Below are 92,989 nucleotides of genomic sequence, written 5' to 3'. Positions count from 1 at the left end.
CGGAATTGATAAACGCTGAAAGCATCTAAGCGTGAAGCGAGCCCCAAGATGAGTCTTCCCTTGGACCTTGAGTCCACAGAAGAGCCGTTCGAGACCAGGACGTAGATAGGCAGGGTGTGTAAGCGTTGTGAGGCGTTTAGCTAACCTGTACTAATGACTCGAGAGGCTTAACCATACAACCCAGATGGGTTTTACTGAAAACATTCCAGATGTTTTCTAGCACTTCCTCCATCCCTGGAGGTCGTTAACCTTGAATGAATATGAATACTTGGTTGAAGTAGAGAACGAACTACTCACAGATAAGGTCGCTTAGCTCAGCTGGGAGAGCACCTGCCTTACAAGCAGGGGGTCACTGGTTCGAACCCAGTAGCGACCACCATTATTTGACAGCTTTCCGGATTGGTTGTTTTTGCAGATATGCGGAAACAACAACAGAATTTGTCTGGTGACAATAGCATTGTGGTCCCACCTGAACCCATTCCGAACTCAGAAGTGAAACACAATCGCGCCGATGGTAGTGTGGGGTCTCCCCATGTGAGAGTAGGTCATCGCCAGACGCCTAATACAACAAAAAGGCCACCCTTAGCGGTGGCCTTTTTGCTTTTCAGTTATAATTCTAGATTTTTCAAGACAACCTCATGATTTAAATGATCATTGCGGCTTATCATCATGGTTCAGTGCTAATAAAAAGCGTGCAGTTTTTTACCTATTCATAGATAAATAGACGTTTCGCTGAAGATCATTAGTTAGAAGGGTAAAATAGATAATCTCTGTTTGAAAAAACTGCAATCGGCGCTTGTTGTGACAAAAAGTCCTTTACCTTTAACCGGGGTTTTAGCATAATGCCCGTCGTTCCGTAGGGGTGTAGTTCCAATTGGTAGAACAGCGGTCTCCAAAACCGACGGTTACGGGTTCGAGTCCTGTCACCCCTGCCACTAATTTCAACGGCTTGCATGTAATGTGCGAGCCGTTTTCGTTCATCTGAAGTAGCCCATTCAACAGTACGAAGACCGATTATCGGTGGTCTTTTATATCGGAAACCTTAACTGGCTAACATACTGCGTAGCATCCAAGCGGTTTTTTCGTGCAACTGAATACGTTGCGTCAGCAGATCAGCGGTCGCTTCGTCATTTGCTTGATTCACCAGCGGATATAGAGCTCTGGCGCTGCGAATAATGGTTTCCTGCCCATCCAGTAACTCCAATAACATCTGCATGGCATCGTTTACCCCATTGTCTTCTTTGATGCTTGTGACGTTCGCGTAGCCACTATAAGAACCCAACGCGCGTTCGCCTAAAGTCCGAACCCTTTCGGCAATAATGTCTACAGCGGTGGCGAGTTCTGTATACTGCGTTTCGAACATCAGGTGTAGCGTGTTGAACATGGGGCCGGTAACATTCCAATGAAAGCTGTGAGTCTTGAGGTAGAGGCTGTATGTGTCGGCCAGCAGCTTGTTTAGCCCTTGGGTAATTTCCAGGCGGTCAGCCTGATTAATACCAATATTGACGGATGTATTCATGATAAACCTCCTATTCTCGATACCTCCATATCATAGCCGTCAGATGGCCTGTTTAAAGTTGATAAAATAGATACCGGCAATCGATAGACTTGAAAAACTGATGGTTTGTTAAGGCGGACAGGACTTATAAAGTGATAATTTGATATCCTTATTCACCAATTCAGTGTGGTGTTTGTTGATGAATAAATTTCTTTATGCCATGGGTGTGACCGAGTGGCACTTACGAGCGAGCAGCGATGTCACCGATGAAGTTTTTTTGCTGGCAGATGCTGGTCAATCGCTGCTGCAACATCCCATCGTTGCAACGGTGTTAGCGTTGCTGGGGATTGCACCAGAAAAATGCCGTGTGGTAGCCGAAGTCGCTACGGGCACAAATGTATTGTGGTCCTTTGGTGAATCAACGGCTCATAATGCGACTCTCTCTACTCCTGCATTAGCGTCGCTACAAAGTGATAGCGAAGCCAAACGTGTTTTGTGGCAACAGCTGTGGCGTCATCTGGATAACATTCAATAATGGCTCAAGTATTACCGCTTTCGATAGCGCAATTATCGCAAATGCTGTTAGTCGAGCAGCAGGCACATCCTTATCCTTGGGACGAGGCAACCCTTGCCAGTTGCTTTGGCCGTTTTTACCAGCAACTGGGATTGTTTGACGATAATGCACAGCTAATAGGCTTCAGTATTATGCAGTGCCTGTTTGAAGAAGCGACATTGATGAATATTTGTGTGAAGCCCAGTGAGCAAGGAAAGGGATTTGGCAAACTGCTGCTGGAACAAACAATCGCGTCGTTAAAAGCCCAACATATTGATGTGTTACTGCTGGAAGTCAGGGTCAGTAATGCCTCAGCCATAGGCCTCTACCGTCATCTTGGTTTTATTGAAACTGGCAATCGTAGAAATTATTACCACACAGCTGCAGGCCGAGAAGACGCAATGTTGATGGAGTTAAAGCTGCATTGTGATATTCAGGCATGATTTGTCGAAAGAGAAAAGCCGCCAGATGGCGGCTTTTCTCTTATTTAAGAGGCGTTACTTAACTTCTTTGCCCTGTGCTTGCAAATCAGCATGATAGCTGGAGCGAACCAGCGGCCCACAGGCGGCGTGGGTAAAGCCTAATTCCACCGCGATGTCATGCAGTTCATCAAACTCCTGCGGCGTGACATAGCGCTCTACCGGCAGATGGAAACGGGATGGTTGCAGATATTGCCCCAAAGTCAGCATGTTCACCCCATGGGAACGGAGATCTTTTAATACCTGAACGATCTCTTCATTGGTTTCCCCAAGTCCCATCATCAGACCGGATTTGGTCGGGATTTCTGGGTGGCGCTGTTTGAACTGCTGCAGCAGATTTAACGACCACTGATAGTTTGCGCCAGGGCGCGCTTTACGATAATGCGCCGGGGCGGTTTCCAGATTGTGGTTGAACACATCTGGTGGCTCCGTTGCCAGAATATCCAATGCCTGTTCAATACGCCCGCGGAAGTCAGGTACCAGAATTTCTATTTTGATATGTGGATTGAGTTTACGGATCTCACGGATACAGTCAGCAAAGTGCTGTGCGCCGCCATCACGCAAGTCGTCGCGGTCCACTGAAGTGATCACCACGTACTTGAGCTTCATATCACGAATGGTGCGCGCCAATTGTAATGGCTCTTCCGGATCGGGTTTGAGCGGACGACCATGGGCGACATCGCAAAAAGGACAGCGACGAGTGCAGATGGCACCCAAGATCATAAAGGTCGCTGTACCATGATTAAAGCATTCTGCCAAGTTGGGGCAGGAGGCTTCTTCACAGACGGAATGCAGGCCATGGCTGCGCAGTGCCTGTTTGATATCCAGGATACGTTGATTGGACGACGGCAGCTTTACACGCAACCAGTCGGGTTTGCGCAGCATAGTGTCGCGTTCAGACGGGACCACCTTTACGGGAATGCGGGCAACTTTATCGGCGTCACGCAATTTTACGCCGGGTTGTAATCTTTCTGGCCTGTTCATGACTCTGGTAATCCTTGGTAATGCTGTAATTGCTGATAGCCAAGTCGCTGGCTGAAAATTTCACTGAAGAGCTTAGCAGCTTCCTCGACGGTGGCGGGACCACCCAGATCTTTACACTGAGTCATCTCCAGCCCGGCGTAACCACAAGGGTTGATGCGGTGGAATGGCTCCAAGTCCATATCGACGTTGAACGCGACGCCGTGGAAGGAACAGCCTCGGCGGATGCGCAATCCCAAAGATGCGATCTTTTTACCATCGACATAAACCCCGGGGGCATCTGCTTTCGGATAAGCTTCTATCTGAAAACGTGCCATTACGCCTACAACCGATTGCTCAATGTCGGTGACCAACTGCCGTACACCAATCTTCAGTTGGCGCACGTTTAACAGCGGATAGGCAACCATCTGTCCAGGGCCGTGATAAGTCACCTGACCACCGCGGTCAACTTGTACTACCGGTATATCACCCGGCGCCAAAATATGCTCGGCCTTGCCAGCCTGACCTTGGGTAAATACAGGTGGGTGTTCCACCAACCATAGCTCATCTGGGCTATTATCGTCGCGGATATCGGTATAGTGCTGCATCGCGTGCCATACCGTTTCATAATCCATCTTACCCAGATGGAACACGTGTAAAGTTTTCTCGGACAAGGGCAACATCTCTCCCTGTGGATCTGCCGGCCATTATACCCAGAGTCGGCAAAAATGTAATCTAGATCACATTTTGTGATGGGTTATAACACCCGACGAACCCCTTCAATGGCGGCAAGTTCAGTGTACAAGGTTTCTATATGTTCTTTGCTGGTGACTTGTACTCTGATGGTCACGGAAAGGTAACTGCCTTTACTGGAAGTTTTGGATGAGGTGGTGTAATCGCCGGGGGCATGTTTCTGCACGACCATGACCACTTGCTCGGCCAGCGCTTCACTGTAATCTCCTACCACTTTAAACGGAAATGACGTAGGAAATTCCAGATATTTATCAAATTCAGTATTCAGCATCTGCATGACTCTCTCAACAACGCTACTGCAGTTTATATGGCGGCAAGTATAACCGAATTCAAGGGATGACATAAGCTACGGAGGAACATCTGTTCCTCCGCCAATAGTTGCTACAGGGCTGATGTTGCCTGCTGTAGCCACGTCAGCTCCGCACCAGACAGCATTGGTGACAACGTGGTGTAAACGCGTTGGTGATAACGGTTAACCCAGTCGATTTCGGCATCTGTCAGCAGCTTTTTATCAAACAAACGCTTATCCATCGGAATTAATGTCAGCGCTTCAAAGCAATAGATTTCCCGTTCAGCCCCAGCGAGTTCTGCACAAGGTTTTACTGTCAGCAAATTTTCCAAGCGAATGCCGAAGGCCCCTTCACGATAATAACCGGGTTCATTGGACAGGATCATTCCGGGTTCCAAGGGAACGGCGTTGTGATTTTTGCCGATACGTTGCGGGCCTTCATGCACACTCAGATAATGGCCGACACCGTGACCTGTGCCGTGGTCATAATCAAACCCCTGCTGCCACAGATATTGGCGCGCCAGAATATCCAGTTGCTGGCCGGTGGTGCCTTTCGGGAAGCGAGCCTGATCCAGTGCGATATGGCCTTTAAGTACCAGTGTCACCAGTTTTTTCTGCTCGTCGGTTACTGCGCCGATGGCAATGGTGCGGGTAACATCGGTAGTGCCATCAAGATATTGCGCACCAGAGTCCACCAGATAGATGCTGTTCATTTCCAGCATCTTAGGCGTACCGTTCAGATGGTTGTAATGGCACATCGCCGCGTTGGAACCCGCAGCAGAAATGGTGTCGAAACTAGGTTCACGGTAGAGCGAATGTTGTTTGCGGAAACCTTCCAGCTTTTCTGCCAGTGTGGCTTCATCGTAAAGACGGTCATTGGCCACTTCATTATCCAGCCACGCCAGAAAACGGCTAACGGCCACCCCATCACGGACATGGCTGTCGATCATTCCCTGCATTTCTGCTGAGTTTTTACGGGCTTTGGGCATGGCAACCGGATCACTGCCGGCGATCAGCTTGGCACCTGCGGCTTTGGCTTGTAGCTGACTGGCCGCATTGGCGCTGTTGGGGTCAGCCAATAGCTTTTTACCATTGAGTGCCATCAGTGCATCACTGAGTTCTGTTTCTGCTTTAAAACTCACGCCAGTCCCGACATGGGCAGCGATTCCTTGTGGCAATTTATCCAGGTCAGTAAAGAGAATCATCGTGCCATCGGCATGCAACAGCGCGGTCCCGAGGATGACTGGAATGCGCGGGATATCCTGCCCGCGGATATTGAGCAGCCAGCAAAAAGAATCAAGCGCAGTGATTAGTGCGACATCGGCTCCGGCCTTTTTCACCAGTTCGCCAATTTCCTTGCGTTTTTGCAGGCTGGTTTTACCGGCAGTCGCATCGCTGAACAAAATAGCCAAATCTTTGGTGGGTGCCGGGCGTGGGTGCCAGCAAATATCCACTGGATTGTTTTCCAAGGCGATAAGCTCGATACCGGCTTTCTCCAAGGTGGCCATTGCCTCATTGAACCAGGCCAGCGTATGGCAACGCGGATCGACCCCAACTCGGCTGCCGCTGGGCAGGTGAGCGGCTAACCATTGATATTGAGGCATATCAGTCAGACTTTCATAGTGATAGAGCTTAGCGTCCACCTGTTGACGAACTTGCACGACGTAACGTCCGTCAACAAACACTGCCGCGCTGTCTTTCATCACTATGGCCATGCCCGCCGAGCCAGTAAATCCCGTTAACCACAACAACCGTTCATTATGAGCGGGAACGTATTCACCGAGATACTCGTCAGCACGTGGTTGAATAAAGGCATCGAGCTTTAGCTTGGCCATCTCACCACGCACAGCGGTAAGACGGGTGGCAATGTTATCAGACATGGTTACTCCGTTAGCAGCTTGCAATTCAGGCGCGTTGCAAGCCAGTCAATATGAATGCATCTGTGGCTGATTATCGCAAGCCACTAATCCTTTCCGCAAGGGGCAGTCGTTTGCAGCTAAAGGACTGCCAGAATGTAAAACGGATATTTTAACTGCGATATTTGTACGTCATGGGTGAATTGATGCTGATTGAGTGCAATAATTCAACTGGAACTACAGTAAAAGCAATATGTTAAGTTATTGGCAGTGCCGCATGATGGATGCCTGTGCTACTATTGCGACGATTATCGCACTGCGGTATAGCTTCTGGGGGATTGCATGGCGGAGTTAACAATTGATGTCGGTTCGGAAACCGCGCTGTTTCTGTTCAGTGAGGCGGGCAGTACCGAGCAATATAAAATCCCTACAGGAGAAGGCTTCTCGCTGGATGACTTAAATCAGCAAATCGCCGATTTAGAGAGTGACTACCAACTGCAGGATTATCGACTAGCGCTGGCATTCCCCGGCATGGTCAGAGATCACTCGTTAGTCTCTTGCAAACATTTGCCGGGATTGGCCGGGCAAAATCTGCAAAAGTTACATACCAAAGGTACACTAGAAGTCGTCTGCAATGATGTACAGGCCGCTATGCACGCTGTGACCAGCAATAAATACGCCTGTGAGCTATTGGTGATGTGTTCCGAAGGTATGGGACTGGCACTGTCTATTCACGGTAAGGTTTTTACCGGGGCGAATGGTTTGGCTGGTGATCTTGGCAATTGTTGGGTGATGACCGAATCGGGTGAATTTACGCTAGAGCAGATGGCCAGCGGTGAGTCTATCCGTCAGCGACGTTTGCGTAACCCGGTAGAACTGTATCGTTCCGGGGCGTATTTGGGAATGGGCATTGCTTGGGCGATCAACTTGTTTAATCCGCAGCATCTGTGGTTGGCAGGCAGTACCATTGCCAATGCAGATTATTATAAAGGGTGTGTGGCCAACATTCGCGAAATGGTATCACCAGCGATGTCAGGCATGTGTCAAATCAGTCGGGTAGATGACTCTGAAACGCTGGTGTGTCGGGGATTGATGGCCATGCTCTCTGATCTGAATAACGCTTGATTACGGATTGATTTTCAGCAATTCAATATCAAATATCAGTGCTGCTCCCGGGGGAATAGGTCCGGCAGAGCGATTACCATAGGCAAGATTGTTGGGGATGAAAAAACGCACCTTGTCCCCTTCGACCATCAGTTGTACGCCCTCTGTCCAACCTTTAATCACGCGATTCAATGGAAACTTGAGTGGCTCGCCGCGCTTAACTGAACTATCAAACACCGTGCCATCTAATAGGCGCCCCTCATAATGAACCTTAACGGTATCTTCGGCGGTGGGATGAACGGTGCCTGTGCCATGGTTCAAATATTCATATTCCAAACCTGAGGTGGTAGTAATAATCCCAGGTTTACTTTTGTTGGCCGTCAGAAATGCATTTCCCTCTGCAACGGTTTGTTCAATGCCTCGGTTAGTGAGTGAGTTCAGGTAAAAGTACATGGCTACTGCGACGGCGGATGCCAGTACAACCCCAATGATAGTTTTCATTTCGCTTTCCGAATTATCTGCACATTGTTATAAATCAGCCAATATATTAGCAGTTTGCGCAATGACTTGACAGCGATTGCTAATGGATAGCAATCGCTGTGTGCTGATACTGGTGAATTCCCATCAGTGCCACTAAGTTGATGATTACACAGCACCAGAACAGCAGACGGAAGCGACGTTTAATCGTTTTGTGCCGGAATTGATGTTGTGCCAATAACGCGCCCGGCCAGCCACCTATCAGCCCTAAAATTTGTAACTGAAATTCTGGGGTGCGTTGCAAGTGATTAATGGCAGCCTGTTTGTCATTAGCGTACAGCCAGTAGGTGGTCAGACTGAGTAGCAAATACCAAACCATAAACCACCAAGGTAACGCTTTGGTGGTTACTGATAACACCAAATACAGGGAAAATATCAAGGTTACTTTATAGGCCCAGGGCATACGCCAAAAGCCTCGCGGTCGATAAGCACGGTTGCGTGATGAGTATGAACTTTTGGGTTTCATGAGTTACCTTCCCTGTAAGCCGTTGTAGGCAAGTTTGCGCCATAACCATTCCAATGGTCCTTGCTTAAAGTATCGCAGATAAGCACTGGCTAACAGTAACTGGATCAGGCTCCAAATGCTTGCTAACAGCAGATAATCGAGAAAGTTGAGTGTCAGCAATAGTTGCGGTGCGACATGGCGAAACAGCATAACACCAACCACTGACTGCAAAATGTACAGTGATAGCGGTATCTTACCGACAGCCTGAAGTGCTGTAAGCCGCTGCGGCTGGTTGTCACAATATCCCACCACCCATTGCAGCATCCATAATGCCATAGGTATGGCCGCTAATAGTACGATAACCAGCGCCATGTTCTGTATTATGTAGCTGTCAGCCGTACTGCACTGGTAAGCGATAAACCCTAAAATCAATGACCATCCCAACAGGCGATGAACATTAGACAATCTGTGGCTAAACCAACCTTGTTGCAGCAAATAAATCCCCAGTAACATCATTCCACTAATGAGCCAGAGATAGGTCATCGGAAACACCAGCAGACTGACGCCGACAACGAGAAGCTGTTGTACTAACTGACTACCGTAACTTCCTGTCCAAAGCTGGTACTCGTGCATATACGCGGGACTGCCTCGCACCATTGGCGCAGCCTCTATTGGGATTAATGCCATTAGCAGCATGACCAATAACCCAATCGCGATAAAGAGTTGGGCTTTTTGCAGTAATTCGGCTGTGCTGAGTCCGCGATATCGCCAAACTAATAGGCCGCAAACACCATAACTCAGCAAAATGTCGCCGGGCCATAGCAATACACCGTGAACCATACCAAATGCCATTAACCAGTAAAGTCTCGACTTCACACGTGATCCCGCATTCAGTCCGGCTGCACTAAAATTGTGCCACTGAATATAAAGTCCAACTCCAAATAACAAAGAAAACAGCGAAATAAATCTATCTCGCAGCAACATGTAATACAGTATTTCACCGAGCGTATCGCCAGTCGCAGCGGGCTCTGAAGCCACATACTCGTAGCTGCTTATACCCATGGTAAAAATATTCAGATAGAAAATTCCCAACACTGCCAGGCCCCTTACAGCGTCAATGTTGGGCTGTCTGGAAAATTGCTGGCAATGAGGTGAGGACGGCGAGGAATGCGTCGCGACAACAAGTTGCGCTTGGTGACGATCCTGTTGCATTTACAGTATGTTCCCTGTGGTAAAAGGCTTCACCCTGATAGTAACAGAAATTTTTATGGCTCCTGTGTTTAGATGTTTGGGGCTCCACTTTGGCATCACTGAAATTTCTGGTCTAGCTTTTATGCTACGGTGCTCAGCAGTGATTTCACCTTCAGAACTGGTTTTCAGGTGATCTCTGACCCGGTACGCATACCCGAGGTACCGGTGTGCAGGTTATGGACATCTGCGTGGATATGGAGGCGAACATTTGAAAGCACTAATTAGAGTGCCGATACTGGCACTTGTCGGGCTGATGGGGGGTAACCTAGCGGTTGGCGCTGAAGTAGATACCGCTTCGGCGGAACACGGAAAATATCTGGTGATGATCGCTGGTTGCAATGATTGCCATACTCCGGCCTATTCAATTAATGGCGGACAGACCCCAGAAGCCCAATGGCTTACCGGTGAGGCCTTTGGTTGGCATGGTCCCTGGGGGACGACCTATGCGACAAACTTGCGTTTACAGGTAAGGCACTTTACGGAAGAACAATGGGTGGTTTATGCCAAAACGCTGAAAGCGCGGCCACCCATGCCGTGGTTTGGTTTGAATAATATGCATGAGGCTGACTTAAGAAGTATCTATCGTTATCTGGTGCAACTGGGGCCCGCAGGCAAAGAAGCCCCTGCGTACTTACCGCCGGAACAAAAGCCTCCAGCGCCTTACGCGGTATTTCCATAAGTAAAGGGTTATCGCCAAGTTATTTACTGCGGCAAATAGGATTTTTGTTATCATTTGCCGCACTTCTATCGATGAAACCAGTCGAAGTAAATTGATTTATGTTGTTCACTAGCGTTTTTAACCAATGCGAAAGTGTTTATGGAACAATGGTTGTAGTGGTTGTTATTTCATATTGAGGGTGAGAATGGCAAAAGTAGAAAAAGGGTTGAGAGCTGTGGCAGTGCTTGAAGCCTCAAAAGGTGTGTTGTCATTGATTGTGGGATTTGGCATTCACACGTTGGCAGGTAAAAACCTTAAGCAATCATGCGAATTGTTGTTAACGCACCTGCATCTGAATCCGGCCAGTCATCTGCCGGGGATATTTCTGCATGCTGCAGAATCGCTCGGTAATATCAATCTGACACTGATTGCCATGGGTGCCTTACTCTATTCCTGTATCCGTTTTGTTGAAGCCTATGGACTATGGCATAGCCTGGTTTGGACGGAGTGGTTTGCTCTGGTCAGTGGCGGCATTTACTTGCCCTTTGAAGCTTATGAAGTTGTCGTTCACCGAAATCTGCTGAGTGTGGCGACTTTAGTCGTTAACCTGGCGATAGTCGGTTATATGATTTGGCTCGTGCGTTATAAACCAGCTGAAGAACACGCGGTAAATAGTGAGCGATAAATAAAAACGCCCTGCTAATTCAGGGCGTTTTTACTCATAACAGCTTATTTGTGCAGCGTATTTTTATAAAAATCTTCTAAATCTTTATGTAGCGATTTCAGCGCTTCTGGATTCAGATAGATCATATGGCCGGATGGGTAGTAGCCAAAATGCACATTGCCCACCAGCGAAGGATCCAGCTCCATATGAGCTAAATCGTATTCAGTGGAATGGAATGGTGTTGCCATATCAAAATAACCGTTAGCTGAGAATACCTGCAAGCTTGGGTTGGTGCGGATCGCATTTCCCAGGTCATCAACCACATAAGGTGAACGACTCTTATGCCCACGGCCTAAATCATGTTGCCAGTCCCAGCTGTGGAACGCATCAAAACTGAATACCTTGTAGGTATCATCTGGATGATAGTTGAGCTGATTTGACAGATAATCATTGAAAGTAGCAATAAACGCTGCAGATGGTGCGGTATCGGAGGGATCGGTATCTGGTGTTTCACCGATGGCATCTTTATCCATACCAGTAAAGCGACCATCGTAGCGGCCCATCGTGCGTTCTTCATCACGCAGCAGTTCTTTACGGAACTGAGCCTGGCCAACTCGCATATTCGCGTGTTTCAGATATTCGGTGCTCAATCCGGTGTACTGATGCAGTTGTTCAACCACTTTATTGAGTTCTGCCGCAGGAAGATTGTGACCAGCTGCGAGAGCCTGCGCAAATTCCCCTTCTGCAAATGCTCTTACCTGTAGCAGGAATGGCTCCAGCGCTGCCGGTTTATTTGGCAGTTTGTCGTGGAAATAAGCCACCGCCGCAAAGGTTGGCAGCAGACCCACATAATCACGGTCCAAACCAGGCGCTTTAGCCCCATAGTTAAGGATGCTGGAGACCAAGATCACGCCGTTGAAGGCCATACCCGATTGTTGCAGATGGTTCGCTAGGACTGGTGCACGCACAGTACCGTATGACTCTCCCAGCAGATACTTAGGTGAGTTCCAGCGATTGTTAACGGTCACATAGCGTGTGATAAAGCGGGCAAAACCGTCTGCATCTTCGTCAACACCCCAGAATTTCTTCGCTGGATTTTCTTCCTTACCACCTTTTTCTTTATCATCAGGTGTTGCGATGCCGCGAGTCAGACCGGTATCAAATGCATCAATAAACACTAAGTCGGTGCTGTCCAACAAAGTGTACTGGTTATCTAGAAGCTTATAAGGCGCCGGTGGCGTTGGTGCGGCATTGGTCGTTTGTACTCTGACCGGGCCGAAGGAGCCCATGTGCAGCCACAGTGAAGAGGAGCCAGGGCCACCATTAAAGACAAAGGTCACCGGACGCGGTTCGTCCTTTTTAGACTCCATGGTGTAGGCAACGTAAAAGACACTGGCAGAAGGGCGATTCTTATCATCCTTAATGATCATATTACCGGTCGTTGCCGTGTACTTAAGGGTATCGCCGTTCACTTTGATACGGTGTTCCGTCGTCACCGCTTGATCTTGAGGTTGTTCGGCTTTGGGGGCGGTTTGGCTTGGTTCTGAGTGTTCAGTTGCCAGCGCTTCATAAGAATATAAAGGCGCCGCCATCAGTAAACTGGCACATAACAGGGATGCCAGAGGTAATTGACGCATGGGTTGCTCCGCTAGAGATGAGGGGTATTTTTTACAGGGGTCTTCGTTTTAGCAGAGAACCTCAGCCGGTTAAACCCTCATTGGATTGGCTCGATAACTGGCTGAACTGTCAATAATTCGAGAACTATTAAGGATAATTTAAGATAAATTACCAATATTCAGTGAGTTAATTTACCTTTATGGCATTTTAAGCAGCTTGGTGGGGTTGGCTGATGACACGACTTGTTGCAATTTGATAATGAACAGAAATAGTTAAAGGCGACAAAACGTTGCTTAGCTTTACCCATAGAGTTACGTATAATCCGCTGCAGAATTTAGCGTTCAGGAACTTAGTGTGAACTATCTGTTAACCTATTTGAAAGGGCTGGCAATGGGCGCAGCCGATGTGGTGCCGGGTGTTTCGGGAGGCACTATCGCTTTTATTACCGGTATTTATGATCATCTGCTGGAGAGTATTCGCCGTATTAATCCCTCACTGTGGTCAATCTATCGGCAACAAGGCTTAAAAGGTGTCACTGAGCATATCAATGGTGGCTTTCTGTTAAGTCTGTTAGCTGGAATTCTTACCAGCATTTTTACCTTGGCCAAACTCATTTCGTGGTTGTTAGCGAATCATCCGATTCCGGTGTGGTCGTTTTTCTTCGGCCTGATCCTGGTGTCTGTTTACCATATGCTGCGACAGGTTCAGGGGGGATTTTCGCTGTCACGTCTGGGGTTGTTTGCGCTGGGTGCCTTAATCGCCTGGGGGATTACGGTCGCCAATCCCGGCCAAGTTGATGCTTCCCATCTGAACATCTTTTTTGGGGGGGCGATTGCTATCTGTGCCATGATCCTGCCAGGTATATCGGGCAGTTTTATTCTGTTGATGTTAGGTTTATATCCTGCAGTGTTGGGCGCCGCCAAAAACCTGCAGCTAGACATTCTCGCGTGTTTTGCTGTTGGTGCGATCATTGGCATTCTCTGCTTTAGTCATCTGTTATCGATGCTGCTCAAGCGTTTTCGTGACGCCACATTGGTGTTCCTTACCGGTTTGATGATGGGAACATTAGGTAAGATCTGGCCATGGAAGCAAACATTGAGCTGGCGCACCAATTCTCATGGTGAAAAAGTACCCTGGCAACAGCAGGATCTATCGCCATTCTCCTACGAGCAGTTGACCGGGCATTCGCACCAACTGATGTTTGCGGTGGTCTGTGCCATTGCCGCCATTGTGCTGGTACTCGCTTTGGATTACATGGGTAATCGCATGCGTAAGGTGTGAATGACGCTGTTCATAAAAAAAGCTCCTGATGGAGCTTTTTTTTGTGCCGCTCAATAACCTGTACAAAAATTTGATTATTGTACAAGTTTGTGTCTTACTTATGGTCATGGTTATACAAAAGAGATTTCTATGTATAAGTTTGAACCACAACGTATCCGTCTTGGGATCAGTGCCTGTTTGCTCGGTGAGAAGGTGCGGTTCGATGGCGGCCATAAACGATCCGTATACTGCAACAATGAGTTGGCGCCTTACTTTGAGTTCGTTCCCGTGTGCCCGGAAGTCGGCATTGGACTCGGCGCGCCCCGCCCGAGTATTCGCCAAGTTCTGGATGGTGACATCCTCCGGGTGCAGAACGCCAAGGGTGACATTGATGTGACCGAGAAGCTGCAGCAATACTGTGAGCAGAAAGTTGCAACACTGGATTTCCTCAGTGGTTATATCCTCTGTGCTAAGTCACCAACTTGTGGCATGGAGCGAGTAACGGTATACAAGGCCGGCACCAATAATGGCAGTAAAACTGGTATAGGCGTGTTAGCCGCGACATTGCATCAACAATGGCCACAACTGCCTATCGAAGAGGAAGGGCGACTCCACGATCTGGTGTTGCGGGAGAATTTTTTCACCCGAGTGTATGCCCATCATGATTGGCACACATTAAAGCTGTCAGGGTTAAGTCGGCACAAACTGACGGAGTTTCACGCCCGCTATAAATATCTGCTATTGGCCCACTGCCCTAAGTTATATCGAGAGTTAGGCCCTATGCTGGCGGATTCATCCAAGCCTTTGGCTGAGGTAGCTGAGCACTATTTCATAAAATTTATGGAAGCACTTAGCCACAAAGCTAGCCGTAATAACCATACCAGCGCATTGCAGCATATTCAGGGCTACTTCAAAAAGTCGCTGAATAAAAAGCAAAAGGCCGAGTTGAGCCAGGCGATCATGGATTACCGTAACGGCCTTAAACCGCTGCTGGTGCCATTAACCTTGATCAATCACTATCTGCAGGAATTTCCCAGCCCTTATATTGCTCAGCAGGTTTACCTGAATCCGCACCCCCAGGAGTTAAAGCTACGTTATGCCTACTGATGCAGCTTATTTATCTATTGGCGAGGTCGCCAAACTGACAGGGGTTAATCCCATCACCTTGCGAGCATGGCAGCGACGCTTTGGGCTGGTTATTCCCGCGCGTACCCCCAAAGGTCACAGGTTATACAGCGATGCGCAGGTGCTACAGATAAAGGAGATCCTTAGTTGGCTTGAACGCGGCGTAGCTATTAGCAAAGTTAAGCCGTTGTTGGACGGTGGAATGAGCGATGAACATCATTCTGACGATGACTGGCAAACATTAGCCACGGCCCTGACAAACGCCGTCATGGAACTAAATGCAGCCTATTTGCAGCAGCGTTTGGATGAGAGTTGCAGCTTGTATCCGCAACCAATCCTCAATCGCTATCTGCGAGAATGGTTAGTACAACTGCAAACGCAGTTGGCGTTGCGTGTAGATGGCGCGTTATTGAGTAACTGGTGTCAGAGTGAACTGACCCAGTGGCTGTCGCTGCGCGCCAGCAAGTTACTCAGTCAAAAACCCCCCTACGTTTTGTTATGTCGTCTGGGGGCGCAATCTCCGTGGAGTGAGTGGTTGCTGACGCTGGAACTGGTGTTAAGTGGCAGATATCCCCAACAATTTGGGGAAATTGCTAACCTCGATTCGCTGTTATTACTGCAGCCGCGATTGCAGGTCGATGCAGCTCTCATCCAACCGGCGGCAGACAGTAGCCACAAGTTGGTCACGCAAGCTGCTGCGTTGAAGCAACAACTCGGCCGCCCGGTGTTGCTGGTGGGTGAGTTCGCGCCGATGTTGGTAGCTGCAGATAATCAAGTTATCGATATACAACAAGCACAGGATGACGCGGTGGCGTTGCTAAATAGCCAGTTGCCAGCGAGGACTTATTGATGACTAGTCCAGATACTAAGCCAACCGTATTTATCTGGTTTCGCAATGATCTCCGGGTGACGGATAATCAAGCATTATCCGCCGCCTGCGAACATGCCAAAACTGTAAACGCCAATATTCAAGCCGTGTACATAGTAACGCCTGCACAATGGCAAGCCCATGATGTTGGTAGCCGGCAACTGGATTTTATTCGGCGTCATCTGCAGTTGGTGGCCCGCGCATTGGCCAGTCTCGGGATTGAACTAACTGTGTGGCAATGTCAGCACTTTGCCGATATTCCAGCATTGTGGCAACGGCAACTTAGTTCGCGAAATATTGTCGCCATATACGCCGGCCGCGAGCCGGAGCTTAATGAGATTCGCCGCGATCAAGCGATGCTCAACCATGGACTGCCATTACAGCTGACCAATGAGCATTGTTTGCTTGCCCCGGGTTCGGTGCTGACAAAAAGTGGCGAAATGTATCGGGTATTCACCCCGTTTTTTCGGCGTTGGCGTGAGATCGCTCAGCAGTATCCGGTGGTCCCTTTAGGCCCTCCCGCACCTGTTGGCCCAGCCATTGCGGATGTAAATATTGAGTCCTTGCTCGATACAATTAACCGCTATTTCCTGCCGTTAATTAAATCTGATAATCACTACCAGTGGCCCGCCGGGGAAGGGGAAGCACAGCGGCGACTGCAGCACTTTGTGTTCACCGCAGTAAGCGATTACCAACAACAACGGGATTTTCCTGCCCTGGATGGCACTAGCAGTTTATCGCCCTATTTAACCTTGGGAGTGTTAAGTCCACGGCAGTGTTTTGCCGCCTTGTTGGCTCGTTTCCCGGCAGCCCTGGCAGATGATACGAGTCCAGGGCGCTGCTGGTTATCTGAACTGGTCTGGCGCGAATTTTACCGACATTTGCTGGTGGCATTCCCGGTGTTGAGTATGGGCGGCAACTTTAACCCATTAGCAGATGGTATTGTCTGGCGTAACCATCCTCAGGAATTTAGCGCTTGGTGTGAAGGCCGGACCGGCTACCCCATTGTCGATGCAGCGATGCGACAGCTGAATAATACCGGCTGGATGCATAATCGCTTGCGTATGGTAGTCGCCAGTTTCCTGAGCAAACATCTTTTGATTGATTGGCGATGGGGCGAGCGATATTTCCGGCAACAGTTGCTAGATGGCGATCTTGCGGCCAATAACGGCGGTTGGCAGTGGTCGGCTGGCACGGGTTGTGATGCTCAGCCCTGGTTTCGTATTTTTAATCCGATTAGCCAGAGCGAGAAATTTGATGCGGATGGCAGTTTTATCCGCCACTGGCTGCCGGAACTACGACATTGGCCTTTGGCACAACTGCATCGACCAGTCCCAGAGAAAAGCCTATTCACTGGTGATTATCCTGCACCGATTGTTGAACACTCTTCTGCCCGGCAACGCGCGCTGTCGGCGTTAGCCATTTTGAAAAAGGCCTAAAACGCCACATTGCCACTTTCGCTGTGGCAGTGTGGCGCGTGGGTCAGGCGTTTTGGCTGTAGTATTTCTGAGGAAATAACGCGTGTAGTTGTTGAATGTAGTGGTCGCCGGCATTCGCTGAAACATGCAGTTGTACCTGATTGCCTTGTTCGGCACGGACAATACAGGTGAGTTTGCCGGTTTTCGCCAGGTTCCGACAATCGCGCTCAAATTTTTCCGGAATTTTCCCATAGTGAGATACCAGACGCCCATCTTTGAATTTCATTTCAAACAAGGTGCGCGAACCTTTACGGGCGGCGAATACCAGCTTGTAAATGATGACCAGCGCAATGGCAATAAACAGTATCTTCAGAGCATAGGCCATGAAAGGACTCCTTGAACACAGATAATTGACATAATACTTACTGAATATAGCTACAGAACTGCTGCTTTACTGCTGTTCATATCACATCCATATCACGTTAGCTGCTATGGCGTTATTGTGTGTGGTCGGCGTCATTTATGTTAACGTGAGCCATCTCAATCGAAGCGGTAGTCTGCCACTACATTCATTTTGTCGCACGCGTCAGGCAGACTGCCGTTAGCGAAAGCCGCCTGTCGGCAAGGAGGAAAAGTGAAACTGCAATATCCACAACTGCTTAAGCAGCAGGCATTCATTGATGGATGCTGGTGCGATGCAGACGACAAGCAAACACAATCGGTGATTAATCCTGCAACCGGTGAAGCGTTGGCTCAAGTGCCCTATATGGGTGCGGCTGAAACGCAACGCGCCATTGATGCCGCGCAGGCAGCATTGCCGCAGTGGCGTGCACTGACGGCAAAAGCAAGAAGCAATATCTTACGCCGTTGGTTTGAACTTATTGTGCAACATACCGATGATTTGGCATTGTTGATGACCAGTGAACAGGGCAAACCATTGGCTGAAGCCCGTGGTGAAGTGGCTTATGCCGCGTCATTTATTGAGTGGTTTGCCGAAGAAGCCAAGCGGATTTATGGCGATACCATTCCTGGTCATCAGGCGGATAAACGTTTAATCGTGCTGAAACAGCCTGTTGGTGTCACCGCTGCAATTACGCCTTGGAACTTTCCGGCGGCGATGATTACCCGTAAGGCCGCACCTGCATTGGCCGCAGGTTGTACTATGGTGTTAAAGCCCGCACCGCAGACACCTTTAACGGCATTGGCTCTGGCTCAGTTAGCACAAGAAGCGGGGATCCCGGCTGGAGTATTCAGTGTGGTGCCCGGTGATGCAATGGCTATCGGTCGGGTTCTGTGTGACAGCCCTGTGGTGCGTAAACTGTCGTTCACCGGCTCAACCGCTGTTGGCAGGAAGTTAATGGCACAGTGTGCACCAACACTGAAAAAGCTCTCGTTAGAGCTGGGTGGCAATGCGCCTTTTATCGTGTTCGACGATGCGGATATTGATGCTGCAGTCGAAGGTGCGGTAATCGCTAAATACCGCAATGCGGGGCAGACCTGCGTATGCGCCAATCGTATCTATGTGCAGGATAACATTTACGAACGTTTTGCTGAAAAGCTCGCGGCGAAAGTGGCGACACTGAAAGTCGGTAAGGGCACAGATGCTGACGTCACTATTGGGCCATTAATTGATGCTAAAGCGGTCGAAAAAGTACAGTCACATCTTCATGATGCCATAGACAAAGGCGCCAATCTGTTGTGTGGCGGCCAATTACTTGCGGGTAATTTTATGACACCAGCGGTACTGACCGATGTAGACAGCTCAATGAAGGTGGCGCGGGAAGAGACCTTCGGACCCATAGCGCCCTTATTCCGTTTTCATGATGAATCAGAGGTTATCGCGATGGCAAACGATACCGAATTCGGACTGGCCGCTTATTTTTATGCCAATAACCTGTCGCGGGTGTGGCGGGTTGCCGAAGCGCTGGAGTATGGCATGGTTGGGATTAATAGCGGTCTTATTTCTAACGAAGTGGCACCTTTTGGCGGCATTAAAGCGTCTGGTCTTGGCCGCGAAGGCTCCAAGTATGGCATTGAAGAGTATCTGGAACTGAAATACCTCTGCCTGTCAGTGTAATTTCAGCCGTCTGCTGATAGTAAAAATCCACCTGCTATGCAGGTGGATTTTTACTTTCCAACTGTAGTTGTGCTGTGTTGTCTTGTGACTTTTTGAACAGAGTAAAGGACATAGGCAATGTTCCGGATAATGGATGATAGGGGTAAACCTTTCTTTTATTACCGTTGCTGGAGATATCACTCTAACGGACAGTTATAACGGACAGTTATTGTGAGTGTCTGCAACGGTAAACAGCAACTGGCTGTCGCAGGCTTCCGTGCAGCAAATTCTTCGTGGTGTTTGAATCACACCAATTTCCGACTGTGATCATTGTAGCAGGTATGGAAAAAGCAATAAAAAGGCCACCGTTCGGTGGCCATTATTTAATCTTTGCTTGGGATACGTTGCAGTACGGCGAGTAATAGCTGCCAGTATTGACCGACAGTGGTGATATTAACCATTTCATCTGGGCTATGGGGGAAGCGAATAGTGGGGCCAATCGATACCATGTCCATCTCAGGATAAGGCTTTTTAAACAGCCCGCATTCAAGCCCGGCATGGATGACCATGATCACCGGTTCTTTGTGATAGATATCCTGGTAGGTGTCACGCACAATCGACATCACTGGAGAGCTGTTGTCAGGCTTCCAACCTGGATAGGCACCGCTGAATTTGATTTCTGCGCCAGCAAGTTTGGCTAAGGCGGACAATTGACCACAGACATAATCACGGCCTGAGTCAATCAGTGAGCGAACCAGACACAATATAGTAGCCTGATTACCTTTCATGGATACCACGCCGACATTCAAAGACGTTTCGGTAACGCCTTCAACTTCATCACTCATGCGGATAACACCGTTAGGGCAGGCATTTAGCAGTGCCAGCAATTGCTGTTGTGCATCTTGAGTCATCACCTCAGTTGCCGCAGGTGCTTCAGTCAGGGTCAGTTTGACGCCTGCATCGGCCACGGCAAATTCGTTACGGAGCAAGGCTTCATACTCATTTATAGCTTGTTGCAATAATGAGACCTGGGTGTTGGCAATCGTTAGTTTGGCTTCAGCTTCGCGGGGAATGGCGTTACGCAGAGTGCCGCCCTGAAAATCCACTAATTGAATGCCTAATTTTTCTGACTGCTCAAACAGGAAACGCGCAAGTAACTTATTCGCATTGCCACGACCAAGATGAATATTGACGCCAGAGTGGCCGCCTTTGAGTCCGGAAAGCATTAACTGGAAGGTCTGACGATCAGCGTCGGCGGCGGTGGTTGCTAGATGCAGCGTCATTGCGGCATCGACGCCCCCAGCGCAACCCATATAGATTTCACCTTCCTGTTCGGAATCGGTGTTGATGAGAATTTCTCCGTGCAACACTCCCGGTTGCAGACCAAATGCACCTGTCATTCCGGATTCTTCGTCAACGGTCAGCAATACTTCCAGTGGACCGTGTGCAATATCGGTACTTTCAAGTAGCGCCAGCGCTGAACACATGCCAATACCGTTATCTGCACCGAGTGTGGTGCCACGGGCTTTTACCCAGTCACCATCTACCCAAGCTTCAATGGGGTCTTTAGTAAAGTCATGCACTTTATCGGCATTCTTTTGCGGCACCATATCCATGTGCGCCTGAATCACCACCGGTTTGCGATTTTCCATTCCAGGTGTTGCCGGTTTGCGGATGATCAGGTTACCGACGTTTTCTTCAATAACCTCTAATTGTTTATCCTTAGCCCACTGCTGAATGAACTGGCTAAGCGCCGCTTCGTGTCCTGACGGACGGGGGAAACTACAAATTTTTTCAAACCATTGCCACAAAGGCTGAGGGGCTAACTGGCTGAGATTGGACACTTGAGACTCCTGATCTTAAGTTGCTGAACGCTGGCGCGGATAACGCCGGTTTCGATTGCCACCAAGTTTACCATAATCTCCCCGCCGGTGCGTGCATGCCACATAGCGTTTTGGGGCCGTGATTTGTCGTGGCAATTACTTGTCGCCGGGACAATAATGCTGCTGATAACCACGTTGAGGAGTTGTGATGTTAAGCTTTGTTGATGTAGCAGATCCGCAGGCGATTTACAGTGACGAATGGGATGCGGTGATCGTGATATCCGCCGATGTTTGTCGTTGTCCTATAACGGAAGTTGCACTGTTGGCGAGTCACGCGCAAGAAATTGATAGACGCGTGGGGCGTGTGCCGGTACTGCTAATGGCTCCGGGACTTGCGGGTGGCAGATTGATTGTCGCCCCAGCACAGTGTGATGCGGATTATGGTGATGTCAGTGTTTTTGCCGCGGCCGCCATACAAGCGGTAACGTTAGCACAGGATGCTGGCGCTACACGGCCGTTACTGTGGGTTGATAATGTGCCGGCTGTGCAGTGTCGTCAGGCTTCCGCCGTTGCGGCATTGGCTTGCGGTCAGGCGTTGTGGCAACCGTTGGAAGCGCGACAAGCAGGCGTTCCTACTTCTATTCAGCAAATGGGTTTAATGAATGCGGTGTTGCCTGCTGCGACCTTAACGGCACTGGAAGCAGGGCGCAGTTTTGCCAGAGATTTATGTGGCACCGAGCCGGAACGCATGTCAGCAATTGCATTTGCAAACACTTGTACCGAAGCTTTTGCAGGATCAGCTGTGACGGTGGAGGTAATCGCTGAACCCGAGATGTTGCAGCGTGAATATCCGTTATTAAGTGCCGTGGCGCGGGCATCCTGTGCTGTACCTAGGCACCAACCGCGGGTGGTTAAGTTGGAATACTGTCCGTCCGGGCCTATCGAGCACACGCTGTTGTTGGCGGGGAAAGGCGTGATCTACGATACTGGCGGTGCCAGCCTTAAGGTAGGCGGCACCATGTCAGGTATGAGTCGCGATAAAGGCGGCGCTGCGGCAATTGCCGGGCTGATGCTCGCATTATCTAAGTTGCAACCTACCGGTGTCAGAGTGGTGGCAGAATTGGGATTGGTGCGCAACAGTATCGGCAGTGATGCGATGGTTCCGGATGAGATCATTACCACCCATGCCGGGATCCGCGTCCGTATCGGCAATTCCGACGCCGAAGGTCGGCTGGTGTTAACCGAATTACTGTCGCATCTGCGGTTGCAGGCATGTGATGCAGCGTCTCCAGAACTGATATCCGTTGCTACGCTGACCAGCCATGCGGCGAGGGCATTTGGTAGCTACCCGGCGATGGTGTTTAACAGTGTCGCCAGAGAATCGGCGCTGCCAGAACAGTTGCAACATTGTGCCACGCTTATGGGCGAACCTATGGCGCTTTCACCTTTGCATAAAGAAGATTTTATGAATGTGGCCGACAAAACCGGAGCGGCTGACGTCATCTCTGCCAAACCTGTCGGCTCATCACAGGTTGAACGTGGGCATCAGTTAGCGGCTGCCTTTATGTTGCAGGCATCGGGGCTAGCTGCCCATGGCATCGCAGCCACAAAGCCTTTGCCCTTTATCCATCTGGATATTGCCGGTGCCGCTGTCAGTGGTGACCCTCGTTATGGTAAACCTACCAGTACCCCGTTGTTAGCCTTATGGAGCTACTTGCGTCGGCGTTAACTCGTTAAAAGGAACCTCCGCCAGTTGCTATTCGCTGGCGGTTTATACGGGCAATGTTGACGAGCGATAACGCCTGTTATTGAAGGTTGGAGATTGTATTGTAGTTAACTTCCAATTCCATAATTCTCCATAAAAAAATAATAAATAATTTAAAAAAACAACAAGATATATTTATTTCTTACTCATAATTGAATGTTTTTTAGGCAAATAAATATTAGTATGTGTAAATAAAAAACAAAAAACTTACAAAAGTCATTTTTATCGCCGGAAAACTTGTAGTTTAATTTCATAAGCGTATTATTTTAGTCGTTAGCGAAGATAACGCTGTGGTTAATTTGTCATGGTTGAGTTGCCTTTTCTCTCTGGCATTCAGAAAGCGTCCCCAATCTATTTCTGAATGTTTGGTTAAGGTCAATGAACTTCAACGGGAATGTTGAATACGTGTGGTTAACCAGACAGCAATACTTCGAGAGGCTCCATCTTTCGGAGTTTATTATCGTCGCTGCTTTGCCACCTTTTATGTGGTTGCTTGTTGATACAGATTTCTTGAAAGGACGCGGTTCTTTCATCATCTAGTCTGTTTGTGCGAATGGTCCCCATGTCTATGGGCGTTTAAGCATCTCTTTACCTGCTCATTTGAGCAGGTTTTTTTTTGCCTAAATCATGACTAAAGGTTTTGTGATCGGCCAGGCAAATGCATAAATCCTGCTTTTATCCTGCATATTTTGTCTGGTGTGACTCTGGCAAACTTTTTATAATCTGCCGCTGCTAACTCGTTATGTTAAATAACTGTTAGAAAACCAAGCCCTACACCTCATATTATTCAAGGAACCTAGTTCCATGCTGGAAAAACTATTCAAACTTAAAGAGCATCAAACTACGCTGAAGCAGGAAGTGCTGGCTGGCATTACTACTTTCCTGACGATGGCGTACATCATTTTTGTGAACCCAAGCATGCTGGCACAAGCTGGGATGGATCAGGGCGCTGTCTTTGTCGCTACCTGTCTTGCTTCCGCAGTAGGCTGTTTGGTGATGGGCTTTTTAGCCAACTATCCTATTGCACTGGCACCTGGAATGGGGCTCAATGCTTTCTTCACCTATACCGTGGTCGGACATATGGGCTATAGCTGGGAAACCGCGCTTGGTGCCGTGTTTCTCTCCGGTTGCTGCTTCCTGATTTTATCGTTAGTGCGCATTCGTGAATGGGTGGTAAATTCCATTCCAATGTCACTGCGAATGGGGATCGCGGCGGGGATTGGCCTGTTTTTAGCGCTGATCGGCTTAAGAAATGCGGGTATTGTTGTGGGGAATCCGGCCACATTAGTGGGTTTGGGGGATCTGACGTCATTCAATTCCGTCATGGCCATTTTAGGTTTCTTTTTAATCGTCGCTTTTGTACATCGTGGTTACAAAGCTGCGGTGATCATGAGCATTCTGGCGGTCACCGTATTGGGACTGGTGTTTGGTGACGTAAAATATACCGGTGTGCTGTCTATGCCGCCGTCAATTGCGCCTACTTTCATGAAGATGGATATTACGGGTGTGCTGGATATCAGCATGATCTCAATCGTCTTCGCTTTCTTATTTGTCGATCTGTTTGATACTTCTGGTACTTTGGTCGCTGTGGCTCATCGCGGTGGTTTGCTGGATAAAGATGGCCGTTTACCCCGTTTAAACCGGGCATTAACTGCTGACAGTCTGGCCACTATTGCGGGCGCGGCTTTGGGGACTTCTACCACCACCAGTTATATCGAGAGTACTGCAGGCGTGAGTGCTGGTGGCCGTACAGGTCTGACCGCCGTGGTTGTTGGTCTGTTGTTTGTGGCGGCACTTTTCATCTCACCATTGGCAGGAATGGTGCCTGCCTATGCCACTGCCGGGACTCTATTTTATGTGGCGATCCTGATGACCTCCAGCTTGTTGCATGTGGAGTGGGAAGATCTCACTGAAGCTGCGCCAGTGGTTGTCGCTGCGCTGATAATGCCGTTCACATATTCCATTGCTAACGGTATCGCCTGTGGCTTCATCACTTACGCGGCGGTTAAGATCCTTTGTGGTCGTTTCAAAGATTTGAATCTCGGCGTCGTGGTGCTGGCACTATTGTTTATTGCCAAATTTATCTGGGCCTGAATTGCATAATCCTGAAAGCCGCCGTAAGGGCGGCTTTTTTTATGGTTTTTTCAGCGGTTTCCTGCTTGGTGTAACTAGGAATCTCGGCGGGGATTGGGTATAAGATTAGTTCCTAACTCATTATTGCATGATAAACGATGGACCTGACAAACTCCCGTTATAAACGGGTGGTGATAAAACTTGGCACCAGCGTGCTGACATCTGGCAGTAAAAAGCTCGATAAAGCCCATATGGTGGAATTAGCCAGACAGATGGCGACCTTAATGCGCAGCGGCGTTGAAGTTGTCCTCTGTACTTCCGGCGCCATTGCGGCCGGCCGTGAACATCTATTGTTTCCAGAACTGCCGGACACGATCGCCAATAAGCAGCTGCTGGCGGCAGTGGGCCAGAGTCAATTGATCCTCGCCTGGGCGCAGCTCTTCAGTATTTATGGGTTGCATGTGGGACAACTGCTGCTGACGCGTGCCGATCTGCATGACCGCGAACGCTACCTGAATGCCCGCGATGCATTAAATGCGTTGTTGGCACAGAATATCATTCCCATCATCAATGAAAATGATGCAGTGGCGACCAATGAGATTAAGGTTGGCGATAATGACAATCTCTCAGCACGCGTTGCCTTGTTATGTGATGCGGATTTATTACTGCTGCTGACCGATCAGAAAGGTCTGTTTGACGCCGATCCAAGGACGCATCCTGACGCGCACTTGATCAGTGAAGTTGCCAATATCGACGATAGTTTGCGTGAAATGGCGGGCGGTTCCGTTTCCGGACTGGGCACTGGCGGCATGACCACTAAACTGCAAGCGGCGGATATTGCGCGGCGGGCAGGGATCGAGGTTGTGATCGCATCCGGTCACCATACCGATGTGATTATCAAGGTCAGTAGCCATCAGTCTGTCGGCACGCATTTTAGCCCTACCGAAAATCCACTCGAAAGCCGTAAGCAGTGGATATTGGCTGGCCCTAAGGCCAAAGGCCGGTTAATCCTCGATGAAGGTGCGGTAAAAGCGGTAGTGCAGAAGGGCCGTAGTTTATTATCCAAGGGAATTACCGCGGTAGAAGGTAATTTTGAACGTGGCGCTACCGTCGAATTGCTGGATAAGGAGGGTAACAAGGTTGCCCGCGGCATTAGCCGTTATAGTGCTGTTGCCATCCGCATCATTGCCGGCAAGCATTCCGACGATATTGAGCCATTACTGGGCTATGATCATGGTGACGCAATCGTGCACCGCAACGATATGGTGGTTCTATGACGGATACCTACTTACAACAGCTCGGCCAACAGGCCAAAGCCGCCAGTTTTGCCCTGGCGAATTTATCCGCTGCCGATAAACGTGATTTGTTGATGACAATTGCGAGCTCATTGCAAGCCGCTGCAGACGACATTGTTGCGGCGAATGCGCAAGATGTGGCGGCAGCCAACGCGGCGGGTCTGGAAGCGGCAATGATCGATCGCTTGTTGCTGGATGAGAAACGGCTGGCTGCTGTGATTGCGGATATCAGTAATGTTGTGGCATTGCCAGATCCTATCGGTCGCGAGTTTGATTCTCGTCTGCTCGATAATGGCATACGTTTGTGCCGGCGCACGGTTCCGCTCGGGGTCATTGGCGTTATTTATGAGGCGCGTCCGAATGTGACTGTGGATATTGCAGTACTGGCATTGAAAACCGGTAATGCTGTGATCCTGCGCGGCGGAAAGGAAACGCTCAATTCTAACTTGGCACTGGCAAAAGCGATCCGAACCGGTATTGCCGAATTTGGTTTGCCTGAAGACGCGGTGCAGCTGATTGATAATCCTGACCGGGCTCTGGTCTCCGGACTGTTAAAGCTGGATCAATATGTGGACATGATCGTGCCTCGTGGCGGGAGCAAATTGCAGCGGTTATGTGCGGAGCAAGCGACGATTCCGGTTATTTTGGGTGGCATTGGTATTTGCCATTTGTATCTGGATAAAGCGGCGGATTTATCACGTTCAACGTCAGTGATTATCAATGCCAAGGTGCAACGTCCCACCGTCTGTAATGCGCTGGATACCCTATTGGTACATCAGGAGGTTGCAGAGCAATATCTGCCGCAGCTAGCCGCCGCGTTGTCAGCAGAAGGGGTCACTATTGTTGGGTGTGAGGAAACGCAGCGTCTGCTACCAGCGTATGAGGTACGTCCTGCAGATGAAGAAACTTTCGCAACGGAATGGTTATCGCTGACTTTGGGCATCAAAGTCGTCGCTGATGTTACAGAAGCTATTGCCCATATCCGGCAATATTCCAGTGGCCATTCAGAAGCTATTTTGACCGACGATATTCCCACCGCCACTTATTTTATGAATGAAGTGAACTCGGCTGCAGTTTATCTCAATGCCAGCACCCGGTTTACCGATGGCGGCCAGTTTGGCCTGGGTGCCGAAGTTGCAGTGAGCACACAGAAGTTACATGCTCGCGGCCCGATGGGGTTGGAAGCCTTGACTACCTACAAATGGCTGGCGGTAGGAGATTACACTTCCCGCAGCTAGTCGCGAAAGTTAGCACAATCTAGAATAGATAAGGGCCCTGCAGCGGGCCCTTATTGTGTCTCGAGATTCTCGTTTATTCGCTTTTTATGTCGGCAAAACTACCACGACATAGCCCTGCCAATGTCTCTGCCGCCAGGCAGATTTCCAGACCGCGACGGCCGGCACTGACATAGATTTCTTCAAAATTTTTGGCACTGTCATCAATAATCGTTGGTAATTGTTTTTTTTGTGCCAGAGGACTGATCCCTCCCACCAGATAGCCAGAAGATTTCTGGGCTAATTGTGGATCTGCCATTACCAGTTTCTTTAACTTCAGTGCCTTAGCAACTGCTTTCAGGCTCAAATGATGATTTACCGGAACCAATGCGACGGCAACGGGGGCACTTTTTTCATCGCCACTGACCAGCAGGGTTTTGAATACCTGATCAGGATTTAGTCCTAAAGCACTGGCAGCTTCTTCGCCGTATGACGCGACATTTTTGTCGTGGTGATATTCGTGTACGCTGAAGCTAATCTTGGCCTTGTTGGCAAGATCGATTGCGGGTGTCACGCTGACCTCCTCACTAAATTCAAAGTCGATGTATCTGTCACAAGCTGCGGCGAATTTTGGGGCGGCGGTGATTACCCAGGAGTGGCAACAGGCGCTGAAGCAATAGCGCCAGGATAATCAGTCCCAGTCCTGCCAGCGTTGATGGCAGAATCTTCTCACCAAGGATGAGTGCAATAAAGCACATCGAAAGCACCGGTGACAAAAATACCAAGTTGCTGATGCTGGCGGTACGAGTCGCTGTTTTCAGTGCCATCAGCCACAACACAAAGGTGATGCCCATTTCAAACAGTCCGACATAGCTTCCCGCCAAGATCGCTTTCAGACTGAGTTGTGGTAATGATTGAGTGCAAACCAGCATCAAGGTTATGCAGGGCAATGCTATCAGAAAACTCAGTAATAAGCTCACCACCGGGTCGCCTTTATCCTTGGTATTAACGATCCAATACAAACACCAGAGAATAGTGCTAGTGAAACATAACCCGATGCCCAGCGGACTTTCAAAATGCATTTCAGAAATACTGCCTTCTGTCGCAATGACCAGTACGCCAAAGTAAGCAATAAGTGCCGCAACCAAATCAGACGCCCGCAATTTTTGGCTCAGCATCGGAACTGACAATAACGGCAACAAAATGCCCCAAGTGTAATTCAAGGACAGCGCTTGTTGTGCCGGCAGCAAATCATAAGCCTTAAACAACACCAGATAATAAAGGAAGGGACTTAATAATCCGGTTTGCAAATACAGCAATGGTCGGGCGCGAAACTGTTGCCACAACAGTGGTAACTTGCGCTGAACCCCGAGGATCACTAACAGACACAAAGAAGATACTATGGTGGCAACAAACACCAATTGCAGCGGGGTAAAAAAAGTGAGGGCAATCTTAAAGGCTGTCGCAACGGTTGACCACAGCAGCACCGCACCCAGACCATAGGCAAATGCCTGCGAGGATGTTTTCAATTATGTCTACTCAACTCAAGGAATCAGGGAAACCGTTGCCACGATTGCAGTGTGGCGATAAGTAGCTCGTATTTTAGCGGTACTTTGTAAAAAAGGTTACGTTTAAGATCAATTTTTTTATTTGAGCCCTTGTAAAGCAAAATTGCGCCCCTATATAGGGGTTAAGGCGCGATTTGGGTAATTTGGCAAAGGTCTTGAAATCAACAACTTTGCCCCCAGATCCATAGCAAATGATTAATTTAGTTCGAAAGAAAAGATTCTTCGGAGGACCTCATGGGTAAAATTATTGGTATCGACTTGGGCACAACCAACTCTTGTGTTGCCGTACTTGAAGGCGGCAAGCCTCGTGTGTTGGAAAATGCTGAAGGCGATCGCACCACTCCTTCAATCATTGCTTATACCGAAGATGAGACCCTGGTAGGTCAGCCCGCAAAACGTCAGGCCGTGACCAACCCAACTAACACTTTCTTCGCGATTAAGCGTTTGATTGGCCGTCGTTTCACTGACGACGAAGTACAGCGTGATGTCAGCATCATGCCATTCAAAATTATCAAAGCCGATAACGGTGATGCCTGGGTCGAAAGTCGTGGCAAGAAAATGGCCCCACCACAGGTATCAGCCGAAGTGCTGAAGAAAATGAAGAAAACTGCTGAAGATTATCTGGGCGAGCCAGTGACTGAAGCAGTCATTACCGTACCGGCCTACTTCAACGATTCTCAGCGTCAGGCAACTAAAGATGCTGGCCGTATCGCCGGTCTGGAAGTTAAACGTATCATCAACGAACCAACTGCCGCAGCGCTGGCGTATGGTATCGACAAAAAGCAAGGTGACAATGTCATCGCGGTATACGACCTCGGTGGTGGTACTTTCGATATCTCTATTATTGAAATTGACAGTAACGATGGCGACCAGACTTTCGAAGTATTGGCAACCAATGGTGATACTCACCTAGGTGGTGAAGACTTTGATAACCGTTTGATCAACTACCTGGCTGATGAGTTCAAGAAAGAGCAGGGGCTTGATTTACGTAACGATCCTTTGGCAATGCAGCGTCTGAAAGAAGCTGCTGAAAAAGCCAAGATCGAACTGTCCAGCACTAACCAGACTGAAGTGAATCTGCCCTATATCACTGCAGATGCTACCGGTCCTAAGCACTTGGTGGTGAAAATCACCCGTGCCAAACTGGAATCGCTGGTTGAAGACATGATCACTCGTTCACTGGAACCCGTGAAAGTTGCCTTGTCCGACGCGGGTCTGTCAGCTTCTGACATCAACGAAGTGATTTTGGTGGGTGGTCAAACCCGTATGCCTAAGGTACAGCAAGCTGTTGCTGACTTCTTTGGTAAGGAACCACGTAAAGACGTCAACCCTGACGAAGCTGTGGCCGTAGGTGCGGCAATTCAGGGCGGTGTATTGGCTGGCGACGTGAAAGACGTATTGCTGCTGGACGTAACACCTTTGTCCCTGGGTATTGAAACCATGGGCCAGGTAATGACCAAGCTGATTGAGAAGAACACGACTATTCCTACTAAGGCACAGCAGGTGTTCTCTACTGCCGATGATAACCAAAGCGCCGTGACTATTCACGTGTTGCAGGGTGAGCGTAAGCAGGCCAGTGCCAACAAATCACTGGGCCAGTTCAACCTGGAAGGTATTGAGCCAGCACCACGCGGCATGCCACAGATTGAAGTGACTTTTGATATCGACGCCGATGGTATTCTGAATGTGTCTGCTACCGACAAGAAAACCGGTAAGAAACAGGCCATCACCATTAAAGCTTCTTCTGGTCTGTCTGACGATGAAGTAGAAAAAATGGTGCGTGATGCCGAAGCTCATGCAGAAGACGACAAGAAGTTCGAAGAGTTGGTTAGCGCCCGCAACCAGGCTGACGGCTTAGTCCATGCCACTAAAAAGCAAGTGACTGAAGCTGGTGAGGCTCTGAGTGCCGACGATAAGGCAAAAATTGATGAAGCCATCAGCAAGGTAGAAACTGCGGTGAAAGGCAGCGATAAAGAAGCGATCGAAAAGGCCACTCAGGCATTGATTGAAGCTTCTGCCAAACTGGTTGAGCTGGCTCAGGCCCAGGCGCAACATGCTCAGGGTGGTGCTGAATCTGCCGCTCATCAGGGTAATAGCAACGCCTCTGCCGATGATGTCGTTGATGCTGAATTTGAAGAGGTCAAAGACGACAAGAAATAATCAGGCGCATATACCTGATTAATTCCAGGCGGGCGTTATGGGGTAACCCTAACGCCCGCTTGTTCTGCTCCAAGCCAAGAACGCGTGAGAGATTATGTCAAAGCGAGATTATTACGAAGTATTGGACGTCGCCCGAGACGCCAGCGAACGGGATATCAAAAAGGCGTATAAACGTCTGGCGATGAAATACCACCCGGACCGCAATCCCGGCGATAAAGAAGCCGAAGCCAAATTCAAAGAAGTCAAAGAAGCCTATGAAATCCTGACGGATGCAGATAAGCGTGCTGCTTATGATCAGTTCGGCCATGCCGGCGTGGATCCCAGTCGGGGGGCCGGTGGATTTGGTGGCGGCGGTGGTGCCGACTTCAGTGATATTTTCGGCGATGTTTTCGGTGATATCTTCGGCGGTGGTCGTCGTGGCGGACACAGACAACCGGCTCGTGGTGCCGACTTGCGCTATAACCTCGAATTATCACTGGAAGAAGCTGTGCGCGGTGTTAATCGCGAACTGCGTATCCCAACACTGGCGACCTGTGACCTCTGTGGCGGCTCAGGTGCAAAAAAAGGGACCTCTGCTACTACCTGTGGCACTTGTCATGGCAGTGGCCAAGTGCAGATGCGTCAGGGATTTTTTGCGGTACAACAAACCTGTCCGACTTGTCAGGGCCGCGGTAAGATCATCAAAGAGCCTTGCAGCAAATGTCATGGCGATGGTCGCATGGAGAAAAGCAAAACCCTGTCGGTTAAAATTCCTGCTGGGGTGGATACCGGCGACCGTATCAGACTGGCGGGCGAGGGCGAGGCCGGAGAATTCGGCGCGCCAGCGGGGGATTTGTATGTACAGGTGACTGTCCGTGAACACCCCATTTTTGTGCGAGACGCCAATAATCTTTATTGTGAGGTGCCCATCTCCTTTGCGAAAGCCGCATTAGGTGGTGAAGTGGAAGTTCCGACGCTTGAAGGCAAAGTCAGCCTGAAAATCCCACCAGAAACGCAGACTGGCAGAATGTTTAGACTGCGCGGTAAAGGGGTGAAATCGGTACGTAGCCATGCAGTGGGTGATCTGTTATGCAAGGTTGTGATGGAAACCCCAGTCAACCTATCAGAGCGGCAAAAAGAGCTGTTGCGAGAGTTTGAAGATACCCTCGGTGGCGGTGGTAAACATAGCCCAAAAGCTGAAGGCTGGTTTGATGGCGTGAAGAAGTTTTTCCAGGATCTTAACAGTTAGTTTTCATTGAGTGTAAAAGCACAAAAAGCCAGCAATTAATGCTGGCTTTTTTGATGCTCACCATTAAGCACCTCTTTGGTGAGCTTTTGAACTACAGTAATTTAGCTTTAATCTCATATCATTGTTTTCTTTCAATCATTAAGTTTTCGTCAATGATTATCTTTAAAACGTAAACATTGTTTAATCAAAAACGGATTTTGTAATGTTTCATTATGGTGCGTTACGCATGTTTTTAGTGCGTTACGTCACTGTTGCGCCAATGTTTACATCTGATGGCTAAGTTGTTTTTTGTAAAAAATCGAGTTAGATAATTCTCTTTTATTCGTCACATTTTTACCCTCTCTAATCGCTATAACCCGCGTATTTGTTGACCTGCGTCAAATAATTCATCTGGATGTGTAATGCATTTGGTAACAAAAATGTTGTGAAAATGTTCTGTTACCAACATTTAGGCACGCTATTTGAAATAGGTTGGTCACTAATGTGTGAAATGGAATTTAAAAGATTAACCAATTGTTCTTTTTAGGTGGAGGTTGGAACACATCAGTCAAACCTGGGCAGTGAAAAACACAAGCTTCGCAGGGGATAGATTCAATAAATAACGTGGTTGTTTTTAGGTTGTAAGAACCACAACAAAAACAATATCAAGAGGGTTGGTATGATAACGGAAAAATTGCTTAGTCGTTCTATTCGTAGTGCCTTGCCGTACGCGTTAATGCTTTCGTGCGCCTCAGTAGCATTTACTGCGCAAGTGCGAGCTGACGACGAAGACGATACTACAGAAACTGCAGCAGCAGCTGCTGGCACTGCTAACATCGAGAAGATGGTCGTAACAGGATCTCGTGGCGCGGCGCGCTCAGTAAAAGATTCCCCTGTACCCGTCGATGTTATTGCTGATGATGAACTGAAATCTGTAAGTTTCTCAGACACCAACGATGTACTGAAAACTTTGGTGCCATCATACTCAGTAGACCGCCAACCTATATCCGATGGTGGTACTTTCGTTCGCCCAGCAACTCTTCGCGGTATGGATACTGACAAGACGTTGGTACTGGTTAACGGCCATCGCCGTCACCGTTCTGCTTTGGTGCAGATTGGCGGTTCAGGTACCCAAGGTCCTGATATTTCAACTATTCCTACTTCTGCACTGAAAACTGTAGAAGTATTGCGTGATGGTGCTGCGGCTCAGTACGGTTCTGACGCAATTGCCGGGGTAATCAACTTCCAGCTGAAAGATAATAGTGAAGGTGGTTCTTTCTCTGCTGACTGGGGCCAATATTATAAAGGTGATGGTGATACCCTCACTCTTACTGCCAACAAAGGTTTTGCGTTAGGCGATAAAGGTTTCCTCAGCATTTCTGCCGACTATGTCGATTCCGATCCAACTACCCGGGCACAGCAATATTGTGAATCCTATTTCTGTGTAACTGACCCAAGCACTTTCCCAGCAGGATATGGTGACTATGCAACTTATGTTGCGGGTCTTGGCTCTGCCTCTCTGAACTCTGACGGTAATAGCGTAGTTCAGTCTTGGGGTAATCCTAAAACCAAGTCCAAGACAGTATTCTTTAACTCTGGCTACACTGTCAGCGAAGCACTGGATCTGTATGCGTTTGGTAACTATACCGACAAATCTGGTAGTGGTAACTTCTTCTATCGTTACCCACGCAATGGCACCATCATGAATATTCGTCTGGAAGACGGTTCAACCTGGAATGCCCTGTCAATGTATCCAGGTGGTTTCACTCCATTGTTCTCAGGTGATATCACTGATAAATCATTGGTTGCCGGTGCTAAAGGCATGCTGTCCAGCGGTTTGGGTTATGACTTGAGTGGCCGTTACGGTTCAAATGAAATTGATTACACGCTGTCAAACACCCTCAACCCTTCTATGGGTGATCAGAGCCCAACAACGTTCCATCCAGGCAACCTGATCAACACCGAAGCGCAGTTGCAGGGTGATTTTACTCAGGACTTCGATGTTAGTTCTTTCTCCAGTCCGCTGTTGTTCGCTTTCGGTTTCAGCTATATGAAAGAATCCTATGAGCTGCAGGGGGGTGATGAAGCATCTTATGAAGCAGGTACATACTCTGTTGCCGACCCATGGGGCTTCTGTAACGACGATGGTACTGCGACTGATGCCGGCTTAGCTGTCATTGCCAATGGTTCATCTTTGAACTGTGCTAACTCTTCTGACCCTGTTTACCAGATTATGGGTGTTGGTTCGAACGGCTTCCCGGGCTATTCTCCAGCATACAGCGGTAAGTACAATCGCCATTCTTATGCAGGTTATATTGACCTCAGTGCTGATGTGACCGATAAGCTGTTCCTGCAGACCGCCTTCCGTTATGAAGACTACTCTGACTTCGGTTCAAAATTAGTCGGTAAAATTGCGGGTAACTATCGCATCACTGACAAGTTCGGCGTTCGCGCGTCATACGGTACAGGCTTCCGTGCACCTACTCCAGGTCAGCAGGGTACTACCAACGTATCTACTCGTATTACCGCTGGTATGCCTGTAGCAACTGGTTTGTTCCCAGCGGGTGGCGCAGTAGCTCAAGCGTTGGGTGCGAGCAAGCTGAAGCCTGAGACTTCGACCAACTATACCTTAGGTTTGACTGCTGATTTTGATAGTGGCGTAGGTATGACTCTGGACTTCTATCGTATTGATCTGAAAGACCGGATGTACTCAATTTCTACTATGAACGTTAGCAGTGACCCAACATCAGCTGCCTATGATAACTATCTGGCGTTAGTAGATGCCGGTGTATCTGGTGCTGAATCTATCGGTGGCGTGTTCTACTTCCAGAACATGTTCGATACTCGTACTACTGGTATGGACTTCGTCACTAACTATGGATTCGATAACGCCCTTGGTTACACTAGCTTGACGCTGTCTGCTAACTACAACAAGCAGGAGATCACCCAGGACAAGACTGGTGCCTTCAACGCTGAAGATACCTTCGACTTCGAAAACGGTGCTCCAAAATGGCGTGGTGTGTTTACAGTGAATCATACCATTGACGATTTCACGTTCACCGCCCGAGCTAACTACTATGGTTCTTACAAGAACTCTGATGGTGAAGATACTATCACTGACACTCAGAAGTTCGGTCAGGAAGTGTTGGTTGATCTGGAAGTGTCTTATCAGCTGACTGAAACCATGAAGATCACTGTGGGTGGACGTAACATCCTAGATAACTATCCTGATAAAGGTCAGTTTGAAGTTGGTCAGGGTCGTATCTACCGTGATGACTCTGTAGTTGACTGGAACGGTGGTTACTACTTCACTCGTTTCTCAATGGATTTCTAATCTAAAGTTACCCCCTTACTTTTAAGGCTACCCTTCGGGGTAGCCTCTTTTTTTGGAGAATGGTGTGACAATTGGACGTCTGATAATTACTTTATATTTGGATTGTTCGCGGAGCTTTAGTCGAATCAAACAATTGCCTTGCTGGATATTTCCATCTTGATTGCTGACAGGGTTGTTACTAAGTTATTCCTAAAATGCAAAAGCTACATATCAACAGTCTTAACTGAATCATGGCGGACTGGAGTGCGTTAATTCGCGCTAACACGCTTTTGGCCAGGATACGATAGCATGAAAACCCTGTAACCGCGCAGTCTTCGTATCTTAGTCTTTATAAGTTCATGGACTATTCTTAAATTCCGCTTAGGTCCTACGTCAACAAGCACTTGCTATCAATATCAATGCTGCCGGAATGCTTTGTGGTCATAAAATTGCTAGGCCCCAGCAATAACGGTGACATATTTTATAAGTTAAACACGACTAATAACCCTAACGGCACAATCAGAAAACCCTCACACCTATTGCCAGTGGTATGCAAAATTCATCAAGCTTAGGCAGGACTCTGGTAATAAAAAAGACCACATAGTGTGGTCTTTTGGCGGGGGTAGGGAAGAAGGTTAAGGGCTAGATTTAGATCAAACCTTTTTTACCTAAATCCAGCATAACTTGTGCGACATAGGCCATCTGTTCTGGTGTACCCAAAGAGCAGCGGCAGTATTCGTCTGCTGGTGGGAAGGCGCGGCCTACCCAAATACCAGCATCTTTCATACGCTTCTGGTAGTCTGCCAAAGGTACATGCAACTTGTGGAACACAAAGTTGGTGTTAGATGGAACGTAGTCAAGTTTCAGTGCATCCAGAGTCTGCAGCAGGATCTTACGGGCTGCTTCATTACTGGCGCGGCTCAATTCCATGAACTTGTCATCTTTCATTGACGCGATAGCCGCGCTAACAGAGGCGCCGGTAAGGTTGTTGTTAGCAATCTTTTCGCCCATTTTTTTGATGATAGCTGGAGTTGAAACGCTCCAACCTACGCGCATACCGGCCATGGCGAATAATTTGGAGAAGGTTTTCAGCAGTACAATGTTGTCAGCGCCATCTTTGATCAGAGGTGACACTGAGCGGAAAGTAGGGTCAGACGCAAATTCTGCGTAAGCTTCGTCCATCAGGAACATGGTTTTAGCTGGCTTACTCTTAATCCAAGCTTCTACAGCGTCAGCCTTGCAAATAGCACCAGTAGGGTTGTTAGGGTTTACAAAGTAAACAATAGAAGGACCATCGTAATCGGCAACAGCTTTTTTCATTGCTTCTAGATCGATCTGCCAATCTTTGGTCATCTTAACTTTGGTGATTTTTTTCATGCTGTTATCAATAGCAGCTTCTTCACCAGCGCTGAAGGTCAATTCAGGGATAACTAACTGAGTATCAGGAGTAGCCAATGCACCAAATGCAGCTACGATACCCTGGGTGGCACCAGCACTCAGCAGTACGCACTCTGGGGCTACGCCATGCTTGTCAGCCAACATTTTCTGCAGTGTTTTCATTTCCATGAAAGGATAGAGGTTGCCCTGACCAATCATTTCACGGGCAGCAGCCTGACCTTTTGGTGACATACCCAGTGGGTTTTCATTCCAACAAATACGAATTGGGTGGTCAGCTGTCGGCTTCTTGAAAGTAGGTGATACTTCGGTTTTTGCCAGTGTTGGTTGGCTTACGCCAGCCAATGCGGCACCGCCCATTACGGCTCCAGAAAATTTCAGAAATTGTCGGCGTTGAACGTTAGTTGTATCGCTGTCAGCCATTTGAGCTTGCTCCTTGTGGTAGTAATTATCAATGTGTATCAGCATGAATTGTGCCAGTCATTAAGTTATTGAATGTTAAGTGGATGTACTTTTATGTTGCTGACTGGTGCTTCAAAGTGAGCCAAATATTGCACCAGAATGCAATATTTTTGGGTTTTTGGCACTGAAAAGGTGCAACGATTTGGCAAAAAAAATGAAAAAAGCGAAGCTACAAGGCTTCGCTTTTTGAAGATTATATATTGAATTAATCAATTAGCCTTAGAAATTGTAACTGACCCCAAGCATAACATTGCGTCCCATTAGGGGAGCGTAATCTTTCAGCAAAGAGGTGTGTGGACGCGCTTCCTGATTGGTCAGGTTTGTCCCTTTCAGGTAGAGCAACATGTCGCCACTATCACCGAACAGCCGATAGGTTACTGCGGCGTTAACCAATGTATAACCGGCGGTTTCTGTCTCATTTTCTGCTACATCAGTTTGACGTGCATAGGCAATCATACCCACATCAGCGTGCCACTGATCCACATCAAAATTCAAAGTGGAACCAAAGCGTAATGGTGAGATCCTCGGCAAGTTACCACCGTCTACCAGTTTACCGCGGGTGTAGTCGCTAAACAGATCCATTGACCAGCTATCGTTGAATGGGATTTTTGCCTGAGCTTCTATGGAATAGAGTTCGGCATCATCTTGTGCATATTGATAAACTGGCAGATCGCCTTCGCCGTCACTATTGACGATATCTGAAGCGACCAAGCCGGTATTCGCTTCATAAAAGAAGTTATTGACCCGGTTATAGGCCATGCTTAATGAGCCAGTCCAGCTACCATCCAGTTTTCGCAAGGTCAGATCGATGTTATTCGCTATTTCTTTGTTGGCATCGCCTGCATTGACAACTATCTGACCATTCTCAATGCGAAATTCTGAGCCAAGTTCAAAGCTCTGGGTTGCATCATGCGGCCCATAGCTGTAAAGCTCTTCGGCAGTGGCCGCACGTTCGGCACGAGTAAGTGCCAGACTCAGGTTATACGACGGATCAAAATCCCATACCAAGCCTGCTGATAATGTCGTGTTGAGATCACTCAGTTTTTCTGGCTGGTACTCTTCTTCCCCGATCAAAGTTTCTAACGTCATCGCTTCGGGATTAAGCCGATAGTCTTCGACGCGACCGCCCAGTTCAAACCGAAAATCGCCGACTTTACGTTCCTGCATAATAAAGGCGGCGAGAGTATCGGTGTTGCTGTTAGGCGTTAACTGCTCTGCTCCTTGCACCGAAAAATCCCGGTGCATGATGTGCAGTCCCATTGCCCCTTGCCATTCTCCCCAGGGGTTATTATTCAACGTCAGACGTGCTTCTGATTGTTTGTTGTAAAAGAAGGTATCGGCATCGCCATCTTCTTCTTCCGCATGCTGATAATCGGTGTAACCCGCATCTAAACGAACTTTAGAGAAACCTGCAAATGGATCGAGTAAGCCAGCATGTAGTTGCCAGGCGGTTTTTTTCATGTCGATGGTAATGTCTGGTGCGTCAACTTCACCACGACCGGGAATACCGTAATTGGATTCTGTGCGTGCGCCAGAAACACTGATAAAACCGTTATCGCCGGTATAACCCACGCCACCAGCATATTCATTTAGTTTCAACTGGCTGTTATCGACGCTGCCGTGCGTGGTGGCATCACCTTCAATTGCTTCTCCCGGGATATCGTAATCATCGGTATTGCGATGGGTGCCATCTAGATGCCAGTTAAATTTACCATTGCCACCATTGAGATCGGCATTCACCGTTTCACCATTGTTGGCAGAATCATAGCGAGCGCCCACGGAACCGTTAAACGTATCAACGGGTTGTTCGTGCATACGTTTATCGACAACGTTAACCACGCCGCCGATAGCACCATTACCATAAAGAAGCGTGCCTGGACCACGAAGAATTTCAATCTGCTCTGCAGAGGCTGCTTCCGCTGTCACCGCATGGTCGGCTGAAACGGTAGATGCATCGCCTACCGACAGACCGTTTTCCAGCACCTTAACTCGAGGGCCGTCCATACCGCGGATGATCGGACGACTAGCACCTGCTCCAAAGTGGGTAGCTTGCACGCCGGGGAGTTTATCGAGTGTATCTCCCAGTGTTGGCTCAGTATTGAGTTTCAGTTGGTCATCACTGAGCACGGTAACTGGGGTGGTACTTTCCAGGGCTGAACGTCCTAAGGGGGATGCCGTCACTACAATATTTTCGATTTGAACGGCAGTCAGGGTGAAATTTTGGGTGATCGTGCCGCTGCTAACCGTTAAATCCTGTTCACCGTGTTTGTAATTATCACTGCTGATGTGCAGATGCAGATGGCTGTTATCGGCAACTTGTAAACGATATTGGCCTTGTGCATCAGTGGTTGTTTGGGTGCCGCCATCGACACTGACCATCGCATCCTTTACCGGATTTCCTTTAGTGTCGGTGACTTTGCCCTGTAATTGTGCGGCAAAAGCAGTTGAAGTCACACCGGCAGATGCCAATGCTACGAATAAAACAGCGAGTTTCATTATGCCTGTCCTTTGATAAGCAATAAAAATTAAGATTTTTTATAGAGTTATTAGAAGAACAGAGCTGGTGGTGCGCGAGCTGACAGGGTGCGCAACCAAGGGAGCGCGGGCTGTGTGTAAGGTTGTTCGGAAACATTGGTAACCAACGATTGTGTGGCGGCAATTGGCAGTATTGCCATTGGGCCGGTGGTTGGATGGTTACCGAAATTACACAGCAGACAGTGGGCGTGTTCATGGACTAAACCATGTTGCGCGGAGTGCACTACCGCGACCGACTGCAAAACAGTCAGCCAAACGCCAAGTAGCAGCCAAAGCCACTTTTTGTTGTGCGGTATTAGTCTATGCAACATTTGATTCAGGACATTCTGTTATAACGGCTGAACGTTACTGTTTTCCTTAAAGATAGTCTAGTGAAGATTTCGTAACAAAGTATGAGATTGGGCGGTTTGATTTTTAACGGAAGACATATAACATATTGTTTTAAAATAAAATGTAATTTATTTAACACGGTCAGAAATTGCGGCGAGTTTAATTTGCTGGTGATGAGTGCATAGTCAACATGCAACTCATCAAAACATCATGGGAGCGAAACCTTGAGGAATGGATACCTTTTGTTGTGGCTCTGTCTACTAGTGGGATGCGCTGAACAGCATGTTTTCCTGTCACGATCTCATGTGGCGTCATCCGTGGTCGATGCGCTCAAAGCTCAGTTAAAAACAGCAGGGATATGATGTCTCCGTTATTGATGTGGCGCCCCCGTACCGACTTACACAGCCGCTGCTGATCAAGAGCCCAGCGTTATTGATGACGCTTACATTGGTGGCATCGTAACCTCGTTGCAGCAACATGGTTACGCGTCAGTCGATGTGGTTTCCATGCAAACCGAACAGTATTTTTACAATGGGCGTAATGTTGGTGTGTATTTGCCTTCACAAGTTAACGTCATTATGCCGATGGTGATGCAAAGCGAAGATTGTGGGCAGCAATCTATTGTGTTGGAAACCGATGCGGATGCTTTTTCGCTTGATAGAGGTGAGACATTTCCTGTTATTAAGGGCCATTACACTGTGGATGAACAAGGTGTTGGTGCATTCTCAACCGCACATTCGCGTCTGACATTTAAGCTGAAGCGAGTACAAGTGGCCACCTGGAACGGGGAGCGACCAGCAGACAGGTTGGATATTGTGGAGCAGATAAATCCATTACTGCCTGAACGATGCAGCTTTATCACCATTTACGATAGTTCCGCGCCGTAATTGAATGAGCGCAAACATAAAAAAAGCGAAGCTTGAGGCTTCGCTTTTGGATGAACATCCCAGGCTTACTCGCCCTGTTCTACACCAGAGCGGTTCAGGATAAACTGGGTTAACATTGGCACTGGACGCCCGGTTGACCCTTTATTGGCACCACTGGTCCAGGCGGTACCGGCAATATCCAGATGCGCCCAATTATATTTTTTAGCAAAACGCGACAGGAAACAGGCGGCGGTAATGGAGCCCGCTGGTCGACCACCAATATTGGCCATATCCGCAAATGGACTGTCGAGTTGTTCCTGATATTCTTCCCATAGTGGCAAACGCCAGGCGCGGTCACCTGCTTGTTCTCCAGCGTTGAGTAACTCATGAGCCAATGGATTGTGGCTGGAAAACAGGCCAGAGGCGTGCTTCCCTAGCGCAATGACACAAGCACCGGTGAGCGTAGCGGTATCAACCACCAACTCCGGTTCGAAACGTTCAACATAGGTGAGAACATCACATAACACCAAGCGGCCTTCGGCATCCGTATTGAGCACTTCAACGGTTTGACCGCTCATCGTGGTCAGTATGTCACCAGGACGATAGGAATTGCCGGAGGGCATATTCTCGCAGCCCGCCAGTACGCCAATGACATTGATCGGGAGTTTCAATTCGCAAATAGCTTTCATGGTACCAAGAACACCCGCGGCACCACCCATGTCATATTTCATTTCATCCATGGCTTCGCCAGGTTTTAATGAAATACCACCTGAGTCAAACGTCAGGCCTTTGCCCACTAGTACAATCGGTTTAGCGGTGTTGTCTACTGCACCTTGATATTCCATCACAGTCATAATGGATTCATTAGCACTGCCGCGTCCAACGGCCAGATACGCATTCATGCCCAATTGTTCCATCTGTTCTTCGCCAACAGTGGAAACTTTGAGATCTTCATAAACTTCAGCCAACTGTTTCGCTTGCGAGGCAAGATAGGCTGCGTTGCAGATATTGGGTGGCATGTTGGCAACATTACGGCACAAATCGATACCCGCAGAGACTCCCAAACCGTGAGCAATGGCTCGTTCACCTAATGACAGCTCACGGCGAGTCGGTACGTTAAACACCAGTTTACGAAGTGGACGACGAGCTTCTCCTTTACGACTCTTCATAGCGTCGAAGCTATACAGCGCAGCGTTAGTGGTCTCAACTGCCTGACGAACTTTCCAATAGGTGTCGCGACCTTTTACATGTAACTCGGTGAGGAAGCATACAGCCTCCATCGAACCGGTTTCATTTAATGTGTTGATAGTCTTGGCAATGATTTGTTTGTACTGGCGCTCATCGAGTTCTCGTTCTTTGCCACAGCCCACCAGTAATATCCGCTCACTTAGGACATTATCAACATGGTGCAACAGTAGCATCTGGCCAGTTTTACCTTCCAGATCGCCGCGTCGTAGCAGGTTGCTGATATAACCACCGCTAATCTTGTCCAGCTGTTCAGCAATACCGGATAGGCGGCGCGGTTCATAAACGCCGACCACAATACAAGCGGAACGCTGCTTCTCCGGACTGCCGCTCTTTACGCTAAACTCCATGAGCTCTCCTAGATTCTTTTAAAGACAAACTTTTTGATTTATTGGATAATGTCCGCTTATGTCCATCTACATTGGGGCGGATTTTATATCCGGCGTGAGACGGTACTAGACATCTATCCGCAGCGATGGAGGTAACTAAGTTACTATCAGCACCGCCAGTTTGGACAGAAAACTGTCAAAAGTGGACAGTTTACATAAAAGATACTCTGATATCAGCAAAAAGATAAGTTTAGATACAGGACCTGCCTGTGATTGTATTCAGATACTTAATTCGTGAAGTGCTCAAAACTCAGGTCGCAGTGCTGTCTGTGCTCTTGGCTATTTTCGTCAGTCAGCAATTTGTGCGAATTCTCGCCGGTGCCTCGGACGGAGAATTTCCCTCTTCTTTAGTTATGACCCTGATTGGACTCAACTTGCCGGGGTTGTTGGTGTTGATATTGCCGTTGAGTCTGTTCCTTGGGGTCTTGTTGGCTCACGGACGTATGTATGCTGAAAATGAAATGGTGGTGCTCCATGGCGTTGGCATCAGTGAGTGGTATGTCGCCCGCGTGACACTGTTGGTGGCGTTGGTTAATTGTTTATTTACCTTCTGGTTGTCTATGTATGGCAAGCCATGGGCAGAAGAACGGCAACACATAGTGCTTGAAAAAGCTAAGTCAGACGCCGGGCTGGCTGCATTGGTACCGGGCCGATTTCAGACCAGTCCTAATGGCCGTGCCGTCATTTATGTTGAAAAAATCAGCAAAGAAAACGAGTTGCAAAAGGTATTTGTGGTGCAGTTACCCGAGTCTGGCAAAGAGTCTGGTCAGACTAACCTCGTGGTAGCGAAAAGTGGTCGCGTGACTGAAGATAACAGCGGTGCCGAAAGCCTTAAACTGGATAACGGTGTGCGTTACCAAGGTGCGGCTAATCGCAAGGATGTTCAAGTTATTGAATTTGGGAGTTATCAGACCAAGATTAAAGAACAGGAAGTAGATGAAACTGATCGCCGGATGGCGGCGCTTTCTACCCAGGAGTTGTTGAGTCAGCATACCAGTATCGCGGTGGCAGAGTTGCAATGGCGGCTGGCAATTCCGTTAGCAATTCCGCTAATGACCTTGATTGCCGTGCCGATGGCGCGAGTCAATGTGCGGCAGGGTAAATTTGGCAAATTGTTTCCGGCAATATTGCTGTATCTGGGATATTTCGGTTTGCTGGTTGCTGGTCGTAAGGCGCTACAAGATAACGTTATCCCGTTGTGGCTTGGTATGTGGTGGATCCATGGTTCGGCCTTATTGTTGGGGATATTGTTACTGAGTAAAGAGCGTCCAATGGGTACTCGGATTGCGGCGATGTTCCGCAGAAGGAGTATCGCATGATGAAGATTTTGGACTGGTATATTGCCCGGGTATTATTAAGCTCATCCGCGCTCTGTTTGTTAGTTCTGACTGGGCTGTCAGCTATCATCAAGTGGGTTGACCAATTACGATTGGTCGGTCGAGGCACTTACAGCATGATGGATGCAGCCATGTATGTGCTGTATCTGGTGCCCAGTGATATTGAAACGTTTTTTGCGATGGCAGTGCTGCTTGGTGCCTTGATTGGTTTGGGCGTATTGGCTTCCAATTCGGAATTAGTGGTGATGCAGGCTTCCGGGTTGTCGCGATTGCAGATCACTCTGTCGGTCATGAAAACTGCAATTCCTATGATGTTGCTGGTGATGGCTTTAGGCGAATGGGGCGCTCCAGTGGCAGAGATGAAAGCCAGTGAGCTTAAAGCCACTAAAATTTCTGGCGGTAATCTGATTAAATCGCATCGTGGTGTCTGGGCTCGGGATGGCAATATGTTTGTTAACATCGGCCAGATTAACACCACAGATCACCTCAGCGATGTCACGCTGTATGAGTTTGATGAGAATCAACGTTTATTGAGCGTGGTTCACGCAGATAAGGCGATATACATCAACGAATACTGGCAGTTGCACAATGTCAGCCGTACCAGCATTAAGGACGAACAGATTGTGGTCAATACACAGGCACAAGACCGATGGCCATCCAGTCTGACGCCGGATAAGCTGAGTGTGGTGTCAGTAGACCCGGATTCTTTGCCTATCAAGGGCTTGGCTGGTTATATGGATTACCTCAAAGGGAACAATCAGGACGCTAGCCGTTATGAGTTGGCGTTATGGCATAAATTGATGCAGCCTGTGACGGTTGCGGTAATGATGCTGGTGGCCCTGTCTTTCATCTTCGGGCCTATGCGTAATGTCACTATGGGGGCCAGAGTATTGCTGGGCGTGGTGGCGGGTTTTGTATTCCATATCAGTAATGAAATCTTCGGACCGTTAAGCATCGTGTACAATATGCCAGCATTTTTCGGCGCCATTATGCCAAGTTTGTTGTTTACTGGTGCGGCAATTTACTACATCCGCAAGTAAGCTAAAAATGTCTAATGCCCTGCATTAAAGCCGGGCATATTTATGGCTTCGGTAATTGGACTATTTCTGAATCGGTTAGCTTATCCTGCAATGCTAACCGCTGTTGACTAAAGACCAACCAAAGATTTCCTAAGCCTAACAGTGACCAGAAAGCTCTTGCCAGCGCTGTCACCGGACTAATATTCTGGCCATTGGTATGTTGTACTCGCAGACGCCAGGCCTGCATGCCCAAGGTTTGTCCTGCATGACTCCAGAAAAAACAGTAGAACCCGAGCACCCATAACATTAACCAGCATTGGTACACCCCATGATATAGGCGGTTCTGCCTCAATACATCTGCTAATGCTTGGTCGCTAGCAACTGACGTTATACCGAGCCGACTTGTCAGCGCAAAAAAGGCAAACCCTAAAATTCCGGCAAACACATATACCGCCGCTGCCAGTAACAAATCGTAGCAGGCGGCGCCCAAGCGTCTGCCTAATCCAGCTCTCGGGAGATTGGCGTAGTAGCAATCAGGACCTTGTTTCATATCAACTCAGTCTTCAGTTTTTAATAAACGCACTTCGGTGAACCCCATTCGGGCAAATTCAGATTGCCGAAAGTTTTTAAGTGCACCACCGCCTTTCGCCGTTAAGGCAACTTGCTGTTCCATCCTGAGAAAAGCACCGATGTCCACTCCCTCAGCTGCCGCTGCTGCCTCGAAACCGTCATGGTATTTATCATACGCAAAATTGATGGTTTTCTGCTGTCCGCGAAATGTATAGGTCACCAATCTGGCCATTTAGGCTCCTCTGATCATTGAGTTATTTATGAATCGCATTGTGGGCTTAATGATGATGTTCAAAAGCAGGGATGTTTACCATTTTAAAGCCACGGGTTGCCGAAATATTCATCTTATCGCTGAACGTGTCTCGTCGCAGCAATGTGAACACCAAACTCAAAATGTATGTTGTGTAAAAGTCCCATGTTATCGAGGGCGCAATATAACATGGAGTGATGGTCAACTGTTCGGACATTTTATGGTGTAAATCGAAGCGAAAGACAGTGGTTTGATTTGCATTAAAAAAGCCTTCTTCAGAAGAAGGCCAATTTCAGTGTGTTGATTAAGGTTAGAAGTTGTTTGTGCAACTGGAAAATATCGAAATTTAAGAATTGATGGGCGATTGTTGACGTGAAAACCTTATCAAAAAACGAGAGGTAATTTGTGAACTCTGCCTGAGCGTAACTACTGAGCACATCAGCTTGTCTATAACGAATTATCTCATCATCAGAATTTACTGCGAAAGATAAAATACACCGCACCCAGCAAACATAGACCAGCCCACAGGTAATCCAATTTCAGTGGTTCTTTTAAAAAAAACACTGAGAATGGTACGAAAATGCTCAAGGTAATGACTTCCTGAAGAATTTTTAGCTGGCCGACACTCATAACGGTATAGCCGATACGGTTAGCCGGGACTTGTAACAGATATTCAAACAGGGCAATGCCCCAACTGACTAATGCAGCGATTATCCAGGGTTTGGTCCCCAGCATTCGCAGGTGTCCATACCAGGCAAATGTCATGAAAATATTGCTGAGGCACAACAAGCCAATGGTAATAAATGTGGGTTGCATTCAGATGGTCCGAGACAGGCTATAACGCATATAACAGGCATTTTCAGGGTAGTTGCTAAGGGACTTTTTAGCTGTAGCTTGACTAAATCCCAGCATTTGCCAGTAGTCCTCAGCGCCTTGTACCGCAACCAAGGACACGGAACCTAGTTGTTGTTGCAATGCAAATTGTACCAGCCGACGGAAAGCCTGAGTGGCAAAACCATTGCCTCTGGCCTCTGAGCTGACGGCGATATCATGCAGATACAAGGTGTCCGGCGTATCGCAAGGGCCGAGGATCTGGTCGAGTTCTGGTGGCATGCCATCCAGCCACGGATGGGCGAGGCAGTAACCTTGTACTCGTTCTCTTATCACCATCACGAAACAGCTTTCAGGTGACAACTGCCACTTGTTTTGTAATACCGCTAAAGATTCTGGTTCAAGATCCTGATAACACTGCTGTTGTACGGCAGCAATTAGCGGCCAGTCGCCGGGTTTGATGGCACGAATAAGCATGATGTACAGCCTGAGCAAAACGTGCCATCAGTATATCAGGTTATAGGCTTAATTAACGCAGATAACGTTGTTGTAAATGACGTTTTAAGTATTGAGGATTCAAGGGTTCTCCGGTGGCTTGCCTCACCAGCGTATCTGTGTCGAGCAGTGAACCTTGAGACCAGATATGCTGCTGTAGCCAGTCAAATACCTTCGCCAATTTATCGTTTTGGATCAATGTATCCAGCGGCCCCAACTGTTTTTCTATGGCAAAGCGAAACTGCGCGGCATACATCGCACCTAAGGTGTAACTGGGGAAGTAACCGAATTCGCCTACAGCCCAATGAATATCCTGCATACAGCCATCACGATAATTATCCTTGGTACTGAGCCCCAGATAGTGCTGCATCCGCTGATCCCAGAATTCTGGCAGATCAGACACGGCTAAAGAGCCGTCAATCAATGACTGCTCAGCTTCGAAACGCAGCAAGATGTGGCAAGGATAGGTGACTTCATCGGCGTCAACCCTAATAAGTCCCGGTTGTACCTGAGTCATTTGTTGATGTAACTCTGCTGCACTTTGATGACAGGATAAGTGGCGTTTTAACAATGGATAGATTTTATCAACAAAGGCTTGGCTGCCGGCTAGTTGCATTTCAAAAAACAAACTCTGGCTTTCATGGATACCCATGGAGCGTGCCAAACCCGCCGGTTGTCCTTGCCAGGCGATCGGGAGTCCTAATTCATAACGTGCATGGCCGGTTTCATGAATAATGCCAAGTAAAGCACCAAGGAAGCTCTGTTCGTCGTAACGTGTTGTCAGTCTGACATCTCCCGGCACGCCACCGCAGAAGGGATGTGCACTGATATCCAATCGTCCCTGCTGAAAATCGAAGCCAAGGAAATGCATCACTTCTTTACCCAAATCCTGTTGGCGAGCAATGGGGTAACGCTGGGCGTCATTAGAAGCAACTGCCGGTAATTGCCGCTCGTGTATTTGCTGAATAAAGGTGGGAATCCAATCTCTGAGGCTTCCCAGTGTTTGTTCTAATCTTGCCGCTGTCATCCCCGGTTCAAATTGCGCTAGCAAAGCATCATAGGGTGCCACACCCTCTGCGTCAGCGCGCGCCTGTGCTTCTTCTTTGACTAATTGCAACAAAGGTTGCAGATTGGCTTTAAAACCTTGCCAGTCATTAGCGGGGCGCTGCTGTCGCCATTGATGTTCGCATTGGTAGGCCGCAGCAGTTTTTGCCTGAATGAGTGATGACGGAACACAACTAGCATGGCGCCACTGCTGCTTCATTTCACGCAGGTTAGCTTGTTGTGGCGGCGTTAATGCGGAAAGTTGCTGCTCAGCTTCAGACAGCCAGTCGGTCAGATTAGGTGCGGTTTTTAATTGATGAATATGACCCGCGAGCTCGGCCATGGCGGCAGCACGGCTGTCGCTGCCGCCAGCGGGCATCATTGTCGCCTGATCCCAGTCACCTAACGCCGCAAAATGTTCAAAATGTGAAATTTTCTGAAAATGTTGGCGCAACTGTTCATAAGCCGCTGGCTGTTGGGTATTCATGGCATCCACTCAATACATCGCTCAATACCATTATGCTAGCTGTGTCCTCACGGCTACTCAACTGTCATTTTTTGTGCTTTTTCTGTGCAAAGTCACGCAAAGGTGGTGGCATATCATCCGCCAGATTACTAGACTCTGTAACGGGAATTTAAAGGATTAACTGCGAGACAACTGCAGGATGCAGTGTGCCTCAAGGAGGAGTAACGTGCTGGAGTTTATTCTGGCGAATGATAATCTGCCTTATATGGTTTGTGCGACTGTCGTCGTGATGCTTGGCGTCATTGAAGCGATGGCCCGGTTAGCCGGAGGCAGTCTGGGCATGTTAATGGATGAGCCATTGGCATTGCAGAGTTCAGGCGTTGATATCAGCGAAGAGCCATCCCTCGCATCTTGGTTGGGCCTCGATCGTCTCCCCGTTTTTTTGTGGTTCATTTTAGCGCTGATATCTTTTGCTATTGGTGGCTTTCTGCTGAACCTGCTCACTTGGCTGTCGTTCAATATCTTATTACCCCAAGAAATTTCTGTATGGCCAGCGTTTGCTCTGACATCTGTCAGTTGTCATCTGTTGGGGAAACAACTGGCGTGGAAACGTGGGGAAGATGAGGACGCCGATAATCTTTGTGGCAATATCGGCATTTTAACCTTAGGGAAAGCGATTAAAGGTAATCCGGCAGAGGCATTGGTCCATGATGATCAACAGCGTATTCACTACGTTATGGTTGAACCTCAGGAAGAGGATGTTGCGTTTGAGGCCGGTACCCGAGTGTTACTGTTGCAGAAAGATGGGGTGATTTGGCGTGCGATCCCGTTTGAATCCTAGCACGCCACGGCTCATTTTAATTTTTTCTGTTGTTGGCTACCGCCCACACGGACTTTAACCCGACGACCCGACAGCGATTTTTCTGCAGCAACTTGTTCTGATGCGCTGCTTTCCTCAGGTTTGCGTTTGCCAAAACGGCGCCGTTGCAGCTGCTTTAATAGCACGTCGCGATTACTGACTTCATAGCCGGGCATCATGATGCGTTTAAGGCGCTGACCAATGAGTTTCTCAATATCGGCGAGGATGCGTTCCTCTTCGCGGCTAACGAACGAAATCGCTACCCCTGATTTTCCCGCGCGGCCAGTACGGCCAATGCGGTGAACATAGTCTTCAGCCAGGAATGGCATGTCATAGTTCACCACGTAGTCCAGATCGGGAATATCCAGTCCGCGAGCGGCCACTTCTGTGGACACCAACACGCGGATTTTGCCTTCAGTAAATTCCTTTAACGAACGTCGCCGTTTACCATGCGCTTTTTCACTGTGAACCGCAGCGGTGGGGATCCCGTCTCGGTTTAGCTCATCGGCGAGTTGGTCTGCATCTTCGCGTGTTGCGGAAAACACCAACACCTGATGCCAGTTTTTACGGCCAATCAGTTCGGCCAGTAGTTCGCGCTTACGACGTTGCTCAACCGGATAAACCACTTGGCTGACAGTGTTGGCGGTGGTGTTTTGGCGATCGGCTGCCAACACCTTGGGACGGCGCAGAGTTTGCTCTGCTAACTGTCTTACGCCACCAGAAAAGGTGGCAGAAAACATCAGTGTCTGTCGTTCCTTATTGGTCGCTTGCAGGATTTTCTGAATATCTTTGATAAAGCCCATATCCAGCATGCGGTCAGCTTCGTCTAACACCAACACTTCGACCTGCGAAAGATTAATATTGCCTGCTTGCAGATGTTCCAACAAGCGGCCAGGCGTTGCGACCACGAGCTCGGCGCCTTGGCGTAATTTGTTGGCTTGGCCAGTGGTTTTTACCCCGCCAAACAATGCAACGGTTTGGGTCTCTAAGTAACGGCTATAGGCTTTGGCATTCTCGGCGACCTGCGCAACCAGTTCGCGGGTCGGTGCCAGGATCAACGCGCGGGCAATGCCGGGCTGCGCGACTGCAGGTTTGTCATAGAAACGTTGTAACAGCGGCAATACAAAAGCAGCGGTTTTACCTGTTCCAGTTTGCGCACTGGCGAGCACATCCTGACCACGGCGGATGGGCGGAATTGCCAGTTTCTGAATCGGGGTCATGCTCTCATAACCACATTCGCTGACCGCACGAATGATTTCTGGGGCAAAACTATAGGATTCAAATTTCATGTTACGCTTCCTGTATTCAAGCAAAAATGCCTGCTTGACCAGTGATCATATTGATATTGTGGCAGGCGGCCGCGGAGTATAGCAAAAAACCACCAGTGGTAAAATCTAATCCCGAGATTGTTACTCGAAAACAAACAACGGGATATCTATGAAAAAAGCCGCCATCAGGCGGCTTTTTAACATTTCATCAGTTAAACCATCCGGCAAACATCTGTTTGAAGTAATCAATCAGTTTGCTAAACCAGCTGCCTTCTTTCACCTCTTCCAGTGATACCAGCGGGAACTGCGCAATATCTTTACCGTTTAATTGGAAGTAGAGACGACCGACAGTTTCGCCTTTAGCTATAGGGGCAACTAATTCTTTAGTCAGTTCGAAATTGGCCTTGAGATTTTTGGCCTGGCCGCGCGCAATAGTGATTGGCGTGTCGGTAACGACGCCCAAATTGACGGTACTCTTGTCGCCATACCAAATTTTCTGGGTGACGAAACTGTCACCTGCTTTGTAAGGGGTGACGGTTTCAAAGAAGCGGAAACCAAACTCCAGCAGCTTTTTACTTTCGGCCTTACGCGCAGCTTCACTCTTAGTGCCCAACACGACCGAAATCAGACGCATACCATCTTTGGTTCCTGAAGCGACCAGGTTATAGCCCGCTTCTGATGTATGGCCGGTTTTGATGCCGTCTACATGCAAACTGTTATCCCACAATAAACCATTGCGGTTGTACTGTTTGATGCCGTTATAGGTAAACGATTTTTCGTCATAGATTTTATATTCATTGGGTACATCCCGGATCAGGGCGGCACCTAACAGTGCTAGATCATACGCAGTGCTTTTATGATTTTCTCCATGCAGGCCGTGGGCATTCTCAAAGTGAGAGTCTTTCATACCCAACTGCTTAGCCCAGGAGTTCATCAGATCAACGAATGCACCTTCAGTCCCGGCGATGTGTTCAGCCATTGCCACACAGGCATCGTTACCAGACTGAATGATGATGCCCCGGTTAAGATCAGAAACTTTGACCTTTTTACCTACCTCAATAAACATCTTGGAGGAATCCGGGAAGTTTTTAGACCAGGCATTTGGCGATACGGTAACTTCGTCATCAGGTGACACGTTACCGCGTTTGATTTCCTGACCAATCACATAGCTGGTCATCATCTTGGTCAAACTGGCTGGGTCCAATTGTTCATGGGCATTATTTTCTGCAATGACCTGCCCGGAGTTGTAATCCATCAACACGTATGCTTTGGCTGCCACGTCCGGCGCATCTGGGATCACCATCGGCCGAGGGGCTGTTAACGCGGGAGTAGGATTGTTGGGGATCGGCGTTGGAGATACCGGGTCAGCCAGCGCGCCTGCGGAGACAACGCCAGTGAACATGAACAGTGCTGTTGCGGTTTGTTTTGCGAAATTCATCATTGACTGGATACGTTTTTATGGTTGGTGTGGGACTGCCTAATTGCAGCGAGTATATCATTTGTCGACCAGTGAAATCAGTTAAGGTTCCTTAATTTAACAAGAGTCGGCCAAATATTAACCACCTTGTGAGGCGGGATCCCTTACCAGGTAACTTTGTGGATAACCACCATTACGGATAGTGTCCAACATACGGTTAGCCAGATCCTCATTGGCCATGGGGCCTAACTGCAAACGGTACAGGTTATCTGCGGCAGTAACACGGCTTTGTATATTAAATTTCTGTTCCAATTCCGAAGCTAATGATTGCAGCTTTTCCTTAGAACTGGCGGCAACAATCTGTACATAGTAAACCGCTTTGCCACTGGTAATGGCTGCGACAGCTTGGTGTTCTGGGCTGTCATTATAGATAACTTCCAAGCGCACTCGCGCGGTGCCGGTTTGCAGCATTCCGAGTTTATAGGCAGCGGCATAGGACACGTCGATTACCCGATTGGAGTGGAATGGCCCACGGTCATTGACGCGCACAATCACGCTTTTGTTATTGTCCAGATTCGTGACTCTGACGTAACTGGGCAAGGGCAGTGTCTTATGTGCAGCCGACATGGTGTACATGTCATAAAGTTCACCGTTTGACGTGTAATGTCCGTGAAATTTGGACGCATACCAGGAGGCCAAACCCTCCTGCACAAATCCTTTGCCGGAAGGCATCACTGAATAAGACTGTCCCAACACTTCATAGTCTTTGTTGCCCTGTTTACTATAGGGTTCGTAACGTGGCTGGGCATCCTTTACTTGCGACAAATCCGGCGGATTTTCGGGTGGCCGGTCATCCTTCATGCTGTAGCGACCGTCATTGCGATTGACGGGCTCGCTGGCACAGCCACCTAACAATAATAAAAGGCCTAGTACTAACCACCCATTACTTTGCCGCATAGTGTTGCCTCAGTTGTTCGCTGAATTGATATACCGCCATGGCGTACAGCGGACTACGATTGTAACGTGTGATGACGTAAAAATTTTTCAGGCCTAGCCAGTACTCTTTTTGTTGTGGCTGCTGCAGCTCAATTAACATAGCGGGCTGAGCGATATCCAAATCTCTGGACTCGGCTAATGCCACATTCGGCGCCAAGATATCGGCAGCCGTCTGTGTGAGTTTATCCTGCGGTTGCCACACATGGGCCTCGGGTGTTGCGTCAACCTTCAGCGGCAATGCTACCGGTTTTCCCAATTGCCAGCCATGCTGATGAAAGTAATTCGCGACACTGCCGATCGCATCAACCGGGCTACCGACCAAGTCGCGTTTGCCATCACCATCGAAATCCACGGCGTAGGCGAGATAGCTGGAAGGAATAAACTGACCATAACCCATCGCGCCAGCATAAGAGCCGTTCAAGGTGTGACTGTCCAGCTGCTCATTGCGTAACAACACCATCAGCTTTCCCAGTTCGCTGCGAAAAAAGTCGGCACGTGGTGGGTAGTAAAAACCAAGCGTATAGAGTGCATCGACGACTGGATAATTGCCGAGAAATTGACCGTAAAAGGTCTCAATGCCAATGATTGAAACAATGATTTCCGGAGCAACCTGGTACTTTTTAGCGGCGCGTGACACGGCCTCTTGGTGTTGCTGCCAGAAGTCCAGTCCTGCCTGTAATCTTTTGTCAGTCAGAAACAGCGGATAATACTGATACCAAGGTTTGGCTTCCCAGGGCTTAGCTATTGCATCCAGTACCTGCTGATTTTTATGTGCGGAAGCCAGAAATTGCTCGGTTTCTTTGGCACTAAAACCTTGCGTTTGTTGTTGCTGGATAAATTGTTGCTGCAGTTGTTCAAACGTCGGCGTGGAGGCTGCCGTGGCAACCTGAGAGATGGCCATCATTAACAGCGCGAACAACTGTTTTGGTATCGGCATGAAAACGGCATTCCTATCTGTCGATAAAGCGTCGATGAGTGTGAATACTCATTAGAATGCCAAAACCCGCCAGCAAAGTCAGCATCGACGTACCACCATAACTGATCAGCGGTAAAGGCACACCGACTACCGGCAGGATACCGGATACCATCCCAATATTAACAAACACATAAACGAAAAATGTGAGGGTGATGGAGCCTGCCAATAATCGCGCAAAACTGGTTTGGGCGCGCGAGGCAATCACCAATCCCCGCCCGATAACGTAAAGGTATAGTGTCAGCAAAAAGACACTGCCAATTAAACCAAATTCTTCACCAATGACCGCAAAGATAAAGTCAGTATGGCGCTCGGGTAAAAATTCCAACTGCGATTGGGTGCCATCCAGCCAGCCTTTGCCCCAGATACCGCCGGAACCAATGGCAATCTTCGACTGGATGATATGATAGCCGGTGCCCAGTGGATCGGCTTCAGGGTTAAGCAATGTCAGCACGCGGTTGCGTTGATAATCGTGCATCAGGAAGAACCATAACACCGGCAAAAATGCCAGAATGCCCGCGATAACGCCGCCGACAATCGTCCAGCTCATCCCGGAAAGAAACAGCACGAAAATGCCGGACGCTGCTACCAGAATAGATGTCCCGAGGTCTGGCTGTTTAGCGATCAGTAGCGTAGGAACGGCCAATAGTACTGCGGCGCCTGCCAGGTAGCGCTTTTTGGGCGGCAGTGGAAATTTACTGATATACCAGGCCATGGTGATGGGAAAGGCGAGTTTCATCAGTTCGGATGGCTGAAACTCCATAAAACCAAGGTTAAGCCAGCGTTGCGCGCCTTTATTGATCTCGCCAAAAAAGTGCACCGCCAGCAGAAATACTACGCCCGTGAGGTAAATCGGTAGTGCCCAACGCCGATAGACTTCCGGATTAATCTGCGCCAGAACGAACATTAACCCTAAGGAGATCACCATGCGAACCATTTGCCGTTCGAGCATCCCCGGGTCTTCGCCGCTGGCAGAATAAATCACGAATAGCCCGAAGCACATCAGTGCCAGTAGTCCAAGCAACAGCGGTAAATCAAGATGCAGGCGTTGCCAGAGGTTTGGTCTATGGCTGTGCATGTGGTAGCTCCCATTTATCCCGCAACAGATATTCATCCATCATGGCACGCGCCACTGGCCCGGCATTTTGGCCACCCCAACCGGCGTTTTCCAGAATCACTGCCAGTACGATTTTGGGATGTTCAAACGGTGCGTAGGCAATCGTCAAGGCGTTATCGCGCAGATGTGCATCAATGGTTTTGGCATTATAACGTTCGTCCTCTGCAATACTGAACACCTGCCCAGTACCGGTTTTCATCGCGGCCGTGTAACTAGCATCACTGAAACGACCCTTTAGGGCGGTTTGTCGCATCGCCTCTGCAATCACATCCCAATGCCGTGGATTTTTCAGCGTGACTGGTGGTTTCTCCTGCACCGGCGAGTCAATCATTGAGGTGCTGTCTTTGATGGATTTCAGCAGGTGCGGTGGAATACGCCGACCCTTTTCTGCCAGGATGGTAACCGCGGCGGCCAATTGTAATGGGGTTGTAGTCCAGTACCCCTGGCCAATACCGACAGAAATCGTATCGCCGATATACCACGGTTGGTTATAACGTAAACGTTTCCAGTCTCTTGAAGGCATGTTACCGGGCGATTCTTCATAGATATCCACGCCCGTGTTTTCCCCAAAACCGAACTGTTCCATAAAGTTGGAAATCCGATCTACGCCGCTTTTGTAGGCTAAATCATAAAAGTACGTGTCACAGGAATTAACGATGGCCCCATACACATCAACCCAGCCGTGGCCCCAGCGTTTCCAGTCACGATACTTACGTTCTACCCCGGGGATCTGCCAGTATCCCGGGTCCCAGACGCGAGTTTTTTCATTGATAATGCCATCTTCGAGGCCCATCAAGGCCAGGAATGGTTTGACTGTTGATGCCGGCGCATATTGCCCTTGGGTGGCGCGGTTGATTAGTGGCCGTGATTCTGAATTCAACAGCTCGCTATAAGCCTTGGCACTAATGCCATGGACAAACTGATTTGGGTCATAACTGGGGCTGGAAACCATCGCCAGAATACCGCCATCACGCGGATCGATAGCAACGATAGAACCACGACGTCCATCCAACAGTTCCATTGCTTTCTGTTGTAATGCCAGATCAATCGTCAGGTAAATATCTTGCCCGGGTTCCGGTGGTTCAACCTTTAAGGTGCGAATATGGCGTCCCAGGTTATTCACTTCTTCTTCGAGATGACCAGGCTTGCCGTGCAGCAGGCTTTCATAGAACTTTTCGACGCCTTGCTTACCGATATCATTGGTTGCCGCGTAGTCTGGCCAATCGCCAGATAATTCCAGCGCTTTTTGATCGCGGTTATTAATGCGACCGACATAACCCAAGACATGCGTTAACAATTCGCCATAAGGATAGTAACGGTTAAGCCCGGCTTCAACCGACACGCCTTCAAAGCGATATTGGTTAACGCTGAAGGCGGCTAGCTCGGTTTCAGACAGGTGATTTTTGAGGGTTAATGGCTTAAAACGCCGATGGAATTTCAGCGCTTCAGTGAAACTTTGACGTTCATCGTCGGAAATAGGGACGACAGTTGCCAGCTGATCGAGCATGGCGTTCATGTCTTTTACTTTTTCTGGAATCACTTCCAGTGAGTAAAACGGTTGATTTTCCGCCAGCAGTTTGCCGTTGCGATCGTAAATCAGGCCACGACTAGGGGGCAGTGGCACCACACGGATGCGGTTATCATTAGAGCGGGTCGCGTAATCTTTGTAGGAGGTGACCTGCAAATGATAAAGATTTCCCACCAGTACTAGCAGCAGTATGGCGACACAGATGAAAGTGAACGTTGCACGGCGCCGGAATAGCGCAGCCTCTGCGGCATGGTCGTGCATGGTAATTCGCTTTCGTTGCTGCACTCAGTGATCTCCGTCCGCGGTTATTCCCGATGATAGGGATGATTATTATTAATGCTCCAGGCGCGGTATAGGCTCTCGGCAACCACGACCCGGACTAATGGATGGGGCAGGGTAAGTGCGGATAGACACCAACTCTGTGCCGCTGCTTGTTTGCAGGCGGGTGCCAGGCCTTCCGGTCCACCGACTAATAAACTTACATCTCGGCCATCTAGCTGCCATTTCGCTAAATTTTCAGCCAGTTCTGGAGTCGTCCAGTTTTTGCCAGGCAGATCCAGGGTAACGATATGGTTACCCTTGGCAACCGCCGCCAGCATGGCTTCGCCTTCTCTGTGCAAAATGCGCGCAATATCGGCATTCTTACCGCGTTTACCGGCAGGAATTTCAAGCAACTCCAACGCCATGTCTCGAGGAAACCGACGTTGATATTCCATGAAACCTTTACTGACCCAATCGGGCATTTTGGTGCCGACAGCGATGAGTTGTAGCTTCATCGGCGTTAAACTTCAGCCCAGAGTTTTTCCAACTGATAATGATCTCGTGCTTGTTCGAGCATGACATGCAAAATCACATCACCGAGATCGACCAGCACCCATTCACTGCCGTCGCGTCCCTCAACGCCTAAAGGGGGAATACCCGCTTGTTTGGCTTCACTCACCACATGCTGCGCAATGGCGCTGATGTGGGTATTGGAGGTTCCGGTACAAATCACCATGTAATCGGTGATATTGGATTTCTGTTGCACATCAAGCACCACGATATCTTTAGCTTTGATGTCTTCGACCTTATCAACAACGAATTGTTTCAACTCCGCACTCTGCAAGCTGATGTTCCTCTTTCGGGGTTATAGAGATTCAAGCGCCGTAGTATATACCTAAACGACGCACAGAATCAGCCTTACTCGCGGTAAAGCTGTTGTGACACGATGTAATCCAGTACTTCCGTTGGCAGTGCCTCACGGCAAGACTGCAACTGATCGATGGCAATTGCCTTACGTAAGGCGCTGGAGGAGAAGGGCTGTGGGGTAACATCAACCATAATGATGTTACCGACAGCAGCATTTTCGCCATGTTTCCATGCCGCAAGATGCTGTGCCGGTGTCTGACGGCGCTGTTGCCATTCCTGATACACCGGATTATCTGGCTGTAATTGCCATCCTGCCCGATAGCAGACAACCAGATGGCACAGCGTGAACAGTTCCTGCCAGTTCTGCCAAGTCGTGAGGGTGACCAGTGAGTCTGTCCCCATAATAAAGTAGAAGCTATCGAGTGGATGTTTTTGCCTGAGGTGTTGCAATGTGGTGACGCTGTAAGACAGGGTCGCACGTTCCAATTCGATGGCGTTGATGGCAAATTGGGGAAAGTGAGCTGCGGCCAGCTGTAACATTTTCAGCCGCTGGCCAGCACTAGCGCTGGCTTGTTGTTTATGTGGGGGAATATTGTTGGGCATCAACCACAGTTGGTCGAGCTGCAACTGCTGCAAGACTTCAGCTGCTGGACGCAGATGTCCGTAGTGCACAGGATCGAATGTACCGCCTAAAATCCCTATTCGCATCAGCTTAACTCGAATTGCTGTAACTGTTTATGAGCCTCGGCATCAAACATCAGACACAGATGGCTCACGCCCACCCAATCTTCTCGCCCCAGTTGCTTCAGTGCCAGTTCCAGTTTGGAGCTGATACCCAGCATGGTTTCAATGGCATCTAGGGGTAATCTTTTTAATGCCTGTTGGTATAACGGTTTTCGCTTGTCCCAAATCCGATATTGGCTAAACAACTGGTTGAGATCATGACCGACACTCAGGGCGGATTGCAGCTGCCATAACTGTGTCAGTTCCTTTTGCAATGCCCAATGCACGATGGGTAGCGCAGTATCTTCGGCTTTTAGTTGAACCAGCATGTGCTGGGCTTTGTCTTGCTGATTTGCCAGCAGCGCATCTGTCAGCTGAAACACATTGAAGCGCGACTGATCTTCAAAATAATGCGCTAATTCATTGGCATCTACCGCACGACCACCGGCAAGTAGTTGTAATAGCTGCAGCGCTTGGTCTGCGGCCAGCAGATTACCTTCATACAGACTGGCCAGCATGGTGCGTGCGTCAACCTGCAGGTGCAATTGGTAATACTGGATCCTGTCATCCAACCAACGCTGAAATTGAGCACCTTCAGGTGTCGTGCAGGGAACAAAGATTCCCTTGCTGTCCAACTGCTTAAACCATTTACTATTTTGCTGCTCTTTCGCCAGTTTAGTTCCGGTAAGCAGTAACACGGTATCTGGATTAGGCTGTTGCAGCAACGCTAACAACATGGCACTGCCATCACTACCGGGCTTAGCTTGGGGTAATTGCAGTTCAATAATGCGTCGGCTGGCGAACAAGCTCATGGCATGCCATTCGTTGTAAAGATCCTGCCAATTGAAACTCGTGTCCTGTTCCAGTTGTACCCGTTCTTCAAACCCTTGTTGGCGCGCCGCTGCCAGCAGTTGTGATCTGGTGGTATCCAGCAGCCAGGGATCATCACCGAACAACAGATAACACGGTCTTAATGTCGTGAGCTGTCGTGCCAGCTGATCTGGATACACCCGCATCACTTCACCTCAGTGGCGGCCAGTGTCTGAATAATGTAATCCGCCGCTTGGCTGCGCATCTCTTTCACCAGCAGATCCATTTCCCGACTTTTTGCCAGCGCGGTACGGGGATCATCCTGATAGTCGCGGCGGACTTCTGCCGTAAAGCTCTGCGCTTCGTTGCCGGGCATGGCGACACTAAAGTACACCCGATAGATCAACTCATATTCCGCCACATTACCTGTAGGGTAGATAGACAGGGTAGAGCGCTCCAGTGAATCTTTCATCAGGGTCAAGCGTGGCAGCGTATCGCTGGCGGGCTTAACGCTAATATTGTGCAGACGCAGTCGATCCTGTACCAAACGGCTCAGCTCACTGTACTGATCGGGTGTGGTCAGACTGAGTGTTTTCAGCTGTGGTGGGATCGAATAACTGCCTTGCAGATGAAAACCGCATCCGGCACAGATCATCATGACCAGTGCCAGCGCAGTGAACATCAAATGCCGGAAACGCTTTATAGGTGTCAGCATGAGTGTCCTGTCAGTTAGTTAGCCACAATGTTCAGCAGTTTCCCTGGCACATAAATCACCTTACGCACTGTCTTGCCTTCGGTGTGTTTCTGCACCTGTTCATCTGCTAACGCTAGGTCTTGCACCTGTTGTTGTTCGGCATCGGCTGCAACGGTTATTTTGGCTCGCAATTTACCGTTAACTTGCACTACCACTAACTTGCTGTCTTCTACCAGCGCCGCTTCGTCTACTTGTGGCCAGCGGCTGGTTTCAATGTCACTGGTATTGCCCAACGCCTGCCATAGACTAAAGCTCAGGTGTGGCGTGATGGGATATAACAGACGAACCAAGGCAGACAGTGCTTCAGCCAGCAACGCCCGGTCCTGCGCCGTTTCCTGCGGTGCTTTTTGTAAATTGTTCATCAGTTCCATCACGGCAGCAACGGCGGTGTTGAACATTTGCCGACGACCAATATCGTCTGTCACTTTAGCAATGGTCTTATGCAGCTCGCGCCGCAGTGCTTTCTGATCGGCATTCAGGCTGCTGACATCGAGCGCTTCAGTTGGACCAGCATTGACATGATCAGAGGCCAATTTCCACAGACGTTTGATGAAGCGATGTGCGCCTTCTACACCAGACTCCTGCCATTCCAGTGTTAATTCTGGGGGGGCGGCAAACATCATAAACAAACGCACGGTGTCAGCACCGTATTTTTCCACCATCAACTGCGGGTCGATACCGTTGTTCTTTGACTTAGACATTTTGCTCATGCCGGTATACACCAGTTCATGACCCTCTTTGTCTACGGCTTTGCTGATGCGACCTTTATCGTCACGTTCCAGCACTTCTGCATCCAGCGGAGAAACCCAGATACGCGCGCCTTTTTCATCGGTGTAGTAGAAGGCATCTGCCAGTACCATACCTTGTGTCAGCAGACGTTTGGCAGGTTCATTGCTGTTGACCAAGCCGGCATCGCGCAGCAATTTGTGGAAGAAACGGAAATACAACAGATGCATACAGGCGTGTTCAATACCCCCGATGTACTGATCTACCGGTAACCAATAGTTGGCTTTATCAGTGTCCAGCATCTGATTGGCTTTCGGTGAGCAATAACGAGCGTAATACCAGCTGGATTCCATAAAGGTGTCAAAGGTATCGGTTTCTCGCAGCGCAGCCTGGCCGTTTACTGTAGTCTTGGCCCATTCTTTGTCGGCTTTAATCGGACTCTGCACCCCGTCCATGACCACGTCTTCTGGCAAAATGACCGGCAACTGATCTTCTGGTGTCGGGATCACGCTGCCATCTGGCATGGTGACCATCGGGATTGGTGCGCCCCAGTAGCGTTGACGACTGACGCCCCAGTCGCGCAGACGGAAGTTCACCTGACGTTTACCTTTACCTTGGCTGATCAGCTTCTCGGCAATGGCATTAAAGGCTGCGTCAAATGCTAAGCCGTCAAATTCACCAGAATTGAACAGGATACCTTTATCGGTAAACGCTTCTTGGCTCAGATCAGGTTCGCCTTCCGCAGATTTGATCACCCCTTTGATCGGCAGACCGTATTTAGTGGCGAACTCATAATCACGTTGGTCATGGCCGGGGACGGACATCACCGCGCCAGTGCCGTAATTCATCAGGACGAAGTTAGCTGCCCATACCGGCACCTTATCGCCGGTCAGTGGATGAATAGCGTACAGCCCGGTGGCTACGCCTTTCTTTTCCATGGTTGCTAAATCGGCTTCTGACGCTTTGCTTTGCTTACAGTCGTCAATAAATGCAGCCAGCGCAGGATTATTGGCGGCGGCTTTTATCGCTAATGGGTGTGCAGCGGCAATCGCCACATAGGTCACGCCCATGACGGTATCGGGACGAGTAGTGTAGATGTCAAAAGTGTCGTCACTGTCAGCCACCTGGAAGGTCATCTCAACGCCTTCGGAGCGACCTATCCAGTTACGCTGCATCGCTTTAACCTGCTCTGGCCAGCCTTCCAGGTTATCGATTTCATTCAACAGTTCTTCCGCATAAGCGGTGATTTTGATGAACCATTGTGGGATTTCTTTCTGCTCTACACGGGTATCACAGCGCCAGCAGCAACCATCAACCACCTGTTCGTTCGCCAGCACGGTCTGGTCGTTTGGACACCAGTTCACTGAGGAGGTCTTTTTGTAAACCAGACCTTTGTCATACAGCTTGGTGAAAAACCATTGTTCCCAGCGGTAATATTCTGGGGTACAAGTAGCGATTTCACGACTCCAGTCGTAACCGAACCCCAGCATTTTCAGCTGGTTTTTCATGTAATCAATATTGGCGTAAGTCCAAGGTGCTGGTGCAGACTTGTTCTTGATGGCGGCGTTTTCTGCCGGCAGTCCGAAAGCGTCCCAACCAATAGGCTGCAACACGTTTTTACCCTGCAGTCGCTGGAAACGAGAGACAACATCACCTATGGTGTAGTTGCGAACGTGGCCCATGTGGAGGCGACCAGAAGGATAGGGGAACATGGAGAGACAGTAAAACTTCTCTTTATTGTTATCTTCGGTGACTTCAAAAGTTTTGTTGTCAGCCCAGTGCTGTTGAACCCGGGCCTCAATTTCTGAGGGATTGTATTGCTCTTGCATCAGGTTTTTCGGCATTGCCGCCCATAAATTTGAGATATACGCGCTTTGCGACGCATTTTAAATCTGCATAGAATAAACCAGAAGTGAGTCATTCACCAAGACTCGTCTTAAAGGAGTAGCGCCATGAGTGATAAAAGTAAGGAATTGCTAGATCTGTATCAGGCTTTGCTTCAAAAGGTGAAAGAAATTTATCAGCAGGATACCTCTCTCACCGTGAAGAGCCTCCTAAGTACTATCAAAAAAGGTAAGGAATACCTTGCATTAAAACGTCATGCTGATGAAGCCCAATTACAGCTGGTGGAAGAGTTTTTGCAACGGGATGTTGCCAGCTTTATCGCCACTCAGGCAGAAGATGATCTGAGTTACAGCCCTACAGCCATTACGTTGGAAAACACCCTTTGGCATTGGCTCGGTGAGATCAGTGACCGCAGTCAGGTCGAGTGGCATGAGTTGGCCCGCCAGTTCAGTCAGAAAGGCGTATACCACAGTGGTGATATTGTCACTCAGGGAACACTGACCTGCACTAATTGCGGTCACAAGATGAATATCGAATTCACCGATGCTATTCCGGATTGCCCCGAATGCGATCATTCAGAGTTTACCCGCGAGCCGCTGATGCCGTAATCTCTGAGAATTTGATCACTATACAAAACGCAGCCATTGGACTGCGTTTTTTGTGATTAACTCTGCTGCTTTTTTAACTTTGCCAGCGCTGCTTCAATTTCCTGTTTTCGGCCACTGTCAGCCAGTTCTCGCCCGGGGCGTGGCGCTGCTTGCAGTGCTTGTTGCAGATATTTTTGCGCCTCATCGTAGCGGTCATCGTCTAGCAGAAATTCACCGTAAAAATAGTTAGCATCAATACCCTCTGGGTTGATGCTAAGGGCTTTTTTCAGCAATTTTTCGGCTTTGTCGTTATCACCAAATCCAATGGGCCATCCTGGAACCTTAAAATACAACACGCCGAGACTGGTATAGGCCGAGCCTTGCAGAGCCTCAGGCTGATTGGCAATGGTGTGTTCAAAGTCGGCTTTGGCAATTTTGGCGTACTTCAACGCGCTGAGTCCGCCGCTGACACCCGCATAGGTAGAGTTGATGATGCCATGCCAGATAATCAGGCGATTATCACCGGGATAGGTCTTTACCGCCGTATCTGCCTGTTGCAGCAGTTCATCAAATGCTTTTTCCTTGGCATCGCCTTTCAGGGTGTAATTATCAACCGCCCACTGTTGCTGGAGCTTTATTAACGCACTATCACTGGCGTCATCAGCATTGGCCGCAGCAGTCACCAAGCTGGTAACTATGAGCAGTAAGTTAAGATACTTCATGGCGTTCTCCTACAGCGTGTTGCGGATGATTAGAGCCGCGACAGAAACGTTTGATAACCGGCAGTTGTTTTAAGATGCTGTTATCCACCAGTCTGGGCAACAAGACATTAATCCGCACGAACAGTGATTCTGGCCAGCCCAGAAAAATATCGCCTTGTTTGTGCTGTCGCAGTGCCAGACACAGTTGTTCTGCGACCCAATTAGGGCTATCCGTTTTATTGCCTAGCTGCTGGTTCATTTCGCGCATCGCGGGGCTGTTGAGTTCCGTCCCCGTCGCTCTAGGCGCAAAATACAGCACAGCAATCTCAGTATCGGTGAGTTCTCGCCTTAGTGATTCGGTAAAGCGCTGTAACCCGGCTTTACTGGCACAGTAGAGGGTAGAGCCTGGATAGCCGATATTGCCGAGGATGGAGCCGATATTGACGATAGTCGCTTGCTTATGCTGAAACAGCGGGAGCAAGGCCCGACAAACATTGATGGGGGCTAGCAAATTAGTGGCGAGGATGCGTTCACCGTCAGCAATACTGCTATCAGCCAGGAGTGTCAGCTGATTAACCCCCATGCCGTTAATCAGGGTGTCAGCTTCGAAGGCATTCGCGGCTGACTGCAGCGAGGTAATACCGGCAGTCGTCGTCAGGTCTGCCACCAATAACTGATGACCACTACCCTCCAATTCATCCAATAAGATGGCCAGTTTGCCATTATTGCGGCCGCAGAGCAGCAGCTCATGCCCTTGCGCGGCCAACGCTTTCGCGATTGAACGGCCAATGCCACCACTCGCCCCTGTTAGGATCACTCGTCTACGTTGCATTGTCATATCGTTGTCCCGTTTAAGCCGCGGCATCTTTCTCGATATAGCTGGCTTGTGCGGCATCCAACTCTCGAAATACATTGCCATAGAGCCGATAAAAGTTGTTGGCAGCATGCACGATCAACTGCTGTTCCTGCGGTTCGTCTATGCGGTTCATTAACCCTTTAAAGAAATGCATATGCTTTTTGTCTAACTCGCCGTGCGATTTGAGGTAACTGAAGGCACTATCAGGCAGCGCTAGCGTCGCTTGAATTTTGTCGGCTGCCAGCAGTGCCATGTTGATACTGGTGCCTTCCAAAACGTTGACCATGCCGAAAAAGCCCAACGGATTAACTCGGCTGACCATGTCCCAAGCGTAAGTGACCATCATCTCTGTGCTGAAGTTAGGTGAGCTCTTTCGCGCTTTTTCTTTGTCGTAACCACAGGCAGCAATATCGTTGAGGATCCATTCCTGATGTCCTTTTTCTTCATCGATATACTCAGCGACGGCTTCGCGCAGCCATTCCTTACTTTCAGGCAGACGTGAGCCTACTGCCATTAACAATGGTGATGTGTGTTTTACGTGGTGATAAGCCTGTTGCAGGAAGGCCACATATTCAGCCTTAGTCACGTTTCCGGCGAGGCAATGGTTGATAATGGGTGTGTCCAAAAGAAACTGCCTGCTGGCAATCGTCTGTTGCTGTAACTCATCATAAAAAGCCATCATCGACCTCTTACTTCTGCTGTTGATACAAGGAAGAAATTTGCAGGTTAAATGCTTTGAGCAGTTGCTGGCGCTGCAAGCGACCATTGGCCGTCATAAATGGCAGAAGCTGTTTATCTTCCAGCCTCAGCCATTGCCGCACTTTTGCGTAATCAGGTAACTGTTCATTGGCCTTGTCTATCCATTGGGTTATCTGCGAGTCACTGACAGCTGTCGACGCGGTTAATAAGGCGCACAAAAACGGTTGATCGTCACCGACGACCACGCATTGATTTAACAATGGTTCAGCGAGCAAGGCAGACTCAACCCATTCTGGGCTGATATTGCGGCCAAATGAGGAGATCAGCAGATTCTTGCGTCGTCCATCAATATAGAGCCAGCCATCCTCCAGATGTCCTAAATCACCGCTGTGGATGTCATTGGGGTACCAACTGTCGGGCATCCCGGCATAACCCAGATGACAAGCTCCTGAAACAATGACTTCTTGATCATCAATGCGCACCTGACAGTGGGGCAGAACTTTACCGGCAGCACCACTACGTGACTGGCTGGGCGTGTTAAGTGCCACGACTGAACCACATTCAGATAAACCGTAGCCTTCATATACTGGCAGCCCCAGTTGCTGTGCCGTGAGCAGTAATTGGGGATCTACCCGGCCACCACCAACGGCTATAAAGCGCAGGCGCTGCGGCGCTTTCCAACCCTGCTGGCAAGCGGCTACTAACAGACGCAACAGTTGCGGGAGCAGGATCATCGAATGCGGTTGTGTTTTACTGATACATTGCAGCAACTGATGGCTGTCTATGTTGGAACTGCCGAGCATGCCGCGCTCGGCATCATTGGGGAGCACCACGGTGCCGCCACATAACAGCGGGCTGTATATCCCTGCGATATTTTCCAGCAAAGTACTCAATGGCAGTAAACACAGATGCCGGGGTTGGTTGATCGCGATTTCCTGGGCCAGAGATTTGGCCACCCGCCATTGATGATCTTTACTGAGACAGACGCCTTTAGGGATGCCTGTCGAGCCGGAGGTAAAGGTAATTTTGTGGGTGCCCTCAGGCAGCTGATGAGTGCTGTCATAAGGGAGTTGCCAGCAATGATACCTTTCCGGCAACGCCCAGGCAGCGATACCGGGCAATGCTTGTTTAAGGTCAAGTTTGCATTGACCGGGAAGCAGAATTTCTTCGCTCAACAGTAATTCCGCACCTGCCTGCTCGAGACAATTGCGGATCTGCTGCGGCGTAAAAAACAGTGGTAATGGCAGACAGATAACATTGGCAGCGTGACATGCTAGGTCTACCACAACCCAGTCGACACTGTTGCCGCCATGAAGTGCAACACAGGGAACCTGCTGTTGTAATAACCACTTTGCCAGCGCATCAACGCGTTGCGCTAATGTCTGGTAGCTCAGTTGTTGGTGGCTGTCTTCAAGGGCAATAAGTGCCGGAGAAGCCTGGGCCGTTTGATTCAGAAACTCCACGATATTATTCATGATACCTCTCACTTACGACGGATTGCTGCAGCAATTGCGGATGTTTGTCGTTCATAGGTTGCAGCAATTTTCGAAAGTCTGCGGTCGTGATACATGACTTCGCAGGCTCGATGTAAATTACCGATCATTACTCGGGGATTATTGCGGTAATAGCTCCCCCAAATGGCGCTGTCACCAGCTAATCGCTGCGGATCGGCAGGGCAAAGACAATAAGGTTCAAATCCTAATCGTTGCATCAGGCGTTGTACCTGTTCGGTGGCAGTGAACACCATCCATTCATAGCCCGCAGCGGACAGCACGCTTGCCAGCGTCACCATTAACATCGGACCAAACGCATGTTCTGCTAACGCCAGATTGCCAATTTCGATCAGACTGTCGCGCACTACTGGTCGTCTGGCGTTTTCCGCCACTAACTGTTCGATGGCAGAAGGTAGATATTGTTCAAGAAATAATGGTTGATGTTGTCCAGGACGCAAGCCGTAGGCCCCGACAATGTTGCCATGGTGAATGATCGCAATGAGCCACGGCAGGAAACTGTTGAGCTGGGCGTGGTGTACCTGCTGAAATTTAGCGGCAATAAACTGTTCTACTGATTGCCGTTGTGTATTGGCAATCGTGATCAGCTTCAAGGTCGGTACTATTGTCGCCAGAGAGTGGTCGGCAGACGAGTTGTCTGCCAACGGTGCCTGAGGCAAATGCTGGGACATAGAGATACTCCACTAGTGATGTCTCATTGTCACCCTAGCGAAGCCATCTTAAGAATATCTTACGAAATTCAGATTTAGTTAATTATTCAATAATACTTAATAAATTGATTTTTAAATTACTTTTTGGCTTTTGGTAGCAAGGTACATAGCAGCAATAACAAAAGGCTGAGTATCAATACTGGCCACTGACCGAATTTATAGAAGGGGGTTACGCCTTTGACCAAAGGCACATCAGCAGTCAGCACCCCTTCCTGGAATTGTGGCAAGCGTGCGGTGATGGCGCCATGTTCATCAACGACAGCGGTGACACCGTTATTGGTATCTCGCAATAACGGTCTTCCTAGTTCCGCGGCGCGCATCTGGGCAATTTCCATATGTTGCAATGGACCGTTGGATTCACCAAACCAAGCGTCATTTGAGACCGTTAGCAGTAACTGAGTTTCTGCATTGACGTTGTCACGCAGCTGTTCCGGAAAGGCGATTTCGTAGCAGATTGCGGGTGCCAGTCGATATCCCAGCGCCTGCAAATTTGGCTGCACATATGCCCCTCGTGTGAAGGAGGACATTGGCAAGTTAAACAGCGGTGCCAACGGCCTTAACAACGATTCCAACGGAACAAATTCCCCGATAGGTAACAGATGGTGTTTCCGATACTGGTTACTGCCATTGACTTGATAATCACCCTCTGATTGCTGAGGTTGATGGGCATTGCCCAGTACAATCAATGAGTTGTAAAAATCTGTTTGCGCCATACTGACAATACCCGCGACAATCGCAGTATTGTTGAGGTTTGCCACTTTGTTGGCATTATCCAGAAATGGTTCTACCATGGCCTCAGGTGCCGGAATTGCGGCTTCCGGCCAGATAATAATCTGTTTATCGAAGTGTGGTCGCGACAAGTCCATATACTTCAACAATGTTGGCCACAGTGCATTAGGATCCCATTTCATACTTTGGGGAATATTTCCCTGCACCAAGGCAACACTGACGGTTTTACCGGTACGCTCAATTCCTGAGTGTTTGGGGGCCTGCCAGACCATTACGACCAGCAAGGCCAGCAGTAACGGCAAACTCATCCAGCGCTTGCGCACGAGTAACACCAGACTACCGGCGAGCATTGCTAGCAGAAAACTGATCCCTAACGTGCCGATATAGGCTGCCAGTGGCTTTAACGGACCCATCGCCTGACTGTAACCTGCCCATAGCCAGGGAAAGCCCGTCAGCACCCAACCACGAAGCCACTCGGTCAATACCCACAGCGCGGGAAACAGTGCCAAGTTATTCCATACTGGCCAGCGCGAACGTAAGCGTGCGGTGAGCCAGCCTGCCAGCGCCGGATACAATGCCAGATATAACGCCAGCATGCCCATTAACAGCATGGAAACGGGCAGTGGTAGACCGCCATAACGGTAAATGCTGACATGCACCCAACTGATGCCAAACGCAAAACTGCCGAAACCAAAACTGAGCCAAAGATAAAAGGCTTGTTTTGTCGGCGCGCTGTGAGTCAGCCATAAGGCCAATGCCAATGCCAGTGGCAAGATGGGCCAGATATTATAGGGCGCAAAGGATAGAGATGTGGCTGCACCGGCAATCAATGCCAGTACAGCGTTATACCACGGGTGTTGCCGGAGACGGCTAGGCGCAAGGGTCACTATGAATTGCTTTCTTCTGTTTCGCTGTCATCAGGCAGTTTGACTCGCAACTGCAACAACCGGCGCGTGTCGGCACTAATCACTTTGAATTCGATGTTTTCAATCGTGATCTTCTCGTTACGTTCTGGCAGATGACCAAAGGCATGACTCACAAGTCCACCTACCGTATCGAACTCTTCATCACTAAACTGAGTACCAAAGGAATCATTAAAGTCTTCGATATGTGTTAGTGCTTTAACCAGATAAACTTTGCTACCCACCTTACGGATTTCGGGCTCTTCAGTCGCATCATGGTCGAATTCATCTTCAATATCGCCAACGATCTCTTCCAGAATATCTTCGATGGTGACCAGTCCAGACACACCACCGTATTCATCGACAACGATAGCCATATGGTAACGTTGGCTGCGAAATTCTTTAAGCAGTACATCAACGCGTTTACTTTCCGGCACAACCACCGCTGGCCGGATCACTTTTTCCAGTGAAAACGGGTCTTCACTGTGGTTAAAACCATATTTGATCAGATCTTTTGCCAGCAGGATACCTTCGATGTGGTCTTTGTCTTCATTGACCACAGGGAAGCGGGAGTGTGCTGAAGAGATGACGGTGTTAAGGACTTCCTCCACCGAATCTGTATATTGAATCGCCACAATCTGCGCGCGCGGGATCATAATGTCGCGGACTCGCAGATCAGATACTTCTAGAACGCCCTTGATCATCTCGCGGGTGTCCTCGGTGATAAGATCGCGTTGTTCAGCGTCCTGAATCACCTCTACTAATTCGTCGCGATTCTGGGGTTCGCCCATGAACAACTGGCTGACGCGATCAAACCAGCCCTTCTTATGGGCGCCGGTACTCGGGGGGATATCATCACTCATAGTGGTGTCACAGTTCGTGGAAGACGAACGTTTATTGCTCCTTGTAAGGGTCAGAAAAACCTAAGCTTTCAATGAGTTCTGTCTCAATGGCTTCCATTTCTTCAGCTTCGGCGTCGTCAATATGATCATAACCTAGCAGATGCAGGCATCCATGCACAACCATATGAGCCCAGTGAGCTTCCAATGGTTTATGTTGTTCCTGCGCTTCATTTTCAACGACCGGGGCACAAATAACAAGATCCCCGATCAGTGGCAATTCAATGCCGGGTGGTGCTTCAAAGGGAAAAGACAACACGTTGGTTGGTTTGTCCTTGCCACGATAATCCAGATTCAGTTGGTGGCTTTCGGCTTCATCCACCAGGCGAATGGTCATTTCGGCCTCATCCAGGCGGCCATCAAGGGCAGTCGTTGCCCAGCGTAAAAAATCGGCTTCAGCCGGTAATTGGTTGGATTCAGAGGCAACCTGTAAATCCAGTGTCAGCTCAAGACTCATGTTCGGAAGGTTCCGTAATATCAGAAGGTTCAGCCAGTTTGTACTGGCTATCACGACGAGCACTGGCCGCTTGTTGGCGTTGTTCGTAAGACTCATAGGCCTCAACGATCCTTGCCACCACAGGGTGACGCACTACGTCTTTTGATAGGAAAAAGTTAAAACTGATCTCATCGACATCGCCAAGCACTTCGATGGCATGGCGTAAGCCTGATTTCACATGCCGCGGCAAGTCAATCTGGGTGATATCGCCGGTGATGACCGCTTTAGAATTAAAGCCAATACGGGTCAGGAACATCTTCATCTGTTCAACCGTCGTGTTCTGGCTTTCATCGAGAATAATAAAGGCATCGTTTAACGTACGGCCACGCATATAGGCCAGTGGTGCAATTTCGATGACGCTGCGTTCAATTAGGCGTTCTACCTTTTCAAAGCCCAACATCTCAAATAATGCGTCATATAACGGCCGCAGATATGGGTCGACTTTCTGGCTCAAATCGCCGGGCAAAAAGCCCAATTTTTCGCCCGCTTCCACTGCTGGGCGTGTCAACAGAATCCGCCTAACTTCCTGGCGCTCCAGCGCATCTACCGCTGCCGCAACGGCCAGATAAGTTTTACCGGTTCCCGCCGGGCCAATACCAAAGGTGATATCGTGGCGCACGATGTTAACCACGTACTGGGTTTGGTTGGGATTGCGTGGTTTTATCACGCCCTTGCGGGTCTTGATAAAGTGCTCCTGCGGCTGATCGCTACCATCATCTGCTTCAATGGCGATCGCTTCCTGAATGGCAATATGCACTTTCTCAGGTTCGAGATCCGGCGTACTGCCTTTGACCGGGGCGGTTTCCACATACAAGTTACGCAATAAATTACTGGCAGTCAGACAGCCGTGAGGCTGACCCACAATCTTGAAATGGTTGTTGCGGTAACTGATCTCGACACCGATACGACGTTCGAGCTGTTTGATGTTGTCATCAAATGGGCCACACAGCGACGCCAGTCGACGACTGTCTGCGGGTTCCAGATACAGGTCCATGGCGGTTAATTTATGGGACAAATATAACTCCGATAATATGTTTCGCTATATGTTTCAGTTTACGAGCCTCACTGGTGAAATGCCATGAGAAAAATGTCATGTGCCAGCAAGCTAAAAGGCGACCGTGGCCGCCTTTTTGTTAATGTTATGGTTGGTAGCGTTTTACCCCAAGTTCGTCTTCACTCTGGTGTTTGGCCAGAATATCTACTGGGCGCAGATTACGGCGTAAATCCATCTGATCTTCACCACGAATTAACTTACCGCGCAGCGAATTAGGGTACACGTCAGTGATCTCCACATCGACAAAGGTGCCAATATGTTGTGGCTGCCCCTCAAAATTTACTACGCGGTTGTTTTCTGTACGGCCACGCAGTTCCATCGGATTCTTAACTGATGGACCTTCGACTAATATACGCTGCACTGTGCCTAACATCTGACGGCTGTAACGCATGGCCTGATGGGTGATAGTGTCCTGCAGTCTCGCCAGGCGTTGTCTCTTCTCTTCCAGATCGACGTCGTCTGGCAAGTCTGCGGCTGGTGTACCGGGACGGGCACTGTAAATAAAGCTGAAACTATGGTCGAAATTCACTTCTTCAATCAGCTTCATGGTGTCTTCAAAATCTTCCGCGGTTTCACCCGGGAAGCCCACAATGAAGTCGGAGCTGATTTGGATCTCTGGCCGAGCTTTACGCAGACGGCGGATAATGGATTTGTATTCAATCGCCATATGCCCGCGCTTCATTAACGTCAGAATGCGGTCTGAGCCTGACTGAACTGGCAGATGCAGAAAGCTCACCAGTTCCGGCGTGTCTTCATAGACATCAATGATGTCCTGCGTAAATTCAATCGGGTGACTAGTCGTGAAGCGGATGCGATCAATGCCATCAATGGCGGCAACATAGCGCAGCAGTTCGGCAAAAGAGCAGATGTCACCATCAAATTTAGCACCGCGATAGGCGTTAACATTTTGTCCCAATAAATTGACTTCGCGTACTCCTTGCTGTGCCAACTGGGCAACTTCCAGGATAACATCGTCCATTGGTCGACTGACTTCTTCGCCACGGGTATAAGGCACTACACAGAAAGAGCAGTACTTGCTGCAACCTTCCATAATGGAGACAAATGCGGTGGGACCTTCGGCACGCGGTTCCGGCAGACGGTCAAATTTTTCGATTTCCGGGAAGCTGACATCAATCACGGCATGGCTACCACCACGAACTTCATTGATCATTTCCGGCAGGCGATGCAGGGTTTGTGGGCCAAACACAATATCAACGCATGGCGCTCGGTCTTTGATGGCTTTGCCTTCTTGCGACGCGACACAGCCACCTACACCGATGATTAAGTCCGGATTTTTATCCTTAAGGCCTTTCCAGCGCCCCAGCTGATGGAATACCTTCTCCTGCGCCTTTTCACGAATTGAACAAGTATTTAGCAGCAACACATCGGCGTCTTCTGCTTCTTCTGTCAGGGTATAGCCCTGAAATTCGTTTAACAGGTCGGCCATCTTAGCTGAGTCATACTCATTCATCTGACAGCCCCAGGTTTTGATATGGAGTTTCTTACTCATCAGTTTTGCGCCGCTCACACGTACCTCTAAGGAAAATAGCGCGCTATTTTACCTGCAGTTGTTGCCGCTTGCCAACGTTTGCCGGCGCAAAACCGAATTACTTCGAACCCCACACATGGGTATTGTTATAAGCTGTTGTTTCCACAGGCTGTTGATTATCAGCGACTAATGGCTGATAGGTATCAAAGAACTCCGAGGCCATCTGCCTTGAGCTGTTTTTGGCGGTGTCATGAATATCTGCCAGCAATTCGAAATGGAATTCACCCATGGTTTCCGCGAATTGTTGATATAAGGCATAATTCACTGAACCGACATAAGTTACAGTGATAACTTCCATTTTTTCAGGTAGATTTTCTGCCTGACTATGCAGGGGCAGCAGTGTCCCGGCGGCTATCAGCGTTATAGCGGCAAAGCGACTTAAGGATGTGATTGCCATATCGTTCTCCTGGGTTTGTACATGGGATGAACCTGTACGACACTGCTCAGGTGCTATAAATAAGACACTCATTAAGTGAGCGAGGGTTGAAATCAAATTGCGAATTATTTCGTTTTCCAAAAGCTATTGATATTGGATTTGATGACAACAGCAACAAAGAATTAGTACAGCAGGAATGCAACAGTGACAAAACAACATCAGCAACAAGATATTGTCATTATTGGTGGCGGTATGGTGGGGGCCGCAGCCGCAGTGGGTTTGGCTCAGCTTGGATTAAACGTCGCACTGGTAGAAGCCACCGAGCCAGAGGCCTATTCGCCAGCGCAACCGCTGGACGTCAGAGTATCGGCCATTTCGCTGGCTTCGGAAAATTTATTAGCGCGGCTGGGGGCGCTTGAAGCATTGCTGCAGATGCGGCAAGTAGCTTATCGCGGCCTGGAAACCTGGGAGATGGAAGGGTGTATTACCCGCTTTCATGCCGAGCAGCTCAAGCTGTCACATCTGGGGCATATTGTTGAAAATCGGTTGGTGCAGTTGGCTCTGTGGCAGCAATTCACTCAGTACGACAATCTCACGCTTTGCTGCCCCGCGCGAGTAGCGCGCATGGTGCGGTCCTGTAGCGGTATTGAAGTGAGTCTGGATGATGGTCGGGTGCTTGATAGTCATCTGCTGGTCGGGGCGGATGGGGCCAATTCATTAGTCCGCCAATGGGCGGGTATTGGTGTTGCTGGCTGGGACTATAGCCAAGCTTGTATGTTGATCAATATTGCGACAGCCGACGAAGAACAAGACATTACCTGGCAGCAATTTACGCCGCAAGGGCCGCGGTCATTACTGCCGCTGCCGGGAAAACACGCTTCATTAGTCTGGTATGACGATGCACAGACGATAAAGGGGCTGTCTCAGTTATCTGCCAAACAATTGAAGCAGGCGATCGACAGTCACTTCCCCGCCCGGCTTAATCGTGATTTTGAAGTGCTCGACCGTGGCAGCTTTCCGCTGACCCGACGGCATGCCAAGCAGTATTATCGGGATAATTTGGTACTGCTGGGTGATGCGGCACATACGATTAATCCGTTAGCCGGGCAGGGGGTTAATCTCGGATTTAAAGACGTTGATGTATTGATCGAAGAGATTGCTGCCGCTCTCAGCGCTAAAGCGGGGGCGTGGTGGCAGAGTTCAGTGCTGGCCGGTTATCAGCGTCGTCGCTGGTATGACAATCAGCTGATGATGACCGGGATGGATCTGTTTTATGCCGGGTTCAGTAACGACATTCTGCCATTAAAGCTGGTACGTAATCTCGGTCTGAAGTTGGCGGATATTAATACCCCGGTGAAGCATCAAGTATTGAAATACGCACTCGGTTTGTCCTGAAACGGTTCAGACGATTTGTTGCGAGCGCAATAGCAGTGTTAAAATGCCGCGTTTTCTATCGCGGCATTATTGTTTTCGCGATGGATAAGTCATAAAAACAGGAAAAAATGACCACGATTAAACTGATTGTCGGGCTTGGTAATCCAGGGGCCGAATATGCCCAGACTCGACATAATGCCGGTGCTTGGTTTGTGGAACAACTGGCGCGAAATTATGGTGCCAGTCTAACGCCGGACAGTAAATATTTTGGACTGACAGCACGGATCACCGTAAAAGGCCGAGATGTTCGTTTGTTAGTGCCGACTACCTATATGAACTTGAGTGGTAAAGCGGTTGGCGCACTGGCAGGCTTTTTTCGTATCGCCCCAGATGAAATAATGGTGGCACACGATGAACTGGACATGCCACCAGGTGTGGCGAAGTTCAAACTTGGTGGTGGTCATGGCGGGCATAACGGATTGAAAGATATCATTGCCTGTCTTGGTAACGACAAAAATTTCTATCGTCTGCGCATTGGTATCGGTCATCCGGGAGATAAAAATAAGGTAAGTGGTTACGTACTTGGCAAACCACCGCTGGTGGAGCAACAACGTATTGATGCTGCCATTGACGAAGCGCTGCGAGCTACCGATATTCTATATACAGACGATATGACTAAAGCCATGAACCGCTTGCACGCGTTCAAGGCTGAATAACGAATCAATGACATCAGGTTGCTGGCATACCAGCAGCTGTCCGGCGGTTATCCCCCGGGAATTACAGTGAGATAAGGTAACTATCATGGGTTTTAAATGCGGCATCGTTGGTTTGCCCAATGTCGGTAAATCGACTCTGTTCAATGCGTTAACCAAGGCCGGTATTGAAGCGGCTAACTTTCCTTTCTGTACCATCGAGCCGAATACCGGCGTGGTACCTGTACCAGACCCACGTCTACAGGTTCTTGCTGACATTGTGCATCCAGAACGTGTGTTGCCTACCACCATGGAGTTTGTGGATATTGCCGGTTTGGTTGCCGGGGCATCAAAAGGTGAAGGTCTGGGCAATAAATTCCTGGCCAACATTCGTGAAACTGATGCTATCGGTCACGTGGTGCGTTGCTTTGAGAATGACAACATTGTGCATGTTGCCAACAAGGTCAATCCGGCATCCGATATTGAAGTTATCAATACCGAGCTGGCACTGGCGGATCTGGACAGCTGTGAGCGCGCCATTCTGCGCCAGCAAAAGCGTGCCAAGGGCGGTGATAAAGAGGCTAAGTTTGAAGTAGAAGTCCTGGAAAAGCTCAAGCCGGTACTGGACGAAGGCCATATGCTGCGCACCCTCGACCTCTCGAAAGAAGAGATTGAGGCCGTGGCTTATCTGAATTTTCTGACGTTAAAACCGACCATGTATATCGCAAACGTCGCCGAAGATGGCTTTGAAAATAATCCGCATCTGGACGTTGTGCGTGCCATTGCGGAGAAAGAACGTGCAGTGGTCGTGCCGGTATGTGCCGCGATTGAGTCTGAGTTGGCTGAAATGGACGACGAAGACCGTCAGGAATTTATGGCCGATATGGGACTGGATGAACCGGGTCTGGATCGTGTGATCCGTGCCGGTTATGAATTGCTGGATCTGCAGACATATTTCACTGCGGGCGTAAAAGAAGTGCGCGCTTGGACCATTCCGGTGGGCGCCAGTGCACCTCAAGCTGCGGGTAAAATCCACACCGATTTCGAACGCGGCTTTATTCGTGCTCAGGTCGTTTCCTATGAAGATTTTGTGCAATTCAAGGGGGAGAACGGCGCCAAAGAAGCCGGTAAACTTCGTGTTGAAGGTAAGACTTACATCGTTCAAGATGGCGATGTGATGCATTTCCTGTTCAACGTTTGATGCGCATAAAAATGCAGCAGATTGCCGCTATTTGCGTATCTGCTGCACAGTTTGGCGAGATTCTAAGCGAACGGCGGTAGTGCCGGGCTTCAGTCCGAAAAAGCTGTTGACCTGTATAGTATGAATAAGCATAATACGCCCCGTCCTCTCGGCAGAGGGGCATAAAGTTATCGTGGCTATGTAGCTCAGCTGGTTAGAGCACAGCACTCATAATGCTGGGGTCGCAGGTTCAAGTCCCGCCATAGCCACCATCCTTCTCGGATGCTAAACGAGACAATGCGGGAGTGGTGAAATTGGTAGACACGCCAGATTTAGGTTCTGGTGCCGCAAGGTGTGAGAGTTCAAGTCTCTCCTCCCGTACCATTCTCTCCTTTCTCAATATGAGAAAAGAGAACTTGAGATAACTTGCAGTTGGGGTATCGCCAAGCGGTAAGGCACCGGGTTTTGATCCCGGCATTCCCAGGTTCGAATCCTGGTACCCCAGCCATACTTTTGCAATATAGATTGGGGTATCGCCAAGCGGTAAGGCACCGGATTCTGATTCCGGCATACCTAGGTTCGAATCCTAGTACCCCAGCCAATGTGGCTATGTAGCTCAGCTGGTTAGAGCACAGCACTCATAATGCTGGGGTCGCAGGTTCAAGTCCCGCCATAGCCACCATAATGTTGAACTGTTGCTACCCGCTTGTTAGGGTAGGCAGTGACATAGACCGATTTTTTGGGGTATCGCCAAGCGGTAAGGCACCGGGTTTTGATCCCGGCATACCCAGGTTCGAATCCTGGTACCCCAGCCATATATGACCTTTTTGGGGTATCGCCAAGTGGTAAGGCACCGGATTCTGATTCCGGCATCCCCAGGTTCGAATCCTGGTACCCCAGCCAATAAGAAAGCTCGTCTTAATCGACGGGCTTTTTTGCTTTTTGCTGCCCAATAATACGGATGCAGTGACACTGCTTACCGATAGCCAATAAAAAACGCACCCGGAGGTGCGTCTTTTGTTGTCTGCAGTGCTTACTGATGGAACATCGCAGAAATGGATTCTTCATTGCTGACGCGGCGGATCGCTTCAGCAAGAATACCAGACATTGTCAGCTGTTTGACTTTACCGCTGGCAGCGATTTCCGGACGCAGAGGAATAGTGTCAGTCACAATCACTTCATCAATCACGGAATTCTTGATGTTTTCCAGCGCAGCACCTGAGAACACTGGGTGCGTCGCATAGGCAAACACGCGATTAGCACCATGCTGTTTCAGTGCTTCAGCGGCTTTACACAGCGTACCACCAGTATCAATCATGTCGTCAACGATAATACAATCACGGTCCTGAACGTCACCAATGATGTGCATTACCTGTGCCACATTGGCCTGAGGACGGCGCTTGTCGATGATAGCCAGATCAGTATCATCCAACAATTTGGCAATGGCACGGGCACGCACTACACCGCCGATATCGGGTGAAACAACAACCGGTGTTTCCAGGTTCTTGTCGAGCATGTCTTCCAACAATACTGGGCTACCGAAAACGTTATCCACGGGAACGTCAAAGAAGCCCTGGATCTGTTCGGCGTGTAAATCGCATGTCAGCACACGGTCCACACCAACGCTAGACAGAAAATCAGCAACCACTTTGGCAGTGATAGGCACACGGGCGCTACGAACACGACGATCCTGACGGGCGTATCCGAAATAAGGAACCACGGCTGTGATACGACCGGCAGAAGCACGGCGCAACGCATCTACCATCACGACCAGTTCCATCAGGTTGTCGTTGGTTGGTGCACAGGTGGATTGAATGATAAAGACATCAGCACCACGAACGTTTTCGTTGATCTGGACGCTGATTTCTCCATCGCTGAAACGGCCTACCGTGGCGTCTCCAAGTTTACAAAACAGACGGTCTGCTATCTTTTTAGCAAGACTGGGGGTAGCGTTCCCAGCAAAGAGCTTTATGTCGGGCACTTTAATGAACCTCGGGCGTTTGCATTATTGTGATCTGGAGGGACAGAGTGACAAGCTTTGCCCCTGAAGAAACTGTTCAGCACCGACTTAAGCGGTGCTGTAACGGCGATATATTCGTTCCTTTTGCCACAAATCCGCGGAATGTTTTAGGCATTTTCGCCAGACACTCCAGCGCTTGTTGCTGTGTTTCGAATTCCCCGAACACACAGGCGCCTGTTCCGGTCATTCTCGACGGGGCATATTCTAACAGCCACGCCAAGGCCTTGGCAACTTGCGGAAAGTTGTTACTGACGAGTGTTTGGCAGTCATTTTTCCAGTTTGCGGACAATAATTCATTCCAGGACAGTTTGGCGGTATCTCTTGGTAGATCCGGGTGTTGAAAGATTGCCGCAGTGGAAACATGGGCCTCCGGCGCTATCACCAGATACCAGTGTTCCGGAATATCAACGGCCACAAGTTTTTCACCCACGCCTTCAGCGAAAGCTGCATGTCCGTGAATAAAAATAGGCACATCAGCACCAAGTTTCAGACCTAATGCCGCGAGTTGTGGCTGGTCCAACCCTATTTGCCACAGCGCATTAAGTGCCACCAGGGTTGTGGCTGCGTCTGATGAGCCGCCACCCACACCGCCGCCCATCGGTAACTTTTTATCGAGCCAGATTTCTGCCCCCAGTTTGCTGGCTGACTGTTGTTGTAACAGTTTGGCGGCTTTGACAATCAGATTATCGTCATCAGCAATATTGGTGTTGAGATTGGAATGCAGGGTGATTTTGCCATCATTAGTGATTTTAAAATCGAGCAGATCGCCATAATCCAGAAACTGGAATAGGGTTTGTAATTCGTGATAGCCGTCTGCCCGACGACCATTAATATGCAGGAATAAATTGAGTTTGGCTGGGGCCGGCCAGCCTAACGAAAGTGATTGCGTCATGAGCGTTTGTTGTCCATTGGCACCTGCACACTGGTGAGTGCCTGCCATTGATTCAATTGAATTTTCAGTTTCAGTCCGCCCCGTTCTAAGCGCAGTAGACGTGGCACCATGGTGCCACTTTGAGCTTGCCAGCCCTGATATTGAATGCGCCATGGCGGGAATACACTGCTGTCGGTTAGTTGTAGTGGTCGATGATTAATATCGCGGCTGACCTGATAATCATCGGCCACGATCCCAAGCACCCACTCGGGCAATTTAGTTAAGGGAAATTGCCAATTGCTGAGGCGATTCAATAGTGCTTGTGGATCGTCGCCTTCATAGGTTTGGCCGTCTACTTCCAGCTTGGCATATCCCGCGCGGCTGCTAAGACTCATGACGCTGGTGCCTAACATGGTGGTGAGCTTGAGTTGATCACTCTCAGGGGTATGTAACCAGTAGAGATTGGTACTGAATTTCTCTTCGGGTGATATTACCGCGAGTTTGCCCTGTAATTCCCAGGCATTGGCGTCCTGAGGATTGGCAACTGTGGTTGCCACCCAGTTTTTATCAGTCAGACTGCTGCAGCCACTCACAAAAATGGCCCATATAAGCCACAACCACAGTGATGTGGTCGAACGATGGATTATGCGATTTGTGATGTTGGTCAAAATATTCGTCAATCATCAGCCATAAATGTTGGCCTATGATACGAGGGCTTTACCGTCAGACACAACTGGTGTGTGATTGCGGTTTTATCAGCAATCGCTGTTATAGCGCGGGTTGCCGCTGTTGAGCCTTTAATTGTCTGAAAAAATTAACCCTTTAGTCACTAATAAACCTTTATTCGGTTTTGTTAAGCGTATTCTGTTTTTAGTTGGGGCAATTCAGTAGAATGGCCGCATCTTAAGAAACGCCATGAGTCCAGAACGAGTCAGATGAGCCTTGTAGCAATTGGTATTAACCACAAAACTGCCACTGTTGACCTGCGTGAAAAAGTAGCCTTTGCCCCGGATAAGATCCATGAAGCCATGAGGAGCCTTGCTCAGCAAACCGCTTCTGGTGAGGCAGTGATCGTGTCAACGTGTAACCGCACTGAGTTGTATTGCAATACTCAGGATGTGTCTCGGGTAGTTTCCTGGCTGGAGCAGTACCATTCTTTAAATCATGAAGAAGTCGCTCCATGCCTATATGAATTTGAGGGCCAAAAGGCGGTACAGCATTTAATGCGCGTCGCTTCTGGTCTGGATTCCTTAGTTCTTGGTGAACCGCAGATCCTGGGGCAAGTTAAGCAGGCGTTCGTTAAAGCGAAAGAGTCCGGGACTGTGGCCATGACCATGGACCGTCTGTTCCAGAACACCTTCTCTGTCGCCAAGAAAGTCCGTACGGAAACCGAAATCGGTACCGCTGCAGTATCTGTAGCTTTTGCTGCGGTGAGCATGGCCAAACATATTTTCTCGTCCTTGGCGACCACTAAGGCCTTGTTGATTGGGGCCGGTGAAACCATTGAACTGGTTGCGCGTCACCTCAAGGAAAATGGCGTTGCCAGTATGGTAGTGGCAAACCGTACCTTGTCGCGCGCTGAAGCCATGTGTGAAGAGTTTGGTGCACAAGCCATCACCTTGGAACAGATACCAGATTTTCTCCCTAAAGCCGATATCGTGATATCCTCTACCGCCAGTCCGTTACCTATACTGGGTAAAGGCATGGTGGAAAAAGCGCTGAAGCAGCGCCGCCATCAACCTATGTTATTGGTTGATATTGCGGTTCCCCGTGATATTGAAGCAGAAGTTGCCGATCTGGATGCAGCTTATCTGTACACGGTTGATGATCTGCAAAGCATAGTGGAACAGAATATGGCCTCTCGACGTGAGGCCGCCGAGCAAGCGGAACTTATCGCCGAGGAGCAGTCACTGCAGTTTATGGAGTGGGTGCGCTCGCTGGGGTCCGTTGACAGCATTCGTGAATACCGTACCCACTGCATGGATATCAAAGACGAGTTGTTGGAAAGAGCGATGAATAAGTTGGGGCAGGGTGCCGACGCCGAAGAGGTGATTCGGGAACTGGCTAACCGCCTGACTAACCGTTTGATCCATGCACCGACACAGGCACTGACAGTGGCCAGTCGTCACGGAGATCTCAATGCACTTGGTCAGTTAAGAACCGCGCTCGGCTTAGACAAAGACTAAGGTTAATAGCTGAATGAAGGAATCCGTTATCCGCAAGCTGGAAGGTTTGCAGGAGCGTTATGAAGAAGTGCAAGCGCTGCTGAGTGAAGCAGACGTTATTAGCGATCAGGACCGGTTTCGTACCCTTTCCAAAGAATATTCGCAGTTGGAAGATGTGGTAAAAGGGTTCCGCAATTTTCAGCAGGCACAGGCTGATCTGCAAACCGCTGAAGAGATGTTGCAGGAAGATGACCCTGAGATGCGGGAAATGGCGCAGGAAGAGCTGAAAGCGGCCAAACTCAAATTGGAGCAGCTGGAAGGCGAATTGCAAATACTGCTGCTGCCTAAAGATCCCAATGACGATACCAACGCTTTCCTCGAAGTGCGTGCGGGCACCGGCGGTGATGAAGCCGCATTGTTTGCTGGCGACTTATTCCGCATGTATAGCCGGTACGCTGAAGCTCAGCGCTGGCAAGTTGAAGTGGTCAGCGCTAACGAAGGCGAACACGGTGGTTTTAAAGAAGTGATCGCCCGCGTTATTGGGGATGGCGTCTATGGTCGACTGAAGTTTGAGTCTGGTGGCCACCGGGTACAGCGTGTCCCTGAGACCGAATCGCAGGGGCGGGTGCATACGTCGGCTTGTACCGTCGCCGTCATGCACGAAGTGCCTGAGGCTCAGGCGGTAGAGATCAATCCTGCCGATATACGTATCGATACTTTCCGTTCATCTGGTGCGGGTGGTCAGCACGTAAACAAAACCGATTCCGCGATTCGTATCACCCATTTACCAACAGGCTTGGTCGTGGAGTGTCAGGACGAACGTTCGCAGCATAAGAATAAAGCGCGTGCGATGAGCGTTTTGGCGGCGCGACTGCAAGCGCGGGAAGATGAAAAGCGTGCGAGTGAAGAGGCATCTACTCGTCGTTCATTAGTCGGCAGCGGTGATCGTTCAGAACGTATTCGGACTTATAATTTCCCTCAGGGACGCGTCAGTGAACATCGAATTAACTTGACGTTGTACCGTCTTAATGAAGTGATGGAGGGCGATCTGGATCCGTTAATTGATCCATTGATCCAGGAGTATCAGGCAGATCAGTTGGCCGCGCTCTCCGAAGAATAAGGATTGAAGCTGTGACCCGAACCACGATTGCGGAAGCCCTGCAATGGGCTTCCTCTATGCTGTCAGCCACATCAGACTCTGCCCATGTGGACGCTGAGGCATTATTGCTACGCTGTCTAGGTAAAAATCGCAGTTTTATCTACGCCTGGCCTGAGCGCCAGCTTACCGAAGAGCAGTATAAACAGCTGCAGCAGATGGTGGCTCGTCGAGCACAAGGCGTACCTGTGGCGCACATTGTTGGCGAGCGGGAATTCTGGTCATTACCTTTCATTGTTAACGAGTCGACACTGATCCCGCGTCCGGATACTGAAATTCTGGTGGAAACGGCGCTGAACCTGCCGATGACAGACGATGCCGCTGTGCTGGATTTGGGGACGGGGACAGGTGCCATCGCATTAGCGTTGGCCCATGAACGCGGACAGTGGCGGATCACCGCAGTAGATAACGTTGGTGCTGCGGTCGAACTGGCAAAAGCCAATCGCGAAAACCTCAATTTACCACAGGTCGAAATCCTCAAAAGTGATTGGTTTGCTGAACTCGCCGGTCGTAAATTTCAGCTGATTGTGTCAAACCCGCCTTATATTGAAGAAAATGATGAGCATCTGGCGTTAGGCGATGTGCGCTTTGAACCGCGCAGTGCGTTGACCGCTGGGCAGCAGGGATTTGCCGCATTATTCCACATTGCAGAATATGCCCGAGACTATCTCGTGCCTGGTGGCTACCTGTTGTTGGAGCATGGTTTTACTCAGGGCAAACGCATGCGCGAGAAGCTTAACGAGCTAGGGTATCATCAAGTAGCCACGGTGCGGGATTTTGGTTCAAACGAGCGCTGCACTTTAGGTTTCTGGCCGGGTTAACGGCACTTCCTCTTGAAAAGTGGCGACATCGCCACCATCTGATCCCCTGTGGACTCCGCAATCAGACAATCGGTTTGGAGGCGGGCGAACCATAGGGTAAACTGACGCCTTCTTTGGGCATCGGCAGTTTACAAATGGATAATTTTTACAGTTTTTACTCGGGAATTAAGTACTTTCACTTGCTGATGATTGGCCTGAGCGTGATGTTTTTAAGCGTCCGTTTTGTGCTGAACCTGGGGCAGTCTGCATGGATGGATAAAAGGCTGTTAAAGGTGGCACCACATGTGATTGATACCTTGTTACTGCTTTCCGGTGTAGTGCTGTGTTTTATGATTAAGCAGTATCCGTTTGTTGATGCCTGGATGACTGAAAAATTGGGCGCAGTAGTGGCGTACATCATACTGGCTATGGCGGCGATGAAAAGCTCACGCGGTAAAATGTTCCGCATCTTTGCTTTTCTTGGCGCGTTGGGATGGCTGGTTTTCGCTGCTAAAGTGGCTTATATCAAACAGGCGGTATTTTTAGGTTAATGCAAAGATTTCCTTCGGATGACAAAGCGCTTTCCTTACCGGAAACCGCTTTTGAATTGTGTCAGTATCTGGGTTTCAGTGAAATCAAGCAGGTGCAATGGGCTTGGTATGAACTCTCGGGTGCCGTATTGAGTCGCTATCTTTTTGATGAAGAGCAGCGTTATGCGGCGCTTTTGAAGTGGTTTTATCAGGATTTAGGCTTTTGTGAAAAAGCAGAATATTTTTCACGGGAGGCCGCAGATCTTGGTCGTTGCCTGCAAAGTCGACAAGGCAACAGCACGACCCTTGCTACCGCATTGATGTTATTGGGGCGGGAGCTGGATCTGAAAACTGAGCTGATTTTGTTACCGGGTACCACAGTCATGTCCTGTCAGCTCGCAGGCGAAATCCACTATGTCGATCCCCTGACTGGCCAGTCATTGAATCGAGAGCAACTGCATGCGCTGGTGCGTGGTGAGCTAGGTAACTGGGCGCCGATGAAAGACAACTATCTGAAGCCTGCTTCTGCTAAACAGGTATTAACGCGGATGTTGCATGAGCTTAAAGCTGGCTGCATCATCGAACGCAAATTTGAATCCGCGATGGAATGCTGCAGTTTACTGCTTGATTGGTATCCAGATGACTTGAATCTGCATCGCGAGCGTGCATTTATTGCTCAGCAACTTGGGGCGATTCAGGTTGCTACTGCTGATCTTCAATACTTTATCGACAACAACCCGCATGATCCCATCGTGGAACTAGTGAAGATGCAATTGCAGGAACTGGGCGAAGAAACTCAGGTATTTCACTGATATCCAAAGGCAACAGAGCCGTTTACAATATGATATCGACACGGAATATGTTCATTACTTAGGGAGAGGCTCTGCCTTATGACGACCGCTCTGGTTACCAACGACGCAACGGCGCTGGGAATTTTGGCCGCCATACTGGGATTTGTGTTTTACACTAACAGCAGTAATCATCCATTCTGGCAAAAGTTTTACCGTTTTGTCCCTGCGTTACTGCTCTGCTATTTTTTGCCGTCTTTGCTGAATACTTTCGGCATTGTCGACGGTCATAGTTCCCAACTCTATTTTGTCGCTTCGCGCTATCTGCTCCCTGCGTGTTTGGTGCTGCTGATACTGAGTGTGGATCTGAAAGCTATTCTCAGCCTCGGTCCAAAAGCGTTGGTTATGTTCCTCACTGGTACACTTGGGATTGTGATTGGTGGCCCGGTAGCGCTGCTGCTGATGTCACTAGTGGATCCATCATTAACCGGCGGTCACGGCCCGGATGCGGTTTGGCGAGGTATGACGACCTTAGCCGGAAGCTGGATCGGTGGTGGTGCCAACCAGGCTGCCATGAAGGAAGTCTATGAGGTCGGCGGCAATATCTTTTCTGTGATGGTGACCGTGGACGTGATCGTCGCCAATATCTGGATGGCGGTGTTACTGTTTTTGGCATCCAACGCGAATACGATTGATGCCAAAACCGGTGCCGATACTCGAGCGATTGATGCCTTACGGCAGAAAGTGGAAAAGTATCATGCCGAAAATGCGCGCATCCCCAGTTTGCGCGATTTGATGCTGATTGTCGCCATCGGCTTTGGGGTAACCGGAATTGCCCATATGTGTGCTGACTGGCTGGCGCCTTTCTTCAGTGAACACTACCCTTGGACTGAAAAATACAGCCTGACCTCTTCGTTTTTCTGGCTGGTGGTCATTGTGACCACCATAGGCTTAGTCTTGTCATTTACACCGGTGCGGCATTTTGAAGCGGCAGGGGCTTCAAAAGTGGGTTCGGCATTTTTGTATGTGTTGGTGGCGACCATTGGCCTGCACATGGATGTGACTAAAATAATGGATACCCCGGAATATTTTTTATTAGGCATTATCTGGATGCTGGTCCATGCCGGGTTGATGCTGTTTGTGGCGAAACTTATTCGCGCTCCACTGTTTTATATGGCGGTAGGCAGTCAGGCCAATGTGGGGGGGGCGGCATCCGCACCAGTAGTAGCCGCTGCGTTCCATCCGGCACTGGCACCGGTAGGTGTGCTTTTGGCGGTATTCGGCTATGCGTTAGGTACTTACATGGCTTGGCTTTGTGGTCAGTTGCTGCAGTTCGTAGCAAACTGAGAACAGAATTTATGAACATTCAAGCGCTGCAACGGCAGCCATTGAGAGAGATGCGGTGATGACCATTAAAAACATCAAACTCGGCAATATTGAGATTGCTAACGACAAGCCTTTTGTATTGTTCGGCGGCATGAACGTGCTGGAATCAAGAGACCTGGCGTTGCAGATTGCAGAAACCTATGCAGAAATCACCCAGAAATTGGGGATTCCCTACGTATTTAAGGCGTCTTTTGACAAGGCAAACCGCTCCTCGATTAACTCCTATCGTGGCCCCGGTATGGAAGAGGGGTTGAAGATCTTTCAGGAGATTAAAGATACCTTTAACTTGCCGTTGATCACCGATGTGCATGAGCCTTATCAGTGTGCACCGGTGGCGGAAGTGGTCGATATTATTCAATTGCCAGCGTTTCTGGCACGGCAGACTGATCTGGTGGTTGCCATGGCCAAGACCGGCGCCATTATCAATGTGAAAAAGCCACAATTCCTGGCCCCTCATGAAATGCGCCACATCATTAAGAAATTCAACGAAGCGGGTAATGACGAAATCATGTTGTGTGAGCGTGGTAGCTGCTTTGGTTACAACAATCTGGTGGTGGACATGTTGGGCATGGATGAGATGAAGCAGACTGGCTACCCCGTTATCTTCGATGCTACACACGCCTTACAGCGGCCTGGTGGCCGTGCTGATTCTGCCGGAGGCCGTCGTGCACAAGCGACAGAACTGGCGCGCAGTGGCATGGCCTTAGGGCTTGCTGGGTTGTTTATTGAGGCACATCCTGATCCAGACAATGCCAAATGTGATGGTCCGTGTGCATTGCCACTGCATTTGCTGGAGGCCTATCTTCGCCAGATGAAGGCGGTTGATGATTTAGTGAAATCTTTCCCGGTGTTAGATACCAGTAAATAACTACCAGCTGCATTAACCTGTGATATGCTCAAATGCCCGGCAGTTGCCGGGCATTTTTGTGCCTTTTTCAAATTCTTGTCCGGATCAAATCATGTGGATTCTGTTTACCCTGATGGCTGCTTTTATGCAGGCATGGCGCAATGCTTTTCAAAGTCGGCTGAGTCGTGATGTCAAAATTGCCGGAGTGACATTGGCGCGGTTCCTATACGCCAGCCCACTGGCAGCACTTTATTTGGGGTTACTGTATCTGTGGCAACCGGCTCCGTGGCCGCAGTTATGGGGTTTGGGTGGTTTGTATATCTTAGGCGCAGCCTTGATGCAGATCCTCGCAACGGCACTAATGGTGAAGCTGTTTAAGCTGAAAAACTTTGCTGTCGGGGCGGGTTTGGCTAAAAGCGAAGCGCTGGTGGCGGCAATTTTAGGGACGCTGCTTTTTGGCACCCACTTAAGTTTGCTTGGTTGGATTGGCGTGCTCATTGGTGCTGCTGCGGTGTTCTTGATGAGCGCAGGCAACGGTTTGCGGAGTCTTTCGTGGTCTACTGTGTTGCTCGGGATTGCTTGTGGCAGCAGTTTTGCACTGACGTCGCTGTGGGTGCGTGAAGCCAGCCTACATTTAAATTTGCCTTTTCCGCATAGAGCGGCTTGGGTGTTATTGCTGGTGATCCTGACCCAAACCTTGTTGTTGCTACTTTGGTTATGGCTGGCGGATCGCGCAACCTTGCGTGCACTATGGCAGCGGCCAAAGCTGACCATTGCCACTAGCGTCAGCAGTTTTATGGGATCGCTGGGCTGGTTCAGTGCGATGTCACTGACGGCGGTACCTTATGTAAAAACGCTTGGTCAGGTGGAAGTGTTTTTTATGATGTTTATCTCTTACTTCTGGCTTAAGGAAAAAGTCAAAGTGAAGGATATTGGCGGCCTGTTACTGATAGCTTTGGCCGCCATTTTGGTGCTGTGGAGCTAATCTATTTGATGGCGACCGGGTCAAGTCCAGCATGACGAATGCTGTTGATAACATAAGGTGTGTCAGAAGAAAGGTAGCTGATTAACGCCGCAGCTTCTCGCGGGTGCCCGCTGATTTAGGTTACACCAGAAGAAAATGTAGTGACCTTTTGGAATTTATCGGGGATCGGGCCAACGAGTTCGACACCTTGGATTGGTAAGATCTCACTAATTTGCTGAAACCCAATTTCCAGTTGTCCATCGGCAACCAAACTGGCGACTCGTTTACTTAATACGCGGGTACTTTTAGGCTCGATCATTTGCCACAGGCCCATTTTAGGCCAGAGTTTGGTAGACAAGTATGTGCCACTAGCACTGGCGGAATAACCAATAGTCTTGGCATCATGCAGTACTTTAATAAAGTTTTCTGGAGTGCTGATATCGGGTATAGCGGTTCCTGCCTTAACACACATGCCAATACGTGAACGAACTAAATCTTTACGGCTATCAGGGGTAACAAAGCCCTTATTTGTAAGTTTATCCAGCGAGCTTCGGGACAGGATTAACACATCAAATTGTTCGCCACGTTTGAGTCGTTCAGGAATTGAGTCCACGGCACCACCGGAAGATGAACCGTAAGATATCTCAATGTCCAGTCCAGTATCTTTTTCTAGTTGCGGCTCCATAGCCGTTAACGTTCCGGCAAATCCTCCGGAGGTGATCACTTTGAGCTTTACAGCAGCTTCAGCAGCATAACTACCAAGACTGAGTATCGCTGCCAACAACACCGGTCCTAAACGATAAAAAATACCTTTCATAGTGTCATCCTTTGTGATTTAAGATGCGGTCCGCCGAAGCGGACCGCGGAGCAGGCACCGTAGTGCCTATTGGGACGTTATTTCTTCAAAGCGTTTGCAGCAGCGTTTTCACCGGCAATTTTGCCAAATACCACAGTGTCGGCGATAGCGTTACCACCTAAGCGGTTGTAGCCATGTACACCACCGGTAACTTCACCAGCAGCATATAGCCCTTTGATTGGCCAGCTTTGCAGATCAAGTACTTCTGCTTTTGTATCAATGGCAACTCCCCCCATGGTGTGATGGATACCTGGGGCTACTTTTACTGCATAATAAGGAGGTTGAGTGACATTCAATGGCATATCTTGACGATGGAACGCCTTATCATCGCCAGTTTTTTGATATTGGTTGTAGTCGCCAATAGTGCTAGCCAACAACTTGCTGTCCATACCGGTTAGCTTTGCCAAACCATCAATAGTATCAGCAGTTTTCAGCATGCCGAGATGGTCATAACCGCGTACCATTTTAGCTTTTTTATACAGTTGATTATCAAATACCAGCCAAGCAAATTTACCTGGTTGTTTAAGAATGGCATCGGAAGCACGGTCGCGAGTAGCTAATTCACTGATGAAGCGCTGTCCTTTAGCATTGACCATGATAGCACCTACTCCACGAACTGTTTCCGAGATCAGTATACGGCTATCTACCCCAATTGTTGGGTGAGCTTGGATCCAGTCAATATCGGTCATACTGGCACCGATTTCTTTGGCCATATTGATGCCATCACCGGTAGCGGTAATGTTGTTGGAACTGGTCATTCCCTTAAAGGTTGGTCGGTAGTAGGCGATCATCTCTTTGTTGTAGCCGTAGCCGCCAGTAGTTAATACCACTGATTTGGCACTTAGCATGTAATAACCGCTATGTTTTCCATGCACAACTACACCAACAATCTGGTGATCGTCGTTGAGTACCAGTTTTTCTGCACAAGAGTTCAGACGAGTTTCTACGCCATATTTGTCTGCGGCTTTACGCAATGCTTGTATAATGGTTGGGCCTGCACTGCGGCCATCTGCTGGACGGTGTGTACGGTCAACACGGGCACCACCAGAGCGTTTAAGGTCATCCATGTTGACGCCCAAAGACTCCAGCCATTTCACCCCCGCTGCAGATTGTTCTGCAAGAATTTCTACCAATTTAGGATCATTGGCATAGCGGCCTCCTTTCATGGTGTCTTCAACAAACCATTCCACTTTATCTTCTACATGGTGGGCTTTCTGTTGCGGAGTCCCAACGGCATTCATACCACCAGCAGCCAACATCGAGTTGCCACCACTAAAAGGTGCTTTTTCCACGAGGATGACCTTGGCGCCCGCTTGTTTAGCGGCAATGGCAGCGTTATAGCCAGCACTCCCCGCACCGATAATGACTACGTCAGTACTTTCTACTGGTCCTTTGGCTATTGCTTGCTGAATTTTTTGTTGATCCCATTTTGCATCCCAGGCTTCTTTTTTCTTGGCATCGTTAAATGGAATCTTTAGGTCAAAAGAGTGGCATTCATTACAATAAACTTTGGACTGCTCATGGCCCTTATGGCAACTTGTACAATTGATATCACCAAGATGTGAATCGTGTGGATCAATCTTCAATTTTGGATTTTTCAGAGCTGCATAATCACCATGACAGCTCTTACATTGTGTATTGATATAGTTTTCACTGTCATCAGCAACTTTTCCAGGAGTTTGATGACAGGTTTTACACCCATCACCTTTGTCTTTGTGAAAGGATGCTAAATCATTTGCATTGGCTTCGGCATTATTGACACCGACCAAGCATGCTAGGATCAACCCACTTAATACTGCAAATTTCATGATGTTCCTTTTTATTGTGTAGATAATCACTGCTATATAGCGTGCCGGTTGTTTGTAGATAAAAATTTGAATTAGATCTTGTTCGTATTTTATTTATTTTTAATTTAAATCCATTTAAAAAATTTTTAACTCATATTTAAATTTTATTTAATAATGTTTTTGAAATTATTAATTCTTATATTTGTCTGCTTAATTGTGATCTGGTTGCAATTCCTTCTATGCATAATTTTTTTATTCTTTGCTGCGATTTTTATAACTTATTATGGGAATGGTTCATAATGAAAAAAACAATGTTAGCTCTTAGCCTTATTGCCGCTGCTGTACCAGTTAGCAGCGCTTTTGCCAGTGATGCTCAATTTTATGGCCGTGCTTGGCTGGGTTTAACTAATTCAGATAATGGAGTGTTGGCCAATCGCAAAGAAAATGGTACACAGCTTGAAAATTTTGCATCATTTTTAGGACTTAAGGGAGATGAAAAATTAAGCGATAACTTAAAGGTTATTTATGTCGCAGAATTTGGTACTGAAGGTTATTACGACACTTCTGAATTATTTACACCAAGAAATACATATATCGGTGTGGCGGGGAATTTAGGTTCTATTGTATTTGGACGCAATGATACAGTATTTAAAAAGACTGAAGGTAAAGTTGATTTATTTAATATTACTTCAGCAGATATGGCAAAATTGATTTCAGGTAATGATCGTCTAGGTGATTCTGTTACTTATTACTCGCCAAAATTATCTGGTATTCAATTTGGGTCAAGCTATCAGTTTGCCGATAACACAAGTAGTAGCTCAGGTAATTATGCGGTCAGTGCGACTATCGGTGATAGTCGTTTGAAAAAAGACAACTACTATGTGGCAGTTGCCTATGCCGATGGTTTAAATCAGTTAGATGCTTATCGTGTCGTTGGTGGGACCAAGCTGGCAGGTATCCATTGGGGAGCGCTGGTTCAGCATGCTAAATCAGATAAATATGAAAATCTTAGTGGTAACAGCTACCTGTTAAGTGCGGCCTTACCTTTCGATCAATATCAGCTGAAATTACAGTATCTCTATGACAAAGCGGGACTAGGTAAAATTACCGGTAACCTAGCAGATAAGAGTAGCGTTACAGATACCAACAGTTATTTGGTTTCATGCGGGCTGGATTATTCTGCCTCTAAAGCAACCACAATTGGGGTTATTGCCAGTTATCTCAATGGAAATGTTACTGACAAGAATGGTTATCAAGACTATGACGATACTCAGTTTACTGTCTATTTGAAGCAGCTTTTTTAAGTTATAAAAGTGT

84 protein-coding genes, 9 tRNA genes and 2 rRNA genes are annotated in these 92,989 nt (G+C 48.8%); 45 read left to right on the top strand and 50 right to left on the bottom strand.

From position 1 onward, the window contains the following. From PY479_RS06450 to PY479_RS06435, 4 genes are all read left to right on the top strand, one after another. A 23S ribosomal RNA gene (locus PY479_RS06450) occupies positions 1-175 on the top strand; the annotation flags it as partial. 128 nt (positions 176-303) lie between these two features. After that, positions 304-379 (top strand) — tRNA-Val (locus PY479_RS06445). A 62-nt stretch (positions 380-441) separates the two neighbouring features. Continuing rightward, positions 442-557, top strand: a 5S ribosomal RNA gene (gene rrf / locus PY479_RS06440). Positions 558-858: 301 nt separating this feature from the next. After that, positions 859-935: transfer RNA gene (locus tag PY479_RS06435), tRNA-Trp, on the top strand. Positions 936-1,042: 107 nt separating this feature from the next. On the opposite strand, the gene PY479_RS06430 is transcribed toward PY479_RS06435, so the two are convergent. Then, positions 1,043-1,519: a Dps family protein gene (locus tag PY479_RS06430; RefSeq protein WP_212594144.1), complete on the bottom strand. Its 477-nt coding sequence runs from the start codon at positions 1,517-1,519 to the stop codon at positions 1,043-1,045. Between the two features lie 178 nt (positions 1,520-1,697). Here PY479_RS06430 and PY479_RS06425 point away from each other — a divergent pair, with 178 nt between their 5' ends. Both PY479_RS06425 and rimI read left to right on the top strand, forming a co-directional pair. Continuing rightward, complete coding sequence (locus tag PY479_RS06425) at positions 1,698-2,033, top strand: DNA polymerase III subunit psi (RefSeq protein ID WP_212594143.1); 336 nt, start codon at positions 1,698-1,700, stop codon at positions 2,031-2,033. Beyond that, positions 2,033-2,494 (top strand): ribosomal protein S18-alanine N-acetyltransferase, encoded by a 462-nt coding sequence (rimI, locus tag PY479_RS06420; protein ID WP_275483235.1) that lies wholly within the window; start codon positions 2,033-2,035, stop codon positions 2,492-2,494. Before PY479_RS06425 ends, rimI begins: the two co-directional genes overlap by 1 nt. Before the next feature lie 54 nt (positions 2,495-2,548). Here rimI and lipA read toward each other — a convergent pair whose 3' ends face one another. The 4 genes from lipA to PY479_RS06400 form a co-directional block, all read right to left on the bottom strand. Beyond that, entirely contained in the window at positions 2,549-3,514 is a 966-nt protein-coding gene (gene lipA / locus PY479_RS06415; protein WP_275483234.1) for a lipoyl synthase, read from the bottom strand. Then, positions 3,511-4,164 carry a lipoyl(octanoyl) transferase LipB gene (gene lipB / locus PY479_RS06410; protein ID WP_275483233.1) on the bottom strand — a complete coding sequence of 218 codons (654 nt, stop codon included), beginning with the start codon at positions 4,162-4,164 and terminating at the stop codon, positions 3,511-3,513. The genes lipA and lipB overlap by 4 nt, the downstream gene beginning before the upstream one ends. Before the next feature lie 83 nt (positions 4,165-4,247). Next, positions 4,248-4,514: a DUF493 family protein YbeD gene (gene ybeD, locus PY479_RS06405; RefSeq protein WP_212594139.1), complete on the bottom strand. Its 267-nt coding sequence runs from the start codon at positions 4,512-4,514 to the stop codon at positions 4,248-4,250. Positions 4,515-4,624: 110 nt separating this feature from the next. Next, entirely contained in the window at positions 4,625-6,412 is a 1,788-nt protein-coding gene (locus tag PY479_RS06400) for an aminopeptidase P family protein (protein WP_275483232.1), read from the bottom strand. Positions 6,413-6,730: 318 nt separating this feature from the next. Between PY479_RS06400 and PY479_RS06395 the strand changes: the two genes are divergently transcribed. Further along, the gene (locus PY479_RS06395) at positions 6,731-7,513 is read left to right on the top strand and encodes an ROK family protein (protein ID WP_275483231.1); all 783 of its coding nucleotides are present in this window, start codon (positions 6,731-6,733) and stop codon (positions 7,511-7,513) included. Here the strand turns inward: PY479_RS06395 and PY479_RS06390 are convergent, their stop codons facing one another. From PY479_RS06390 to PY479_RS06380, 3 genes are all read right to left on the bottom strand, one after another. After that, positions 7,514-7,993, bottom strand: coding sequence for an FKBP-type peptidyl-prolyl cis-trans isomerase (locus PY479_RS06390; protein ID WP_275483230.1), 480 nt, complete (start codon positions 7,991-7,993; stop codon positions 7,514-7,516). Positions 7,994-8,072: 79 nt separating this feature from the next. Beyond that, positions 8,073-8,495: a DUF1294 domain-containing protein gene (locus PY479_RS06385; RefSeq protein WP_275483229.1), complete on the bottom strand. Its 423-nt coding sequence runs from the start codon at positions 8,493-8,495 to the stop codon at positions 8,073-8,075. Positions 8,496-8,498: 3 nt separating this feature from the next. Further along, positions 8,499-9,686, bottom strand: coding sequence for a DUF418 domain-containing protein (locus PY479_RS06380; RefSeq protein WP_275483228.1), 1,188 nt, complete (start codon positions 9,684-9,686; stop codon positions 8,499-8,501). A gap of 247 nt (positions 9,687-9,933) precedes the next feature. Between PY479_RS06380 and PY479_RS06375 the strand changes: the two genes are divergently transcribed. Continuing rightward, positions 9,934-10,404, top strand: coding sequence for a hypothetical protein (locus PY479_RS06375; RefSeq protein ID WP_212594133.1), 471 nt, complete (start codon positions 9,934-9,936; stop codon positions 10,402-10,404). Positions 10,405-10,588: 184 nt separating this feature from the next. After that, the gene (locus tag PY479_RS06370) at positions 10,589-11,068 is read left to right on the top strand and encodes a DUF2127 domain-containing protein (RefSeq protein WP_212594132.1); all 480 of its coding nucleotides are present in this window, start codon (positions 10,589-10,591) and stop codon (positions 11,066-11,068) included. A 44-nt stretch (positions 11,069-11,112) separates the two neighbouring features. Here the strand turns inward: PY479_RS06370 and PY479_RS06365 are convergent, their stop codons facing one another. Continuing rightward, on the bottom strand, positions 11,113-12,684 hold the full coding sequence (locus tag PY479_RS06365; RefSeq protein ID WP_275483227.1) for a peptidase S10: 1,572 nt from the start codon (positions 12,682-12,684) through the stop codon (positions 11,113-11,115). A gap of 334 nt (positions 12,685-13,018) precedes the next feature. On the opposite strand from PY479_RS06365, the gene PY479_RS06360 reads away from it, so the two are divergent. The 4 genes from PY479_RS06360 (at position 13,019) to phrB (ending at position 17,356) form a co-directional block, all read left to right on the top strand. After that, a complete protein-coding gene (locus PY479_RS06360) occupies positions 13,019-13,945 on the top strand; it encodes a DUF368 domain-containing protein (protein WP_275483226.1) in 927 nt (308 codons plus the stop codon). A gap of 129 nt (positions 13,946-14,074) precedes the next feature. Then, entirely contained in the window at positions 14,075-15,031 is a 957-nt protein-coding gene (locus PY479_RS06355) for a DUF523 and DUF1722 domain-containing protein (RefSeq protein WP_275483225.1), read from the top strand. Beyond that, a complete protein-coding gene (locus tag PY479_RS06350) occupies positions 15,021-15,899 on the top strand; it encodes a MerR family transcriptional regulator (protein WP_275483224.1) in 879 nt (292 codons plus the stop codon). The genes PY479_RS06355 and PY479_RS06350 overlap by 11 nt, the downstream gene beginning before the upstream one ends. Then, positions 15,899-17,356, top strand: a complete 1,458-nt coding sequence (gene phrB / locus PY479_RS06345) for a deoxyribodipyrimidine photo-lyase (RefSeq protein ID WP_275483223.1) — start codon at positions 15,899-15,901, stop codon at positions 17,354-17,356. Before PY479_RS06350 ends, phrB begins: the two co-directional genes overlap by 1 nt. A 43-nt stretch (positions 17,357-17,399) precedes the next feature. Here phrB and PY479_RS06340 read toward each other — a convergent pair whose 3' ends face one another. Further along, entirely contained in the window at positions 17,400-17,720 is a 321-nt protein-coding gene (locus tag PY479_RS06340; protein WP_212594127.1) for a DUF3634 family protein, read from the bottom strand. Positions 17,721-17,969: 249 nt separating this feature from the next. Between PY479_RS06340 and gabD the strand changes: the two genes are divergently transcribed. Beyond that, positions 17,970-19,412 (top strand): NADP-dependent succinate-semialdehyde dehydrogenase, encoded by a 1,443-nt coding sequence (gene gabD, locus PY479_RS06335; protein WP_275483222.1) that lies wholly within the window; start codon positions 17,970-17,972, stop codon positions 19,410-19,412. Positions 19,413-19,774: 362 nt separating this feature from the next. Here the strand turns inward: gabD and PY479_RS06330 are convergent, their stop codons facing one another. Beyond that, the gene (locus PY479_RS06330; RefSeq protein WP_275483221.1) at positions 19,775-21,235 is read right to left on the bottom strand and encodes an aminoacyl-histidine dipeptidase; all 1,461 of its coding nucleotides are present in this window, start codon (positions 21,233-21,235) and stop codon (positions 19,775-19,777) included. A 187-nt stretch (positions 21,236-21,422) separates the two neighbouring features. Here PY479_RS06330 and PY479_RS06325 point away from each other — a divergent pair, with 187 nt between their 5' ends. The 4 genes from PY479_RS06325 to PY479_RS06310 all read left to right on the top strand — a co-directional run bounded on the left by PY479_RS06325 (position 21,423) and on the right by PY479_RS06310 (position 27,585). Beyond that, complete coding sequence (locus tag PY479_RS06325; protein ID WP_275483220.1) at positions 21,423-22,943, top strand: M17 family metallopeptidase; 1,521 nt, start codon at positions 21,423-21,425, stop codon at positions 22,941-22,943. Positions 22,944-23,783: 840 nt separating this feature from the next. Then, positions 23,784-25,073: an NCS2 family permease gene (locus PY479_RS06320; protein ID WP_275483219.1), complete on the top strand. Its 1,290-nt coding sequence runs from the start codon at positions 23,784-23,786 to the stop codon at positions 25,071-25,073. A 137-nt stretch (positions 25,074-25,210) separates the two neighbouring features. After that, the gene (gene proB, locus PY479_RS06315; RefSeq protein WP_212594122.1) at positions 25,211-26,329 is read left to right on the top strand and encodes a glutamate 5-kinase; all 1,119 of its coding nucleotides are present in this window, start codon (positions 25,211-25,213) and stop codon (positions 26,327-26,329) included. After that, positions 26,326-27,585: a glutamate-5-semialdehyde dehydrogenase gene (locus PY479_RS06310; RefSeq protein ID WP_212594121.1), complete on the top strand. Its 1,260-nt coding sequence runs from the start codon at positions 26,326-26,328 to the stop codon at positions 27,583-27,585. Before proB ends, PY479_RS06310 begins: the two co-directional genes overlap by 4 nt. Before the next feature lie 73 nt (positions 27,586-27,658). On the opposite strand, the gene ybaK is transcribed toward PY479_RS06310, so the two are convergent. Both ybaK and PY479_RS06300 read right to left on the bottom strand, forming a co-directional pair. Further along, positions 27,659-28,135, bottom strand: a complete 477-nt coding sequence (gene ybaK / locus PY479_RS06305) for a Cys-tRNA(Pro) deacylase (protein ID WP_275483218.1) — start codon at positions 28,133-28,135, stop codon at positions 27,659-27,661. Positions 28,136-28,172: 37 nt separating this feature from the next. Then, positions 28,173-29,090 (bottom strand): DMT family transporter, encoded by a 918-nt coding sequence (locus tag PY479_RS06300; RefSeq protein ID WP_212594119.1) that lies wholly within the window; start codon positions 29,088-29,090, stop codon positions 28,173-28,175. Positions 29,091-29,363: 273 nt separating this feature from the next. Here PY479_RS06300 and dnaK point away from each other — a divergent pair, with 273 nt between their 5' ends. The 3 genes from dnaK (at position 29,364) to PY479_RS06285 (ending at position 35,830) form a co-directional block, all read left to right on the top strand. After that, positions 29,364-31,289 carry a molecular chaperone DnaK gene (dnaK, locus tag PY479_RS06295; protein WP_275483217.1) on the top strand — a complete coding sequence of 642 codons (1,926 nt, stop codon included), beginning with the start codon at positions 29,364-29,366 and terminating at the stop codon, positions 31,287-31,289. Positions 31,290-31,383: 94 nt separating this feature from the next. Continuing rightward, entirely contained in the window at positions 31,384-32,517 is a 1,134-nt protein-coding gene (dnaJ, locus tag PY479_RS06290) for a molecular chaperone DnaJ (RefSeq protein WP_212594117.1), read from the top strand. 658 nt (positions 32,518-33,175) lie between these two features. Beyond that, positions 33,176-35,830, top strand: coding sequence for a TonB-dependent receptor (locus PY479_RS06285; protein ID WP_275483216.1), 2,655 nt, complete (start codon positions 33,176-33,178; stop codon positions 35,828-35,830). Between the two features lie 627 nt (positions 35,831-36,457). Here PY479_RS06285 and PY479_RS06280 read toward each other — a convergent pair. From PY479_RS06280 to PY479_RS06270, 3 genes are all read right to left on the bottom strand, one after another. Then, a complete protein-coding gene (locus PY479_RS06280; RefSeq protein WP_275483215.1) occupies positions 36,458-37,627 on the bottom strand; it encodes an aminotransferase class I/II-fold pyridoxal phosphate-dependent enzyme in 1,170 nt (389 codons plus the stop codon). Between the two features lie 258 nt (positions 37,628-37,885). Next, the gene (locus tag PY479_RS06275) at positions 37,886-40,162 is read right to left on the bottom strand and encodes a TonB-dependent receptor (protein ID WP_212594114.1); all 2,277 of its coding nucleotides are present in this window, start codon (positions 40,160-40,162) and stop codon (positions 37,886-37,888) included. A gap of 50 nt (positions 40,163-40,212) precedes the next feature. After that, on the bottom strand, positions 40,213-40,512 hold the full coding sequence (locus tag PY479_RS06270) for a hypothetical protein (protein ID WP_212594113.1): 300 nt from the start codon (positions 40,510-40,512) through the stop codon (positions 40,213-40,215). A 525-nt stretch (positions 40,513-41,037) separates the two neighbouring features. Here PY479_RS06270 and PY479_RS06265 point away from each other — a divergent pair. After that, complete coding sequence (locus PY479_RS06265) at positions 41,038-41,418, top strand: hypothetical protein (RefSeq protein WP_275483214.1); 381 nt, start codon at positions 41,038-41,040, stop codon at positions 41,416-41,418. A gap of 65 nt (positions 41,419-41,483) precedes the next feature. On the opposite strand, the gene pepA is transcribed toward PY479_RS06265, so the two are convergent. Continuing rightward, positions 41,484-42,992, bottom strand: coding sequence for a leucyl aminopeptidase (gene pepA, locus PY479_RS06260; RefSeq protein WP_212594111.1), 1,509 nt, complete (start codon positions 42,990-42,992; stop codon positions 41,484-41,486). A gap of 248 nt (positions 42,993-43,240) precedes the next feature. Between pepA and lptF the strand changes: the two genes are divergently transcribed. Beyond that, entirely contained in the window at positions 43,241-44,350 is a 1,110-nt protein-coding gene (gene lptF / locus PY479_RS06255; protein WP_275483213.1) for an LPS export ABC transporter permease LptF, read from the top strand. Then, on the top strand, positions 44,350-45,408 hold the full coding sequence (gene lptG / locus PY479_RS06250; RefSeq protein ID WP_212596654.1) for an LPS export ABC transporter permease LptG: 1,059 nt from the start codon (positions 44,350-44,352) through the stop codon (positions 45,406-45,408). The genes lptF and lptG overlap by 1 nt, the downstream gene beginning before the upstream one ends. 40 nt (positions 45,409-45,448) lie before the next feature. Here the strand turns inward: lptG and PY479_RS06245 are convergent, their stop codons facing one another. The 5 genes from PY479_RS06245 to PY479_RS06225 form a co-directional block, all read right to left on the bottom strand. Next, the gene (locus PY479_RS06245) at positions 45,449-45,937 is read right to left on the bottom strand and encodes an RDD family protein (RefSeq protein ID WP_275483212.1); all 489 of its coding nucleotides are present in this window, start codon (positions 45,935-45,937) and stop codon (positions 45,449-45,451) included. A 6-nt stretch (positions 45,938-45,943) separates the two neighbouring features. Continuing rightward, positions 45,944-46,189 carry a DUF2960 family protein gene (locus tag PY479_RS06240; protein ID WP_212594108.1) on the bottom strand — a complete coding sequence of 82 codons (246 nt, stop codon included), beginning with the start codon at positions 46,187-46,189 and terminating at the stop codon, positions 45,944-45,946. A gap of 486 nt (positions 46,190-46,675) precedes the next feature. Further along, complete coding sequence (locus PY479_RS06235) at positions 46,676-47,023, bottom strand: DMT family protein (RefSeq protein WP_212594107.1); 348 nt, start codon at positions 47,021-47,023, stop codon at positions 46,676-46,678. Beyond that, positions 47,024-47,515: a GNAT family N-acetyltransferase gene (locus PY479_RS06230; RefSeq protein WP_275483211.1), complete on the bottom strand. Its 492-nt coding sequence runs from the start codon at positions 47,513-47,515 to the stop codon at positions 47,024-47,026. Positions 47,516-47,567: 52 nt separating this feature from the next. Beyond that, a complete protein-coding gene (locus tag PY479_RS06225; protein ID WP_275483210.1) occupies positions 47,568-49,064 on the bottom strand; it encodes a carboxypeptidase M32 in 1,497 nt (498 codons plus the stop codon). 205 nt (positions 49,065-49,269) lie between these two features. Between PY479_RS06225 and PY479_RS06220 the strand changes: the two genes are divergently transcribed. Then, positions 49,270-49,884, top strand: coding sequence for an OB-fold-containig protein (locus tag PY479_RS06220; RefSeq protein ID WP_275483209.1), 615 nt, complete (start codon positions 49,270-49,272; stop codon positions 49,882-49,884). 11 nt (positions 49,885-49,895) lie between these two features. Here PY479_RS06220 and PY479_RS06215 read toward each other — a convergent pair whose 3' ends face one another. The 12 genes from PY479_RS06215 to leuS all read right to left on the bottom strand — a co-directional run bounded on the left by PY479_RS06215 (position 49,896) and on the right by leuS (position 63,171). Then, positions 49,896-51,191 (bottom strand): DEAD/DEAH box helicase, encoded by a 1,296-nt coding sequence (locus tag PY479_RS06215; protein ID WP_212594103.1) that lies wholly within the window; start codon positions 51,189-51,191, stop codon positions 49,896-49,898. Positions 51,192-51,378: 187 nt separating this feature from the next. Beyond that, on the bottom strand, positions 51,379-52,611 hold the full coding sequence (locus PY479_RS06210; RefSeq protein ID WP_228730337.1) for a serine hydrolase: 1,233 nt from the start codon (positions 52,609-52,611) through the stop codon (positions 51,379-51,381). Positions 52,612-52,725: 114 nt separating this feature from the next. Beyond that, positions 52,726-53,544: a septal ring lytic transglycosylase RlpA family protein gene (locus PY479_RS06205; RefSeq protein WP_275483208.1), complete on the bottom strand. Its 819-nt coding sequence runs from the start codon at positions 53,542-53,544 to the stop codon at positions 52,726-52,728. Next, positions 53,531-54,487 carry a lytic murein transglycosylase B gene (gene mltB / locus PY479_RS06200; protein WP_275483243.1) on the bottom strand — a complete coding sequence of 319 codons (957 nt, stop codon included), beginning with the start codon at positions 54,485-54,487 and terminating at the stop codon, positions 53,531-53,533. Before mltB ends, PY479_RS06205 begins: the two co-directional genes overlap by 14 nt. A gap of 46 nt (positions 54,488-54,533) precedes the next feature. Further along, positions 54,534-55,634 (bottom strand): rod shape-determining protein RodA, encoded by a 1,101-nt coding sequence (gene rodA, locus PY479_RS06195; RefSeq protein ID WP_212594100.1) that lies wholly within the window; start codon positions 55,632-55,634, stop codon positions 54,534-54,536. After that, positions 55,621-57,486, bottom strand: coding sequence for a penicillin-binding protein 2 (mrdA, locus tag PY479_RS06190; protein WP_212594099.1), 1,866 nt, complete (start codon positions 57,484-57,486; stop codon positions 55,621-55,623). The genes rodA and mrdA overlap by 14 nt, the downstream gene beginning before the upstream one ends. A 20-nt stretch (positions 57,487-57,506) precedes the next feature. Then, positions 57,507-57,977 carry a 23S rRNA (pseudouridine(1915)-N(3))-methyltransferase RlmH gene (gene rlmH / locus PY479_RS06185; RefSeq protein ID WP_212594098.1) on the bottom strand — a complete coding sequence of 157 codons (471 nt, stop codon included), beginning with the start codon at positions 57,975-57,977 and terminating at the stop codon, positions 57,507-57,509. A gap of 5 nt (positions 57,978-57,982) precedes the next feature. Continuing rightward, on the bottom strand, positions 57,983-58,306 hold the full coding sequence (rsfS, locus tag PY479_RS06180; protein ID WP_212594097.1) for a ribosome silencing factor: 324 nt from the start codon (positions 58,304-58,306) through the stop codon (positions 57,983-57,985). Positions 58,307-58,380: 74 nt separating this feature from the next. Continuing rightward, complete coding sequence (nadD, locus tag PY479_RS06175; protein WP_275483207.1) at positions 58,381-59,037, bottom strand: nicotinate-nucleotide adenylyltransferase; 657 nt, start codon at positions 59,035-59,037, stop codon at positions 58,381-58,383. Next, a complete protein-coding gene (gene holA / locus PY479_RS06170) occupies positions 59,037-60,068 on the bottom strand; it encodes a DNA polymerase III subunit delta (protein WP_275483206.1) in 1,032 nt (343 codons plus the stop codon). The genes nadD and holA overlap by 1 nt, the downstream gene beginning before the upstream one ends. Further along, a complete protein-coding gene (lptE, locus tag PY479_RS06165) occupies positions 60,068-60,577 on the bottom strand; it encodes an LPS assembly lipoprotein LptE (RefSeq protein ID WP_275483205.1) in 510 nt (169 codons plus the stop codon). Before lptE ends, holA begins: the two co-directional genes overlap by 1 nt. 14 nt (positions 60,578-60,591) lie before the next feature. Then, positions 60,592-63,171 (bottom strand): leucine--tRNA ligase, encoded by a 2,580-nt coding sequence (gene leuS / locus PY479_RS06160; RefSeq protein ID WP_212596651.1) that lies wholly within the window; start codon positions 63,169-63,171, stop codon positions 60,592-60,594. A gap of 123 nt (positions 63,172-63,294) precedes the next feature. On the opposite strand from leuS, the gene PY479_RS06155 reads away from it, so the two are divergent. Beyond that, positions 63,295-63,795 (top strand): zinc ribbon-containing protein, encoded by a 501-nt coding sequence (locus tag PY479_RS06155; protein WP_212594094.1) that lies wholly within the window; start codon positions 63,295-63,297, stop codon positions 63,793-63,795. A 56-nt stretch (positions 63,796-63,851) separates the two neighbouring features. On the opposite strand, the gene PY479_RS06150 is transcribed toward PY479_RS06155, so the two are convergent. The 11 genes from PY479_RS06150 to PY479_RS06100 form a co-directional block, all read right to left on the bottom strand. Further along, positions 63,852-64,496, bottom strand: coding sequence for a tetratricopeptide repeat protein (locus tag PY479_RS06150; RefSeq protein ID WP_275483204.1), 645 nt, complete (start codon positions 64,494-64,496; stop codon positions 63,852-63,854). Continuing rightward, the gene (locus tag PY479_RS06145; RefSeq protein WP_275483203.1) at positions 64,483-65,313 is read right to left on the bottom strand and encodes an SDR family oxidoreductase; all 831 of its coding nucleotides are present in this window, start codon (positions 65,311-65,313) and stop codon (positions 64,483-64,485) included. The genes PY479_RS06150 and PY479_RS06145 overlap by 14 nt, the downstream gene beginning before the upstream one ends. A gap of 13 nt (positions 65,314-65,326) precedes the next feature. Continuing rightward, positions 65,327-66,010 (bottom strand): iron-containing redox enzyme family protein, encoded by a 684-nt coding sequence (locus tag PY479_RS06140; protein WP_212596650.1) that lies wholly within the window; start codon positions 66,008-66,010, stop codon positions 65,327-65,329. 10 nt (positions 66,011-66,020) lie between these two features. Continuing rightward, positions 66,021-67,505 carry an AMP-binding protein gene (locus PY479_RS06135; RefSeq protein ID WP_275483202.1) on the bottom strand — a complete coding sequence of 495 codons (1,485 nt, stop codon included), beginning with the start codon at positions 67,503-67,505 and terminating at the stop codon, positions 66,021-66,023. An 8-nt stretch (positions 67,506-67,513) separates the two neighbouring features. After that, positions 67,514-68,212: a thermostable hemolysin gene (locus PY479_RS06130; RefSeq protein ID WP_275483201.1), complete on the bottom strand. Its 699-nt coding sequence runs from the start codon at positions 68,210-68,212 to the stop codon at positions 67,514-67,516. A gap of 116 nt (positions 68,213-68,328) precedes the next feature. Continuing rightward, entirely contained in the window at positions 68,329-69,867 is a 1,539-nt protein-coding gene (gene lnt, locus PY479_RS06125) for an apolipoprotein N-acyltransferase (RefSeq protein WP_275483200.1), read from the bottom strand. Continuing rightward, positions 69,867-70,745, bottom strand: coding sequence for a CNNM family magnesium/cobalt transport protein CorC (corC, locus tag PY479_RS06120; protein ID WP_212594088.1), 879 nt, complete (start codon positions 70,743-70,745; stop codon positions 69,867-69,869). The genes lnt and corC overlap by 1 nt, the downstream gene beginning before the upstream one ends. Positions 70,746-70,776: 31 nt before the next feature. After that, positions 70,777-71,238, bottom strand: coding sequence for an rRNA maturation RNase YbeY (gene ybeY, locus PY479_RS06115; RefSeq protein ID WP_212594087.1), 462 nt, complete (start codon positions 71,236-71,238; stop codon positions 70,777-70,779). Further along, complete coding sequence (locus PY479_RS06110; protein ID WP_212594086.1) at positions 71,228-72,292, bottom strand: PhoH family protein; 1,065 nt, start codon at positions 72,290-72,292, stop codon at positions 71,228-71,230. The genes ybeY and PY479_RS06110 overlap by 11 nt, the downstream gene beginning before the upstream one ends. A 124-nt stretch (positions 72,293-72,416) precedes the next feature. Then, positions 72,417-73,841 carry a tRNA (N6-isopentenyl adenosine(37)-C2)-methylthiotransferase MiaB gene (gene miaB / locus PY479_RS06105; RefSeq protein WP_275483199.1) on the bottom strand — a complete coding sequence of 475 codons (1,425 nt, stop codon included), beginning with the start codon at positions 73,839-73,841 and terminating at the stop codon, positions 72,417-72,419. 97 nt (positions 73,842-73,938) lie between these two features. After that, a complete protein-coding gene (locus PY479_RS06100; RefSeq protein ID WP_275483198.1) occupies positions 73,939-74,277 on the bottom strand; it encodes a hypothetical protein in 339 nt (112 codons plus the stop codon). Positions 74,278-74,460: 183 nt separating this feature from the next. On the opposite strand from PY479_RS06100, the gene PY479_RS06095 reads away from it, so the two are divergent. The 10 genes from PY479_RS06095 (at position 74,461) to PY479_RS06050 (ending at position 78,405) form a co-directional block, all read left to right on the top strand. Next, entirely contained in the window at positions 74,461-75,651 is a 1,191-nt protein-coding gene (locus tag PY479_RS06095) for an FAD-dependent oxidoreductase (protein WP_275483197.1), read from the top strand. A gap of 107 nt (positions 75,652-75,758) precedes the next feature. Further along, positions 75,759-76,346, top strand: a complete 588-nt coding sequence (pth, locus tag PY479_RS06090; RefSeq protein ID WP_275483196.1) for an aminoacyl-tRNA hydrolase — start codon at positions 75,759-75,761, stop codon at positions 76,344-76,346. Between the two features lie 85 nt (positions 76,347-76,431). Next, positions 76,432-77,523: a redox-regulated ATPase YchF gene (gene ychF, locus PY479_RS06085; protein WP_212594082.1), complete on the top strand. Its 1,092-nt coding sequence runs from the start codon at positions 76,432-76,434 to the stop codon at positions 77,521-77,523. A gap of 174 nt (positions 77,524-77,697) precedes the next feature. Continuing rightward, positions 77,698-77,774 (top strand) — tRNA-Met (locus tag PY479_RS06080). Positions 77,775-77,801: 27 nt separating this feature from the next. Continuing rightward, a tRNA-Leu gene (locus PY479_RS06075) sits at positions 77,802-77,886 on the top strand. A gap of 49 nt (positions 77,887-77,935) precedes the next feature. Continuing rightward, a tRNA-Gln gene (locus tag PY479_RS06070) sits at positions 77,936-78,010 on the top strand. An 18-nt stretch (positions 78,011-78,028) separates the two neighbouring features. Further along, positions 78,029-78,103, top strand: a tRNA-Gln gene (locus PY479_RS06065). Positions 78,104-78,107: 4 nt separating this feature from the next. Then, a tRNA-Met gene (locus PY479_RS06060) sits at positions 78,108-78,184 on the top strand. A gap of 58 nt (positions 78,185-78,242) precedes the next feature. Then, positions 78,243-78,317 (top strand) — tRNA-Gln (locus PY479_RS06055). A 13-nt stretch (positions 78,318-78,330) separates the two neighbouring features. Next, a tRNA-Gln gene (locus tag PY479_RS06050) sits at positions 78,331-78,405 on the top strand. Between the two features lie 130 nt (positions 78,406-78,535). Here the strand turns inward: PY479_RS06050 and PY479_RS06045 are convergent. The 3 genes from PY479_RS06045 to lolB form a co-directional block, all read right to left on the bottom strand. Then, on the bottom strand, positions 78,536-79,483 hold the full coding sequence (locus tag PY479_RS06045; protein WP_212594081.1) for a ribose-phosphate pyrophosphokinase: 948 nt from the start codon (positions 79,481-79,483) through the stop codon (positions 78,536-78,538). A 76-nt stretch (positions 79,484-79,559) separates the two neighbouring features. Next, positions 79,560-80,414, bottom strand: a complete 855-nt coding sequence (ispE, locus tag PY479_RS06040) for a 4-(cytidine 5'-diphospho)-2-C-methyl-D-erythritol kinase (RefSeq protein ID WP_275483195.1) — start codon at positions 80,412-80,414, stop codon at positions 79,560-79,562. Further along, positions 80,411-80,986: a lipoprotein insertase outer membrane protein LolB gene (lolB, locus tag PY479_RS06035; protein WP_275483194.1), complete on the bottom strand. Its 576-nt coding sequence runs from the start codon at positions 80,984-80,986 to the stop codon at positions 80,411-80,413. Before lolB ends, ispE begins: the two co-directional genes overlap by 4 nt. A 342-nt stretch (positions 80,987-81,328) precedes the next feature. Here lolB and hemA point away from each other — a divergent pair, with 342 nt between their 5' ends. The 8 genes from hemA (at position 81,329) to PY479_RS05995 (ending at position 89,050) form a co-directional block, all read left to right on the top strand. Beyond that, a complete protein-coding gene (hemA, locus tag PY479_RS06030) occupies positions 81,329-82,579 on the top strand; it encodes a glutamyl-tRNA reductase (protein ID WP_212594079.1) in 1,251 nt (416 codons plus the stop codon). Positions 82,580-82,592: 13 nt separating this feature from the next. Then, a complete protein-coding gene (gene prfA, locus PY479_RS06025; protein ID WP_275483193.1) occupies positions 82,593-83,678 on the top strand; it encodes a peptide chain release factor 1 in 1,086 nt (361 codons plus the stop codon). Positions 83,679-83,680: 2 nt separating this feature from the next. After that, the gene (gene prmC / locus PY479_RS06020) at positions 83,681-84,535 is read left to right on the top strand and encodes a peptide chain release factor N(5)-glutamine methyltransferase (protein ID WP_212596647.1); all 855 of its coding nucleotides are present in this window, start codon (positions 83,681-83,683) and stop codon (positions 84,533-84,535) included. Between the two features lie 134 nt (positions 84,536-84,669). Further along, a complete protein-coding gene (locus tag PY479_RS06015; RefSeq protein WP_212594077.1) occupies positions 84,670-85,065 on the top strand; it encodes a SirB2 family protein in 396 nt (131 codons plus the stop codon). Then, the gene (locus PY479_RS06010) at positions 85,065-85,856 is read left to right on the top strand and encodes a tetratricopeptide repeat protein (protein WP_275483192.1); all 792 of its coding nucleotides are present in this window, start codon (positions 85,065-85,067) and stop codon (positions 85,854-85,856) included. Before PY479_RS06015 ends, PY479_RS06010 begins: the two co-directional genes overlap by 1 nt. A gap of 78 nt (positions 85,857-85,934) precedes the next feature. Continuing rightward, positions 85,935-87,179 carry a DUF819 family protein gene (locus PY479_RS06005; RefSeq protein ID WP_212594075.1) on the top strand — a complete coding sequence of 415 codons (1,245 nt, stop codon included), beginning with the start codon at positions 85,935-85,937 and terminating at the stop codon, positions 87,177-87,179. 58 nt (positions 87,180-87,237) lie between these two features. Further along, complete coding sequence (kdsA, locus tag PY479_RS06000; protein ID WP_212596646.1) at positions 87,238-88,086, top strand: 3-deoxy-8-phosphooctulonate synthase; 849 nt, start codon at positions 87,238-87,240, stop codon at positions 88,084-88,086. Between the two features lie 91 nt (positions 88,087-88,177). Beyond that, positions 88,178-89,050 (top strand): EamA family transporter, encoded by an 873-nt coding sequence (locus PY479_RS05995; protein ID WP_275483191.1) that lies wholly within the window; start codon positions 88,178-88,180, stop codon positions 89,048-89,050. A gap of 115 nt (positions 89,051-89,165) precedes the next feature. On the opposite strand, the gene PY479_RS05990 is transcribed toward PY479_RS05995, so the two are convergent. After that, a complete protein-coding gene (locus PY479_RS05990) occupies positions 89,166-89,846 on the bottom strand; it encodes a substrate-binding domain-containing protein (RefSeq protein ID WP_275483190.1) in 681 nt (226 codons plus the stop codon). Between the two features lie 77 nt (positions 89,847-89,923). Continuing rightward, positions 89,924-91,693 carry a flavocytochrome c gene (locus tag PY479_RS05985; protein ID WP_275483189.1) on the bottom strand — a complete coding sequence of 590 codons (1,770 nt, stop codon included), beginning with the start codon at positions 91,691-91,693 and terminating at the stop codon, positions 89,924-89,926. A 278-nt stretch (positions 91,694-91,971) separates the two neighbouring features. Between PY479_RS05985 and PY479_RS05980 the strand changes: the two genes are divergently transcribed. Further along, positions 91,972-92,976, top strand: coding sequence for a porin (locus tag PY479_RS05980; protein ID WP_212594071.1), 1,005 nt, complete (start codon positions 91,972-91,974; stop codon positions 92,974-92,976). Positions 92,977-92,989 lie beyond the last annotated feature (13 nt).

This window comes from Shewanella sp. A32, assembly GCF_029167175.1.
Classification (GTDB): domain Bacteria; phylum Pseudomonadota; class Gammaproteobacteria; order Enterobacterales; family Shewanellaceae; genus Shewanella; species Shewanella yunxiaonensis.
Note: the sequence above shows the minus strand (reverse complement) of the source record. Positions and strands in the feature narration are given on the sequence as shown.

What these genes read in the sequence shown, in the direction of transcription:
- PY479_RS06430 (WP_212594144.1), bottom strand. Translation starts at nt 1,519, where the DNA reads ATGAATACATCCGTCAATATTGGTATTAATCAGGCTGACCGCCTGGAA.
- PY479_RS06425 (WP_212594143.1), top strand. Translation starts at nt 1,698, where the DNA reads ATGAATAAATTTCTTTATGCCATGGGTGTGACCGAGTGGCACTTACGA.
- rimI (WP_275483235.1), top strand. Translation starts at nt 2,033, where the DNA reads ATGGCTCAAGTATTACCGCTTTCGATAGCGCAATTATCGCAAATGCTG.
- lipA (WP_275483234.1), bottom strand. Translation starts at nt 3,514, where the DNA reads ATGAACAGGCCAGAAAGATTACAACCCGGCGTAAAATTGCGTGACGCC.
- ybeD (WP_212594139.1), bottom strand. Translation starts at nt 4,514, where the DNA reads ATGCTGAATACTGAATTTGATAAATATCTGGAATTTCCTACGTCATTT.
- PY479_RS06400 (WP_275483232.1), bottom strand. Translation starts at nt 6,412, where the DNA reads ATGTCTGATAACATTGCCACCCGTCTTACCGCTGTGCGTGGTGAGATG.
- PY479_RS06395 (WP_275483231.1), top strand. Translation starts at nt 6,731, where the DNA reads ATGGCGGAGTTAACAATTGATGTCGGTTCGGAAACCGCGCTGTTTCTG.
- PY479_RS06390 (WP_275483230.1), bottom strand. Translation starts at nt 7,993, where the DNA reads ATGAAAACTATCATTGGGGTTGTACTGGCATCCGCCGTCGCAGTAGCC.
- PY479_RS06385 (WP_275483229.1), bottom strand. Translation starts at nt 8,495, where the DNA reads ATGAAACCCAAAAGTTCATACTCATCACGCAACCGTGCTTATCGACCG.
- PY479_RS06380 (WP_275483228.1), bottom strand. Translation starts at nt 9,686, where the DNA reads ATGCAACAGGATCGTCACCAAGCGCAACTTGTTGTCGCGACGCATTCC.
- PY479_RS06370 (WP_212594132.1), top strand. Translation starts at nt 10,589, where the DNA reads ATGGCAAAAGTAGAAAAAGGGTTGAGAGCTGTGGCAGTGCTTGAAGCC.
- PY479_RS06365 (WP_275483227.1), bottom strand. Translation starts at nt 12,684, where the DNA reads ATGCGTCAATTACCTCTGGCATCCCTGTTATGTGCCAGTTTACTGATG.
- PY479_RS06355 (WP_275483225.1), top strand. Translation starts at nt 14,075, where the DNA reads ATGTATAAGTTTGAACCACAACGTATCCGTCTTGGGATCAGTGCCTGT.
- PY479_RS06350 (WP_275483224.1), top strand. Translation starts at nt 15,021, where the DNA reads ATGCCTACTGATGCAGCTTATTTATCTATTGGCGAGGTCGCCAAACTG.
- phrB (WP_275483223.1), top strand. Translation starts at nt 15,899, where the DNA reads ATGACTAGTCCAGATACTAAGCCAACCGTATTTATCTGGTTTCGCAAT.
- PY479_RS06340 (WP_212594127.1), bottom strand. Translation starts at nt 17,720, where the DNA reads ATGGCCTATGCTCTGAAGATACTGTTTATTGCCATTGCGCTGGTCATC.
- PY479_RS06325 (WP_275483220.1), top strand. Translation starts at nt 21,423, where the DNA reads ATGTTAAGCTTTGTTGATGTAGCAGATCCGCAGGCGATTTACAGTGAC.
- PY479_RS06320 (WP_275483219.1), top strand. Translation starts at nt 23,784, where the DNA reads ATGCTGGAAAAACTATTCAAACTTAAAGAGCATCAAACTACGCTGAAG.
- proB (WP_212594122.1), top strand. Translation starts at nt 25,211, where the DNA reads ATGGACCTGACAAACTCCCGTTATAAACGGGTGGTGATAAAACTTGGC.
- PY479_RS06310 (WP_212594121.1), top strand. Translation starts at nt 26,326, where the DNA reads ATGACGGATACCTACTTACAACAGCTCGGCCAACAGGCCAAAGCCGCC.
- dnaK (WP_275483217.1), top strand. Translation starts at nt 29,364, where the DNA reads ATGGGTAAAATTATTGGTATCGACTTGGGCACAACCAACTCTTGTGTT.
- dnaJ (WP_212594117.1), top strand. Translation starts at nt 31,384, where the DNA reads ATGTCAAAGCGAGATTATTACGAAGTATTGGACGTCGCCCGAGACGCC.
- PY479_RS06285 (WP_275483216.1), top strand. Translation starts at nt 33,176, where the DNA reads ATGATAACGGAAAAATTGCTTAGTCGTTCTATTCGTAGTGCCTTGCCG.
- PY479_RS06280 (WP_275483215.1), bottom strand. Translation starts at nt 37,627, where the DNA reads ATGGCTGACAGCGATACAACTAACGTTCAACGCCGACAATTTCTGAAA.
- PY479_RS06275 (WP_212594114.1), bottom strand. Translation starts at nt 40,162, where the DNA reads ATGAAACTCGCTGTTTTATTCGTAGCATTGGCATCTGCCGGTGTGACT.
- PY479_RS06270 (WP_212594113.1), bottom strand. Translation starts at nt 40,512, where the DNA reads ATGTTGCATAGACTAATACCGCACAACAAAAAGTGGCTTTGGCTGCTA.
- PY479_RS06265 (WP_275483214.1), top strand. Translation starts at nt 41,038, where the DNA reads ATGCAAACCGAACAGTATTTTTACAATGGGCGTAATGTTGGTGTGTAT.
- pepA (WP_212594111.1), bottom strand. Translation starts at nt 42,992, where the DNA reads ATGGAGTTTAGCGTAAAGAGCGGCAGTCCGGAGAAGCAGCGTTCCGCT.
- lptG (WP_212596654.1), top strand. Translation starts at nt 44,350, where the DNA reads ATGAAGATTTTGGACTGGTATATTGCCCGGGTATTATTAAGCTCATCC.
- PY479_RS06245 (WP_275483212.1), bottom strand. Translation starts at nt 45,937, where the DNA reads ATGAAACAAGGTCCTGATTGCTACTACGCCAATCTCCCGAGAGCTGGA.
- PY479_RS06240 (WP_212594108.1), bottom strand. Translation starts at nt 46,189, where the DNA reads ATGGCCAGATTGGTGACCTATACATTTCGCGGACAGCAGAAAACCATC.
- PY479_RS06235 (WP_212594107.1), bottom strand. Translation starts at nt 47,023, where the DNA reads ATGCAACCCACATTTATTACCATTGGCTTGTTGTGCCTCAGCAATATT.
- PY479_RS06230 (WP_275483211.1), bottom strand. Translation starts at nt 47,515, where the DNA reads ATGCTTATTCGTGCCATCAAACCCGGCGACTGGCCGCTAATTGCTGCC.
- PY479_RS06225 (WP_275483210.1), bottom strand. Translation starts at nt 49,064, where the DNA reads ATGAATACCCAACAGCCAGCGGCTTATGAACAGTTGCGCCAACATTTT.
- PY479_RS06215 (WP_212594103.1), bottom strand. Translation starts at nt 51,191, where the DNA reads ATGAAATTTGAATCCTATAGTTTTGCCCCAGAAATCATTCGTGCGGTC.
- PY479_RS06210 (WP_228730337.1), bottom strand. Translation starts at nt 52,611, where the DNA reads ATGATGAATTTCGCAAAACAAACCGCAACAGCACTGTTCATGTTCACT.
- PY479_RS06205 (WP_275483208.1), bottom strand. Translation starts at nt 53,544, where the DNA reads ATGCGGCAAAGTAATGGGTGGTTAGTACTAGGCCTTTTATTATTGTTA.
- mltB (WP_275483243.1), bottom strand. Translation starts at nt 54,487, where the DNA reads ATGATGGCCATCTCTCAGGTTGCCACGGCAGCCTCCACGCCGACGTTT.
- rodA (WP_212594100.1), bottom strand. Translation starts at nt 55,634, where the DNA reads ATGCACAGCCATAGACCAAACCTCTGGCAACGCCTGCATCTTGATTTA.
- rlmH (WP_212594098.1), bottom strand. Translation starts at nt 57,977, where the DNA reads ATGAAGCTACAACTCATCGCTGTCGGCACCAAAATGCCCGATTGGGTC.
- nadD (WP_275483207.1), bottom strand. Translation starts at nt 59,037, where the DNA reads ATGCGAATAGGGATTTTAGGCGGTACATTCGATCCTGTGCACTACGGA.
- holA (WP_275483206.1), bottom strand. Translation starts at nt 60,068, where the DNA reads ATGCGGGTGTATCCAGATCAGCTGGCACGACAGCTCACGACATTAAGA.
- lptE (WP_275483205.1), bottom strand. Translation starts at nt 60,577, where the DNA reads ATGCTGACACCTATAAAGCGTTTCCGGCATTTGATGTTCACTGCGCTG.
- leuS (WP_212596651.1), bottom strand. Translation starts at nt 63,171, where the DNA reads ATGCAAGAGCAATACAATCCCTCAGAAATTGAGGCCCGGGTTCAACAG.
- PY479_RS06155 (WP_212594094.1), top strand. Translation starts at nt 63,295, where the DNA reads ATGAGTGATAAAAGTAAGGAATTGCTAGATCTGTATCAGGCTTTGCTT.
- PY479_RS06150 (WP_275483204.1), bottom strand. Translation starts at nt 64,496, where the DNA reads ATGAAGTATCTTAACTTACTGCTCATAGTTACCAGCTTGGTGACTGCT.
- PY479_RS06145 (WP_275483203.1), bottom strand. Translation starts at nt 65,313, where the DNA reads ATGACAATGCAACGTAGACGAGTGATCCTAACAGGGGCGAGTGGTGGC.
- PY479_RS06140 (WP_212596650.1), bottom strand. Translation starts at nt 66,010, where the DNA reads ATGGCTTTTTATGATGAGTTACAGCAACAGACGATTGCCAGCAGGCAG.
- PY479_RS06135 (WP_275483202.1), bottom strand. Translation starts at nt 67,505, where the DNA reads ATGAATAATATCGTGGAGTTTCTGAATCAAACGGCCCAGGCTTCTCCG.
- PY479_RS06130 (WP_275483201.1), bottom strand. Translation starts at nt 68,212, where the DNA reads ATGTCCCAGCATTTGCCTCAGGCACCGTTGGCAGACAACTCGTCTGCC.
- corC (WP_212594088.1), bottom strand. Translation starts at nt 70,745, where the DNA reads ATGAGTGATGATATCCCCCCGAGTACCGGCGCCCATAAGAAGGGCTGG.
- ybeY (WP_212594087.1), bottom strand. Translation starts at nt 71,238, where the DNA reads ATGAGTCTTGAGCTGACACTGGATTTACAGGTTGCCTCTGAATCCAAC.
- miaB (WP_275483199.1), bottom strand. Translation starts at nt 73,841, where the DNA reads ATGAGTAAGAAACTCCATATCAAAACCTGGGGCTGTCAGATGAATGAG.
- PY479_RS06100 (WP_275483198.1), bottom strand. Translation starts at nt 74,277, where the DNA reads ATGGCAATCACATCCTTAAGTCGCTTTGCCGCTATAACGCTGATAGCC.
- pth (WP_275483196.1), top strand. Translation starts at nt 75,759, where the DNA reads ATGACCACGATTAAACTGATTGTCGGGCTTGGTAATCCAGGGGCCGAA.
- ychF (WP_212594082.1), top strand. Translation starts at nt 76,432, where the DNA reads ATGGGTTTTAAATGCGGCATCGTTGGTTTGCCCAATGTCGGTAAATCG.
- ispE (WP_275483195.1), bottom strand. Translation starts at nt 80,414, where the DNA reads ATGACGCAATCACTTTCGTTAGGCTGGCCGGCCCCAGCCAAACTCAAT.
- hemA (WP_212594079.1), top strand. Translation starts at nt 81,329, where the DNA reads ATGAGCCTTGTAGCAATTGGTATTAACCACAAAACTGCCACTGTTGAC.
- prfA (WP_275483193.1), top strand. Translation starts at nt 82,593, where the DNA reads ATGAAGGAATCCGTTATCCGCAAGCTGGAAGGTTTGCAGGAGCGTTAT.
- PY479_RS06015 (WP_212594077.1), top strand. Translation starts at nt 84,670, where the DNA reads ATGGATAATTTTTACAGTTTTTACTCGGGAATTAAGTACTTTCACTTG.
- PY479_RS06010 (WP_275483192.1), top strand. Translation starts at nt 85,065, where the DNA reads ATGCAAAGATTTCCTTCGGATGACAAAGCGCTTTCCTTACCGGAAACC.
- PY479_RS06005 (WP_212594075.1), top strand. Translation starts at nt 85,935, where the DNA reads ATGACGACCGCTCTGGTTACCAACGACGCAACGGCGCTGGGAATTTTG.
- kdsA (WP_212596646.1), top strand. Translation starts at nt 87,238, where the DNA reads ATGACCATTAAAAACATCAAACTCGGCAATATTGAGATTGCTAACGAC.
- PY479_RS05995 (WP_275483191.1), top strand. Translation starts at nt 88,178, where the DNA reads ATGTGGATTCTGTTTACCCTGATGGCTGCTTTTATGCAGGCATGGCGC.
- PY479_RS05990 (WP_275483190.1), bottom strand. Translation starts at nt 89,846, where the DNA reads ATGAAAGGTATTTTTTATCGTTTAGGACCGGTGTTGTTGGCAGCGATA.
- PY479_RS05985 (WP_275483189.1), bottom strand. Translation starts at nt 91,693, where the DNA reads ATGAAATTTGCAGTATTAAGTGGGTTGATCCTAGCATGCTTGGTCGGT.
- PY479_RS05980 (WP_212594071.1), top strand. Translation starts at nt 91,972, where the DNA reads ATGAAAAAAACAATGTTAGCTCTTAGCCTTATTGCCGCTGCTGTACCA.